74 protein-coding genes, 4 tRNA genes and 1 pseudogene (1 of these 79 running past the window's edge) are annotated in these 97,079 nt (G+C 62.6%); 47 read left to right on the top strand and 32 right to left on the bottom strand.

What is annotated here, in order from left to right:
- Both AC4BBN_RS16665 and AC4BBN_RS16670 read right to left on the bottom strand, forming a co-directional pair.
- Positions 1 to 127, bottom strand: the start of a protein-coding gene (locus AC4BBN_RS16665) for a hypothetical protein (RefSeq protein ID WP_490593120.1). It extends 224 nt beyond the left edge of the window; the window shows 127 of its 351 coding nt (coding positions 1–127); its start codon is at positions 125 to 127; its stop codon lies off the left edge, out of view.
- Positions 128 to 203: 76 nt separating this feature from the next.
- Positions 204 to 539 (bottom strand): J domain-containing protein, encoded by a 336-nt coding sequence (locus AC4BBN_RS16670; RefSeq protein ID WP_490593121.1) that lies wholly within the window; start codon positions 537 to 539, stop codon positions 204 to 206.
- A 418-nt stretch (positions 540 to 957) separates the two neighbouring features.
- Here AC4BBN_RS16670 and AC4BBN_RS16675 point away from each other — a divergent pair, with 418 nt between their 5' ends.
- The 4 genes from AC4BBN_RS16675 (at position 958) to AC4BBN_RS16690 (ending at position 10,339) form a co-directional block, all read left to right on the top strand.
- Positions 958 to 2,487 (top strand): MdtA/MuxA family multidrug efflux RND transporter periplasmic adaptor subunit, encoded by a 1,530-nt coding sequence (locus AC4BBN_RS16675; RefSeq protein ID WP_490593122.1) that lies wholly within the window; start codon positions 958 to 960, stop codon positions 2,485 to 2,487.
- 12 nt (positions 2,488 to 2,499) lie between these two features.
- Entirely contained in the window at positions 2,500 to 5,640 is a 3,141-nt protein-coding gene (locus tag AC4BBN_RS16680; RefSeq protein WP_490593123.1) for an MdtB/MuxB family multidrug efflux RND transporter permease subunit, read from the top strand.
- A 228-nt stretch (positions 5,641 to 5,868) separates the two neighbouring features.
- Positions 5,869 to 8,976 (top strand): multidrug efflux RND transporter permease subunit, encoded by a 3,108-nt coding sequence (locus AC4BBN_RS16685; protein WP_490593124.1) that lies wholly within the window; start codon positions 5,869 to 5,871, stop codon positions 8,974 to 8,976.
- Positions 8,966 to 10,339, top strand: coding sequence for an efflux transporter outer membrane subunit (locus tag AC4BBN_RS16690; RefSeq protein ID WP_490593125.1), 1,374 nt, complete (start codon positions 8,966 to 8,968; stop codon positions 10,337 to 10,339). The genes AC4BBN_RS16685 and AC4BBN_RS16690 overlap by 11 nt, the downstream gene beginning before the upstream one ends.
- A gap of 150 nt (positions 10,340 to 10,489) precedes the next feature.
- Here AC4BBN_RS16690 and AC4BBN_RS16695 read toward each other — a convergent pair whose 3' ends face one another.
- A complete protein-coding gene (locus AC4BBN_RS16695) occupies positions 10,490 to 11,125 on the bottom strand; it encodes a DUF6806 family protein (protein WP_490593126.1) in 636 nt (211 codons plus the stop codon).
- A 368-nt stretch (positions 11,126 to 11,493) separates the two neighbouring features.
- Between AC4BBN_RS16695 and AC4BBN_RS16700 the strand changes: the two genes are divergently transcribed.
- From AC4BBN_RS16700 to AC4BBN_RS16715, 4 genes are all read left to right on the top strand, one after another.
- Positions 11,494 to 11,961 (top strand): (2Fe-2S)-binding protein, encoded by a 468-nt coding sequence (locus AC4BBN_RS16700; protein WP_490593127.1) that lies wholly within the window; start codon positions 11,494 to 11,496, stop codon positions 11,959 to 11,961.
- 17 nt (positions 11,962 to 11,978) lie between these two features.
- Positions 11,979 to 14,120 carry a xanthine dehydrogenase family protein molybdopterin-binding subunit gene (locus AC4BBN_RS16705; protein WP_490593128.1) on the top strand — a complete coding sequence of 714 codons (2,142 nt, stop codon included), beginning with the start codon at positions 11,979 to 11,981 and terminating at the stop codon, positions 14,118 to 14,120.
- Positions 14,121 to 14,187: 67 nt separating this feature from the next.
- Positions 14,188 to 15,168, top strand: a complete 981-nt coding sequence (locus tag AC4BBN_RS16710) for an XdhC family protein (protein ID WP_490593129.1) — start codon at positions 14,188 to 14,190, stop codon at positions 15,166 to 15,168.
- The gene (locus AC4BBN_RS16715) at positions 15,161 to 15,697 is read left to right on the top strand and encodes a nucleotidyltransferase family protein (RefSeq protein WP_490593130.1); all 537 of its coding nucleotides are present in this window, start codon (positions 15,161 to 15,163) and stop codon (positions 15,695 to 15,697) included. Before AC4BBN_RS16710 ends, AC4BBN_RS16715 begins: the two co-directional genes overlap by 8 nt.
- Before the next feature lie 242 nt (positions 15,698 to 15,939).
- Here the strand turns inward: AC4BBN_RS16715 and AC4BBN_RS16720 are convergent, their stop codons facing one another.
- The 6 genes and pseudogenes from AC4BBN_RS16720 to AC4BBN_RS16745 form a co-directional block, all read right to left on the bottom strand.
- Positions 15,940 to 17,427, bottom strand: coding sequence for a putative bifunctional diguanylate cyclase/phosphodiesterase (locus tag AC4BBN_RS16720; RefSeq protein WP_490593131.1), 1,488 nt, complete (start codon positions 17,425 to 17,427; stop codon positions 15,940 to 15,942).
- An 852-nt stretch (positions 17,428 to 18,279) separates the two neighbouring features.
- Positions 18,280 to 18,364, bottom strand: a tRNA-Leu gene (locus tag AC4BBN_RS16725).
- 528 nt (positions 18,365 to 18,892) lie between these two features.
- Positions 18,893 to 18,968 (bottom strand) — tRNA-Gly (locus AC4BBN_RS16730).
- A gap of 64 nt (positions 18,969 to 19,032) precedes the next feature.
- Positions 19,033 to 19,106, bottom strand: a tRNA-Cys gene (locus tag AC4BBN_RS16735).
- A 49-nt stretch (positions 19,107 to 19,155) separates the two neighbouring features.
- Positions 19,156 to 19,231 (bottom strand) — tRNA-Gly (locus AC4BBN_RS16740).
- A 101-nt stretch (positions 19,232 to 19,332) separates the two neighbouring features.
- Positions 19,333 to 20,529: pseudogene (locus AC4BBN_RS16745) on the bottom strand (pyridoxal phosphate-dependent aminotransferase); the annotation flags it as partial.
- Between the two features lie 28 nt (positions 20,530 to 20,557).
- On the opposite strand from AC4BBN_RS16745, the gene AC4BBN_RS16750 reads away from it, so the two are divergent.
- The gene (locus tag AC4BBN_RS16750; protein ID WP_490593132.1) at positions 20,558 to 20,779 is read left to right on the top strand and encodes a hypothetical protein; all 222 of its coding nucleotides are present in this window, start codon (positions 20,558 to 20,560) and stop codon (positions 20,777 to 20,779) included.
- On the opposite strand, the gene AC4BBN_RS16755 is transcribed toward AC4BBN_RS16750, so the two are convergent.
- Positions 20,776 to 22,047: a branched-chain amino acid ABC transporter substrate-binding protein gene (locus AC4BBN_RS16755; RefSeq protein ID WP_490593133.1), complete on the bottom strand. Its 1,272-nt coding sequence runs from the start codon at positions 22,045 to 22,047 to the stop codon at positions 20,776 to 20,778. The two genes, AC4BBN_RS16750 and AC4BBN_RS16755, sit on opposite strands and share 4 nt — an antisense overlap.
- 93 nt (positions 22,048 to 22,140) lie before the next feature.
- Here AC4BBN_RS16755 and AC4BBN_RS16760 point away from each other — a divergent pair, with 93 nt between their 5' ends.
- Entirely contained in the window at positions 22,141 to 22,521 is a 381-nt protein-coding gene (locus AC4BBN_RS16760) for an Hsp20/alpha crystallin family protein (protein WP_490593134.1), read from the top strand.
- A 15-nt stretch (positions 22,522 to 22,536) separates the two neighbouring features.
- Here the strand turns inward: AC4BBN_RS16760 and tsaD are convergent, their stop codons facing one another.
- Positions 22,537 to 23,565: a tRNA (adenosine(37)-N6)-threonylcarbamoyltransferase complex transferase subunit TsaD gene (tsaD, locus tag AC4BBN_RS16765; RefSeq protein WP_490593135.1), complete on the bottom strand. Its 1,029-nt coding sequence runs from the start codon at positions 23,563 to 23,565 to the stop codon at positions 22,537 to 22,539.
- Between the two features lie 108 nt (positions 23,566 to 23,673).
- Between tsaD and AC4BBN_RS16770 the strand changes: the two genes are divergently transcribed.
- From AC4BBN_RS16770 to AC4BBN_RS16790, 5 genes are all read left to right on the top strand, one after another.
- Positions 23,674 to 24,321, top strand: a complete 648-nt coding sequence (locus AC4BBN_RS16770; RefSeq protein WP_490593136.1) for an ANTAR domain-containing response regulator — start codon at positions 23,674 to 23,676, stop codon at positions 24,319 to 24,321.
- Between the two features lie 226 nt (positions 24,322 to 24,547).
- Positions 24,548 to 26,713 carry a putative bifunctional diguanylate cyclase/phosphodiesterase gene (locus AC4BBN_RS16775; protein WP_490593137.1) on the top strand — a complete coding sequence of 722 codons (2,166 nt, stop codon included), beginning with the start codon at positions 24,548 to 24,550 and terminating at the stop codon, positions 26,711 to 26,713.
- A gap of 317 nt (positions 26,714 to 27,030) precedes the next feature.
- Positions 27,031 to 28,275: a CmpA/NrtA family ABC transporter substrate-binding protein gene (locus AC4BBN_RS16780; RefSeq protein ID WP_490593138.1), complete on the top strand. Its 1,245-nt coding sequence runs from the start codon at positions 27,031 to 27,033 to the stop codon at positions 28,273 to 28,275.
- 127 nt (positions 28,276 to 28,402) lie between these two features.
- Positions 28,403 to 29,326 carry a nitrate ABC transporter permease gene (gene ntrB, locus AC4BBN_RS16785; RefSeq protein ID WP_490593139.1) on the top strand — a complete coding sequence of 308 codons (924 nt, stop codon included), beginning with the start codon at positions 28,403 to 28,405 and terminating at the stop codon, positions 29,324 to 29,326.
- The gene (locus tag AC4BBN_RS16790) at positions 29,323 to 30,177 is read left to right on the top strand and encodes an ABC transporter ATP-binding protein (protein ID WP_490593140.1); all 855 of its coding nucleotides are present in this window, start codon (positions 29,323 to 29,325) and stop codon (positions 30,175 to 30,177) included. Before ntrB ends, AC4BBN_RS16790 begins: the two co-directional genes overlap by 4 nt.
- A 192-nt stretch (positions 30,178 to 30,369) precedes the next feature.
- Here AC4BBN_RS16790 and AC4BBN_RS16795 read toward each other — a convergent pair whose 3' ends face one another.
- From AC4BBN_RS16795 to AC4BBN_RS16815, 5 genes are all read right to left on the bottom strand, one after another.
- Positions 30,370 to 33,522 carry an EAL domain-containing protein gene (locus tag AC4BBN_RS16795; protein WP_490593141.1) on the bottom strand — a complete coding sequence of 1,051 codons (3,153 nt, stop codon included), beginning with the start codon at positions 33,520 to 33,522 and terminating at the stop codon, positions 30,370 to 30,372.
- Positions 33,523 to 33,655: 133 nt separating this feature from the next.
- Positions 33,656 to 34,342 carry a helix-turn-helix transcriptional regulator gene (locus AC4BBN_RS16800; RefSeq protein ID WP_490593142.1) on the bottom strand — a complete coding sequence of 229 codons (687 nt, stop codon included), beginning with the start codon at positions 34,340 to 34,342 and terminating at the stop codon, positions 33,656 to 33,658.
- Between the two features lie 79 nt (positions 34,343 to 34,421).
- Entirely contained in the window at positions 34,422 to 34,916 is a 495-nt protein-coding gene (locus AC4BBN_RS16805; RefSeq protein ID WP_490593143.1) for a GyrI-like domain-containing protein, read from the bottom strand.
- 2 nt (positions 34,917 to 34,918) lie between these two features.
- The gene (locus tag AC4BBN_RS16810) at positions 34,919 to 35,473 is read right to left on the bottom strand and encodes an EVE domain-containing protein (protein WP_490593144.1); all 555 of its coding nucleotides are present in this window, start codon (positions 35,471 to 35,473) and stop codon (positions 34,919 to 34,921) included.
- 10 nt (positions 35,474 to 35,483) lie between these two features.
- Complete coding sequence (locus tag AC4BBN_RS16815) at positions 35,484 to 35,873, bottom strand: VOC family protein (RefSeq protein WP_490593145.1); 390 nt, start codon at positions 35,871 to 35,873, stop codon at positions 35,484 to 35,486.
- A gap of 383 nt (positions 35,874 to 36,256) precedes the next feature.
- Between AC4BBN_RS16815 and AC4BBN_RS16820 the strand changes: the two genes are divergently transcribed.
- Positions 36,257 to 37,483: an MFS transporter gene (locus tag AC4BBN_RS16820; protein WP_490593146.1), complete on the top strand. Its 1,227-nt coding sequence runs from the start codon at positions 36,257 to 36,259 to the stop codon at positions 37,481 to 37,483.
- An 80-nt stretch (positions 37,484 to 37,563) separates the two neighbouring features.
- On the opposite strand, the gene AC4BBN_RS16825 is transcribed toward AC4BBN_RS16820, so the two are convergent.
- Both AC4BBN_RS16825 and AC4BBN_RS16830 read right to left on the bottom strand, forming a co-directional pair.
- Positions 37,564 to 39,315 carry a bifunctional protein-serine/threonine kinase/phosphatase gene (locus AC4BBN_RS16825; RefSeq protein ID WP_490593147.1) on the bottom strand — a complete coding sequence of 584 codons (1,752 nt, stop codon included), beginning with the start codon at positions 39,313 to 39,315 and terminating at the stop codon, positions 37,564 to 37,566.
- Positions 39,316 to 39,521: 206 nt separating this feature from the next.
- Complete coding sequence (locus AC4BBN_RS16830; protein WP_490593148.1) at positions 39,522 to 40,793, bottom strand: type IV pili methyl-accepting chemotaxis transducer N-terminal domain-containing protein; 1,272 nt, start codon at positions 40,791 to 40,793, stop codon at positions 39,522 to 39,524.
- Between the two features lie 350 nt (positions 40,794 to 41,143).
- On the opposite strand from AC4BBN_RS16830, the gene nirB reads away from it, so the two are divergent.
- From nirB to AC4BBN_RS16875, 9 genes are all read left to right on the top strand, one after another.
- Complete coding sequence (gene nirB, locus AC4BBN_RS16835) at positions 41,144 to 43,597, top strand: nitrite reductase large subunit NirB (RefSeq protein ID WP_490593149.1); 2,454 nt, start codon at positions 41,144 to 41,146, stop codon at positions 43,595 to 43,597.
- Positions 43,598 to 43,663: 66 nt separating this feature from the next.
- Positions 43,664 to 44,050: a nitrite reductase small subunit NirD gene (gene nirD, locus AC4BBN_RS16840; RefSeq protein WP_490593150.1), complete on the top strand. Its 387-nt coding sequence runs from the start codon at positions 43,664 to 43,666 to the stop codon at positions 44,048 to 44,050.
- A gap of 23 nt (positions 44,051 to 44,073) precedes the next feature.
- On the top strand, positions 44,074 to 46,851 hold the full coding sequence (locus tag AC4BBN_RS16845; protein ID WP_490593151.1) for a nitrate reductase: 2,778 nt from the start codon (positions 44,074 to 44,076) through the stop codon (positions 46,849 to 46,851).
- Positions 46,852 to 46,914: 63 nt separating this feature from the next.
- Positions 46,915 to 47,856, top strand: coding sequence for a DNA-binding protein YbiB (gene ybiB, locus AC4BBN_RS16850; RefSeq protein ID WP_490593152.1), 942 nt, complete (start codon positions 46,915 to 46,917; stop codon positions 47,854 to 47,856).
- Positions 47,853 to 48,641: a uroporphyrinogen-III C-methyltransferase gene (gene cobA / locus AC4BBN_RS16855; RefSeq protein ID WP_490593153.1), complete on the top strand. Its 789-nt coding sequence runs from the start codon at positions 47,853 to 47,855 to the stop codon at positions 48,639 to 48,641. Before ybiB ends, cobA begins: the two co-directional genes overlap by 4 nt.
- A gap of 307 nt (positions 48,642 to 48,948) precedes the next feature.
- Entirely contained in the window at positions 48,949 to 49,548 is a 600-nt protein-coding gene (locus tag AC4BBN_RS16860) for a hypothetical protein (RefSeq protein WP_490593154.1), read from the top strand.
- Positions 49,549 to 49,555: 7 nt separating this feature from the next.
- The gene (locus AC4BBN_RS16865; RefSeq protein WP_490593155.1) at positions 49,556 to 49,855 is read left to right on the top strand and encodes an HPr-rel-A system PqqD family peptide chaperone; all 300 of its coding nucleotides are present in this window, start codon (positions 49,556 to 49,558) and stop codon (positions 49,853 to 49,855) included.
- Complete coding sequence (locus AC4BBN_RS16870) at positions 49,852 to 50,769, top strand: HprK-related kinase A (RefSeq protein ID WP_490593156.1); 918 nt, start codon at positions 49,852 to 49,854, stop codon at positions 50,767 to 50,769. Before AC4BBN_RS16865 ends, AC4BBN_RS16870 begins: the two co-directional genes overlap by 4 nt.
- Complete coding sequence (locus tag AC4BBN_RS16875; protein WP_490593157.1) at positions 50,766 to 51,845, top strand: nucleotidyltransferase domain-containing protein; 1,080 nt, start codon at positions 50,766 to 50,768, stop codon at positions 51,843 to 51,845. Before AC4BBN_RS16870 ends, AC4BBN_RS16875 begins: the two co-directional genes overlap by 4 nt.
- Positions 51,846 to 51,853: 8 nt before the next feature.
- Here AC4BBN_RS16875 and AC4BBN_RS16880 read toward each other — a convergent pair whose 3' ends face one another.
- Positions 51,854 to 55,576: a hypothetical protein gene (locus AC4BBN_RS16880; RefSeq protein WP_490593158.1), complete on the bottom strand. Its 3,723-nt coding sequence runs from the start codon at positions 55,574 to 55,576 to the stop codon at positions 51,854 to 51,856.
- Positions 55,577 to 56,005: 429 nt separating this feature from the next.
- Between AC4BBN_RS16880 and AC4BBN_RS16885 the strand changes: the two genes are divergently transcribed.
- On the top strand, positions 56,006 to 56,896 hold the full coding sequence (locus tag AC4BBN_RS16885; RefSeq protein ID WP_490593159.1) for a DMT family transporter: 891 nt from the start codon (positions 56,006 to 56,008) through the stop codon (positions 56,894 to 56,896).
- Between the two features lie 575 nt (positions 56,897 to 57,471).
- Here AC4BBN_RS16885 and AC4BBN_RS16890 read toward each other — a convergent pair.
- A complete protein-coding gene (locus AC4BBN_RS16890) occupies positions 57,472 to 58,716 on the bottom strand; it encodes a TIGR03862 family flavoprotein (RefSeq protein ID WP_490593160.1) in 1,245 nt (414 codons plus the stop codon).
- Positions 58,717 to 59,157: 441 nt separating this feature from the next.
- Between AC4BBN_RS16890 and AC4BBN_RS16895 the strand changes: the two genes are divergently transcribed.
- Positions 59,158 to 59,967, top strand: a complete 810-nt coding sequence (locus AC4BBN_RS16895) for a transporter substrate-binding domain-containing protein (protein WP_490593161.1) — start codon at positions 59,158 to 59,160, stop codon at positions 59,965 to 59,967.
- A 13-nt stretch (positions 59,968 to 59,980) separates the two neighbouring features.
- Here AC4BBN_RS16895 and AC4BBN_RS16900 read toward each other — a convergent pair whose 3' ends face one another.
- From AC4BBN_RS16900 to AC4BBN_RS16910, 3 genes are read right to left on the bottom strand one after another with little or no spacing between them, the layout of a single operon-like run.
- A complete protein-coding gene (locus AC4BBN_RS16900) occupies positions 59,981 to 63,250 on the bottom strand; it encodes a UvrD-helicase domain-containing protein (RefSeq protein ID WP_490593162.1) in 3,270 nt (1,089 codons plus the stop codon).
- A 5-nt stretch (positions 63,251 to 63,255) separates the two neighbouring features.
- A complete protein-coding gene (locus AC4BBN_RS16905; RefSeq protein ID WP_490593163.1) occupies positions 63,256 to 64,458 on the bottom strand; it encodes an MFS transporter in 1,203 nt (400 codons plus the stop codon).
- A complete protein-coding gene (locus tag AC4BBN_RS16910; protein WP_490593164.1) occupies positions 64,451 to 65,092 on the bottom strand; it encodes an HAD family hydrolase in 642 nt (213 codons plus the stop codon). The genes AC4BBN_RS16905 and AC4BBN_RS16910 overlap by 8 nt, the downstream gene beginning before the upstream one ends.
- Positions 65,093 to 65,350: 258 nt before the next feature.
- On the opposite strand from AC4BBN_RS16910, the gene gcvA reads away from it, so the two are divergent.
- The gene (gcvA, locus tag AC4BBN_RS16915) at positions 65,351 to 66,274 is read left to right on the top strand and encodes a transcriptional regulator GcvA (protein WP_490593165.1); all 924 of its coding nucleotides are present in this window, start codon (positions 65,351 to 65,353) and stop codon (positions 66,272 to 66,274) included.
- Here gcvA and AC4BBN_RS16920 read toward each other — a convergent pair whose 3' ends face one another.
- Complete coding sequence (locus AC4BBN_RS16920) at positions 66,275 to 68,809, bottom strand: PD-(D/E)XK nuclease family protein (RefSeq protein WP_490593166.1); 2,535 nt, start codon at positions 68,807 to 68,809, stop codon at positions 66,275 to 66,277. It abuts the gene before it with no gap.
- Positions 68,810 to 68,956: 147 nt separating this feature from the next.
- Between AC4BBN_RS16920 and trxA the strand changes: the two genes are divergently transcribed.
- The 4 genes from trxA to AC4BBN_RS16940 all read left to right on the top strand — a co-directional run bounded on the left by trxA (position 68,957) and on the right by AC4BBN_RS16940 (position 72,965).
- Complete coding sequence (gene trxA, locus AC4BBN_RS16925; protein ID WP_490593167.1) at positions 68,957 to 69,289, top strand: thioredoxin TrxA; 333 nt, start codon at positions 68,957 to 68,959, stop codon at positions 69,287 to 69,289.
- A gap of 175 nt (positions 69,290 to 69,464) precedes the next feature.
- The gene (rho, locus tag AC4BBN_RS16930) at positions 69,465 to 70,727 is read left to right on the top strand and encodes a transcription termination factor Rho (protein ID WP_490593168.1); all 1,263 of its coding nucleotides are present in this window, start codon (positions 69,465 to 69,467) and stop codon (positions 70,725 to 70,727) included.
- A 117-nt stretch (positions 70,728 to 70,844) separates the two neighbouring features.
- Positions 70,845 to 71,117, top strand: coding sequence for a type B 50S ribosomal protein L31 (locus AC4BBN_RS16935; RefSeq protein ID WP_490593169.1), 273 nt, complete (start codon positions 70,845 to 70,847; stop codon positions 71,115 to 71,117).
- A 90-nt stretch (positions 71,118 to 71,207) separates the two neighbouring features.
- Positions 71,208 to 72,965 (top strand): hypothetical protein, encoded by a 1,758-nt coding sequence (locus tag AC4BBN_RS16940; protein ID WP_490593170.1) that lies wholly within the window; start codon positions 71,208 to 71,210, stop codon positions 72,963 to 72,965.
- 61 nt (positions 72,966 to 73,026) lie between these two features.
- On the opposite strand, the gene phoR is transcribed toward AC4BBN_RS16940, so the two are convergent.
- The 7 genes from phoR to pstS all read right to left on the bottom strand — a co-directional run bounded on the left by phoR (position 73,027) and on the right by pstS (position 79,769).
- Entirely contained in the window at positions 73,027 to 74,367 is a 1,341-nt protein-coding gene (gene phoR / locus AC4BBN_RS16945) for a phosphate regulon sensor histidine kinase PhoR (RefSeq protein WP_490593171.1), read from the bottom strand.
- Positions 74,368 to 74,413: 46 nt separating this feature from the next.
- Positions 74,414 to 75,139: a phosphate regulon transcriptional regulator PhoB gene (phoB, locus tag AC4BBN_RS16950; protein ID WP_490593172.1), complete on the bottom strand. Its 726-nt coding sequence runs from the start codon at positions 75,137 to 75,139 to the stop codon at positions 74,414 to 74,416.
- On the bottom strand, positions 75,136 to 75,837 hold the full coding sequence (gene phoU, locus AC4BBN_RS16955; protein WP_490593173.1) for a phosphate signaling complex protein PhoU: 702 nt from the start codon (positions 75,835 to 75,837) through the stop codon (positions 75,136 to 75,138). Before phoU ends, phoB begins: the two co-directional genes overlap by 4 nt.
- 26 nt (positions 75,838 to 75,863) lie before the next feature.
- Positions 75,864 to 76,637 (bottom strand): phosphate ABC transporter ATP-binding protein PstB, encoded by a 774-nt coding sequence (gene pstB / locus AC4BBN_RS16960; protein ID WP_490593174.1) that lies wholly within the window; start codon positions 76,635 to 76,637, stop codon positions 75,864 to 75,866.
- A gap of 2 nt (positions 76,638 to 76,639) precedes the next feature.
- Positions 76,640 to 77,527: a phosphate ABC transporter permease PstA gene (pstA, locus tag AC4BBN_RS16965; protein WP_490593175.1), complete on the bottom strand. Its 888-nt coding sequence runs from the start codon at positions 77,525 to 77,527 to the stop codon at positions 76,640 to 76,642.
- Positions 77,524 to 78,489: a phosphate ABC transporter permease PstC gene (pstC, locus tag AC4BBN_RS16970; RefSeq protein ID WP_490593176.1), complete on the bottom strand. Its 966-nt coding sequence runs from the start codon at positions 78,487 to 78,489 to the stop codon at positions 77,524 to 77,526. Before pstC ends, pstA begins: the two co-directional genes overlap by 4 nt.
- Positions 78,490 to 78,725: 236 nt before the next feature.
- Positions 78,726 to 79,769 (bottom strand): phosphate ABC transporter substrate-binding protein PstS, encoded by a 1,044-nt coding sequence (gene pstS, locus AC4BBN_RS16975; protein WP_490593177.1) that lies wholly within the window; start codon positions 79,767 to 79,769, stop codon positions 78,726 to 78,728.
- A 193-nt stretch (positions 79,770 to 79,962) separates the two neighbouring features.
- Here pstS and ppx point away from each other — a divergent pair, with 193 nt between their 5' ends.
- The 10 genes from ppx (at position 79,963) to AC4BBN_RS17025 (ending at position 89,826) form a co-directional block, all read left to right on the top strand.
- Complete coding sequence (gene ppx, locus AC4BBN_RS16980; protein WP_490593178.1) at positions 79,963 to 81,462, top strand: exopolyphosphatase; 1,500 nt, start codon at positions 79,963 to 79,965, stop codon at positions 81,460 to 81,462.
- 119 nt (positions 81,463 to 81,581) lie between these two features.
- Positions 81,582 to 82,340: a PEP-CTERM/exosortase system-associated acyltransferase gene (locus AC4BBN_RS16985; protein ID WP_490593179.1), complete on the top strand. Its 759-nt coding sequence runs from the start codon at positions 81,582 to 81,584 to the stop codon at positions 82,338 to 82,340.
- 101 nt (positions 82,341 to 82,441) lie between these two features.
- The gene (locus AC4BBN_RS16990; RefSeq protein WP_490593180.1) at positions 82,442 to 83,233 is read left to right on the top strand and encodes a sulfite exporter TauE/SafE family protein; all 792 of its coding nucleotides are present in this window, start codon (positions 82,442 to 82,444) and stop codon (positions 83,231 to 83,233) included.
- A 47-nt stretch (positions 83,234 to 83,280) separates the two neighbouring features.
- Entirely contained in the window at positions 83,281 to 85,059 is a 1,779-nt protein-coding gene (locus tag AC4BBN_RS16995; RefSeq protein ID WP_490593181.1) for a nitrite/sulfite reductase, read from the top strand.
- An 11-nt stretch (positions 85,060 to 85,070) separates the two neighbouring features.
- Complete coding sequence (locus AC4BBN_RS17000) at positions 85,071 to 85,499, top strand: DUF934 domain-containing protein (RefSeq protein WP_490593182.1); 429 nt, start codon at positions 85,071 to 85,073, stop codon at positions 85,497 to 85,499.
- A 25-nt stretch (positions 85,500 to 85,524) separates the two neighbouring features.
- Positions 85,525 to 86,148: a phosphoadenosine phosphosulfate reductase domain-containing protein gene (locus tag AC4BBN_RS17005; RefSeq protein ID WP_490593183.1), complete on the top strand. Its 624-nt coding sequence runs from the start codon at positions 85,525 to 85,527 to the stop codon at positions 86,146 to 86,148.
- 14 nt (positions 86,149 to 86,162) lie between these two features.
- Complete coding sequence (cysD, locus tag AC4BBN_RS17010) at positions 86,163 to 87,086, top strand: sulfate adenylyltransferase subunit CysD (protein WP_490593184.1); 924 nt, start codon at positions 86,163 to 86,165, stop codon at positions 87,084 to 87,086.
- Positions 87,086 to 88,399: a sulfate adenylyltransferase subunit 1 gene (locus AC4BBN_RS17015; protein WP_490593185.1), complete on the top strand. Its 1,314-nt coding sequence runs from the start codon at positions 87,086 to 87,088 to the stop codon at positions 88,397 to 88,399. Before cysD ends, AC4BBN_RS17015 begins: the two co-directional genes overlap by 1 nt.
- A 40-nt stretch (positions 88,400 to 88,439) precedes the next feature.
- Positions 88,440 to 88,769, top strand: coding sequence for a ferredoxin FdxA (fdxA, locus tag AC4BBN_RS17020; protein ID WP_315228620.1), 330 nt, complete (start codon positions 88,440 to 88,442; stop codon positions 88,767 to 88,769).
- Positions 88,770 to 88,782: 13 nt separating this feature from the next.
- Positions 88,783 to 89,826 carry an NAD(P)/FAD-dependent oxidoreductase gene (locus tag AC4BBN_RS17025; protein ID WP_490593186.1) on the top strand — a complete coding sequence of 348 codons (1,044 nt, stop codon included), beginning with the start codon at positions 88,783 to 88,785 and terminating at the stop codon, positions 89,824 to 89,826.
- Between the two features lie 27 nt (positions 89,827 to 89,853).
- On the opposite strand, the gene AC4BBN_RS17030 is transcribed toward AC4BBN_RS17025, so the two are convergent.
- On the bottom strand, positions 89,854 to 90,435 hold the full coding sequence (locus AC4BBN_RS17030; RefSeq protein ID WP_490593187.1) for a hypothetical protein: 582 nt from the start codon (positions 90,433 to 90,435) through the stop codon (positions 89,854 to 89,856).
- A gap of 214 nt (positions 90,436 to 90,649) precedes the next feature.
- Between AC4BBN_RS17030 and AC4BBN_RS17035 the strand changes: the two genes are divergently transcribed.
- From AC4BBN_RS17035 to AC4BBN_RS17055, 5 genes are all read left to right on the top strand, one after another.
- Positions 90,650 to 90,973 (top strand): hypothetical protein, encoded by a 324-nt coding sequence (locus AC4BBN_RS17035; protein WP_490593188.1) that lies wholly within the window; start codon positions 90,650 to 90,652, stop codon positions 90,971 to 90,973.
- Complete coding sequence (locus tag AC4BBN_RS17040) at positions 90,973 to 93,171, top strand: type I secretion system permease/ATPase (protein WP_490593189.1); 2,199 nt, start codon at positions 90,973 to 90,975, stop codon at positions 93,169 to 93,171. The genes AC4BBN_RS17035 and AC4BBN_RS17040 overlap by 1 nt, the downstream gene beginning before the upstream one ends.
- On the top strand, positions 93,168 to 94,583 hold the full coding sequence (locus AC4BBN_RS17045) for an HlyD family type I secretion periplasmic adaptor subunit (RefSeq protein WP_490593190.1): 1,416 nt from the start codon (positions 93,168 to 93,170) through the stop codon (positions 94,581 to 94,583). Before AC4BBN_RS17040 ends, AC4BBN_RS17045 begins: the two co-directional genes overlap by 4 nt.
- Positions 94,580 to 95,212: a response regulator transcription factor gene (locus AC4BBN_RS17050; protein WP_490593191.1), complete on the top strand. Its 633-nt coding sequence runs from the start codon at positions 94,580 to 94,582 to the stop codon at positions 95,210 to 95,212. The genes AC4BBN_RS17045 and AC4BBN_RS17050 overlap by 4 nt, the downstream gene beginning before the upstream one ends.
- Before the next feature lie 216 nt (positions 95,213 to 95,428).
- Positions 95,429 to 97,079: retention module-containing protein (locus AC4BBN_RS17055; RefSeq protein ID WP_490593192.1), on the top strand; the 1,651-nt coding region annotated here is incomplete at its 3' end.

The following is a 97,079-nucleotide window of genomic DNA, read 5'->3' on the forward strand; positions in this document are numbered from 1 at the left end:
CTGCGTTGAAGATCAGCACCAAGTCTTTCGTTTCGTAATGGGTCACAGCATCCCAATAGGCCGCAAATAGACGGTCATCAATCAGGCCCTGAACGCGGCTTTCAAGTGCAGACAAGTTTTCATTCATATCTGCGAAGCATACATGGCCTAAATCTGCAGGAAAAATGTCTGAGGGGTGCACGGGTAAGCATCCCGCAATAGCGCTAAATCGGGCGAAACCCGAAAGGCCTGGACGCATTGGGCGTAGACGCAGTGGCGGCAACGCCGCCGACTTGCTCCTTACTTCCTCCACGTCGTTCACCGTACTGCTTGTGAAACCCCATGGCCCGGTCGTAGTCTTGCCGCGCTACCGGATCGGACAAAACGGAGTAAGCGTTGTTAATCAGAATGAGTTTGTTATTCGAGACATCGTTATCCAGGGCAACGTGCTTGTCCGGGTGGTGGCGCTGGGCGAGGCAGCGGTAAGCGGCCTTGACGACTTCCATGCTGGCACGCGGACTGATTTCCAGAGCTTCGTAGAGCGTGTCGTCACATGTCATTCAGTACGGTCGTGTAAGCAGGCACCAAAAAGTGTTCAAAGGGCTATAGCCCAAGCCCAGCTTAACCAAGGGTACTGCCGACGGTGCGTGCGCTGCCACGCATTGCTCACAAACCCTCACAAATCTAGCTATAGATGCAAACCGCCCAACGACGGGGCTGGACCAGCAACACTGGCGAGACACAACAGGCTCTCTCCACAGCATTGCGCGCGCCCTATCGCCTATATAAATAGCCCGTGTACGCAAAAATTACCTGCGTGAACCGCTATGGATTTGATAGCCCTGGATGCCGCCCAGGTAAACCCGGCGTAAAAGCCGGCGACTTCATGCGGGCTTCACACGCGGCGATACTTCCACATCGTAGTATGCGCACATTCTGCGGTTTGCCCCTCTACTTCTGCCCTCTGCCCTCTGCCCCATGACCCCATCCCTCTTGACTGACAACGGCGCAACACAGCAACAGGGGCGGTCCAGCATCCGCTTTGCGGGCGTACTGGTACTGGTGGCCGCTGCTGCGGGTGGCGGCTGGTGGTGGGGGCAGCGCAGCAACCCGGCGCTTGTTGGCGCTGCCGGGCCGGCCAGCGCCGCCAGCGCGCCCGCAGGTGCAGCCAGCGGCTCCCGGCGCTTCACCGGCAACAACCGGGTGCAGCCGGTGTCGGTGGCCACAGTGCGCACCCAGGACGTGCGGGTGCTGGTGCCGGCCATCGGCAACATCAGCGCGCTGAATACGGCAGTGGTGCGGGTACAGGTATCGGGCGTGCTGCAGTCGGTGCGCTTCCAGGAGGGGCAAATGGTCAAGGCCGGCCAGGTGCTGGCGCAGATCGACCCGCGCAACTACCAGATCCAGCTGGCGCAGATGCAAGGTCAACTACAGCGCGACCAGGCCCAGCTGCGCAATGCCCAGCTCGACATGGAGCGCTACAAGGACCTGCTGACCAAGGATTCCATTGCCAAGCAGCAGGTGGACACGCAGGACGCGCTGGTGCGCCAACTGCAAGGCACGGTGCAGACCGACCAGGCCCAGGTGGACAACGCCAAGCTGCAGCTCTCCTACACCCAGGTCACCGCGCCGATCAGCGGGCGGCTGGGCTTCCGCCAGGTAGACGTGGGCAATATGGTGCAGACCAGCGATACCAACGGCCTGGTCAGCATCACCCAGACACAGCCGCTGAACGTGGTGTTTGCGGTGCCGGAAACCCATCTGCCCGCCATCAACCGCCGCCTGAAAGCTAAAACACCGCTGCAGGTCGAGGCCTGGGACCGTGAGCAGAAAGACCTTCTGGGCGAAGGCCAGGTCACCAGCACCGACAACGCCATCGACACCACCACCGGCACCATCAAGCTCAAGGCCGCGTTTGCGAATGCTGACGGCAAGCTGTTCCCCAACCAGTTCGTCAATGTGCGCCTGCAGCTGGACCTGCTGAACGGCGCCATGGTGGTGCCCAGCAGCGCCATCCAGCGCGGTGCCCAGGGCACATTTGTCTACGCTGTGAAGGACGACGGCACGGTGAACGTGCGCAAGGTGCGCATGGGCACCACCGACGGCGATGTAGTCAGCGTGCAGGGCGATGTAGCTGTGGGCGACAAGGTCATCATCGACGGCGCCGACCGCCTGCGTGACGGTGCCAAGGTGGAGGTGATTGCCGCACCTTCCGCCAACACCAATAACGACACCGGCAGGCCGCACCGCAAGAACGCATCAGCCCCTGCGGATGCCGCACCATCTTCTGCACAAAATGCGCCTCCAGCGCAGGTAAAACCTGCGCAAGCAGCTACAAAAATTGAAGCACCCGCCAGCGCCGCCAGCAGCGCAGAGCGCCCGCGCTGGCTGGACCGCCTGCCGCCGGAAGAGCAAGAAAAGTTCCTGAAGATGACACCCGAGGAACGCAAGGACTTCATCGACAAAGCCCGCGAACGCCGTCGCCAGCGCGAATCCAACGGCGGCTAAAGCCGGGGCACCATGAACCTGTCGCGCATCTTTATCCTGCGTCCGGTCGCTACATCGCTCTTGATGGTGGCGATCCTGATCGCCGGTCTGCTGTCGTACCGCCTGCTGCCGGTATCCGCCCTGCCCGAGGTGGACTACCCCACCATCCAGGTCACCACGCTCTACCCCGGCGCCAGCCCGGACGTGATGACATCCTCCGTCACCGCGCCGCTGGAGCGCCAGTTTGGCCAGATGCCTGGGCTGGCGCAGATGTCTTCGGCCAGCTCGGGCGGGGCCTCGGTCATCACGCTGCGGTTTTCGCTGGATGTGTCGCTGGACGTGGGCGAGCAGCAGGTGCAGGCCGCCATCAACGCCGGCAGCAACCTGCTGCCCAGCGACCTGCCCATGCCGCCCACCTACAGCAAGGTGAACCCGGCGGACGCGCCCATCCTGACGCTGGCCATCACCTCGCCCTCGCTGCCCATCACCCGGGTGCACGATCTGGTGGAAAACCGGCTGGCGCCCAAGCTGTCGCAGGTGCCCGGCGTTGGCCTGGTGGCACTGGCCGGTGGCGGCCGCCCCGCCGTGCGCATCCAGGCCAACCCGGGCGCGCTGGCGGCCGCCGGCCTGGCGCTGGACGATGTGCGCACCGCCATCACCAATGCCAACAACAACCAGGCCAAGGGCAGTTTTGACGGCCCGCAGCGCGCGTCCACCATCGACGCCAACGACCAGCTGCGCTCTGCCGCCGAGTACCAGGACCTGATATTGGCCTACAAGAACGGCTCGCCGATCCGCCTGCGCGACATCGCCAACGTGGTGGACGGCGCCGAGAACAACCGCCTGGCCGCCTGGGCCGGCGTCTGCCCTGCAGATACAGCGGGCACCTGCCAGGCTTCACAACGCCAGTCGCTTCCCGGCATAATCCTGAACATCCAGCGCCAGCCCGGCGCCAATGTGATCGACACGGCGAACCGCATCAAGGCCCTGCTGCCGCAGCTACAAACAACCCTACCCGCCTCGCTGGACGTACAGATTCTGACCGACCGCACGGTGACCATACGCGCATCGGTGGAAGACACGCAGGTCGAGCTACTTCTGGCGATCGCACTCGTGGTGGCGGTGATCTTTGTGTTCCTGCGCAGCGGCTCGGCCACGCTGATCCCCAGCCTGGCCGTGCCGCTGTCGCTGGTCGGCACCTTTGGTGTGATGCACCTGGCCGGCTTTTCCATCAACAACCTGACGTTGATGGCGCTGACCATCTCCACCGGCTTTGTGGTGGACGACGCTATCGTGATGATCGAGAACATCGCCCGCTACGTGGAGCAAGGCGAAAAGCCCATGGCCGCCGCGCTCAAGGGCGCCAAGCAGATCGGCTTCACCATCATCTCGCTGACGATTTCGCTGATCGCGGTGCTGATACCGCTGTTGTTCATGGGTGACGTGGTGGGACGCTTATTCCATGAGTTCGCCATCACGCTGGCGGTGTCCATCCTGATATCTGCAGTGGTGTCGCTGACCTTCACTCCCATGCTGTGCGCGCGCTTGCTCAAGCACACGCCCGAGGAAAGCCATGGCCGCATCTACCAGGCCACGGGCCGCTTTTTTGACAGGCTGATACACGGCTATGGCCGCGCGCTGGACTGGGTGCTGGCCCGCCAGGCTGCGACGCTGATTGTGTTCGTGCTGACCGCCGCCTTGACTGGCCTGCTCTACTTCGTGGTGCCAAAGGGCTTTTTCCCGCTGCAGGACACGGGCGTGATCCAGGCCATGACCGAAACGGCGCAAAGCACCTCCTTCGCTGGCATGGCCGAGCGCCAGCAGGCGTTGGCGGAAGAAATTTTGAACGACCACTCGGTGCAAAGCGTGTCGTCCTTCATCGGTGTGGACGGCGCCAACACCACGCTGAACCAGGGCCGCATGCTGATCAATCTGCTGCCCAAGGCGCAGCGCGGCGAGTCGGCAGCGGCGGTGCTGCAGCGCCTGTCGCAGGCCAGCCGCAAGGTGGCCGGCATAGAGCTGTACCTGCAGCCGGTGCAGGACCTGACCATCGAGGACCGCATCGCCAAGACGCAATACCAGTTCCTGATGTCCGGCCCCAATTTTGACGAGCTCAACAGCAACGCCGCCGAGCTGCTGCGCCGCCTGCGCGGCCTGCCACAGTTGGCCGATGTGGGCAGCGACGTGCAGGACCAGGGCCTGCAAGCTTTTGTGGACATAGACCGTGCCGCCGCCAGCCGCCTGGGCGTAAGCGTGGCCACCATCGACACGGCCCTGTACAACGCCTTTGGCCAGCGCCTGGTGTCCACCATCTACACCCAATCCAACCAGTACCGCGTGGTGCTGGAGGTGCCGCCGCACGACAAGCTGGGGCCGCAGGCCCTGGCTGCCCTGTATGTACCGGGCACAGGCGGCGTGCAGGTGCCGCTGTCCGCCGTGGCGCGGGTGATTGAAAAGCCGGCCGCGCTGGCGGTGAACCACGCCAGCCAGTTCCCATCGGCCACGCTGTCGTTCAATGCGGCACCGGGCCATTCGCTGGGCGAGGCGGTCAGCGCCATCCAGGCCGAGCTGGCCACGCTGCAGCTGCCGCCCAGCATAGAAACCAGCTTCCAGGGCGCGGCGCTGGCCTTCCAGGCATCGCTGAACAACACGCTGCTGCTGATACTGGCGGCCATCGTCACCATGTACATCGTGCTGGGCGTGCTGTATGAGAGCTTCATCCACCCGGTAACGATTCTGTCCACCCTGCCCTCGGCCGCGCTGGGCGCGCTGCTGGCGCTGCTGGTGTTTGGGCTGGACCTGGACATCATCGCCATCATCGGCATCGTGCTGCTGATCGGCATCGTGAAGAAGAACGCCATCATGATGATCGACTTCGCGCTGGACGCCGAACGTGAACAAGGCCTGAGCCCGCGCGCCGCCATCCACCAGGCCTGCCTGCTGCGCTTCCGTCCGATTCTGATGACCACGCTGGCAGCCCTGCTGGGCGCCCTGCCGCTGATGCTGGGCAACGGCGTGGGCAGCGAGCTGCGCCATCCGCTGGGCGTGACCATGGTGGGCGGGCTGATCGTCAGCCAGCTGCTGACGCTGTTCACCACGCCGGTGATCTACCTGGGTTTTACCGGCCTGGCGCAGCGCTGGCGCGCCTGGCGGGGCACGGAGGCTGCACGATGAAAGCCAGCCCACGGCCCACCATTTGCTATGGAATAAATAGCTGCTACCGCAAGATCCACCTGCGCCAGCAGCCTATTTCTTATAAACCATGCTAAGCGCCCAGCACACCCTCACCGTTCGGGCTGAGCTTGTCGAAGCCTGGCTGAACCTCACCCAACCCTTCGACAGACTCAGGGCGAACGGGGTTGTTGGTGCAGTGGGTTGTCGTGCACTGCGGGGGCAGCGGGCATGAACATATCTGCCCCCTTCATCCAGCGCCCCATCGCTACCATCTTGCTGACGCTGGGCATTGCCATTGCCGGCATCCTCAGCTTTTTCATGCTGCCGGTGGCGCCGCTGCCGCAGGTGGACTTTCCGACCATTTCGGTATCGGCCTCCATGCCCGGCGCCAGCCCCGAAACAATGGCCGCCACCGTGGCCACGCCGCTGGAGCGGGCGCTGGGGGCGATCGCCGGAGTGACGGAAATCACCTCCAGCTCGTCCCTGGGTAGCACCCGCGTCACGCTGCAGTTTGACCTGGACCGCGACATCAACGGCGCGGCGCGCGACGTGCAGGCGGGCATCAACGCATCCCGCAGCCTGCTGCCTACGGGCATGCCCAGCAATCCGTCTTACCGCAAGGTGAACCCGGCGGATGCGCCGGTGATGATTCTGTCGCTGACCTCCTCCACACTCACGCGCGGCCAGATGTTTGACGCCGCCTCCACCGTGCTAGCCCAGCGCCTGGCCCAGGTGGAGGGCATAGGCCAGGTGGACGTGGGCGGCGGCGCCCTGCCCGCCGTGCGCATCCGGCTGGACCCAAACCGCCTGTCGGCCAACGGCATTGCGCTGGACGACATCCGCGTGGCCGTGACCGCCACCAACGCCAACCGCCCCAAGGGCCTGCTGGACGATGGCCAGCGCAGCTGGCAGATCACCGCCAACGACCAGGCCCGCACCGCCGCCGACTATGCGCCGCTCATCGTCAGCTACAAAAACGGTAGCGCCGTGCACTTGTCGGATGTGGCGGAGGTGACAGATTCAGTGCAAGACGTGCGCAACTACGGCGTGGCCAACGGCAAGCCCGCCATCCTGCTGCTGCTGTACAAGGCACCCGGCGCCAACATCATCGACGCGGTGGACAAGGTGCGCGCCCTGCTGCCACATCTGCAAAGCACCATCCCCGCCGCCATCGACCTGGACGTGGTGTCTGACCGCACGCCCACCATCCGCGCCTCCCTGCGCGAGGTGGAGCATGCGCTGGTGATCTCGGTGGCGCTGGTGGTGATGGTGGTGTTCCTGTTCCTGCGCAACGCGCGTGCGGCCCTGGTGCCCAGCGTGGCGGTGCCGGTGTCGCTGGCGGGCACGTTTGCGGTGATGTACCTGTGCGGCTACACGCTGGACAACCTGTCGCTGATGGCGCTGACCGTGGCCACAGGCTTTGTGGTGGACGACGCCATCGTGGTGCTGGAGAACATCACCCGCCACATGGAGCGCGGCAAGACGCCGCACCAGGCGGCGCTAGAGGGTGCGCGCGAGATCGGCTTTACCGTGGTGTCCATCAGCCTGTCGCTGATTGCGGTGTTCATCCCCATCTTGCTGATGGGCGGCGTGGTGGGCCGGCTGTTCCGCGAATTTGCGGTGGTGTTGTCGGCATCCATTCTGGTGTCCATGGTGGTGTCGCTGACCACCACGCCCATGATGTGCGCGGCCCTGCTGCGGCCGCAGGTGAAGAACGCCAACCCGTCCCGCCTCACACGCTGGCTGGGTGCGGCCCAGGCTCGGCTGCTGCGCGGTTACCGCCGCTCGCTCGCCTGGGCGCTGCGCCACCAGCCGCTGACCCTGCTAGCCCTGGTGGCCGTAGTGGCGCTGAATGTACACCTGTACGGCAGCATTGAAAAAGGCTTCTTCCCCACCCAGGACACGGGCCGTGTCAACGGCTTCATCCGCGCCGACCAGTCCACCTCGTTCCAGGCCATGCGCCAGCGGCTGGAGCGCTTTCTGGCCATCGTGCAGGCCGACCCGGCGGTGCAGAACGTGACCGGCTTCACCGGCGGCAGCCAGCGCAATACCGCGCAGATGTTCATGGCGCTGAAGCCACGCTCGGAACGCACGGAATCGGCCGATGAAGTCATAGACCGCCTGCGCAACAAGCTGGCCAAGGAACCCGGCGCGCGCCTGTTCATGTCGCAGCAGCAGGACATCCGCGTGGGCGGACGCCAGTCCAACTCCAGCTACCAGTACACCCTGCAGGCAGACGACCTGGAAGACCTGCGCACCTGGGAGCCGCGCATACGCCGCGCCCTGATGCGCCTGCCCGAGCTGGAAGACGTGAACTCCGACCAGCAAGACAGCGGCATACAAACCTCGGTGGTCTACGACCGCGACGCCATCGCCCGCCTGGGCCTGACGGTGCGCGGCATAGACACCACGCTGAACGATGCCTTTGGCCAGCGCCAAGTGGGCGTGATCTACAACCCGCTGAACCAGTACCGGGTGGTGATGGAGCTGCAGGACAAATACCTGCAAGGCCCCGAGTCGCTGGCCAGTGTGAACCTGGTCTCCGCCACCGGCCAGGCCGTGCCGCTGCCCAGCGTGTCGCGCACCGAGCTTGGTTTGGCGCCGCTGTCCATCAACCACCAGAGCGGCACGCCGGCCACCACCGTGAGCTTTGACCTGCCGCTGGGCGGCAGCCTGTCCAGCGCCACGGAGGCCATCACCAATGCGATTGCCGAACTGGGCGTGCCGGTGTCCATACGCGGCTCCTTCGAGGGCACGGCCAAGAGCTTCAAGGACGGGCTGAGCACCCAGCCCATGCTGATACTGGCCGCCCTGGTCACCATCTACCTGGTGCTGGGCATTCTGTACGAGAGCCTGGTGCACCCCATCACCATCCTATCCACCCTGCCCTCGGCCGGTGTGGGCGCGCTGATCGCGCTGCAACTGTTCAACACCGAGTTCTCACTGATCGCCATGATTGGCGTCATCTTGCTGATAGGCATCGTGAAGAAGAACGCCATCATGATGATCGACTTCGCGATTGCCGCGCAGCGCCGCTCCAACATCAGCGCCGCCCAGGCCATCTACCAGGCGGCCCAGTTGCGACTGCGCCCCATTTTGATGACCAGCGCCGCCGCCCTGCTGGGCGCGGTGCCGCTGGCGTTGGGCCGGGGCGATGGTGCCGAGCTGCGCCAGCCCCTGGGCATTGCCGTGGTGGGCGGGCTGATACTGAGCCAGCTGCTGACGCTGTACACCACACCCGTGGTGTATGTGGCCATAGACCGGCTGCGCACCCGCTTCCAAGGCCGGCGCCAGCTCTCTTTTGTTTCTGTTCGGAGTGCCAGCGATGCTGCCTAGAGTTTTTTACCCGCTGACGGCCCTTGCCGCGGCCCTGCTGGCCGCCTGCAGCAGCACGCCGCCCTACCAGGCCCCTGCCGCGGCCGTGCCTGCGGCATTCAAGGAAAACGGCAACTGGCAAAGCGCCAACCCGCAGGCAGCGGCCGTACCCGATGCCTGGTGGCAGCTGTACAACGATCCCGTACTCAACGACCTGCAAACCCGGGTGGAAGCCAACCAGAACATTCTGGCCAGCGCAGCCCAAGTAAGGGTGGCCTTGGCCGCCGTGGGCAGCAGCCGCGCGGCGCTAAGTCCCACGCTGGGCGCCGGTCTGACGGCCAGCCGCAGCGCCAGCCCGGGTACATCCGCGAACAATAGCATCACCTTGTCGGGCAGCGCCAGCTGGGAGCTGGATCTGTGGGGGCGCCTGTCGGGTGCGGTCAGCTCAGACCAGGCCCGCTTGCAGGCCAGCCAGGACGACCTAGCGGCGGCGCGCCTGTCACTGCATGCCACCGTGGCGCAAACCTATTTTTCGCTGCGCGCAGCGGAAGCCCAATCGGCCTTACTCAACGACACGCTGCAGGCCTACCAGCGCTCGCTGGACCTGACCCGCAACCGCTACCGCAGCGGCGTCGCCGCAGCATCCGACGTGGCGCAGGCCGAAAATCAGCTCAAAACCACCGCCGCCCAACTGGTGGAGTCCAACAGCAGCCGCGCCCAGCTGGAGCATGCGCTGGCCGTAGCACTGGGTCAGACTCCCGCAGACTTCCAGCTGGCACGCACCGCCACGCTGCCGCAGCCCCCGGCCGTCCCCACGCTGCTGCCATCCAAGTTGCTGGAGCGCCGGCCGGACATTGCAGCCGCCGAGCGCCGAGTGGCCGCCGCCTACGCGCAGATTGGCGTGGCCCAGGCCGCGTTCTTCCCGGCGCTGACCTTGTCGGCCAGCGCGGGCTACCGGGGCAGCAGCCTGGCAAATTTAATCAGCGCGCCGAACCTGTTGTGGTCGCTGGGCCCTTCGCTGGCCCTGACAGCCTTTGATGGCGGCCTGCGCCAATCGAATGTGGACTCGGCCCGCGCCAGCACCGATGCGGCCACGGCCAACTACCGCCAGACGGTGCTGACGGCTTTGCAAGAGGTGGAGGACAACCTGGTCATCGCCGCCAGCCTGCAGCAAGAGGCGGCATTGCAAGCCGAGGCCGTGGCTGCAGCGCAGCGTGCGCTGGACATCGTGAACAACCAGTACCAGAGCGGTACGGTGAGCTATCTGAATGTGGTGACGGCCCAGGCCAGTGTGCTGTCAGGCCAGCGTAGCCTGCTGGATGTGCAAAACCGCCTGTTGGCGGCCAGCAACCAGCTGTTAAAAAATATCGCCGGCCGCTGGTAACTGTTGCTCACCCCCAGGCTACAGTGCTACGCACTTTTCGCCAACCCCCCTCACATCGGTTTGAAAAACGGATGTGACACGCAGGGGGCGATACCAGCGGTCCGGCAAAGCCGGTCCCACGGTATCCCTGGAGTTAAAACCGCGATGGCGTTAATGCAGGTGGCGCGGACGGCGACCGCCGCCGCCGTGGCCACCGGTGCCGCCTGAACCGCCGGGGCCACGTGGTGGCTTGCCCAGCTCCAGCGAATTCACCAGGGCATCGAAACGCCGGGTGAACAACTGGTCGATCTCGTTGACCACACCGTTGAGTTCGGAAGCGTCAAAGTGGCGCTCCATCATGTTGACCACGTCCTGCACCAACAGGTCGCGCTGCACCTGCATGATGGCGGCCGGCGTGGGACCGACGAACAGCATCATGAAGTCGTCGCGGGAATCGTCGGTGGCTTCCTGGTCGTCTTCGTCGAAATCGGTGTCATAAAACGTGACTTCGATGGAGGCGCCACTGTCGGCCAACTCGTTCAGGCTCATACACATCTCGTCCAGAGATTGCTTGAAATCTTCGTCGCCTGGCACGGTCCAGCACATTTGCAGCATGTGCTCTACGGCATCGAACTGGATACCGGGCTCTTCCTCATAAGCGCTGCCCGCCGCATCAGCCAGGGACTTGGCGCCAGCGTATTTCCACAGTGGCTTGAGCGCATCCTGAACTTGTTGGAACGTCACGTCAGTACGCAGAGGCACCTGGCCATGCACGTGGATTTCGAAGGGGGCGTTGTAACGAGGCATAAAGAGATATTAGGCGCTTTTCAGATGGTTGGGAACCAGCGCGCTTTTTTAGAGAGGGTGGCCGGACCGGAAGCAGAAAACCTCTTGGAAACCGCATGGATGCTGGTTTTCGGAAAAGGCTTTCTGGAAACTACCGTCGAAATGGAAGACGTTCCGATTTGTTGTGGATTTAATACAGTCCAAGATTTTACTTGCCGCGCCATAGGCAGTTGCGCCAACCGCGCTGGACGCCAGAACAAGCACTTGTCAGTCACTCCAATGGCGACCTATCTTCCGCGAGGGCAAACCCCTAGCCAGGCTCCTGCACAAAACAAGAAATGGGCGTATCGTGACCTGCTGACACCCACACACAACAGCAGGAGTGCACGATGAGCGTTGAATTCAAGATCAATGGCAAACCCGCCAAGGCCAATGCGGAATCGGACACCCCCCTGCTCTGGGTGATCCGCGACGAACTGGGCATGACCGGCACCAAATTCGGCTGCGGCGCCGCACTGTGTGGCGCGTGTACCGTGCACGTTAATGGCCAGGCCGTGCGCTCCTGCCAGACACCACTGGCCAGCGTGGCGGGCAAGAGCGTCACCACCATCGAAGGTCTGTCCAAAACCAGCACCCATCCGCTGCAGGTTGCCTGGATCAAGCATGAAGTGCCGCAGTGCGGCTATTGCCAGTCGGGCCAGCTGATGAGCGCGGCCGCGCTGCTGGCCAAGAACAACAACCCCAGCGATGCCGACATCGACAGCGCAATGAGCGGCAACCTGTGCCGCTGCGGCACCTACAACCGCATGCGCATCGCCATCAAGGATGCGGGCGCCATGCTGCGCCACAAAGCCTGAGACGAATGGAGACCACCATGATGCATACCGATACCACCCGTCGCAGCTTTCTCAAGTCCTCGTCCGCCCTGGCCTCCAGCGGCCTGGTCATAGGCTTTGTGCTGCCCAGCGCGCCCGGCCAGGCGCTCGCCGCCGGCACGGTGCACACGCCGAATGCCTGGGTCCACATCGCAGACAACAACGCCATCACGCTGCAGGTTGCCCGCTCTGAAATGGGCCAGGGCGTGTACACCTCGATGTCAATGCTGATCGCCGAGGAGCTGGGCGTGGAACTGTCGCAGATCACGGTCGAGGCCGCGCCGCCCGCTGCCGTCTATACCAACGCCCTACTCGGCGCGCAGATCACTGGCGGCTCGACCTCGGTGCGCGACGGCTGGGAGAAGCTGCGCATCGCCGGCGCCCAGGTCCGCGAAATGCTGGTCGCGGCGGCCGCCGCCGAATGGCGGGTGGAGGCGTCTAGCCTGCGTGCCAGCAAAGGCATGGTGTTCGGCCCGAACGGGCAAAAAGCCAGCTACGGCCAACTGGCCGCCGCCGCTTCGCTGCTGCCGGTGCCGGAAAAACCGCAACTGAAAGACCCCAAAGATTTCGTGCTGGTGGGCAAGCGCGCCAAGCGCGTGGATACGGCGGCCAAGATCAATGGCACGGCCGAATACGGCATCGACGTGAAGCTGCCCGGCATGGTCTACGCCGCACTGGCGCAATGCCCGGTAATCGGCGGCACGGTGAAGAGCTTTGACGCCAGCCAGGCCAAAGGCATGCCCGGCGTGATCGACGTGGTGGCCATCCGTGACGGCGTAGCCGTGGTGGCCAACAGCTGGTGGCGCGCCCGCAAGGCACGCGACACAATCACCATCGAATGGGACGAAGGCCCGGTCGCCGCCCTCAGCGACGCCAGCATGATTGCCGCCACGCGCGACGCCGCGCTGCATGGCAAAGTCCTGGAGATCGCCAAGCCGCAGGGCGACGTGGCTGCAGCCATGCAATCCGCCAGCAAAGTGGTCGAAGCCGAATACATCCAGCCGCTGCAGGCCCATGGCCCGCTAGAGCCAATGAACTTCACCGCCCATGTGGACGGCGACAAGGTCTTGCTGATCGGCCCTACCCAGTTCCAGCAAGGTGCGCAGGGCGCGGTGGCTGCGGCGTTGGGCGTCAAGCCGGAGCAGATCACCCTCAAAACAACCTTCCTCGGCGGTGGCTTTGGGCGCCGGCTGGAGCTGGACTTTATCGTGCAGGCAGCGCAAATTTCCAAGGCCGTGGGCAAGCCGGTCAAGCTGCTATGGACCCGCGAAGACGACTTCACCCACGACTTCTACCGCCCGGTGGCTATCAACCAGCTCAAAGCCGGGCTGGACGCAGCCGGCAAGCCGGTGGCGCTGCATTTCAAGGTGGCCTCGCAGTCAGTGACGCAGCGGGCGTTTGGCCTGCCCAAAGACACGGTGGACCCGTTCATGGCCGAGGCCTCGGTGCCGGGCTACAACATCCCGAACACGCAGTTCGACCTGGTGATCTTCGACACCGGCCTGCGCGCCGGCTACTGGCGTGGCGTCAGCCACAACATGAACGCGTTTGCCAACGAGAGCTTCGTAGACGAAATGGCCAAAGCCGCAGGCCAGGACCCCTACGCCTACCGCATGGCGCTGCTGGAGGGTAAGCCGCGTTTTGCCAACGTGCTCAAGCTGGCGGCCGACAAATCCGGCTGGGGCCAACCGCTGACCAAAGGCCGGGCCCGGGGCATAGCATTGATGGAAGGCTATGGCAGCTACCTGGCCCAGGTGGCCGAAATCAGCCTGCAAGATGGCGCTGTGCGTGTGCACCGCGTGACGGTAGCGGTCGATGCCGGCCACCTGATCAACCCCGACACGGTAGAGGCGCAAATCCAGTCCAGCGTAATGTTCGGCATGGGGGCGGCGCTGAAGCACCAGATCACCCTCGACAAGGGCCGGGTGCAGCAGGAAAACTACCATACCTTCGCCCCCGTGCGCATGTTCGAAGCGCCGAAGATCGACATCGTGCTGGTGCCCAGCACCGAGTCCCCCGGCGGCCTGGGCGAGCCGGCTACCGCGCTGATCGGCCCGGCAATTGCCAACGCCGTCGCCAGCCTCACCGGTAAGCGCATTCGGCGCCTGCCCATACAGTCCGAAGCGCTGCAGCAAGCCTGACACAAACAGGGGTGGGCAGCGCCACTGCCCTCCGCGTAACCAATGCTTGCTGAGTGAAAAGGCCGGGATGGACAGTTTAGATTTACGGGTTTTGGGCGATGCCCTGGCTTGGCGGCGTGCCGGCCATGCGGTCACCTTGTTCACCGTGGTGGAGACCTGGGGCAGCGCCCCGCGCCCCTGCGGTGCGCTGCTGGCCCTGCGCGACGACGGTCTGGTCAGCGGCTCAGTTTCAGGCGGCTGCATCGAGGACGATTTGCACACCCGCGCCCAGCCGGCGCGCGGCCTGCCTGCGCTGCTGAGCTACGGGGTAACCAAGGACGAGGCCGCCCGTTTCGGCCTGCCCTGCGGCGGCAGCCTGCGCCTGGTGCAGGAACCCTTGCAAGCCACCGATTGGATTACCGAGCTGCTGCAACGCACCAGCGCCCACCAGCTGGTCGCACGCACGCTGGACCTGGCCACCGGCGCGGTGCAACTGCACACTGCCACGCGCAGCCAGGCGATGGCGTTCGACGGCCATACGCTCACCACCTTGTTCGGGCCCCGCTGGCGCCTGTTGCTGATAGGCGCAGGCCAGTTGTCGCAGGCCGTCGCCAGCATGGCTACGGCGCTGGATTTCGAGGTGCTGGTGTGCGACCCGCGTGAGGAATACGCGCTGCCATTGGCCCCGGGTGTGCAACGCGTGGACGGCATGCCCGACGACGCAGTGCGTGCGCTGCAGCCCGACGCCCACACCGCCATCGTCGCACTGACGCACGACCCCAAGCTAGACGACATGGCCTTGATGGAGGCGCTGACCTCGCAGGCTTTTTATGTTGGGGCACTCGGCTCACAGCGCAACCAGGCCACGCGCAAGCAGCGGCTGGCCGAACACTTCGACCTGAGCGCGGCGCAGCTGGCGCGGCTGCACGGCCCGGTCGGCCTGCGCATCCAGGCCCGCACGCCGGCAGAGATTGCGGTGTCCATCCTGGCGGAAATCATCCAGGTGAAGAACAGCCTGCCCAGCCCAGTTCCAGACTTTGCCGCTACCGCCAGCCCGGCCCATGTCTGAACTGCTGCCGGTAGTGTTGGTATTGGCCTCTGGCCGGGGCGAGCGATTTATGGCGTCTGGCGGCACGGTGCACAAGCTTCAGGCCGATCTGCATGGCATGACGGTGCTGCAGCACACCCTGGCCGCCGTGCGCGCCAGCGGCCTGCGCTGGCACCTGGAGGACGCCGGCCACCCTGGCATGGGCGACAGCATTGCCGCCGCCGTACGCGCCACCCGCGATGCCCCAGGCTGGTTGATTCTGCCCGGCGACTTGCCATTGGTGCAGGCAGAAACGCTGCGACAGATCGCCACCGCTACCATGCCGACCGACATGCTGGTGCCGATGTTTGACGGCCAGCGCGGCCACCCGGTGCGCTTCTCGGCCGCATGCGGCGAGGCGCTGGCGAGCCTCAAAGGAAATAGCGGTGCAGGGCCGATACTATCTGTGCAAGCAGCTACAAAATTGATAGTATTTGATGCCGGCTGCGTATTGGATGTGGACACCGTGCAGGACTTGGAGCGGGCTCGGGCGTATTGGCGAGCCAGTTAGCCTAGATCCGGCAGTTGAACGCGCCGGAGGGTGCCGCGATGAGCGCGCCAGGGAAGGCGCGCCGACGCTGCGGGCTCCTGCCCGCAAGGAGAAGCAACGCACAATGGCGTGGTCAGCGTGGTGCCCTTGGGTGCGGAGCGCTCTCAACCAAAAGGTGATCGTGATCAAGTGACACAAAGCCAATGACCGCGCGGCATTCCAGACAATTGCAAGCGGTCAACTGCCGGATCTAGGGTTAATACTCACGCAAGCGGATCGCTCTCAAAATACAGTGACGGGCGGAAAAGGGCCTCCGCCTTTTCATGCTCTCTGGCAGCCCATACGCCCAGCTCCTTGGCACGCATGGGTTTGGCAAACAGGTAGCCTTGCAGCTCATCGCAACCCATAGCTACCAGCAGATCGCGTTGGTCGCGGGTTTCAACCCCTTCAGCGACGACTCGCATGTCCAGCGCGTGGGCCATGCGCACCACCGAGTTAGCGATGAACTGGGCGTGCTCGCTGCTTTCCAGGTCAATGACGAAGGCGCGGTCAATCTTCAGCTCGGCCGCAGGCAGTTTGCGCAACGTGGCCAGGCTCGAATGCCCGGTACCAAAGTCGTCAATCGACACATGCACGCCCATGGCGCGCAGCTTTTCAAACGTCAACATCGTCGCGGCAGTGTTTTCCAAAGCCACTGACTCGGTGATCTCGCAGGTGAAGCGGGCCGCTGGCGTGCCGGTCTGCACCAGCACGCTGTGCAGATGCTCGGCGAAATCATCACGGCGCAGCTGCTGGCCCGAGATATTGACGGCGATGCGCATGCTCAGGCCCTGCTCGCGCCAGATTTGCGCCTGCAGGCAGGCCTGCTCGATAACCCAGCGGCCAATGGATTGCATCATCCCGTAGCGTTCGGCCAGCGAAATGAATTTGTCCGGCCCGACCAGGCCGCGCTTGGGGTGGCGCCAGCGAATCAAGGCCTCAGCCGAGGTCACTTGCAGGCTGCGGGCGTCAATTTTCGGCTGGTAGTACAGCTGGAATTCCTGCCGCTCCAGCGCGCCACGCAGATCGTGCATCAGCGAAGCGCTGTCGCGCCGCGCCTGGGCCAGCAGCGGGTCGTATTCGGCAAAGCCGTCACCGCCAGCCAGCTTGACCGAGCGCATCGCCATCGCCGCCCGCTCCACCAGGTTGCGCCGCTCGGCGTGCTCTGGGTACGCCGCCAGGCCAATGGAACAGGTGAATATTAAAGACTGCGATTTGGCCTTGGACTGCACCAAAATCGGTGCCGCGCAGGCCGCAGTCACCAGCGTCGCCGCGTGCCGCCCGGCCTCCAGACCACCCCGAACGATGACTGCAAACTCGTTGCCCACCATGCGCGCCGCAATGGTGCCGCTTCCCAGCCGCGTCTGGATGCGCTTGGCCAGTTCCTGCAGCACCTGGTCTCCGGCCTGCTTGCCAAACGCCTCATTGGTCGAACGGAAGTGGTCCACATCGGTATACAAAACGCACACCGCCTGCCCCTCGAAATCGCCGTGCAGCACGGCATGGTCCAGCTCGCGCTCAAACTGCCGCGGCGTCAACAAGCCGGTCAGGCTGTCGCGGGCGTAGGCCTGGGCCAACTCGCGCGACACCTCGGCCAGCCGCATAGCCGTACGCTGCCAGCGCCACAGCAAATACACCACAACCGCCGCCAAGCCCGCTGCCAGAAACAGCAGCAACCAGGGCACAAGCGGGCTGGAGCGAATGAATTCCATGGGCAGTCTTACAGCAGCAGATGGACGTTTTAGGGAAGGGAAACGGACGATCGTGCGCACACACGACCCTCCATTTCGAAGTATGCCTGCACGGATGCTCTTGAAGGCGGCAATTTGCGAAGTAAAGACTTGGCTTTACCAGCGTGACTTGGCCGCTAGGAGACTGTCGGGATTGGAACGTCGAAAGCAAAAACCAAAGGCCTCACCAAAATCGGCCCCAGCGGGGACAGTTTTTGCCGGATTTTCAAGCCTACAGCTCCGCTATGGGGCAAAAAGAAGCAGTTACACGGAGCGTTCCGTCCAGATTGGGTACCCAAAGTCGGGAATGCGGAAGTAGCGTTGGCGGCTTAAAACAATGAACTATGGCCAGCTGTTGAGCGCGGAGGTAGGTCGTGAGTGCGAACAAAAAGACAAGCGACTACGGGTACCAGAGGTTCATTGTGCGGACACCAGGGTTACATCCATCTACTGTCAGCATCTACTGGCACGGGTACAGTTTTCTGTGTTGCCGGGTTGAGGGTCGGAAGCCCAGGGCGTTTAGTAAGCTGGTGCTTGAGGTTGCTGACAAGCTACACCTGGACGGCTACGCGGGGACGCCATCAAAGGCAGTGCGTATGGGTGTAAGAGCAATGCTCTGAAAAGAAAAAGTGCGGAATTTCTGGCCCCCTGGCTGCAGAGTCATACAAGGTAGCCGATACGGCTACAGAGCCAGGGTATGGAAAGGGATACGCCCATGTACGCAACGACATCCGGTTTAATCCCCGTAAACGTCCCCACTACGTGCGATGCCACCCTGCCCAGGGGGCCTAGTGCGTAGTAATGGAGGTGCTATGTCGTTTGAGGTGCTGTAACTGGTACCCCGAGCCGGACTTGAACCGGCACGCCTTGCGGCTCCGGATTTTAAGTCCGGTATGTCTACCGATTTCATCATCGGGGCAATTTCAGCTGAGCACTACATTATGCATCAGGCCATTTTTGACATTTTTACAAGTCTCCAGTGCCTACAAAACACACACCACCTGTTCAAAAATTGTACAAAAGCTTTTTTATGGCTTAGTGAAAACGTCTGCAAGCATTTGATTTATAACGTAATTTTAGAAGAGACCCTTAACCAAGAGAAATTTTAAGTCTGCTGTCGCGACCCATTACACCACCGAGCCTACTTCGCAATGCACTGGCGTGTTGAAACAAAACAGCCCCGGCAACACGACGGTTGACAGGGCCGGATTTTAAGGCGACTACCAGATATTCCTGATAACAGATATCGCTGGAAAAACCCGTGTTACCTCAGAACGTATTCAAGATCTTTTTGGGGCCGCGCAGCTGTCTTCTCGGGAGGGGGTGGAGATCGCGCTGAAGTGATTGAATGCAATCTCTCCGGAAAGGCATCCAATACACAACCATTTCGTTAAGAACAAAATCTGGACGTAAAAAAGGAAGCATATAGCTTCCTTTTTTACTAATTTGGAGCGGGAAAAGAGTCTCGAACTCTCGACCTCAACCTTGGCAAGGTTGCGCTCTACCAACTGAGCTATTCCCGCATTTCAAGCCTTGCATTATAGCATGACTTTTTTCACTTAATCCAGAAAACCAGACCAAGTTTTTTGGAGGCGCGACCCGGAGTCGAACCGGGCTAGCCGGATTTGCAATCCGGTACATAACCGCTTTGTTATCGCGCCCAAACCAAATATGAAAAAAGGAAGCATTAAGCTTCCTTTTTTACCAAATTGGAGCGGGAAAAGAGTCTCGAACTCTCGACCTCAACCTTGGCAAGGTTGCGCTCTACCAACTGAGCTATTCCCGCGTCTCAAGCCTTGAATCATAACATGATTTTTAGCTATTTTTTAACTTGAACTATGTTCTTGTCGCTTGCTGCTTTAGATCATTAATCTGCTGTAGCAAGCCTCAAATTATAGCCCACTTTTTGAGTCTTTCCACACCCTGCTCCAATCTCTGCAAATTTTGCGACGCGAAGCACCAGCGTAACCATCCCTGGGCCTGCGGTGCAAAAGCATTGCCCGGTGCTAGACCCAGGCCAGCCTCGGCCACCAGGCGTTTGGCGGTCAACAAGGAGTCGCTATGGCCTTCAAGCTTGAAGAACGCATACATGCCCCCTTTTGCCGGCGCCACCTGTATGCCGGGCACGGCTTGCAACAAGGGCACCAGGGTGTCACGGCATTGCTTCAAATGGGCGACCACACGCGGCGTGATCTCGTCGGTGCGCTGCAACGCCTGAATGCCCGCGCGCTGCACGAAAACACTAGCACACGAGGTGTTGAACTCGATTAACTTACCCATGTGCGGCGTTGCGCTGGCCGGCATCACCAGCCAGCCCAGACGCCAGCCGGTCATCAAAAAACTCTTGGAAAAGCTGTGCACCACCACCAAGCGATCGTCCGGCTCCGCCATATCGAGAAAACTGGGGGCGCAGCCATTCAGGCTGGGTTCGTAGTACAGACGCTCGTACACCTCGTCGGCCAGCACCCAGGTACCGGTGCGGCGGCAATGGTCGAGAATGGTTTGCTGCTCGGCGCGCGTCAGCGTCCAACCCGTGGGATTGTTGGGCGCGTTCAAGATCAGCAGTTTGGTGTTTAGCGTGATGGCCGCCAGCAACTGCGGCATGTCCAAGGCCCAAGCTCCATTGGCCTGCGGCTGCAAGGCCACACAATGCAACTGTGCACCCAAAATAACCGGTTGGGCCGTGAGGTTTGGCCACACAGGCGTCACTGCAACCACACGATCGCCGGCATCCACCAGCATTTGCATCGCCAACATCAGCGCATTCACGCCGCCCGAGGTAACGGCAATCCGGTCGGCAGCTATGGGGCCGTGCAGATCGCTCATATAGCGGGATACTGCCTCACGCAGTTCCGGCAAACCCAGGTTGTGGGAATAAAAAGTTTCGCCTTGCTGCAACGATTCGATCGCCGCCTGGCGGATGAAGTCGGGCGTCACTTCGTCGCTCTCTCCAAACCAGAAGGCCAGCACATCACTGCGCCCCATGCCTGCATTGGCAACTTCACGGATTTTGGATTCCTCAAGATTCAGGATGGAGTGGCGCATGGCATGGCAAAAAACAAAAGGGGCTTGATTATCATGAACCTCACCTTATGCCCAGGATATAGCCGCCATGACCATACGCACCCTCGCCTGCTATGCACTAGCCGTGACTCTGGCAGCAACTGCACCTCTCAGCGTTGCGAAAACCAAAAAGAAGCAGACATCAGGCGAATCTTCGCAAGAGCGCATCCACCGCGGCTCGGCGGAGAGCACGGCCGAACGCGACAAGCGCTTGCTGCGTGAGTGCAAAGGCAGGCCCAATGCCGGGGCCTGCGCAGGCTACACCGGTTAGCCGGGGCGCTGCATCTTGCAGCTGCTGGGCATTTCAGCCTGGGCCGCGCTGATCTGCTTGATGACGCGAAAGCCATAACCCGAACCCTCCACGTCGAACTTCACGCCCGGCGCGCCCAGCCGGTCCATGATGCCTACTGCCAGGCTTTGCTGGAACTGGTGGTCCACCGCGCGCATGCTGCCGCTTTGGCCATACAAACTAACGCTGGCGCTCTCCAGCTTTGCGGCGACAGCTATCAAATCCATAGTACCCGCCCTTTCGATCGCCTGGGCCAAGGCCTCCACCATGAGCTGCATGCGCATGTGCAGATAGTCTTCCGACGGCTTGGGAAAGCGCTGGCGAAAGGCTTTGACAAAGGCCTCGCTCTGCACGCCCGGCACGTTTGGCAGCCAGTCAGCCACGGCAATCACCTTGCCCACGCCCGCCTCACCCAGTGCGGCTGGCGCGCCAAGAGCGTTACCGTAGAAAGTGTAGAACTTGCCCTCAAAGCCCAGCTCGCGGGCGGACTTCACCAGCAAGGTCAGGTCATTGCCGAAGTTGCCGGTGATGACGGCCTGGGCGCCACTGGCCTTAATCTTGGCTACATAGGGTGCGAAGTCCTTGATGCGACCTAGCGGGTGCAGCTCATCGCCCACCACCTGCACGTCGGGGCGCTGGATGGCCAGTTGGCGCTTAGCCTCGCGCGCCACCGTCTGGCCAAAGCTGTAGTCCTGGCCCAGGATGTAGACGTTCTTGACTGCGGTGTCGTCCTTGAACACCGACATCAGCGCCGCCATGCGCATATCGGTATGGGCGTCGAAACGGAAATGCCAGTAGCTGCATTTCTCGTTGGTCAGCGTGGGGTCCACCGCTGCATAGTTCAGGAAGATCACTCGCTTTCCAGGCTCGCGCTCGTTGTGCTTGTTGATGGCGTCGATCAGCACCGCCGCCGTGGCCGAGTTATTGCCCTGCATGACGATCTGCACGCCGTCGTCGATGGCCGCGCGCAGCGCCGACAAAGCCTCTTCGTTCTGGCCCTTGCTATCAAAACGCTCAAGCTGCAACGGGTGCTTGCCGTCGGGCAGCTTCACGCCGCCGCGCGCATTCACGCGCTCCACCGCCCATACCAGGTTGCGGAACACCGCTTCGCCGCCGTTGCCCAGCGGGCCGCTCAGCGCCTCGATCTGGGCCAGCTTGATAGGCGCAGCGGCGCCCTGGGCCCGCACCAGCGCAGGGGCGCATAGAGACGCCCCCAGAAGTTTCAAGAGCTGGCGACGAAACTTAAACATGGCGAAATTTCCTTGAAAAAAAACCGGATGCACATAGATGCTGTCCATGCGGCAATCGCTGTGAGGGCCGCGCAGTGTAATAGGAGCTACTCCATGTTTTTTGCTACCAACATCCCCGCATCTGCCCGCTTCGTACGTCCAGCACACAGCCTGCGCGCACTGCACCGCCTGCTCGAAGAAAGCCATGCCGGCGCAGCCCAAGCAAGCCATAACGTGGCCCAGGACGAGACCAGCTACACCCTGCAATTCGATGTGCCTGGCATCTCCAAAGAACAGCTGTCCATCGGCATTGAAGGCAGCGTGGTGCGCCTGGAAAGCCTGCCTGATGCGCCGCGCAAATACAAGGCGGCCTACGAGTTACCGCAGGACATCGACGTGTCGGCCAGCGATGCCAAGCTAGAAAACGGCGTGTTGACGCTGAAGCTGGCCAAAAAAGCCCCCGTCAGCAATGTGTCCACGCTGACAATCAACTAAGACCTGTAAAAGCAGTTAAAGACTGTCCAAAGGCCAGCGCGGTTTCACGTCGAACGCATAGGTTCGCGTGGCCGCCTGCAGGCCGGACTGCAGACGCATGGCTCCGGCCATGGCGATCATGGCGCCGTTGTCGGTGCACAGATGCAGCTCGGGGTAGTGCACGCGCACGCCGGCTTTGGCGCAGACCGTATTCAGCTGGGTGCGCAGTGCCTTGTTAGCCCCCACGCCGCCGGCAACCACAAGGCGACGTAGCCCGGTGCGCTGCAAGGCTGTTATCGACTTTTTCCACAACACCTCGACAATCGCCGCCTGGGTGCTGGCGGCCAGATCGGCCTTGCGCAACTCCAGATCGTCGCCCAGCTTCTTGGCCTGGGTCATCACCGCCGTCTTCAAACCGGCGAACGAGAAATCCAGATTGCCGCTGTGCAACAAGGGGCGCGGCAGCTTGAAGGCTGCTGGGTCGCCCTGCTCTGCCAGGCGTGACAAAGCCGGGCCACCGGGGTAGCCCAGGCCCATCAGCTTGGCGGACTTGTCAAAGGCCTCGCCTGCGGCATCGTCAATGGTTTCGCCCAGCATCTCGTAGCGGCCCACGCCGTCCACGCGCATCAGCTGGGTATGGCCGCCAGAAACCAGCAGCGCGACGAAAGGGAATTCCGGCGGGTCGGCGCTCAGAAACGGCGACAGCAGATGTCCTTCCAGGTGGTGTACACCCAGCACGGGTTTGTCCAATGCCGCACCCAGCGCGCAGGCCACACCCGCACCCACCAGCAAGGCGCCAGCCAGCCCCGGACCACGGGTGTAGGCCACCACATCCACATCGGCCAGGCTCTGGCCCGACTCGGCCAGCACCTGCTGGGTCAGCGGCAGCACACGGCGGATATGGTCGCGGCTGGCCAGTTCGGGCACCACACCACCATAGGCCTGGTGCATCTCGATCTGGCTGTGCAGGGCGTGCGACAACAGCACGGGCAAAGACGCTCCCTCGGCACGCACCAACGCTATCCCGGTTTCATCGCAGGATGATTCAATACCTAGTACCAGCACAATAGACCTCTCGCTTTTTCAGCACAGCAACCAAACGCTGGAGTTTAGGCGACCCACCTCACCAACCGCCACGCACCTTATTGGCGCAAATCTTGCGTATTTTCTGCCATGAGCCCTTCCCTGCGTATCGTGGTCATTGCCCCGGATCTGGACATACTGGACCCGTCGGACAGCCATGCCTTGCTGCAAGCCGAACGCTCGCGTGCGCTGCGCATCGGCCTGCTGGAGAACAACTACAACCTCATCGCAAGCCTGCCGGCCGATGTGTTCCTGACCGAGCGCCTGGCACAGCTGCAACCCGACATGATCATCGTGGACGCCGAAAGCGAAGCACGCGATGCACTGGAGCATGTGGTGATGGCCACGCGCAATGCGCCCCGGCCCATCGTCATGTTCACCAACGACGGCGATACCTCGCATGTCAAGGATGCGGTGGCGGCGGGTGTGTCGGCTTACATCGTGGCCGGCCTATCCGCCGACCGCATCCGCCCCATACTGGACGTGGCCATGGCGCGTTTTGAGCACGAGCAGGCCCTGCGCACCGAGCTGGCCGTGACCCGGGTGGAGCGCGATGAGCACAAGGCCGAGCTGCACAACCGAAAGATCATAGACCGCGCCAAAGGCCTGCTCATGCAGCGCCAGGGCATCACCGAGCCGGAAGCCTACGACAAGCTACGCAAAGCCGCCATGGACAAGAGCATGAAGCTGGTGGAAGTGGCCCAGCGCATACTCGATGTGGCCGAGTTGCTGGGGTGATCCGGTAGAATGCACCAACTCAGTGCAAACTTGTATCAGAATGAAACAGGACTTTGACGCAATCTGCATATAGCTTCTCTGCTATCAAATAAGCAGCAACAGAGATTTTCAAGGCTGGCACAGGGCTTGCAAAAATAGCCCCTTGCTGCAGAGCCTGAGTCTGCGCACCAGACACACAAGCCGGCCTGGCTGAGCACTACTTGGTTTTGCAAACTCCGTATCCACCTTGAAACCCGTATTAGCCCCATTTGCCCGTGCCCCGCAGGCGACCGTGCACGCCGTAAAGCCCGTCAATTTGCACCGGGTGCTGGACACACTGGTCAACAACCTGGAAGGCATGGCCTACCGCTGCCTACTAGACGGCCGATGGACCATGCGCTTCGTCAGCCAGGGCTGTACGCGCCTGTGTGGCTACAGCGCGCACGAGCTGCTGGACCCACAACGCATCTCCTGGGAAGCCATAACCCACCCTGACGACCGCGCCCGGGTACGCCAGGAAATCGGCGCCGCCATCGCCCAGGGCCAGCGCTTCACCGTGTACTACAGCATCACCACGCGCAGTGGAGAGGTCCGCAAGGTGAAAGAGCAAGGCATACAGGTCACGGACGAGGCCGATCAGCTGGTGCTGGAAGGTTTCATCGAAGACGTGACCGATGTGCACCTGACGCTGGAGGCCCTGGCACATGCCGAGCTGCGCTACCGGCAAATCTTTGAACACGCACGCGAAGGCATCTTCCAGACCACGCTGGACGGGCGCTACATCGCCGCCAACCCGGCGCTGGCCCTGCTCTACGGCTATGCCACGCCGCAGGAGCTGATCGCCGACCTGTCCGACATCGACCGCCGTCTGTATGTGCAGCCACACCGGCGCGAGCGCTTCGCCCGGCTGATGGCCGCGCACGGTGAGGTCAGCAACTTCGAGTCCGAGGTGTACCGGCGCGACGGCAGCAAGATCTGGATTTCCGAGAACGCGCGCAGCGTGTACGACAAACAAGGCGCCTTCGTCTGCTTCGAAGGCACGGTGCAGGATATTTCGGAGCGCAAACAGCAGCTGGAACAACTTGAATACCAGGCCAACTACGACACGCTGACCGGCCTGGCCAACCGCAACCTGCTGCGCGACCGCATCGCGCCCGCCATCTCCCACGCCGAGCGCCTGGGGCATTTTCTGGCCGTGGTGTTCATCGACCTGGACCACTTCAAACTTATCAACGACAGCCTGGGCCACGACGCAGGAGACCAGCTGCTGGTGGAAATTGCGCAGCGCATCCGCGCCTGCATGCGCGCCTCGGACACGGTGGCGCGACAAAGCGGCGACGAGTTCGTGCTGCTGCTGAACGAGCATGTGCAGGCCCACTCGGTCATCTCGCACCTGCAGCGCCTGCTGGGCCAAATCAACCAGCCGGTGCACCTGCAAGGCCGCGCATTCCAGATGGGCGCCAGCATGGGCGTGGCGCTGTACCCGCAAGACGGCAAGGACGCGCAAACCCTACTCAAGCACGCCGATGTAGCCATGTATGCGGCCAAGGAGCGCGGGCGCAACAACTTCCATTTCTTCACCCCCGAACTCAACCAGGTGGCCGACGAACGCCTGAACCTGGGCACCGCCATGCGCGTCGGGCTGGAGCAAAACGAGTTCACCGTGGCCTACCAGCCCAAGGTGGATGCGCAGGGCCGCATCACCGGCCTGGAAGCGCTGGCCCGCTGGCACAGCGCGCGCATAGGCACGGTGGGCCCAGACCGCTTCATCCCGATCGCCGAAGAGACCGGCCTGATAGGCGCGCTGACCGACACTATCCTGCGCCAGGCCTTTGCCGATGCCTGCAGCTGGGCGCCGGTACAAGGCCGCCAGCTGTCGGTGGCGGTGAACCTCTCGGCCAAGCTGTTTCTGTCCAACGACCTGGTGGCGCGCATCCGCAATCTGCTGCAAGCCAGCGGCCTGGAGCCGCAGCGGGTCGAACTGGAGATCACCGAAAGCGTGTTCCTGCACGATATGGAGCGTGCCGTGGTGCTGCTGAACGAGCTCAAGGCCCTGGGCGTGCGCCTGGCCATGGACGACTTCGGCACCGGCTATTCGTCGCTGTCGTATCTGCGCAGCCTGCCGCTGGACACCATCAAGATAGACCGCTCGCTGATCACCGGCATCGAACAGGACGAAGACCTGGCCGTGATTGCCTGCGCCATCGTGAACCTGTGCAAAAACCTGCGCAAATCAGTGGTCGCCGAGGGCGTGGAAAACCGCGCCCAGTTCGACTTGCTGCAAGCCAAGGGCTGCGACGGCTTCCAGGGCTATCTGTTTTCCAAGCCGGTGCACCAAGACGTGTTGCGCAAGCTGCTGGCCCAAGCCCAGGGCACCATTTTGCTGCCGCCGACCGAAGCTCTGGCCTGCTGAAATGATGCACTGCACAAGAGCAGTGCAAAAACAAGTTTCAAAACAAAACCGCTTGTAGCGCATATAAATACAGCGCAAGCAGCTATATTTTATATAGCGTCCAAAGGGAAAACAGTCTGGCACGGCGTTTGCTTAAATAGACTAAGACCAAGGTTGGTCCCATGGCAGCTGGAATCCAATGGCGGGTTGCAGCGATCAGTTTTCGGACAAAGGCGTCCCCATCCGTTCAGGCGGCTGCATATGCAGCCCCGGGCGCGATGAGGACGCCTTTTTTGTTTTTGGCCCCGACTTTCACATTCACTTTGGGAAGCTTGCACATGACCGATCTTTTGACCACCAAACTAAGCCGCCGCACCGTGCTGCAGACAGCGGCAGTTGGCGCTGTAGGCATCAACCCTGCGCTGCGGGCAGCGGTGTATGCCCAGGGCTCCGACAAGCCCGAGAAGGAAGAAGTCAAGATCGGCTTCATCCCGCTGACCGACTGCGCCAGCGTGGTGATGGCCTCGGTACTGGGCATCGACAAAAAATACGGCGTAAAGATCGTCCCCAGCAAGGAAGCCAGCTGGGCCGGTGTGCGCGACAAGCTGGTCAACGGCGAGCTGGACTTCGCCCACGTGCTCTACGGCCTGGTCTACGGCGTGCACCTGGGCATCAGCGGCCCCAAGAAAGACATGGCCGTGCTGATGACGCTGAACAACAACGGCCAGGCCATCACGCTGAGCAAAAAGCTGGCCGACAAAGGTGCCGTCAACGGTGCCGGCCTGGCCAAGCTGATGGCCAGCGAGAAGCGGGAATACACCTTCGCCCAGACCTTCCCCACCGGCACCCACGCCATGTGGCTGTACTACTGGATGGCGGCCAATGGCATCAACCCCCAGAGCGACGCCAAGGTCATCACCGTGCCGCCGCCGCAAATGGTGGCGAACATGCGCGTAGGCAATATGGACGGCTACTGCGTGGGCGAGCCCTGGAACCACCGCGCCATCATCGACGGCATAGGCGTGACCGCTGCTACCACGCAGGACATCTGGAAGGACCACCCCGAGAAGGTGCTGGGCACGACCTCCGAGTTCGTCAAGAAATACCCCAACACCGCGCGTGCCGTCACCGCCGCGATTTTGGAGGCCGGCAAGTGGATCGACTCCGGCCTGGCCAACAAGAACAAGATGGCCGAGACCATTGCCGACAAGAGCTACGTCAACACCAGCGTGGACGCCATCAACCAGCGCATTCTGGGCCGCTACCAGGACGGCATGGGCAAGACCTGGGACGACCCGAACTACATGAAGTTCTACAACGACGGCGCGGTGAACTTCCCCTACCTGTCCGACGGCATGTGGTTCCTGACCCAGCACAAGCGCTGGGGCCTGCTGAAAGACCACCCCGACTACCTGGCCGTGGCCAAGCAGATCAACCAGATCGACATCTACAAACAGGCCGCCACCGCCAGCAAGACGCCGGTACCCAAGGATGCAATGCGCAGCAGCAAGCTGATGGACGGCACGGTGTGGGACGGCAAGGACCCGAAGAAATACGCCGACAGCTTCAAGATCCACGCCTGAGTTCTTACAAAAGCTAAGCCCACCCCAACCGTTCAGGCTGAGCCTGTCGAAGCCCTTCGAGAAGCTCAGGGCGAACGGAAACCGAAACTGGGTTGGTTGACAAGATTTTTTGCCCTAGGAGAACCCCATGGTCAGTGCTGTATTCCACTCCCCCGGCGGCGTCGAGTTTGACGAACCGGACACCACGATTGCTCCCAAAATGCTAGCTACTACCGCAACAACTACGAGCGCCAACGCCGTAAAAGACCAAGCACCCAAGCTGCCTTACGACTGGCGTGGCCTGTGGCTGAAGGTGCTGCCACCGGTGCTGGGCCTGGGCCTGTTGATAGGCATCTGGGCACTGGTGTCCATCGGCACCTCGTCCAGCATCCCCTCGCCATACGAGACCTTCCAGCAGGCGGTGGTGCTGTTCAGCGACCCGTTCTACCGCAAGGGCCCGAACGACCAGGGCGTGGGCTGGAACGTGCTGGCCTCGCTGCAGCGCGTGGCCGTGGGCTTTGGCCTGGCCGCGCTGGTAGGCATACCGGCCGGCTTCGTGATTGGCCGCTTCAGCTTCATGAGCCGCATGTTCAACCCGCTGATCAGCCTGCTGCGCCCGGTGTCGCCCCTGGCCTGGCTGCCGATTGGCCTGATGGTGTTCAAGGGCGCACACCCAGCCGCCATCTGGACCATCTTCATCTGCTCGATCTGGCCCATGGTCATCAACACTGCGGTGGGCGTGCAGCGCGTGCCGCAAGACTACATGAACGTGGCCCGGGTGCTGAACCTAAGTGAGTGGAAGATCGTCACCAAAATCCTGTTCCCCTCGGTGCTGCCCTACATGCTGACCGGCGTGCGGCTGGCGGTGGGCACGGCCTGGCTGGTGATCGTGGCCGCCGAGATGCTGACGGGCGGCGTGGGCATAGGCTTCTGGGTCTGGGACGAGTGGAACAACCTGAATGTGAAGAACATCATCATCGCCATCTTCGTCATCGGCATCGTCGGTCTGGTGCTGGAATACGCGCTGATCAAGCTGGCCACCGCATTTACGTTTGAGGAAGTCAAATCATGAGCAACCCATCCATCCCCGCACATGCCAACCCCAAGTACATCGAAATCCAGGGTGTGGAGCAAACCTTCCGCACCGCCAAGGGCAGCTTCCCGGCGCTGCGCGATATCGACCTGACGATTGCCAAGGGTGAGTTCGTGGCGCTGATCGGCCACTCTGGCTGCGGCAAGTCCACCCTGCTGAACCTGATCGCCGGGCTGACCGAGCCCACCCGTGGCACGCTGATCTGCGCCAACCGCGAGATCAAGGGCCCCGGCCCGGAGCGCGCCGTGGTGTTCCAGAACCACTCGCTGCTGCCCTGGCTGACCTGCTTTGAAAACGTCTACCTGGCGGTAGAGCGCGTCTTCGGCGCGGGCGACAAGTCCACCGGCGCCGCTGCCGAAAACAAAGCCCAGCTCAAGGCCCGCACCGATGCCGCTCTGGCCCTGGTCGGCCTGACCGCCGCCGCGCAAAAACGCCCAGGCGAAATCTCCGGCGGCATGAAGCAGCGCGTGGGCATTGCCCGCGCCCTGAGCATGGAGCCCAAGGTCTTGCTGATGGACGAGCCCTTCGGCGCGCTGGACGCCCTCACCCGCGCCAAGCTGCAGGACGAGCTGCTGGCCATCGTGCAAAAAACCCAGAGCACGGTGGTCATGGTGACCCACGACGTGGACGAAGCTGTGCTGCTGAGCGACAAGATCGTGATGCTGACCAATGGGCCGGGCGCCACCATCGGTGAGGTGCTGGCAGTGGACCTGCCACATCCACGCAACCGCGTGCAACTGGCCGACGACCCGCGCTACCTGCAGTACCGCAAGGCGGTGATCGACTTTCTGTACACCCGCCAGGCGCACGTCGAGAAACTCACGGCTTGAGGCCAAAGAGCCGGGTACGCCACAGCTTCGGGCGACCCAACACAACCGTTCGCCCTGAGCCTGTCGAAGGGCTCTATGAGCATGCCATTCGACAGGCTCAGGGCGAACGGGGTTTAGCAATACACAAGACAAAAAAGGCGCTGGCGCAGGTATCACCTGCACGGAAAGCTACAAATAGCGTAGCAATCGAACTCAGACGCCGCGCCGCACCTGGGCCTCAAAATCTGCCAGCGGCAGCGGCCGACTGAACAGATAGCCCTGGTAGGCATGGCAGCCCTGGGCGGCCAGCACCTCACGTTGGGCCTCGGTTTCCACGCCCTCGGCAATCACCGCCAAACCCAGGCTGTTGCCCAGCACGATGACCATATTGGCGATGGCCGCGTCGTTCGGGTCGGTCAGGATGTCTCGCACAAAGCTCTGGTCGATCTTCAGCTGGTCCAGCGGCAGGCGCTTCAGGTGCGACAGCGAGGAATAGCCGGTACCGAAGTCGTCCAGCGAGAAGCCCACACCCTCCGCCTGCAAGGCTTCCATCTTGGCGATCACGTCTTCTACATTCGACACCAGCAGGCCTTCGGTCAGCTCCAGCTTCAGCAGCTTCGGCGGTGCGCCCGTACGCCGCAACACATCCAGCACCTGGTCCACAAAGTTGCTCTGGTAGAACTGGCGCGGGCTGACGTTGACGGCCACCGTCAGGTGCGCCAGGTCAGGCTGCTGCGCCCACAGCGCCAGCTGGGTGCAGGCCGTCTCCAGCACCCACAGGCCCAGCGGCAGGATCAGGCCGGTGTCCTCGGCCAGCGGGATGAATTCGGCCGGCGACACCATGCCGCGCTGCGGGTTGTTCCAGCGCACCAGGGCCTCCACACCGATCAGTTCACCCCGGCCCACCACCTGGGCCTGGTAGTACAGCAGAAACTCCTGACGCACCAGGGCTTCGCGCATGCCGGCCTCCAGCTCGGCGCGGGCCGAGACCACGGACTGCATTTGCGGGTCGAAGAAGCGCAGCGTGTTGCGCCCCGCTGCCTTGGCCTGGTACATGGCCATATCGGCCCGCTTCAGCGGCTCCTCTATGCCCTCGTGTGGCTCGCCGAACAGAGTGATGCCGATGCTGGGCGTGCTGTGGTGGGCTTGCTCGCCCAGCATATAGCCCTGGTTCAGGGCGGCCAGCATTTTCTCGCCAACCGTCTCGGCCATGGTGGCCGCTTCCAACGGGTCACCGCCCAGGTCTTCCAGCATGACCACGAACTCGTCGCCCCCCAGTCGGGCTACCGTGTCGCCCTTGCGTATGCAGGTGCTCAGGCGCGCAGCCACGGCTTGCAACAACAGGTCGCCCTTGTGGTGGCCAAAGGTGTCGTTCAGTATCTTGAAGTTGTCCAGATCGACAAACAGCAGTGCACCCAGACGCTGGTGGCGCGACCATTGGGCCATGGCGTGGGCCAGGCGGTCCATCAGCAAGCGCCGGTTGGGCAGCTGGGTGAGCGGGTCGTAGAAGGCCAGGTTCTGGATTTGCTCCTCGGCCAGCTTGCGCTCGGTGATGTCGGTCATGGTGTCCACGTAGTGGGTGATCTGCCCGGCAGCATTCCTCACCGCCGTCACCGACACCCACTGCGGGAACACTTCACCGTTCTTGCGGCGGTCCCATATTTCTCCCTGCCAGGTTCCTTTGCTGGCAACCACTTCGGTGATGTTGTCGAAGTATTCCTGGCTGTGGTGGTCCGAGCGCAGCAGCTCCAGAGGCGTATGGCCCACCACGTCCTCAGCGGTGTAGCCGGTTATATCGGTAAAAGCCCGGTTCACCCGCAAAATATTCCAGTCGCCATCGGCGACCAGCATGCCCTGCTGCGACTCGAAGGCCGTGGCGGCGATGCGCTGCTCCTCGTCTGCCAGCTTGCGCTGGGTCAGGTCGTGCAGCACCGTGTGGATGGCGTCCACGCCGTCAAACACGATGGAGGTTGCCTGCGCCTCCACCTCCACCTCGCGGCCATCCAGCCGGAAAAAGCGCATGCGCGCCGGCCCCACGTTGCCACCGGTTTCCAGCACATGGCGCAAACGCTGGTGGGCCAGCTCCTTGGAGTCCGGGTGCACCCTGTCGTCCATACGCGTGCCCAGCAAGGCATCGGCCGACGCCGCCCCCAGCAAGTCCAGCGCGGCGGGGTTGGCGTAAATGATGACTCCGCCAGCCTGCACCACCACCGCCTCAGGCGAGCGTTCCACGATGGTGCGGTAACGGGCCTCGCTGTCGCGCAAAGCTTGCTCACGCTGGCCCAGGGTCTGCAGCAGGCGGTTGAAGCCGCCGATCAGAGCGCCCACTTCGTCCTGGTTGGGTACCACCAGCGGGCGCAGCGCCGACCCTTTATCCGACACATCGGCCAGGGTGCGTACCGCCACCAGCATGGGGGCGAACTGGCGGCGCAGCATCCACCAGGTCAGCCCACTGGCCAACAAGCTCAACAGCACCGCCGCCAGCAACATGCGTCTTTGCATGGCATAGATCGGCGCAAAGGCCTCGTCTGCGGGCAGAACGGACGACAGGGTCCAACCCGCAGCCCCAATCTTCATGCTGGTAGACATCACCTCCTGCCCCTTGCGATCCAAAGACAGGCCATAACTGCCATCGGCCTCGAAGAGCCGGTCTATCGACGCATCCACCCCGGCAGCCGGCAATACTTGCGACACCAGAGCTTTGTCGGTGGCTGCCACCACCTGCCGGTATTTGGTCGTAATCAGGATATAGCTGCCGGTACGCGGGTGGCGCTGGCCCGTCACCTGGTCCAGAAAGTTGGGTTCAACCAGGTTGGTCCATCCAGCAATGGCGCCCACCACCCCACCTTTGGGGCCTCGGACCGGTATCACCATCGACATGATCCAGGCCTGCAGCTTGGAATCCCAGAAAGGGCGGCCCACGGTGGCCGCACCTTCACGCATGGCGGTGGCCACCGCATCGTCGTCCAGCCCGTTGCTGCCCATGCGGTCGGCCAGGCGTTTATCCGTATCCACCACGGTGCCGTCGTGGCGGTAAGTGATAAAGCCGGCATTGAACAAGTTGCGGGTGATGGGCCGCTGGCCGACCCAGGACTGCAGCAGCGGCTTGGATCCCAGCGCTTCGGGCGGCACTTCGACCGAAAGATTCACCAGCGCCTGGAAGCGTTGCTTCACGCTGTTGCTGAGATCGGACGCCAGCGCCTGGGTGGTGGTGACCTGGTGTTCGCCCAGCAGCAGCTGCATTTCATCTCGCAGCACGCGGCTGGCGTAGAACGCCAACGACCATATGCCCAGCAAAAAAATGGCCAAGGTGCTCAGAGTCACTCTGGTTTTGAGCGAGCGCCATTGAAAGGCCTTCAAATACATCCGAAATATCTCCAGTCGCTCGCTGATTCTGCCAGTTCCAGGCTACTGGAACTGCGGATTTGATGCCCGCCACCATACCATTCCTATCGCCTGACGCGCTTACAAATTTTTACGTATGGACTGTACTGGAGAACTAACAGGCCACCTTGCGCAAAAAATCGGCCAACGTGCGCCCAGACTCGGAACGGAATGAAGCGTCCAGCACCTCCAGGCTGCGGATACGGTCCACGCGGAAGCTGCGGAAGTCGTCGCGGGCCTCGCACCAGGCCACCAGAGTCCACACCCGGCCCCAGTAAAAGCAGCCCAGGGGGTGCACGGTGCGCTGGCTCTGGGCGTCTTTCACATCGCTGTAGTCCATCTGCAGCTTGCGGCGCTGGCCTATGGATTCGCGCAGCAGCTGCAGGTGGGCGCGCACCGGTGCGGTCAGCCCGTTGTAGCTGGCGGGCGGCGCATACACCGCCAGGCTCTCGGCGGCGACCCGCGCGGCCGGCGGCAGGATGGACAGCATCTTGCCCAACGCGTCCTCAGCGGCCAGGGCCAAGGGAGCGTCCAGCCAGGGCTGGGACAAGCGCACCGCCGCCACCAGGGCCTTGGCCTCGTCCTGGCTGAACATCAGCGGCGGCAGCTCGAAGCCCGCGCCAAAGCGGTAACCCATGCCCGCCTCGCCCTCGATGGGCACGCCCTGGCGCTGCAGATCGGCCACGTCGCGGTACACCGTGCGCTCGGACACCTCCAGCCGCTCGGCCAGAAAGGTGGCGGTGGACAAGCGCCGCCCACGGATCAGCTGGACGAGCTGGAACAGGCGGTCGGCACGGCGCATGGCATGTTAGAAGTTTTAAGCTTTTTAGGCTGCTAGCGCAGGAGATACCTGCGCTAGCAGCTATGAAAAATGCAGCAGATTAGTCTGCCACGCTGCCGGCTACCGTCACACCGATGTAGACGGCGATGCGGCCCTCGCCGGTGTATTCCTCAAAGTCCACGGCGTAGCGGCGCGGATGGGCGGGCGCATTTTCAAAATACTGCCACACCGCCGCCCACAGGGCCAGCACGGTCTGCGGCATGGCGCCCTGCCCTTCGAACACCATGTAGGCGCCGGCCGGAATCTCCAGGCTGTGCAGGCCCTCGGGCACCTCTTGTGCCTGCACGGCAGCAGTCAGGTCGTAGGCGCCATTCACGTCCGAGGCATAGCCGCTGTAGGCACCGTACAGCGCCGCCTGCGGGGTGTAGCCGGGCACAGACTGCGCCACCTGCTCGGCAAAGAAGCGGCCCCACAGGGCTGGAATCTTGCCGGTAAGCGGGTTCATCTCTTCCAGGTTGCTGGTGCGCGTGGTGATGCCGGCCAGTAGCCGGGCTGTGTCTAGGCGCACCAGGCGCGGCGGCGGGATCAAGGTCATGGTCAGATATCCGGGAATGAAAGCTGCAAACCTCTGTGCGAGGCGCTATCTAATATATAGCTATCTGCGCAGATTCTGTCTGCACCAGAAGGCTGAATCGCTTGAAACTGCAAGGCCGCCAGATCAGCACACATGGCCTGCGCAATCAGGCGCATATCGTGCTCGCTAACGTCGAACAGACCGAAGCGGAACTTGTAGCCCCAGCTGCTGGGCGACTCGACAAATTCGAACTGCGGCACCAGCGGCAAGATGGACGCCTCTTGCGCCGGTACATAGGCCACGTCCCGGCGGAACGGCACAAAGCCACCGCCCATGTCAAAGGCATAAGGCCCACCCGGCTGCACGATGCCAATCGACACAAAGCGCTGCAGCCGATCCTTGCCGCCCATGGTGACGGTGGGCGCGTAGTAGGCCACGCGGTCGCCGGCCTGCACGCGTTTGAGCGGCAAGGCTTTGCCGTGGCAGACCTGCATATAGCCCACGCCGCCCGCCTCCACGCTGCAGCCACGCCGCGCATGGACCGCGCTGGCCACGGCAATCCAGTTCTTGCGTGCCATGGCCGCGTCCTCAGGCCAGGGAGTGCAGGCCGACGCGGTTGCCGTCGGGGTCGCGCAGGTGGGCGATGAAGCCCATGCCGGGCGGCAAGGCGGTTTTGGGTTTGAGCAGTTGGGCGTCCAGGCTTTGTGCCCGCGCCAGGGCCGCGTCAATGCTGGGCGAGCAGTCCAGGTACACCAGCGTGCCCTGGGTCGAAGGCTCGGGCGTATCGGCGCCGCTTTGCAGACAGCCTTTCACGCCCTCGTCTGGCGCAGCGAAGATGGCCAGCGTGTAGTCCTGCCCGCCCATGGGGAAGACCTCGCGGTGCAGGCTCTTGCCCAGCACGGTTTCATAAAAGCGCTGGGCCTGGTCGATGTTCTTGACCGGGATTTCAAACCAGCTGATGGCGTTGGGAGTAGACATGGGATGCATCCTTTCGGGGTTCAGTTAAAGAGAACCATATGGTGCAGACCTGCTGCTGACAACGTGGTGTCAGCAGGCTGCGCACCTGCCCGCTGCCCTTTCTGCACCAATGTGTCGCATCAGCGTGGCACAAGTTTTGCATGTTTTTGTGCGGGCGTAACGGCGCGCCCATTCCTGCTCCCCCGGGCAGGCTGTGCGTACAACGAAGTGTGCACAGGGTATTGCCCTCCGCAAGACCAGGCACGGCGCAGGCCGTGTGGTTTCTGTTGGCGGGTTTCATTTCCATAACCGTATCTTTGCAGCACTGTCAGCGCACGTTTGCGTGCGCGACGACCACCCCTGCTACCACGCAGCGGGCATGCAAAACCTAGAGGACCTTGACCATGGCGACACAGCCAAGCTATTTCCGCAGTTTCCTGAAAGCCGGCCACGCACCTACCCTGGGGGCAGCGTTCTTCTACTTCGCGTTCTCCTGCGCGATCTGGGTGCTGAACGGCACCATGGCGCCCTTCATCACCGAGGCCTACAAGCTGTCGCCCGCCGAAAAAGGCGTGATGCTGTCCATCCCCATCTTTGCCGGCGCGCTGATGCGCTTCCCACTGGGCATACTGGCCCAGTACATAGGCCGCAAGAACGCCACGCTGGTGGAGATGGGCGGCATCGCCATCGCCATGCTGTTCGGCTACTTCTACGTGCAGTCTTTCAACGAGCTGCTGGCCATGGGCGTGCTGCTGGGTATTGCCGGGGCCAGCTTCGGCGTGGCGCTGTCGCTGGGTTCGGGTTCATTCCCACCGCGCTACAAGGGCCTGGCCATGGGCATCGTGGGCGCAGGCAATGTGGGCACAGCGGTATCTGCCCTGCTGGCACCGCCGCTGGCCCAGGCCTTTGGCTGGCAAACCGTGTACGGCTTTGCCGCCATTGGCATCCTGCTGCCCATGGCGGTGATGGTGCTGTTCGCCAAGGAGCCGCCAGACCTGGACAAGCACGCCAGCTTCAAGGAGCACATCGCCTGCCTGTTCGAGAAGGACGGCTGGGCCTTTAGCCTGATCTACGCCGTGACCTTCGGCGGCTTCATCGGCCTGACCACCTTTTTGCCCAGCTACTTCTACGACCAGTTCGGCGTGAGCAAGGTGCAAGCCGGCCAACTGACCATGCTGGCCGCCTTCATGGGCGCGGCGCTGCGGGTATTTGGCGGCTGGATCTCAGACCACTGGGGCGGCGTAAACACCCTGACCGGCGTGCTGTTGGTGGTCAGCGCCACACTGGTGCTGTGTGGCTTGGCAGAAAACTCCCTGACCATCACCGTGCTGCTGTTCCTGGTGTGCTTTGCGGCCCTGGGCGCGGGCAACGGCGCGCTGTTCCAGCTGGTACCGCTGCGTTGGCCCCTGTCCACGGCAGTCGCCGGCTCCATGATCGGTGAGATCGGCGCCCTGGGCGGCGGCCTGATCCCCAACGCCATGGGCCTGAGCAAGCAGCATGCAGGCAGCTATATCTGGGGCTTTGTAGGCTTCGCAGCCTGCGCCGCCGCCATGCTGGTGCTGCTGCGCGTGATGCAAATCCGCTGGACGCGTACCTGGGCAGAAAAGGGAGGCCGCGCACGTAGCGCGTGAATACTTCACGCTATGTAATTTATAGCTATGAGCGCAGGCATAACCTGCGCCAGCAGCTTATTTTTTAGAAATTTACGCGCCTACTTCGGCAAAAACAGCAACCAGTACACCAGCAACAGGTTGAACAGCACCGACACCAGCAGGCCCAGCTTCCACATGGCAGTGGGGTCGCGCCGCAGCCGTGGTGAAGGGGCCGGCGCCGTCAGGGGCCGCGAGGCGCCGCGCTCCAGGGCCAGCAGGAATTCCTCGCCGGTCTCAAAGCGCTGGCGCTGGTCGCGGGCCACGGCTTTGAGCACCACGTGGTCCAGCCAGATGGGGACCTCGGGGTTGTGGCGGCTGGGGGCCGTGGGCTCACGGTAGTAGCGTCCTACCTGGTAGGGCAGCACATCGCCATAGGGCAACTTATGCGTCAGCAGTTGGTACAGGGTTACGCCCAGTGCGAACAAATCGCTCTGCGGGTTGGGCAGCTCTTCCGGTGCATCGCTGCCCAGCAGGCTGAAGCCCCATTGCTCGGGGTTGATGTAGCTGGGCGTGCCCGCGTGCAGCTTGCGCATAGCCTCGGGCTCGCGGCCGCTCAGCGCCACGCCCAGGTCCAGCAGACGCAGCACGCCGTCCTCGCCCTGGTGCAGGTTCGCCGGCTTGATATCGCGGTGGATGACGTTTTGCCGGTGCAGCCAGCCCAGCGCCTGGGCCACCTGGCGCGCCGCGCTGACGGCCTGGTGCACGCCGAACTTGTGCTGCCGGTCCAGCATCTGCTGCAGGGTTTCGCCGCTGTGCCAGTCGTACAGCAGGTAGAAGGCGCTGGCCGGCTGGCCGCTTGCGCTATTGGTCGGGAACGTGGCATGCAGCGCCACCAGGTGATCCGCTGCGCGGCCCGACAGCATGCGCTTAGCCAACCAGGCTTCGTGGGCCAGCATGGCGCGCTCTTGAGGGTCGTGGGCCCGGCTGGGGTGCAGGGTTTTCAAGGCGTACAAGGCTTGGGTTGTCGGCTCGCGCACCTGTACCACCACGTTGATGCCGTTATCTGCCACCATGGCGGTGACAACCAAGCCATCCAGCATGTCTCCTACGCGGAACAGCCCGGGAATGGGCAGCGCACGCGCTGCGCGGTTTTCGTCTTCCAGCGTGGCGTCCAGCAGGCCCAGCACGCGCACCACCATGGCTGTCAGGTTGTCGCGGCTGCCGCGTTGCAGGGCGGCTTGGACCAGGTTCTCGGCGGCATGCTTGGCGCTGTCGGCCTCGGCCAATGCCTGCAACTGCGGATCGGCCAGCACGCCGTGCACGCCATCGGTCAACAGCACAAACACGTCACCCACCTGCAGGTCGCCCTGCAAATAGTCCACCAGCAAGCGCTCGTCTATGCCTACCGCGCGCAGCAGCTGGTGCTGCAGATCGGGGTGGTCGGCCACGTGGTCGTGGCTGAGCTGGGTGAACACGCCATCGCGCAGCAGATAGGCGCGCGAGTCGCCCACATGCGCCACGGTGTAAGACTGCCCGCGCAGCACCACAGCGGTCAGCGTGGTCAGACCCATGGCCGGCTTGCGGCGGCGGTTGATGCCGGCCAGCCAGGCGTTTTGCGCACCAATAATGCGGTCCAGCGCCACCGTGGTATCCCAGGTTTCGGGCGTGGCGTAGTAGTCGCGCACCAAGCTGGTCACCGTGGTCTGCGCCGCCTCCTTGCCCATGCCGCCGGCGCTCACGCCATCGGCCAGCGCCACGATGGAGCCCATGCCCAGCTGGTGTGCCTCCGGCAGCATGGCCGCGCAGAAATCCTCATTCACCGGCTTGGTGCCGGCCAGAGACGTAAAACCTATGTCGATATCAAATGCCATGCACCAATGATGCAAGTTTCATTCCCAATTTGGTGCATTTTGTGCGAGGACTAACCCTAGACAACTATTCACTGGCGCTTCAACGCCAGAACGCACGCCCCCAGGGATACCATGGAACCGGCTTTGCCGGGCCATTGGTATCGCCCCCTGCAAGGGGGTTGGAGGCTACGCGAAGCGAGCAAGCCTGGGGGCGAGCACTTTTACTTTTACCCCATCAACATCTGCATGCTGTGCTCGTACAGGTCACTCAGGCCTTCAAACACATCCAGCAGGCCCTCGCTGGCCAGGGCCACAGCCTCCAGGCCGCGCGGCATATCGGCTGCGCCGGCCTGCAGCTGCCGCCATTGCTCGCCCGCCGTCACCAGCTTGGCGCGGATTTCTGGGCTGCTGAGTGGAATGTCGTTCAGATAGTTCAGGGCCCGCTCGAAGGTGTCACAGGCTTCCGCCATACCGGCCTGGGCGCGTTGCTGGGTGGCGCGGTCACCCAGCATGGCCAGCAAGGCCAGCTTGGCGAAGCGCTGGGACAGCATGCGCTGGCGCCCCGCCACGTTCAATACATGCAGCGGCGCCACGGCACCCGCGCTTTCCAGCACACCGGTAAGCCGCTCGGCATGCAGCAACAGTTGCTCCGCCTGGCCATCTACCTGCAGCATCTGGCTGGCGCGCTGCTCGGCGTGCAGACCGGATTTGAGCTGGCGCCAGCTCTGCCCCACCTGCGCCAGCAGGTCGCCAAAGGTGGGCTGCGAAAGACTTTTGCCCAGAAAGGCCATATTTCCGTCGATGCGCTGGGCCGACTGCAGCTGTGCCTCGGCGAATTGCGCGGGCCGCACGCCGGCCAGCTGCAGCAGGTACAGCTTGACCAGGCGCTGGGACAGCATGCGCAGCTGGCCGGCGCGGTTCACGCCCTCGGCAAAGCGCGCCGAATGCACGATGTGCTGCGACACCTGGCCCAGGCGCTGGTTGGTGTGCATGGAGGCGGTACGCAGCATCTGGAAGGCGTCGTCATCGGACACCTGGCGCGCATGCATCAGCACCCCCTTGGCCCGCTCCACGATCTTGCGTTCGTCCAGGCGGTTGCGCAGGTCCTGCAACTCGTCGCGCAACGCCTGGTCGCGCTTGAATACCGCCTGGGCCAACTGCACCAGCGGACGCAAGCGGTGCTGGCCGTAGCCATTCACCACATAGGCCTGCACGCCGCAGGCCAGGGCCAGGTCCAGGCGGTCGGCGTCGTTGTCGTTGGTGAACAGCACCACCGGACAAGGCGCGGTCTCCAGCAGGGCCTGCAAAGCCTTGAACAGGCTGTCATCGGGCAGCGGGTCGTACATCACAAACACATCTGGTGCATGCAGCACCGCCTCTTGCACCAATTTGCTGCGCTCCACCGGCGGCGCCAGCAGGCGGATGCCCACCGCCTCCAGGTCGGCCAGCAGGGTGTGCGCTCCCTGGGGCGCGTTGAGATGTACCAATGCAGATGTCATAAAAATCAATCGCTTTTTCAGAGGCTGCGCCCCTCCGGGACGCCACAAGCCCATAGGGTAAACCCATATTCCACCGGATGGCACAGCTTTTGCATTAGAAATTGCGGGCGTAACGACGCGCCCTTTCCCGTCCATCCGGCGGGTTTTACGTACAACGCCGTGCGTAATGGTGTAAGTCCCAGGCATGAATCCTGGCAGTGACTGCGTTCGCGCGCTCACCCAAGTTCTGTTTGAAGACCTCGGCACCACACCTGACCCCCTTGCTTCACCGCCCCTGTTTGCTGCGCGCCATGAACTTTGTGCGCTCTACCGTGGGCCCACATTTTTTCGCAACCTTTGGAGTCGCTCGAATGAAAAAATCTAAATTGGTGATGGTCGGCAACGGCATGGCCGGTGTACGCACCATTGAAGAACTGCTCAAGGTCGCCCCCGATCTGTACGACATCACCGTCTTCGGCGCGGAGCCCCACCCCAACTACAACCGCATCCTGCTGTCGCCCGTGCTGGCCGGCGAGCAGACGTTGGACGAGATCGTGCTGAACTCCTGGGAGTGGTACGCCGAAAACAACATCACCCTGCATGCCGGCAAGAAGGTCACTGAGGTAGACCGCGTCAAGCGCATCGTGCGCGCCGTGGATGCCGATGGCAACGTCACCGAGGCCGAATACGACCGCCTGCTGATGTGCACCGGCTCCAACCCTTTCATCCTGCCCATCCCCGGCAAGGACCTGAAAGGCGTGATCGCCTACCGTGACATTGCCGACACCAACGAGATGATCGACACCGCCACCAAATACAAGAACGCGGTGGTCATCGGCGGCGGCCTGCTGGGCCTGGAAGCGGCCAACGGCCTGATGCTGCGCGGCATGACGGTCACCGTGGTGCACGTCAACGACTGGCTGATGGAACGCCAGCTGGACAGCGTCGCGGGCAAGCTGCTGCAAAAGTCGCTGGAAGACCGTGGCCTGCAGTTCCGCATCGGCGCGCAGACGCAAGAGCTGGTGGGTGGCCCCGACGGGCGCGTCACCGCCATCAAATTCAAGGATGGCACCCAGGTCGCCGCCGACCTGGTGGTGATGGCCGTAGGCATCCGCCCCAACACCGACCTGGCGACCAAGATGCGCCTGCACGTGGACCGCGGCATCGTGGTCACCGACACCATGCAGACCGTGACCGATGGCCGCATTTACTCGGTGGGCGAATGCGCGGCCCACCGTGGCATAGCCTATGGCTTGGTGGCACCGCTGTTCGAACAGGCCAAGGTGGCGGCCAACCACCTGGCCGAGTTCGGCATCGGCCGCTACATGGGCTCGCTGACCTCCACCAAGCTGAAGGTTACCGGCATCGACCTGTTCAGCGCCGGCAACTTCACCGGCGGCGAAGGCACCGAAGAAATCATCATGAGCGACCCGTTTGGCGGCGTCTACAAAAAGCTGGTGCTGCAAGACGACAAGCTGGTCGGCGCCTGCCTGTATGGCGACACGGCCGACGGCAGCTTCTACTTCAAGCTGCTGCGCGACGGCCGCAGCGTGGCCGACATCCGCGACAAGCTGATGTTCGGCGAAAGCCACCTGGGCGACACCGGCCACGAGGGCCACAACAAGGCCGCCACCATGCCCGACAGCGCCGAAGTCTGCGGCTGCAACGGCGTGAACAAGGGCACGATCTGCAAGGCCATCCGCGAAAAAGGCCTGTTCACCCTGGAAGAAGTGAAGAAGCACACCAAGGCCAGCGCGTCGTGCGGCTCGTGCACCGGCCTAGTCGAGCAAATTCTGATGTTCACCGCCGGCGGCGACTACTCGGCCACGCCCAAGACCAAGGCCATGTGCGGCTGTACCGACCATGGCCACCAAGCCGTGCGCGACGCCATCTTCAAAGAGAAATTCCTGACCATTGCCGAAGTACAGCGTGGCATGGGCTGGAAGACACCCAACGGTTGCTCCAGCTGCCGCCCTGCGCTGAACTACTACCTGATCTCCAGCTGGCCCAAGCAAGCCAAGGACGACCCGCAAAGCCGCTTCATCAACGAACGCAGCCACGCCAACATCCAGAAGGACGGCACCTACTCCGTCATCCCGCGCATGTGGGGCGGCGAAACTACCGCCGACGAGCTGCGTCGCATTGCCGACGCGGCCGACAAATACAAGGTGCCCACCATCAAGGTCACCGGCGGCCAGCGCATCGACTTGCTGGGCGTGAAGAAAGAGGATTTGGTCGGCATCTGGAAAGACATCGGCATGCCCAGCGGCCATGCCTACGCCAAGGCCCTGCGCACGGTGAAGACCTGCGTGGGCTCTGAATGGTGCCGCATGGGCACGCAGGACAGCACCCAGATGGGCAAAGACCTGGAGCGCGCCCATTGGCGCATGTACGCCCCGCACAAGGTCAAGTACGCCGTGTCGGGCTGCCCGCGCAACTGCGCCGAAGCCGGCATCAAGGACGTGGGCATCATTGGTGTGGACAGCGGCTGGGAGATGTACATCGCCGGCAACGGTGGTATCAAAACCGAAGTGGCGCACTTCTTCGTCAAGCTCAAGACCTCGGAAGAAGTGCTGGAGTACACCGGTGCCTTCATGCAGCTCTACCGCAAGGAAGGCTGGTATCTGGAACGCACCGTGCACTATGTGGCCCGCGTCGGCCTGGATTACGTGAAGAAAAAGATCCTGGAAGACGCTGAAGGCCGCAAGGCCTTGAACGAAGAGCTGCAGTTCGCGCTGGACGGCGAGCCCGACCCCTGGTTCGACTTCCAGGACGCGCAAGTGGACACCCGCCAGTTCACGCCGGTCGCCACGATCGCCGCCTAAATTTATAAAAATAATGCCCCTAGCGCAGGTAATACCTGCGCAAGCAGCTACAAAAGGAATAGCAAAATGAGTGAATGGAAAGTCATCTGCAAAGTGGAAGACATCCCGGTTCTGGGCTCGCGCCGCGTGACCCGCGCCCAGGGCATGGACGTGGCAGTGTTCCGCAATAGCCAAAACGAAGTCTTCGCCCTGCTCGACCGCTGCCCGCACAAAGGCGGCCCGCTGAGCCAAGGCATCGTGTTCGGCACCAGCGTGGCCTGCCCGCTGCACAACTGGAACATCGGCCTGTGCGACGGCCAGGCCGCGTCGCCCGATGAAGGCTGCACGCCCAAGTTCAGCGTCAAGGTGGAAGACGGCACCGTGCACCTGAGCCCGCAGGAGCTGGCCACGGTGGGGCTGGAATTCACCGCCCCCGTTGCCGGCCCCGGCCACAAAAAGCCCGAAAACGCTTAACGCCACGCACTGACTCGCGCCCCATGACCACTCCCACTGAAACCAAATCCACCTGCCCCTACTGCGGCGTCGGTTGCGGCGTGATCATCGAATCCGCGGGCGCGCAGATCACCGGCGTGCGCGGCGACCCCGACCACCCGGCCAACTTCGGCCGGCTGTGCACCAAGGGCTCGACCCTGCACCACACGGCCAGCGCCACAGTCACGATGCAGACCCGCCTGCTCTACCCCATGCAGCGCCTGCAGCGTGACCAGGCGCCCAAGCGTGTGTCCTGGGACCACGCCCTGGGCATGGCCACGCGCAAGTTCGCACAGGTCATCCAGGACCACGGCCCGGACGCCGTGGGCTTCTACATCTCTGGCCAGCTGCTGACCGAGGACTACTACGTCTTCAACAAGCTGGCCAAGGGCCTGATCGGCACCAACAACGTAGACACGAATTCCCGCCTGTGCATGAGCAGCGCCGTGGCCGGCTACAAAGCCACACTGGGTGCCGACGCGCCCCCGCCCTGCTACGACGACGTGAACCACACGCACTGCATCTTCATCGTGGGCAGCAACACCGCCTGGGCCCACCCCATCCTGTTCCGCCGCATCGAAGACGCCAAGAAGGCCAACCCGGCGATGAAGATCATCTACGCCGACCCGCGCCGCACCGACACCGCCGAGATCGCCGACCTGCATCTGCCCATCCAGCCCGGCACCGATGTGATGCTGTTCAACGGCATGCTGCACATCATGCTGTGGGAAGGCTGGACCAACGCCGCCTACATCGCTGCGCACACCAACGATTTCGACGCCCTCAAAGCCACGGTGCGCGACTGCACGCCCGAGCTGGTCGCACAAATTTGCGGCATCACCAAGGCCGCACTGTTCCAGGCGGCCCAGTGGTTTGCCACCTCCAAAGCCACACTCAGCCTGTACTGCCAGGGCCTGAACCAGTCCAGCAGCGGCACGGCCAAGAACGCAGCGCTGATCAACCTGCACCTGGCCACCGCCCAGATCGGCAAGCCCGGCGCGGGTCCGTTCTCGCTCACCGGCCAGCCCAACGCCATGGGCGGGCGCGAAGTCGGCGGCATGGCGAACTTGCTCAGCGGCCACCGCGACCTGGCCAACCCGGAGCACCGCGCCGAAGTCGCCGCGCTGTGGGGCGTGCCCGATGTACCATCCAAGCCCGGCAAAACCGCCGTGGAAATGTTCCAGGCTGCCGCCGACGGCGACATCAAGGTACTGTGGATTGCCTGCACCAACCCAGCCCAGAGCATGCCCGACCAGGCCCTGGTGCGCCGCGCATTGCAGCGCGCCGAGCTGGTCATCGTGCAAGAAGCCTTTGCCACCACCACCACCTGCGAATACGCCGACCTGCTGCTGCCGGCCACCACCTGGGGCGAAAAGACCGGCACCGTCACCAATTCAGAGCGCCGCATCAGCCGCGTGCGCCCGGCGGTTGCAGCCCCCGGCGAGACCCGGCATGACTGGTCGATCGCCGTCGAATTCGCCCAGCTGCTGGAAGGCGAACTCGGCCGCCCCGCCGCGCTGTTCAACTACCCCACGGACGAATCCATCTGGAACGAGCACCGCGAGTCCACCCGTGGCCGCGACCTGGACATCACAGGCATGAGCTACGCCATGCTGGACGCCGCCCCCCAGCAATGGCCGCTGCGCACCGGCGAAAGTACCGGCAAGGCTCGGCTGTACGAAGACGGCATCTTCCCCACCGCAGACGGAAAAGCAAAGTTTGCCAACACCGTGTACCAGCCGGTGGCCGAGCCACGCGAGGCGCGCTACCCCTTCTCTCTGACCACGGGCCGCCTGCGCGACCAATGGCATGGCATGAGCCGCACCGGCACCGTGGGCCGCCTGTTTGGCCATGTAGCCGAGCCCAGCATCCAGATGCACCCGCAAGACATGGCGCGCCGCCTGCTGAACGAGGGCGACCTGGTCCACGTGACCAGCCGACGCGGCTCCATCGTGGTGCCACTGCAGGCCAGCTCCGAGGTCGGCATGAGCCAGGCCTTCATCGCCATGCACTGGGGCGAGGAATTCCTCAGCGGCGTCAGCGCCAGCGGCGAGCGCCTGACCGGTGTGAATGCACTGACCACGTCCGCCTATTGCGCCACATCGAAGCAGCCAGAGCTGAAGCACGCGGCGGTGAAAATCCTGAAGGCCGAGCTGCCCTGGTCCCTGCTGGGCGTGGCCTGGCTGCCCGACGACCAGGCCTTGGCCGCCCGCGAGCAACTCAAGGCGCTGATGGTGCAGTTCCCCTACGCCAGCGTCGTGCCCTTTGGCCGTGAACGCAGCGGCCTGCTGTTCCGCGCGGCCAGCCACGAAACGCCACCAGACGAAATACTGGCCCGCATCGAGAACCTGCTGGGCCTGGACGCGGCCGATGTGCTGCGCTACGCCGACAAAAAGAAGGGCCAACGCCGCGCAGTACGCCTGACCCGCGAGGGCGACACCGTACAGCTCACCGGCTTTGTACTGGCCGGCGACACCAGCGCCGAAGGCTGGATCAAGACCCTGCTGCAAGACCAGTTGCCCGCCCAGGCTTATGGCCGTCTGCTGCTGGTCCCCGGCAGCAAAGCGCCGGTGGCGGTGAAGGCGCGCGGCACCCAGGTGTGCACCTGTTTCAACGTGACCGAGGACGCCATCAACGCCGAGCTGGCCCAATGCCGAGGCTTTGAAGACGAACGCCTGGGCCAGCTGCAAAGCCAGCTGAAATGCGGCACCAACTGCGGCTCCTGCCTGCCGCAATTGCGTCGCATGGTGCGGGCGACGATGCCAACGGCGCAGCCGGCCTGAGCGCGCGCCGTCCATCATTCCGCAAATAACTATTTGTTATCAGCCATCCGCGACAATCAGGCCATGGGAATCAGCCACTACATCAAAGAAATCGGCCGCGGCAAAGACGGCGCACGGGCGCTATCGCGCGAGCAAGCCACCGACCTGTTCGGCCAGGTGCTGGACGGCGGCTTGACCGACCTGGAAATCGGCGCCTTCTGCCTGGCCATGCGCATCAAGGGCGAGACCGCCGCCGAGATGGCCGGCTTTCTGGATGCCACCCGTTCCCGGCTGCAATTGGTGCCTGCGGGCGACCGCCCGGTCGTTGTACTGCCCAGCTACAACGGCGCCCGCAAACTGCCGGTGCTGACCCCGCTGCTGGCCCTGCTGCTGGCCCGTGAAGGCCTGCCAGTGCTGGTGCACGGCACGGCCACCGAGTCCAGCCGCGTTACTGCACAAAATGTGCTTCTGGCGCTGGATATACCTGCGCTGACAGCTATTAAAAAAATAGCAAATGGCGAAGTCTGCTTTGCCAGCACCGAGCTGCTTTGCCCCGGCCTGAAGCGCCTGCTGGACGTGCGCCGCGTGGTCGGCCTGCGCAACCCGGCACACAGCCTGGTCAAGCTGATGGCGCCCTGCGCCGGCCCCAGCCTGGTGGTCAGCAGCTATACCCACCCCGAATATGCGGTGTCCATGGCAGCCACTTTGGGCTTGATGGAAGCCAACGCCTTGCTGCTGCGCGGCACCGAAGGCGAAGTCGTGGCCGACCCACGCCGCGCACCACAAATGACCGCCTACCTGCACGGCCAGCCCCAGGTGGTGCAGGAAGCCCATGCCGGCCCGTTGGCCGCCGTGCTCGAGCTGCCCAAAGAGATTGACGTAGACACCACCGCCGCCTATACCCAGGACGTGCTGGCCGGGCGCAAACCTGTTCCTGCCCCGATTGCCCAGCAGGTGGAACATATCTTGCGCATCACAGACCGAATCGCCACCCACACCGCAGCCCATAGCACCGCCCACGTATGAACACCACCGCATCCCCCTCTTTCCAGCCCGGCATGGTCCACCTGGTCGGCGCCGGCCCTGGCGACCCGGAATTGCTGACGCTGAAAGCGCTCAAAGCCATCCAGGCTGCCACTGTGCTGCTGGTGGACGACTTGGTCAGCGACGAGATCGTGGCCTATGCCCCGCCCACAGCGCGCATCGTCCATGTAGGCAAGCGCGGCGGCTGCAAGTCCACACCCCAGGCCTTCATTGAAAAACTCATGATCATGGCCGCCCGCGAAGGCGAAAACGTGGTGCGCCTGAAGGGTGGCGACCCGTTCATCTTTGGCCGTGGCGGTGAAGAGGTGGAACACCTGCAAACCGCAGGCATACGTGTCAACGTAGTCAACGGCATCACCTCGGGTCTCGCCGCCGTCACATCGCTGGGCGTACCGCTCACCCACCGCGAACACGCGCACGGCGTCATTTTCATCACCGGCCATGCCAAGCCTGGCGATGCAGGCACGGACTGGCGCGCCCTGGCTGCCACAGCCTTCAGCGCCAAACTCACCCTGGTGATTTACATGGGAGTCAGCGGCGCGCGGCGCATCCAGGACGAACTGCTGTCCGGACTGCCTGCCAGCACCCCGGTCGCCGTGGTTCAAAACGTGTCGCTGCGCACCCAACGCCACGCCATCACCCACTTGGGCGCGCTGCACAACACCATTGAGACTGAACAACTTGGCAGCCCGTCCATCATGGTGGTGGGCGATGTGGTGCGGGGTCTGCAAGCCGTTTCACAAGACACGCACGTACACGCAGCCTGAGTTCACGTTCGCGCCCTTGCACGACAAGGCAGTCAAGGGCGCGGCTTCGCCAAGCGAAAAATCCTGTGCCAAATAACGCCACAGACGCAACGTCTGGTCAATCGGGGATGCACTCTGGCATCGGTGTCGATTTTTCTTACAATTTCTAAAATTCCCATACACTCAAGGTTTTGAAACCTTTTCACAAAACCTCTAAGTCCTTGAATTTTATGGAAATTCCCCCAAAATTAGCCACAAGGCATGGTAATTGCTGCAATTTACACAGCAATTAGAAGTTACAGCAAAACACCGAACGCCAGGACGCAAAATGTCAAACCATATCCACACTCCAGAGAGCGAGGCCGCAGCACCAGACGCAACACTGAGCCACGCGGGGCTTAGCTCAGATGCTTTGGCGCGTAGACGCATGCTCTTGAAGAGTCTAGGTAAGGGCTCTACCGTCATCGCTGCGGCTGCAGTTCCCATGCATACCTTGGCAACGACCGTGACCTCATCAGGCAAGCTGTGTTCGGTGTCAGGCACCATGTCGGGTGTTCATTCGCAAGTGACCAATCGGACCGTTTGCATGGGCTACAGCCCCGGTTACTACAAGAAGTGCTCGCAATGGCCTAACTACAACCTAGTTTCGAAGCATGCAACGAACTATGTTGGGTCAAAATCGTTCACGGAGACCTCCACGTTCGCATCGGTATTTGGCAGCGGAAGCTCAAGCGGGCTGCTCTACATTTTGAACAACGATCCGAACACCGAGTACTTCCATTGGATAGCGGCACTGCTGAATGCCTGCAGCGGCTCGCTGGCCCAAAACTTTCCGTATACGCCCAAGCAAGTCATTGATTTATATAACTCGGCCGAGCCTACACATACCAACGCCTTGAATTTCTTCAAGTCGTACATGGAAAGCTAAATATATTTTGCCCAGTTCTGCAAAGATAACTACGTACCAAATAAACCCTGCGATTCGCCTGCATTGGGCCTCGTGGGATGACGAGTACGTAGTCTTTGACGAGACCTCTGGTCAAACGCACCAACTCGACTCTGTTCGGGCTTTCGTCCTCAATACTTTGTGCAACGGCGCTTCCAATTCGGACACAATAGTTTCGGAACTCTCCCAAATTCACTATTTGGCCGAGAATTGGGATCTTCCGAAATTGACAGAGGATATTTTGGTTGAACTCTCCACCACCGGATTATTGGAAGCAGTGAGCGCATGAAACTTGGAGAAATACCTGCATCCAAGATAAAAGATAGATTGAAATCAAATGGGCTGATCTTAAAAATCGGCCCATTTTCATTTCGAATAATCTCTCCGATCCATGCCTTATCTGAAGGCTTGGCCGCTCTCTACACAGACTACCCGGTTCTGGAAGATGGAGAGTTTGCCGACTTTACCGTGACGATTGCAGAAGGATCTGGCATACGGCGCTGGACACGCCGCCAGGCCATTTTCAAATTTGACGGCAACGAGCCTTTCATCCCCTTGCCGCAGGACCACGCATTTCCGTTGCTGGAATGGTCCATGAACTGGTGCATCGCCATGTACGCGCACCAGTACCTCCTCTTGCATTCCGCCGTCATTGAAAAGAATGGATTCGCTGCCATCATGCCTGCCCCGCCAGGCTCCGGAAAAAGCACGCTTTGCGCCGGCTTGGCCCACCGAGGCTGGCGGCTGCTGTCGGATGAATTGGCGCTTATTTCGCTGCAGGACGCCTCCATCACGCCGCTGGGGCGCCCCATCAGCCTCAAAAACCAGTCTATCGACGTAATTCGTGGGTACGTACCGGGCGCGGTCTTCAGCAAAGTCGTGCATGAAACGTCCAAAGGCAGTGTGTCGCTGCTCAAGGTGCCGTCAGAGCACATCGCACGCATCCAAGACACCGCACGGCCGCGCTGGGTAATCTTCCCCAAATATGTGGCCGGAGCCCAACCCCAGATGACACCCCGCTCCAAAGCCAACAGCATGCTGGAGCTGGGCCGCAACTCCTTCAACTACATGGTGTTGGGCTTGAAGGGATTTGAGACCTTGTCCCGAGTAGTGGACGCCAGCGCCTGCTTTGATTTTTGCTACAGCCAGCTGGATGACGCAGTGGTCGCATTCGATGCAATGGCCACCGGGAGTACCGCGTGAGCAGCAACCTGTTGACCCCGGTATGGGCCGACGCCAATTGGCTCCCAAACTATTCGGTACGTGAGTGGGAGGCACTGCTGGGACAGGCACGCCAATCCCGCTTGCTGGCGCGCCTGGCGTGCCATCTTCTAGACAGCGAACGGCTGAGCCAAGTTCCGCCCGGACCACGCCCCCACCTGGAAAGTGCCTTGCGCCTGGCGGACAGGCAACAGCACGAAATCCGCTGGGAGGTTGATCAAATTTGCAAGGCCTTGCGCCCTTTGGGCATACCCGTGGTACTGCTCAAAGGCGCGGCCTATCTGATGGCCGATCTGCCTGCGGCGCGTGGACGCTTGTTTGCCGACATAGACATCCTGGTCCCCAAAGATAAGATCGATATCGCCGAAGGCGCATTGTTGGGCGCAGGCTGGATTTCGGATGAACGCGATGCCTACAACCAGCGCTACTACCGGCAGTGGATGCATGAAATCCCGCCACTGCGGCACGTGCGCCGCGACTCCTTCATAGACCTGCACCACACGATCACCCCCCCCACCTCACGCTTCAATGTCGACGGCCAGCGGTTGCTGCGAGACATCCAGCCATTGGCCGGCCAGCCTGGTCTGTTTGTGCTCGCGCCGGTGGATATGGTCTTGCACAGCTCCGTGCATCTCTTCCAGGAAGGCGAATTCGGCCATGGCCTGCGTGACCTGCTGGACCTGCGCGACATGCTAAATGATTTCGGCCGCCAAACTGACTTCTGGGAGCACCTGCTGCACCGTGCGGACCTGCTGGGTTTGGGCATACCGCTTTTTCACGCTGTTCAGCAGATTCAACATTTGTTTGGAGTCCAGCTACCCACCCAGCTGCAGAGCCGTGTAGACAAAATGGGCCCAAGCACCTTGTCCCGCAAGTTCATGGCATGGGCCCTGGGCCTCGCGCTACAACCCAACCACCCCAGCTGCAACAGCCGCTGGACTGGGCTTGCGCGGTGGTTGCTCTATGTCCGCTCCCATGCATTGCGGATGCCCTTGCACCTACTACTGCCGCATCTGGTCCGGAAATCCTGGATGCAACACTTTCCGGCAAAAGACTGAGGATCTATTCAGGGCGCATAGGCCCGGACCATACGCGCAAGCTCAGGATCCGTGGTCGCCAAGCCCGCGCTTTGCACCGCCATCGGTGGCAACCACAACTCCAAAACGCCGGGCGTAACCGGCAAACGATCCGGCAGATCACGTATCCATGGCACCGTGCCAGGCGGAGACCAGGGTTCGCCGACAAAGCGGGCCAACACCTGGGCGCAGTTCTTCGCCGCCAAATCCCCCCGGTCGTGCAGCAAAAAGGTAGCCCGCGGCCACGGCACGGGACGGCGCTGCTGGCGCAGATCGGCGCTGCGCACCACGTTCTCCACCGGAGCGATCTGGACCGTGCCCCCCGCCACCTGGTCGGCCACCGACTTGATGCGCTCACGCAGCGTATTCGCTGCCAACAAAGACCCGGCGTCGTACACCTGCATATAGACCAGCGTCTTGCCCGCTGGCCGGCTGCAGGCCTGGGCCAACTCAGGGGCACTGGGCATTCCTGGCTCGCCCGGAGCTGCGGCCGATGAAGCGCTGCCTGGCTTAGCGGCTGAAACGGGCCCCGGCGCACCCACCGGAACCGGCAGCGACGCCACCACCACCGGCTCTTTGTGCAGCAGTGCCCAGACCGACGGCGCATCCCAGTATTGGGCCAGCTGCTTCCATTTCTTGTCGGCGTCAAGCGCCTGCTGCTCGGGACCATCCCGTGGCAGCCAGTAGTTCATAGCCGATGCATCACCCAACGGGCGCTTGACCTCGCTGCACAAATGTTCCTGCATGCGCTGGTAGTTGGCGCGGCACTCTGGCGCCAACACAGCCTCGGGGGCGGCGCCCACCGGCTTCTCGCACTGCTGCGCCATTTGCTGCACCAGGCGGTCCACACCTTTGGCGTCCAGGGGGCGCATGGCCGGGCTGTCGCGGCGCTGCAGCAGATCCAGGGTCTGCGTCAAAAGATGCTCCGGCAGTTTGGGGCAGCCCCAATCCTGCACTGCCAGGCCTTCCGACACCTTGATGAACAACTGGCGGGTTTCGGTCTGGTCGTCATGGCTTTGGCGCTGCAGCTGATCTTGCACCTGCCACAGCGACAACACCAATGTGCCCGATGCGCCCAGGCCCAGCGTGGTGCCAATGGCCGCAGCCCGCGCGCCGCGCCGCCATACGGGCTCGCTGGGAGCGGCATCGCCAACCCGGGCACCGCTCAGGCGTGCCGCCACATCCATGCCATGCCGGGCCTTGCTGCGCCAACCCGGCAACTGGCCCAGCCAGTCGTCGGTCAACGCGCGGCCAAAGTCCTCGCCAAGACGGTGGTAGCTCTCCCACTGGGCTTCATCGAACGATTGGTCCACCGTGGACTCGTGCGGAAAACTGGGGTGTTTTTGCGCATAGGCCAGCACATCCACATCCAGCGCGTCGTGCAGATTCGGCTTGACCACCAGTAGCGTGCCCTCAGGGCGCATGGGCTGGCCATCGGCGCCCGCCCTTTCGCGGTAGCGGATGCGTGCCAGCATCACGCCTCGGCAGGAATGGTTGTTGGCCATGTCCTCGGGCGACAGTACCGTGACACCGCGGCCATCGGACACCAGCTTGCGCGCTGCCTCGGCATGGCTGTAAAAGTCGATCTCGGCACCAAAGTCGATGCGCGCCTTGCGTACCAGGTTTTCCAGGTCGCTGAATTCGTAGTTGGCGTCGCAACTGGCGTCGGACAGGATGATGAAATCCAGCTCGCGCTTGAGCAGCGCATACACGCCGGTGTTTTCAAAATGCCCGCCGTCCGACAGGTACCACCAGGGGCGGTCCAGGCCGAAAAAAGTGGCCGAAGCTTCGCTGGCCAGCATCATCGGCTTGGGGCTCCAGAGCCAGGCCAGACGGCTGCCCCAGCGCAATTGGGCATGCTCCTGCGGGGCCCGCATCCAGTAGCCCAGGCGCACCCCCATCAGGTACAAAAGCAAAGCCAGGCCGCGCGAGGTGTAAGCCCCCGCCCCCGACGATGCCGCCGCACCCGACACCGCCACCCAGCGCCCCAACGAGCCAGCGTCATCATGGCGACGCGAAGCCATGAATGCGTCCGGCCCGACTTCGAAACCGCGCCAGCTGGCCGTCACGGCCGTGCCCTTGCGATCCGCGTTGTACAGGCCGCTGCGGTCATCCCGGGTCTGGTTCAAACAAGTATTCACCAGGTGCAGCGGCCCGCCTTGCAGCTCTGGCGCATAGGTACCCAGGCGCTGGTCATCGCCCTCCACCACCTGGGTGACACTGGGGTGGTGCTGGCTGGGCTGGTCCAGGCGGCGTGCCGGATTGCCCACCGCCAGGTAGGCACGCGCCAAGCGCGCCCGGTAGAAACTGTGCAGCGACGACGTGTTGGCCATCTGCGCGTTGCCCGCCGTCAGCAGCATCCACATCGCCCAGGCCGCCAGCAACAGCAGCAGGCGCAAGGTGGCCGGTATATCGTTGAACGCCGGAAAGGTGATGGGTGAAAACACAAACCACTGCAACAGCACCAGCCAGAACATCACCAGCAGCCCAAAGCCCATCTGGCTGCCCCAATTGACGATGCGCGGCAGCCAGTCCTGCGCCTGCTTGCTGGTCTCTGCCGCCATCTGCTGCAGGGGTTGAACCAGGTTGCGCAACACCAGCAGCACCAGGCCCCCTACTCCCACGCCGCGCCACAACCAGGGCAGGTTGCGGTCGTCCAGCAGGGCCTCCAGCAGCCACCAACTGCACCAGTCCAGCAGCCCCACCAACAGAAGACCCAAGGTCCCCAACAACACGGCGCGCAAGGCCGTGGTGAGCTGATTGCGGACCAAGGCCACCCGTAGCGAATAGGCCCCGCGCGACAGCCACAGCCAGCAGACCACACAGCCCTGCCCAAGGGTCAGCGATGCCATGCCCAGGGCTATCAGGTTCAGCCAGCCCGGGCCGTCGCGCAGCGCGGCCGTCCAGCCCACCGCCACCACCTGCACCCACAACAGCACCGTGCACAGGGCCGCCACCAGCAAAAACATGCCGCCACGCAGGCCCGGCCCACGCCGGCGTATGGGCCCGCCCGGCGGCGCATCCCGCACCGCCCAGTAGCCCGCCACCAAGCCTGGGGTCAAAGCCAGGTAGAACAACAATGCAAACACCCACCAGGGCGTACCCCAGGGCGCCCAGGCATCCAGCCAACGCTGCCGGTGTTGCAGCAAATGCGGCGCAATCACTAGCGCGCCCAGCAAGATGCTGGCAAACATGAACTCCATGTGGATGGCCAGCCAGGCGCGCCAATAGGTAGCCACGGCGATGCCGGTGTCGCGCGAGCCGGCTGGCGTCAGGTAGCGGCCATTGCGGCGCAGCCACTGCAACACCGGCGAGCCGCTGCCGGCCATCAAAGCCTGCGCCCGCTGGATGCCGTAGCTGGCCACCAAGCGCCCCCACATGGCGCCGGTATAGCCGCCGCCGGAAACGGTAGAAAGGTAATCCACCCGGCCCAGCAAGCCGTCGCTGGCCAGGTCCCGCTGGACGGCCGCAGGTGGCTGCGCTGGCCGGCTGCGGTTCTGCGCCAAACCGCGCAGCAGGCCCAGCGCAAACGTGGCACTGCGCACACCGCCGCCCGACAAGGCCAGGCCAACGCGTGGCAGATCCAGCGCGGCCGGGTCGGCCTGCGCCTGCACTTCGCCCAGCACCAACCTACGCCGTGCGGCCACGGCCTGGCGCTCGGCCTCCAACAGGGCATGTAGGCTATCGGGTAGCTGGCTGGACGTTGCGGGCATGGCGGCCTCCTGAGAGCGTGTTCAAAGTCTTTTTGAGGCCGCGTTGGGGTGCAATCGGGATGAGTTGGCCGTCGGAGACCGCAGCATGGGCTCTCTGCCCATGCAAGGGCTCTGGCGGGCAAATCGTCCGATTTCACCCCAACCCGCAGGGCAGATGCCTGTTCGGGCGCTCAGCGTCGTCACAAAACCAACCAAGGCAGAAGCCTAGGCTCAAGGTTTTGCGCCTAGCTGCGCATCCCTAACAGGCCTCTGCGCGGCCCCAAAAAGACTTTGAACACGTTCTCAAAACGCATTCTGAACCCAGGGCCTCCGTAGCGCATCCCCCAAATGTGCATGCGCAGCCGCAGGTGAGATGGCACATTGCTATACATTAGATAGCTATCAGCGCAGATAAAACCTGCGCCAACTGCCAAAATCTCAAACACTCTCGTGCTGCAATCTTTTCGAACCCGTTGGCTGCAACTGGCCGGCAATACCCGTGGTGTAGTGCTCGTCATGCTGGCCATGCTGTGCTGGTCGGTGCTGGACGCCTGCAACAAGCGCTTGATGGCCGAGGGCATCGCCCCCATGCAGGTGCTGTTTCTGCAGGCCAGCCTGGTCCTGCTGCTGCAGGTACCCGCCGTGCTATGGACCCGGGGCCGCATCATCGCCACCCGCAACCCTTATTTGCACTTGCTGCGCGCCGGCTTCATCGTGACCTCGGCGGCCTGCGCAGCCTGGGCGGTATCGCACCTGCCCCTGGCCGAGGCCAGCGCCTACCTGATGACGGGCTCGCTGTTCATGCTGCCGCTGGGCGTGTGGCTGCTGGGCGAGCGCCCCCACTGGCTGCGCTGGCTAGGGGTGGCTGTCGGTTTTGGCGGGGTGCTGACCATTCTGCAGCCCGGCGCCGCCGCCTTCCAGCCGGCCGCGCTGGTGGCGCTGTTCGGTGCGTTGATGGAGGCCATGCTGGGCGTGGTGCTGAAGAAATACTCGGGCTCGGAACACCCGATTGCCGTGCTGACCTGGAGCCAATCCGCCTGCTGGATCAGCTTTGGTGTGCTCAGCGGCTTTAGCCTGCCCAGCGTGCCCAGCGCGCTGTGGGGCCTGCTGCCGCTGGTGGCGCTGTCGGCCTCGGGGATTTACCTGGCTTACTTTTTTGCCTACCGCGCGGGCGATGCCTCGGCGGTCGAGGCCGGCAGCTTTTCGCTGCTGCTGTTCAGCCCCACGCTAGGCTATGTGTTCTTTGCCGAAAGTCCGGCCGCCGCGTTCTGGGCCGGTGCGGGGCTGCTGGTTTGCGGCATTGCTTTGGTGATTGTGGAACCCAGCGGGCATGCGCCCTGAAGCCATGGATAGCCTTGGTTAGCCTTAGGTATTGATTTGCTATATTTTCAGTAGCACCTAGCGCAGGCATTGACTGCGCCAGAGCCACAAAAAGCTAAAACCCCAAAATAGGTGCGGGTGCGTGGGTCAACGGTTTACCGGGGGTCTGCGGCCAAAGCCGTGGCAGTTTGTGCCAAGCTTTGTAAAATCCACCGCATTCCGGTTTCCAATAAAAACATGCTGCCCTCGCGGCAGCTTCGTGCCCAGTCCGAACTTGTGTCGGACCCGGCACGCCCATGGCCCTGGTTGCCGCCTGGGCCATGTGTTCTGCGGGCGGTTGTAAGGCAATTTGCAACCGCTCTTTTCTTTTTTTACCTCCCCCCCAAGTGCCTTGTAGCGCGCGTCGCTTGCCTGTGTCCTCGGGTCTTTTCTGTGTGATTTGGCGCTACGGGATTCTGGCGCAGGCCCTCTTTGCACGCATCCCCCCAATTGGGCATAAAGCCGCCAATTGCCTGCCCAGTTGGTAATCAGGCGTATCCACCGTGCGCCGAATATCGCTATATTTTCAATAGCTGCCTGCGCAGGTGGAATATGCGCTATCGGCTTAAATACTTCACTGCGCCCAAGCCGGCGCAACGCCCGCTGGCCATGCTGGCCGTGAGCAGGTAGCCGCCCGTGGGGGCCTCCCAGTCCAGCATCTCACCGGCGCAGAAGACGCCCGGCAGCGGCTCCAGCATCAGGTCGGCGTCCAGGGCCTCAAAGGCCACGCCGCCGGCGCTGCTGATGGCCTCGTCGATCGGGCGGGTCGCCACCAGGCGGATCGGCAGGGCTTTGATGGCAGCGGCCAGCGCGGCCGGGTTCTGGAAGCTGGCCTTGTCCAGCAGCTCGTGCAAGATAGCGGCCTTGATGCCGTCCAGGCCCAGGCGGCTTTTCAAGTGGCTGGACAGCGAACGCGTGCCGCGCGGGTGGGCGACCTCGGCCAGCACGCACTCGGCGGTTTTGTCGGGCAGCAGGTCCAGGTGGACGGTGGCGCTGCCGTTCAGCGCAATTTCATCGCGCACCAGTGCCGAAGCGGCATACACCAGGCTGCCCTCGATGCCGGTAGCCGTGGCGACAAATTCGCCCTGGCGGCGGAAGCTGTCGCCAGCCGCATTGGTGAAAGACAGGGCCACGGTCTTGAAAGGCTGCCCGGCAAAACGGCTGCTGAAATGCTCGGTCCAGCCCGCCACGTCAAAGCCGCAGTTGGCCGGCTGCAAAGGCAGCACCGGCACGCGGGCCGCTTGCAGCAAGGGCACCCAGGCGCCGTCGGAGCCCAGGCGGGCCCAGCTGCCGCCCCCCAGGGCCAGCACCACCACGTCCGCTGTAGCCTGCACCGGGCCTTTGGGGGTTTCAAAATGCCAGGCCGCGCCCTCCAGCCCCACCCAGCGGTGGCGCATATGGAATTGCACGCCCGCCACGCGCAGGCGGTGCAGCCAGGCACGCAGCAGCGGTGCGGACTTCATGTCTTTGGGGAACACCCGGCCAGAGCTGCCTACAAAAGTCTCCACGCCCAGGCCTTGGGCCCAGTCGCGCAATTGCGCCGCCCCCAGGTCTTGCAACCAGGGTGCGACCTGCTCCTGCCGCGCACCGAATCGGCTGGCGAACAGCTCGGCGGGCTCGGAGTGCGTCAGGTTCAAACCACCCTTGCCCGCCAGCAGAAACTTGCGCCCCACCGAGGGCATGGCATCGAATAGCTGCACAGCAACACCGGCCTGGGCCAGCGCCTCGGCCGCCATCAGGCCGGCCGGGCCACCGCCTATAACTAGTGCGGTTTTGCCCTTGGGCGTCATTTCGTCTTGCATGCCATCTTTCAGTGAGGTTCGGTAAGGAATAAGAACGTGTTTACGTTCCAAATGGGCGCCCGTGCCATGGCTACGGCAGCGGTCAGCGGAAGGTCGCTAGGGAAATGGGCTGCAGGCCAAGCCATGCAGTTGCAACACCGCTGAAACAATCGGCTTCCACAATCCGGCCAGCAGCTGGGCAGCCACACACGGGGCAGGCCCGTAAACCCTGCATTATCCAAGAACCGGAGACGCTGATGACTGTAGTTCTAAGCCTATTGGGTGTGGCCCTGGTCCTATACGCCGGCCTGGCCATCGCGGCGGCCGCTTCCTACCCCAGGCACTGAGGGTTCTTACCACTCCATGCAGGCGTTTGTATGCCGAAAACAAAGGAACATCCGATTGCGCTGACAAGGGTGTAAAAATTGCACTATGGCCTCTACGCCTGCGAGACACACCACTATGCGCAAAGACAGCCGCCAGCACTGCAGACCTCACTCCCTCAGCACCCTCCTTCGCCCCCTGCTGGGCGGCGCCCTGCTCTGGCTGGCCACGCAGGCCAGCGCCTTGACCTCTGACGAGATCACTAGCCGTGGCTGGGTCAGGATAGGCGTGCTGGCTGGCCAGCCGCTCTACGGCTCGACCAACGAGAAGGGCCAAATGGTGGGCTACGACATTGATGTGGCCCAGCTGTTGGCCGGCTATCTTGGCGTGAAGGCCGAGCTTATCCCCCTGCCGCCACCGGCGCGCATCAACGCCCTGCTGGACGGCAAGGTGGACTTTCTGGTCGCCACCCTGGCGCCCACACCCGAGCGCGCCAAGCTGGTGCTGTTCACCGAACCCTACAACGCCTTTCGCATGGTGGCGGTCGCCAATGCCAGTCTGCCGCTGGCCGGACTGGACGGGCTGCGCGGCAAGCGTGTCAGCCTGAACCAGGGCTCCAGCCAAGAGAGCTTTCTGCTGAAGGCCAACCTGGCCGGCATACAGCTGCAACGCTACCTAGACGACACCCTGGCTTTCCAGGCCGTCGTGGCCAACGAGGTGGACGTGGTGGTGCTGCCAGAAACCGTGGCACGGGAAGCCATACTGCGCCGCCCAGACGCCAAACTGATGGTCAAGTTCACGCTGTTCAACCAGGGCAATGCCATGGCGGTGAAGCTGCCCGAGATAGAACTGCGCAACTGGCTGAACAAGGCCATCGACAAAATGCGGGCCTCTGGCGAACTGGACAAGATTTCCATGAAATGGACGGGCAGCGCCGCGCCCAAATAGGCCCCGTGGCAGCTCAATCCACCTCCACCAGCACTCCCTTGCCGGTCAGAAACGCCACGTGCACCGAAGCACCCGGCTGGGCCGCCTGCAGCGCGGCTCGGTAGCCACGCAGCTGCTGGACCAAGGCCGGTTGGCGCTGTGGCGTAGCTGCGGATTTGTAGTCTAGAACCCACCAGGCACCCGTATCACGGCGGCGCACCAGGCGGTCCAGGCGCTGAGTCTGACCCAGCCAAGTCAGCGCGACCTCGTTGCCATGCCAATCGATGGCCTCGGCACTCCAGGCCCAGGCCCCATCACCGGCCAGGATGGCAGTGGCCATGGCGGCAGCTTCACGTGCCTGCTCGGCATCCAGCCCGAATTCACGCGCCACCACGGGCAGGGTTTGCGGGTCCAGCACGGCACTACCTAGCGGCACCCATTCCAGCAGGCGGTGCATGGCCTGGCCCACACGCGACTCTGCACCATCAGGCTCAGCTACTGCGCGCGGCGGCGTGGCCGACAAACCAATGTCGGGCAGCACCAGCACCTCGAAAGCTGCGTCCACGGCTAGCGCGCTGGATACGACCATCCCATCCGTCTGCAACTGCACAGCCTCAGCCAGGGGCTGCAGGCGCTGCCACCACGATCCCTCCACCGCGTTGCGCGGCTGCACCGACGACAGCACCAGCTGCTGGCGCGCGCGCGTCATGGCCACGTACAGGCCGTTCAGCTCCTCGCGCCGGCGTGCGGCCTGCTCTATGGCCAGCACATCGACCACGCAGGCGGAGGGATGCGACTCGCTGGCCAGAAACACCAGGCGCACCGGGGCCGCGGCCTCGCCGGGCCAATCCACCAGCACGCCCATGGTTTCGGCTTTGCTGGGCGGAGAATCGGTGTCCAGCAGCAGCACCAGGGCGGCCTCCAGGCCCTTGGCGCCGTGCACGGTGAGCAGGCGCACAGCGTCCGGCAGGCTGGTGACTGGCGCTTTCACACCACCGGCCTTGAGTGCGCGCACCAGCGCGTAGGGCGTGGCAAAGCGGCCTTCGTTCAGCTGCAGGGCGGTGCCCAGCACGGCGCGCAGGTTGGCCTGCACCGATCCGCGCAGCGCGGCGGGCGCGGCGGCGGCGAAGCGGGCCAGCACGTCGCCATCGGCATAAATGGCGTCCAGCGCGTCGTGCGGCGGCAGCTTGTCCAGCCACTGCTTCCATCGCAACAAAGTGGGCGCTAGCGCAGATAGTGCCTGCGGCAGATGCTCTGAATTGTGTAGCAAGGTCCACCAGCTGCTGTCGTCCTGGCGCTCGGTATCGGCACGGGCAGCGCGTTGCAATTGGGCCAGGTGCACCAGGTCGGCGTCTGTCACGCTGAACAGCGGGGACTTCAGCGCCTGGGCCAGCGACAGGTCGTGGTGGGTGGACACCAGCGCGTCCAGCAGCGCGGCGATGTCCTGCACCTCGGGGGCGTCGGCCAGGTCGGCTTTCTCGGGCTGCTGGGTGGGGATGTGCAGGCTGCGCAGCGCATCGCGCATGGTGGCCAGGCGGTCGCGTTTGCGGGCCAGCACCATCACCTCGCGGGGCGGCAGGCCGTCGGCCAGCTGCTGCGCCAGCCAGTGGGCGGCCTGGCGGCATTCCAGGGTGCGCAGGGTGTCTTCGGGTTCTTCGCGCGGCGTGCCCAGGCTGTCGCGCCAACCACCCTCGCCCGCAGCCGCCGTGCTGGCGTTCGCGTCCCGGGGAATGGCCGGCAGGCAGCGCAGCGCGCCCTGGGCGGTGGATTCGGTGGTGTGGTCGCGGAAGCCGTCGTAGGCACCAGCGGCCTGGGCTGCGGACATGACGCTGTTGACAGCGGCCATCACCGGCGGCGCGTTGCGGCGGGTGTGGTCGCAGCTGAGCAGGTCACCGCCCAGGCCATCGACTACAAAGGCCTGCGCCGCGCGGAACACCTGGGGCTCGGCACGACGGAAGCGGTAAATACTCTGCTTGGGGTCACCCACGATGAACACGCTGGGTGCATTGCCGCCCGAGCCCGCATAGCCGCTGAGCCAGGCATGCAGGGCCTGCCACTGCAGCGGGCTGGTGTCCTGGAACTCGTCGATCAGCAGGTGCTTGACCTTGGCGTCCAGCCGTTCCTGCACCCAGCCGCTGAGCACCGGGTCAGACAACATGACCGAGGCGGCGCGCTCCACATCGTTCATGTCCACCCAGCCGCGCTCGAACTTGAGTGCGGACAGCTCGGCCACCATCACCCGGGTGAGCCGCGCCATGCGCTGCTGATGGCCCCAGGCGGCGTGCTGCAGCTGGGCTTGGGCGACTTGCAGCACCACCTCTTGCGCCGCCCGGATGGTGGCGATGCCGACGATCTTCTCGCCGAACTTGCGCGCCGAGCCGGTGGCGGTCAGCAGCGCGGCGGCCACGCCTTCAGCGTCCGTGGCGGTGATGGCACGCTCCAGCTCGCCACCCTTGGCAGAGAAGGTAGGCGCGCTGGCCTTGCCCAGGCAGCTGGCCGCGTCTTGCAACAGCGCGCGATGGGTCCACAAATAATCTTCCGGTGCAGCCAGCCCGGCGAACGCCGGGAACTGCTCAGCAAACGGCGGCACCGACGCGTCCACCACGCCGTGTGCGTCGGCCAGCGCAAACTCGACACGCTTGCCCAGTGCGGACGCCAACGCCTTTTGCGCCTGGAAGCGGCCATGCTCGGCCACCAGGGCTTCGAAATCGGCGCGCGCGGTAGGGCTATCAACCACGGCGGCATAAAAGCGCGGCCAGACCTCGCGCACGGCCTCGGTGTCGTCCTCCAGCAGCGAGTAGTTGGCGGGCAGGCCCAGGTCCTGCAGCACAGCCAGCGGTGCGGTGCGCAGCAGGGCCGCAAACCAGCTGTGGAAGGTGCGTATCTGCACCGGCCGGGCACTGGCCAGCAGCTGGGGATACAGCTGCTTCAGGGCCGCCGCCTGGACGTGCAACTGCGCAGCGGGCACACCCCGCGCCTGCAGTTCGGAGGCCAGTTCTTCCGGGCTGGCCTGAGCGAATTCGACCAGCCAGTCGTTCAGCCGCTGGCGCATTTCACCGGCGGCTTTTTTGGTGAAGGTAATGGCAAGGATTTCATGCGCGGCCACGCCGTGGCCGTGGGCCTCGGCGTTGTGGGCCAAGCTCCCTTCCAACAAGGCCCGCAGAATGCGCGACACCAGCATCCAGGTCTTGCCCGCGCCGGCGCAGGCCTCTACCGCGATGCTGCGGCGCGGGTCGCAGGCCATTGCGTAAAACGCCGCCCGTTCCACCGGCCGGCCGTTGTGCTCGTAGGCAGCTTGCGTCATCTACATCAATCCTTTTTACCCAATGCACCTGCGGCCAGCAGGCTCAGCAGCACAAAGGGCAGGCACATGCCAAACGCCCAGCGCACGCCCCAGTGCTCAGCCACCTGGCCCAGCAGTGGCGGCCCCAGCAGGAACACCACGAAGGAAATCTGCGCCAGCGCCGCCACGTTCACCGCCGCAGGCCGATCTACCCGCTGGGCGGCAGCCGACATGGCCAGCGGAAAGATGCCGCTGGTGCCCACGCCCATCAGACCCAAGCCCAGTAGCGCCCAGGCCGGCCCGGGTGCGAACACCACCAGCAGGGCACCCACGCCCAGCACCGACAACAAGCCGCGCGCCACGCCCACCGGGCTGTAGCGGTCCACCAGGCCATCGGCAAAAAAGCGCATCAGGCCCTGGGTGCACGCACCGGTGGCCACGGCCAGGCCGCATAACAGGGGCGAGGCAGCAAACACGTCACGCATATAAATGGCAGACCAGTCGGCACCCGCGCCTTCCAGCAGCATGGCCGACAGGGTGACGCACACCAAGGCCATGATGGCCAGCGTGGGCCGGGCAAAGTGTGGCGGCGCATCACCCGCCGCCACTTCACGCAGCGGCGCGGGGCTGAAACGGCCCAGCAGCAGCACGACCGCGAGCACCACGACGGGCACCATGCCCATCAAATGCAGCTGCGGGCTGATGCCTAGCTGGGACACGCCCGCGCCCATCAGGCCGGCGGCAAAAAAGCCAAAGCTCCAGAAACCATGGGCGCGGTTCATGATGCGCCGGCCCAGCTGGTGTTCCACCCGATCAGCCTCCACATTCACCACGATCTCCACCATGCCTATGCACAGGCCCGCAGGCACCAGGCAGAAGTACAACACCAGCGGCCCGCTGGCCCAGGAGGCGATGGCAAAAAACACCGCCACCAGGGGCGTCAAAACCAGCAGCGCGCGGCGGTAGCCCATGCGCTCCAGCAGCGGGCCGGCGAAACTCAGCGACACCAGGGTGCCGGTAGCCGTGCCAATCAGCGCCAGGCCCAAAGCCCCCTCGCCCACGCCCATGCCGCGCTGGATTTCGCCCAGCCGGGGGAAGATGCTGCCCAGGCTGAACGCATATAGAAAGAAAGCGGCAAACACCCGTATCTGCGGCGCCAGGGCCAGGCCCCAGCGGTGGCCCACGCTGGGCGACGAGCGTGCCATCGCGATGGGGTCCGCATCAGCCATGCGCGGGCTCCAGCCAGCCCAGAGCTTGCAGGTCACGTTCGCACTGGGCGGCGTCCAGGAACTGAATGGCTTGCCAGCCACGGGCGCGCGCGGTCTGCACGTTGTGCGCGTTGTCGTCCACGAAAACCGTGTGCTCTGGCGTCAGGCCAAACTCGGATTCGGCCTTGGCGTAGATGGCGTGCTCAGGCTTCACCAAGCCCACCAGGCCGGAAAAAATGCCGTCGTCGAAGTAGTGGAAAAACTCGCGCTCTTGCAGCAGACGCTCGCTATACGGCGTAGGCATGTTCGACAAATACACCAGCCGGTGGCCCCGGGCCTGCAGGCGTGGCAGCAGGGCTGCGGTGTCCAGCTTGGTATGCAGATGGTCGGGAATGGCGTGGATGAAGTCGAGCAGGTCGTCGGAGTCCACACCAGTCTGGGCGGCCAACTGCACGGCCAAGTCGTCGGGCTCGACGCGGCCTCGGTCAAATTCAGCCCATGTGGAGCCTGGGTGCAGGCCCTGGAAGATGCGCTCACACAGCTGCTGCGCGGCTTCCGGCGTGGGGGCATGCTGGGGCAGCATGGTGGCGACAAGGTCTACAGGCTGCCAGTGCAGGAGCACGGCGCCCAGGTCGAAGACAACGGTTTTGTACATGAAGATGGTTTCCAGTGAAGGGGGCCTAGGCGAGATCGCGATGGATGCCCGGCAATGCCAGGAGGGTAAGCCATTTTGGCAGTCCATTTCCCGTGGCAGGCTGCATAACCGGCTTCCCAAGGCCCGGTATAAGATGAGTTTTATACGGCAGTGCCAGGCTCCATGGTGACGGATCGTAGTGGGCCAATGGGCGAGTGACTATCGCTCATTTTTAAGAAATAGATGAATTAATCTCATGCCAAAAAACCCGGGCCCGATATGAGCAACGCCCGCCGCCTCCCTTCTATGAACATGCTGCGGGCCTTCGAGGCCGCCGCGCGCTGTGAGAGCGTGACCCTGGCCGCGCAGGAGCTGCACGTCACGCAAAGCGCCGTCAGCCACCAGATCAAGGCACTGGAGGCCTGGCTGGGCGTGACGCTGGTGCAGCGCAACGGGCGCCGCCTGGGCTTGACGGCCGAAGGCACCGCCTACCTGCCCAGCCTGAGCAGCGCTTTCGACCTGATGGCCCAGGCCACCGGACGCATCGAGCGGCGGGGGCGGCGCAACACGCTGGCGGTGAACTCCATGGCCACGCTGTCGGCGCAGTGGCTGATCCCCCGCCTGGCCAGCTTTTGTGCCGAGGTGCCCGATGTGGACGTGCAGCTGTCCACCACCGCCAGCGCCTTCGATTTTGACCCTGCGGCCTACGATGTATCCATACGCTGCATGTACGACATTGAACGCGCGGAGCTGCTGCGCAAGGACAAATGGCAGGGCGTGCAGATCGAGGCGTTTTTGCCCGAGTCGCTAACGCCGCTGTGCAGCCCGCAGCTGGTATCCGGCAAGCTGGCGATCCGCAAGCCCGCCGACCTGCGCAAGCACACGCTGCTGCTGAGCCGCTCTACGCCCATGTTCTGGCAGGACTGGCTGGCGGCGGCAGGCGAACCCGAGTTACAGGCCGCGAATATGGTCACCTTCGACCACACCCATCTGGCCGTGCAAGCCGCCATCCAGGGCATGGGTGTGGCGCTGGGCAACCCGCACCAACTGCGCGACGTGTTAGACAGCGGCCTGCTGGTGCGGCCCTTCCCGCAGCTGGAGATTGACCTGAAGAACGTCTACTGGATACGCCCACCCCACGCGGCGCAGAACCCGCAGGCTGTAGCGTTTTGCGAGTGGCTCAAGCGCTCGGGCAGCACCTAGCTAGCTACCCCACCAGTCTTTGCGGCACAGGCCACGTGCGGCGCAGAACTCGCAGACCATGCCCTCACCGAGCGCGGCCAGCACGGCGCCGTCGGCAATGCGCTGCATGTCTTCCAGGATGCCGTGTACCAAGGCGTCGCGCGCCTCCACCACCTCGGTCTGTTCGAACAGCTTGCTGCCGTCCTTCTCACCCACATTGAGGTAGGCGGCACGCAAGGTGTCATGCGGCAACAGGGCGGCGTAGAAAGCCAGCTGCGTGTCTTCCATCGGCTGCTGGATGCGCTTTTGCGTTGCCATGGCGTTTTCGGTCTTGTAGTCGATCACCAGCGCGGTGTGGCTACCGTCGGCCCGCACCTGGTCGATGCGGTCAATGGTGCCTATCAAGGTCAGCGGGCCCAGGGGCTGCTCCAGCGCGCTTTCGGCTTGTTCGAACACACCGCCGCTGGCCTCGTGCTGGGCCAGCCAGTCCAGGTAGCCGTCGCGCACACGCGGCCAGGCTGAGGCGAAGGGCAGGAACTCGCCCTGCTCCAGGTGCATGTCCTGGGTTACTTTTTCAGACGCTATATTTATCATAGCTACCCGCGCAGATAAAACCTGCGCTGGAGCCCTATTTAGTTCTTCATGAAAAGTCTTGAGCACCGCGTGCAGCCAGGTGCCAAAGTCACGCTTATCCACTTCGCCGGTCAGCTCCTGCGACTCCTGCAGGCCGAGTTGGCGCAGGCCAAAGAAGCGGTAGGGGCAGCGGCGCAAATCCTCGTAAGCGCTGGCCGACAGGCGCAGCACCGGCAAATCCTGGCCCACCGGCAGCGGCGGCTGGCTGGGCTGGGGCTGCAGGCTGCGCGGAATACGCGGCTCGGCGGCAACCACATCCTGGCCATCCACACGCAGGGCCTGCACCAGCGGGCTGGCCAGCAGGTCTTCACCCGAGGCGTCGCTGCGCCTCCATAGCACGTCGGTGTGCGGGGTTTGCAGGGCATTCGCCCAGGATGCACGGGTCGCGGCCTCCAGCGCAGCGCGCGAGGGTAGGCCCAAGGCTTCTCGCTGGGCTACGGTCCAGGCGCCGGGTGGCTCGGGCGACACCGCCAGCCGCACCTCGTCGCAGCCCGGCAGCACCAGGGCCGCAAACGGGCGCGCCAGCAGCTGGCTTAGCGGCAGTATCACCACCTGCTCGTCCAGCGGGTGCGTGGGCACAAAGGTGGCCGCCTCCAGCGTATCGCCCACCCAGGTGCTGAACTCGGCCAGCCGCATGCGGCGGGCGGCCTGCGGCAGTTGCAGCAGTTCTTGCTCGGCGCCCTCCTGCAGGCGCAGCGCCGACAGCAAACTATTCCCCGCCACGTCGGCCACCAGCGCAGGCCATTGGCCGCTGGCCTGCAGCAGCCCGCGCAAAGCCGCCAGCCATTGCACCAGGGGGCGCGCCGCTTGCAGGCTGGCGCGCAATTCATTGGCCAGACGTACCGCATCGGATACGGCGGGCTGGCGCGGCGTGGCCTCGGGGCTCCAGGATGACCAACTTTGCGCGGCGGCCTTGCGCAGCGCGCGCTCCAGGCCTTGCACCACGCGGGGCCGGAACGCGGGGGCGTTCTTCAGCCAGTCCAGTACGGCATCGCTGCTCGCGTCCCAGCGGGCTGCGCGCAGCGTGATCACCACCTCGGCCGCAGCGCGGGTGGTGGACAGCTTCCAGCCGGTTTCGTCGCGAATGCGTACGTTCTGCGTGGCCAGCATGGCTCGGATGCGGCGCGTGAGTAAACGGTCCGTTGCCACCAGGGCCACTGGTGCCCGGCCGGCTTCGATATGCCGCAGCACAGAGGCAGCACCGCGCTGGGCTTCGTCCTCGGAATCGGTGCAAGGGTGTAGCGCGGGCATAGCGGGTGGCGGCGGATCGGGGCGCAGCAAACGGGTCACCTTGCTGCCCCAGGCTTGGCACAAGGCCTCAACCAAGGGCTCGGACTGGAAGCCGTCTAGCACGATCACGCAGTCCAGGCCCTCCGGCACGGCGGCATTCCACAGCGCGTCGGTGGCATAACTGGATGCCGCCGCCCACTCCAGGGCAATGCGCGCCACCACACTCTCAAGGGCCAGCACCGATGCCTCCATGCCCAGAGCCACGGCAGCGCGGGCTTGGGCTGCCCATTCCACCCGCTGCTGCGGTGCCACGGCGGCGGCCAAAGGCGCCAGTTGGTGGGCCGCCTCGACCAGCCGGGCCGCCAAGGCCTCGGCCTGGGCGCCCAGGCCGGCGCTGTCAAGCAAAGCCGGCGCCTGCAACATGTCCATGGCGGTGTCGAAGCGCAGGTCGTGCGCGCCCTGCAGCACGCCGCCCAGGCTACGTGCCCAATTCAAGGTCGTTTCAAAACGCGGCGTAAAGCCCGCAGGCTGGGCCTGGGCCCAGAAGCGCTGTGCCAGGGGCATCAGCTGCGCATAGGGCAGCAACACCACGGTGCGCGATGGATGGGCCTGGCGCTGCGCCATGGCCTGCCGCATTTGGTCCAGCAAGCCGGTTGCGGGGGCAAACCATAGCGGGTCGTGGAGTGGTGGCATGGATAAGGCTGTGGTGTAGAGGGGGAAATGGATTTTCGCTATGGATGCAATAGCACCACATAGCGCGTCCACACAGGACGAGGGGGCTTGCTTTCTGTCACAATGCCGCAACTTCAGTCGTATCGGCACTCAGTTTAAGGAACCCCCATGGCCAGCGAACTCATCAAACACATCTCGGACGCCACTTTCGAAGCGGACGTTCTGAAATCCAACACCCCTGTCCTGGTGGACTACTGGGCTGAATGGTGCGGTCCTTGCAAGATGATTGCACCGATTCTCGACGAAGTTGCCACCGGTTACGAAGGCAAGCTGCAGATCACCAAGATGAATGTGGACGAGAACCGCGACATCCCCGCCAAGTTCGGCATCCGCGGCATTCCCACCTTGATGATTTTCAAGGGCGGCGAACTGGCTGCCACCAAGGTTGGCGCCATGAGCAAAGCCCAACTCACCGCATTTATCGACCAGCAACTGGCCTGATAGCGCATTCCCTGAAGCCACCCCTGCGGTGGCTTCGTTTTTTCCTGTCATAATTCGCCCATTCACCTGATTGCCACCCAGCAAAACGGTTCGAGTTCCCGGTTTGTGAGGCCCTTCTAGCCTCCTCAAAACCTCCCCCCCTTTTTCCTCTAGAACTCCGCACAGGAGTCCATCCATGCACTTAAACGAACTCAAGGCACTGCACGTGTCTGAAGTCCTCAAGCAAGCCGAAGAACTTGAAATTGAGAACACCGGCCGTATGCGCAAGCAAGAGCTGATGTTTGCCATCATCAAAAAGCGCGCCCGCACCGGCGAGCAGATCATTGCCGATGGCGTGCTGGAAATCCTGCCGGACGGCTTCGGCTTCCTGCGCAGCCCGGATACCAGCTACACCGCATCGACCGACGACATCTACATCAGCCCCAGCCAGGTGCGCCGCTTCAATCTGCACACCGGCGACATGATCGAAGGTGAAGTGCGCACGCCCAAAGACGGCGAACGCTACTTCGCGCTGAACAAGCTCGACAAGGTCAACGGCGGCGGCCCGGAAGAAAACAAGCACAAGGTCATGTTCGAAAACTTGACCCCGCTGTTCCCCAAAGAGCAGATGAAGCTGGAACGCGACATCAAGGGCGACGAGAACATCACCGGCCGCATCATCGACATCGTGGCGCCTATCGGCAAAGGCCAGCGCGCCCTGCTGGTCGCCCCGCCAAAGAGCGGCAAGACGGTGATGATGCAGCACATGGCCCACGCCATTGCCGCCAACTATCCAAACAGCCACATGATGGTGCTGCTGGTTGATGAGCGCCCCGAAGAAGTGACTGAAATGCAGCGCTCGGTGAAGGGCGAAGTCATCGCCTCCACCTTCGACGAACCCGCTGCGCGCCATGTGCACGTGGCCGAGATGGTGATCGAGCGCGCCAAGCGCCTGGTCGAACTGAAAAAAGACGTGGTGATCCTGCTGGACTCGATCACCCGCCTGGCCCGCGCCTACAACAACGTCGTGCCCTCTTCAGGCAAGGTGTTGACCGGCGGCGTGGACTCCAACGCGCTTCAGCGCCCCAAGCGTTTCCTGGGTGCCGCCCGCAATGTGGAAGAAGGCGGCTCGCTGACCATCATCGCCACCGCGCTGGTCGACACCGGCAGCCGCATGGACGAAGTGATCTTTGAAGAATTCAAGGGCACCGGCAACTGCGAAATCCACCTGGATCGCCGCCTGTACGAAAAGCGCGTGTTCCCGTCGATCCAACTGAACCGCAGCGGCACCCGCCGCGAAGAGCTCCTGCTGTCGCCTGAGATCTTGCAAAAGAGCCGCATCCTGCGCCAGTTCATGTACAACATGGACGAGATCGAGTCCATGGAACTGATGCTGAAGAACATGAAATCCACCAAGAACAATGTCGAATTCTTCGACATGATGCGTCGCGGCGGATAGTAGTTCTTCAAAATATGTGATAATGGAAGGCTAATCGCGAAAAGTACCGGGCTTTTGAATTGGGCAAACAGATTGCCCAAGGCACCGGGCGGCTAACGCAATTGAAAAGGAAGAGCTATGAAAGAAGGCATTCACCCCAATTACCGTGAAGTGTGTTTCCTGGACTTGTCCAACAACTTCAAGTTTGTGACCCGTTCTTGCGTTAACGCCAAGGAAATGATCACCCTGGAAGACGGCCGCGAACTGCCGCTGTACAAGCTGGATACCTCCAGCGAGTCGCATCCCTTCTACACCGGTACGCAAAAGTCCGTGGACAACATGGGTGGCCGCGTGGAGCGCTTCCGCAACCGCTTCGGCAAGACCACTGCAGCTACCAAAGCCGCAGAATAAGTTCTTCCGCATCCGCATCTGCGGAAAAGAAGGGCAGCCCGGTTTATCCGCGCTGCCCTTTTGTTTTATTGGCCGTAAGATTCCCGCCTTGTGAACCATCCAACCCCTGCCATCGTGGCACAAAGTGCCGTACGCCGCCTGCCGCGCGTGGCCTTATGGCTATTGTGTCTAGCCTATATCCTGCCTGGTTTTCTGGGCCGCGAACCCTGGCGCAACAACGATATGGAGACCTTCGGCTACATCGCCGAATTGGCCAAGGGCGCCACCGACTGGCTACATCCGCGATTGTTAGGCCAAGCCCCTGAAGCCGAAGCCATGCTGCCCTACTGGCTGGGCGCCTGGGCAGTGCATTGGAGCCCGGCGGCCGTGGCCATGGATTTCGCAGCACGCGTCCCTTTTATTCTGCTGTTGGGCATGACACTGGCCACCACCTGGTATGCGGTCTACTACCTGGCCCGCAGCCCACGCGCGCAACCTGTGGCGTTCGCTTTTGGCGGGGAGGCCAAACCGACCGACTACGCCCGCGCCATGGCAGATGGCGGTCTATTGGCCATCATCGCCTGCCTGGGGCTTGCGCAGCTATCGCATGAGACCACGCCTGCCCTGGCGCAACTGGCGTTCACCAGCCTGGCTTTTTTTGCCATGTCTGCCCTGCCTTACCGAACCTGGTTTCCTGCCGCCGGCATTGCGGTTGGACTGGCGGGATTGGCACTTTCCGGCGCCCCAGCCATGGCTGTGTTGCTAGGCCTGGGCGGAGCGCTAGTATGCTTTTTGGACCGCCATGACCAGCCCGACCGGTCCGAACTGGACATTCCCCACAGCGCGCGGCGCAGCATAGCCTGGTCCGCTGCCATCATCCTGCTGACGACCGCCGTGGCCGCATTGGCTTGGCGCCTGGACCTGTGGCGCTGGCGCATCGACCTGCCAGAAACCAACGGCGCCAACATTCGGGGTATTCTGCGGCTGCTCCTGTGGTTTACCTGGCCCGTTTGGCCCCTGGCCATGTGGACCCTGTGGCGCTGGCGCAAACAGCTGACCAGTGGCAACTTTGGTCGCCATCTGGCGCTACCGTTGTGGTTTGTGGCTGTGGCCCTTGCTACCACGCTAAGCACCAACTTTGCCGACCGCTCCCTGCTGCTGGCGTTGCCGGCCATGGCGACGCTAGCAGCATTTGCACTACCCACCTTGAGCCGCACTGTTTCGGCACTGGTGGATTGGTTCACATTGCTGTTTTTCACCGTATTCGCGCTCACCATCTGGGTAATATGGTTTGCGGCACAAACCGGCATACCGCAGCAACCGGCAGCCAATCTGGCGCGCCTGGTGCCGGGCTTCATTCCTTATTTCAGTTGGCCCACCTTCCTGCCCGCGCTGCTAGCCTCCCTGGTATGGATCTGGCTGGTGCAATGGCGGGTAGGTCGCCACCGCTCCGCAATCTGGAAAAGCCTGGTATTACCCGCTGGCGGCACGGCCTTGTGCTGGCTGCTACTGATGACGCTGGGCCTGCCGGCCGTCGACTATGCCCGCAGCTACGTGCCCATGGTGCGCAGCGTAAGCCAGGAAATCCGGGCGCAATCGCAGCAATCCCGTCCGTTGGAATGTGTGGCGTTTGAAAACCTCAACAGCGGCCAGATCGCCGCCTTCCAGTACCACGGCCAACTCAAACTGACACCGGCTGCAGATGGCTCGCAATGCGGCTGGCTGCTGGTCGATGCCACCACGGCACGCCCGCCGCGCGACTCGTTGGATCTGAGCGCCTGGTCGCTGCGCCTGAATGTACGCAGACGTGACGATAACGGCGAAAACATCCGCCTGTACCAGCGCAAGGACGTGCGCAAAAACTATTGATGATTTAGGCCTCTGGCGCAGATATAACCTGCGCCAGCAGCTATATATTAAATAGCAGAGACTACTTGGCGTAGGCTGGTTGCTGTTCTACGCGCAGACGATTGGCCGGAAACACAATCGCAAATCGAGAGCCCTGGCCCAGGGTGCTCTCCACCTGTAACTCAGCACCATGGCGTTGCACCACATGCTTCACGATTGCTAGGCCCAGGCCGGTTCCACCGGTTTCTCGGGAACGGCTGGGGTCTACCCGGTAAAACCGCTCGGTCAGGCGCGGCAAATGCTCGGAAGCGATGCCCGGGCCGGTGTCCTTGACGGAAAACTCGGCTCGCCCATCCGGCAGCTGCGCCCAACGCACCTCAATCCGACCACCGGGCGGCGTGTAGCGCACAGCATTGCTCACCAGATTGGACATGGCACTGAGCAATTCGCTATGCGCGCCTGCCAGCGCGCCTTCTGGCATGGGCCCAAAACGCAGGGAGTGCGACTTGGCATGCCCTGCGGTGACCAAGCCCGACAAGGCCTCGGCCTCACGGGCACAGTGGGCAATCAGATCACGCACTGGTATCCAGTCATTGCTACTGGGCGCAGGGCCGCCCTCAATGGACGACAGGGTGAGCAAATCACTCACCAGGGTTTGCATACGGTCCGCCTGCTGGGCCATAAAACCCAGATAGCGTTCGCGTTGCTCCTCATCCAGCGGCACGCTTTGCATGGTCTCCACGAAGCCAGACATGACCGTCAGCGGCGTGCGGATCTCGTGCGACACATTGGCCACAAAATCACGCCGCATGGCCTCAGCCTGCTCCAGCGCCGTAATGTCACGCGAAAGCAACAGACGCCGACCCTCGCCATACGGATGCAGGTGCACGGACAACCGAACGGGGCGCGTCACGCTGCCGCCGCGGCCTATCATCACCACGCCCGCCGTCAGGTCGGGTGCCGCAGCATAGTTGGCAAATGCGGGATCGCGCACCAGGTTGCCAATCAGTTGCTGCAAGTCGCGTGACACGTCGAAGCCGAAATGGGTCGCCGCGATCTGGTTGCACCACTCTATGCGCCCTTCGGCATCCAGCAATACCACGCCATTGGGCGACGCTTGGATAGCGGCCAGGAATTCATGCAGGCGCCGGTCCGAATCCTGCATCTTTTGCTCGGTCTGGCGCAACCAGCGCCGTGTACGGTCGCTGAAGTCACCCCACCAGCCTTGCATATGAGGCGCCTTGGCGACCTCACCGGTACGCAACCATTGCATCACGCGACCACCGCGCCATATATCCACCAGCATCCAGGCAGCGCTGGAAAGCACCGTGCCTATGGTCGCCCCCAGATAGCCCCCCAACTCCCAACCCAGCGAGCCCGCAGCCAACTGCACGCCCAAAAAACTCAAGAAACGAAACCACATAGGGGCGATAGTAAATTGAGGAGCGACGCCTAGGCCGCCCCGAAAATCAAGCTGCCGAAGCAGCCGCTGGGGCAGACGCCACCACCGGCTGGGCCGTGATGCGGTAACCCGCACCACGCACTGTCTCGACCATGGCGCCGCCCGCGCCCAAGGCCTCGCGCAAGCGCTTCACGTGGACGTCCACCGTGCGCTCCTCAATGAATACATGGTCACCCCAGACACGGTCCAGCAGTTGTGAACGGCTGTGCACGCGCTCGGAATGCTTCATCAGATAGTGCAGCAGCTTGAATTCGGTCGGGCCGATCTTCACCGCCTGCTCCTGGAAGGTCACCCGGTAAGTGGACGCGTCCAACACCAAAGCACCTATGCTGACCACACCGCCATCCTGCTCGGGCGCACGGCGACGCAGCACAGCACGGATGCGGGCCAGCATTTCCTTGGTCGAGAAAGGCTTGGAGATGTAGTCGTCCGCGCCGGCATCCAAGCCGGCAACACGGTCGCTTTCGTCGCCGCGTGCGGTCAACAGGATGATGGGCACCGCCTTGGTACGCGGGTTGGCACGCCATTTCTTGGCCAGTGACAAGCCGCTTTCACCGGGCAGCATCCAGTCCAGCAAGATTACATCGGGCAAAACCGCATCCAGCTCGCACTGGGCCGTGACACTGTCCATCGCCCAGGTGGGCTGAAAACCACTGTGGCGCAGGTTGACGGCAATCAGCTCGGCAATCGCCGGCTCATCCTCGACGATCAAAACCCGTGGCATGTTTTTCATTGCAGCACCGACTCCACCTGTGCCGTGGTCGCATGACGCACATCCTCGCCTTTGACGATGTAGATGATGAACTCGGCAATATTCTTGGAATGGTCGCCAATGCGCTCGATGGCTTTGGCAATGAACAGCAGATCCAGGCTGGCAGAAATGGTACGCGGGTCTTCCATCATGTAAGTGATGAGTTTGCGCACAAAACCGTCGAACTCTTTGTCCAGCAGATCGTCCTCCTTCAGGATGCTCACTGCAGCGGCTGTGTCCAGGCGGGCGAAGGCGTCCAAGGCCTTGCGCAGCAGACCTGAAGCCATGTCAGCCGACACCCGCAGATCCAGCGTCGGCAGGGCACGTGGCGCGCTGCTGTGGGCAATGGACTTGACCATGCGGGCGATCTTGTTGGCCTCGTCGCCCACGCGCTCCAGATTGGCGGTGGTCTTGGAAATGGCAATTAACAAGCGCAGATCACGGGCCGTGGGCTGGCGACGCGCAATGATGCTGGAGAGCTCGCGGTCGATCTCTATCTCCATGGCATTCACGCGGAGCTCGGTCTCAGAAACCTGGTCGGCCACTTCACCGCTGAATTGCGAGAGCGCGTAGATCGCCTGGCGAATTTGCGATTCAACCAGACCGCCCAGCTCCATCACACGGCTGGAAACGCCATTGAGTTCCGCGTCAAACTGGCTGGAAAGATGTTTTTCAGGCATGGTGTTGTCCTTTGGGTAGGCGGAGATCAACCGAAACGGCCGGTGATGTAATCCTCGGTCTCTTTGCGCTTGGGCTTGAAGAAGATGTCTTCGGTGGCACCAAACTCCATCAAGTCACCCAGGTACATATAGGCGGTGTAGTCGCTGCAACGCGCGGCCTGCTGCATGTTGTGGGTCACGATCACGACTGTGTAGTCATTCTTCAGCTCGGTGATCAGCTCTTCGACCTTGGAGGTCGAAATGGGGTCCAGTGCCGAGCAAGGCTCGTCCAGCAACAGCACCTCGGGCTTGATCGCAATGCCGCGTGCAATGCACAGGCGCTGCTGCTGTCCGCCCGACAGGCTGGAGCCGCTCTGGTTGAGCTTGTCCTTGACCTCGGTCCACAGAGCAGCCTTACGCAGGGCCCATTCAACGCGCTCTTCCATATCGGTAGCGCTCAGGTCTTCAAACAGCTTCACACCGAAAGTGATGTTGTCATAGATCGACATGGGGAACGGCGTTGGCTTTTGGAACACCATGCCGACCTTGGCACGCAGCAAGGCCACGTCTTTTTTGCTGGTCAGCAGGTTTTCTCCGTCCAGCATGATCTCGCCTTCAGCGCGCTGCTCGGGGTACAACTCGAACATGCGGTTAAAGATGCGCAGCAAGGTGGACTTGCCGCAGCCGGATGGGCCAATGAAAGCCGTCACTTTCTTTTCCGGGATTTCCATATTGATGCCCTTGAGCGCATGGAATTTTCCGTAGTAGAAATTCAGGTTCTTGACCGAAATCTTGGAGTTTTGGGCAATAGCGGTTTGCATGGTTAACCTTTGTTCTTACCAGCCCAGGCGCGGGCCAAAATGTTCAGACCCAACACGGTCATGGTGATCAAGAAGACCCCAGCCCAAGCCAGCTTTTGCCAGTTCTCGTAGGGGCTCATCGCAAATTTGAAAATCGTCACCGGCAAGCTGGCCATGGGCTGGCTCAGGCTGGAAGTCCAGAACTGGTTGCTCAGCGCAGTAAAGAGCAGCGGTGCAGTTTCGCCGGCAATACGGGCCACAGCCAACATGATTCCGGTGATCACACCAGCCCGTGCGGCCTTCAAGGTGATGCTCAAAATCACTTTCCACTTGGGCGCACCCAGGGCATAAGCGGCTTCGCGCAGGCCTGGCGGCACAAGTTGCAGCATGTTTTCCGTGGTACGGATGACCACCGGAATCACGATCAAGGCCAGGGCCACGATGCCCGCCCAGCCCGAAAAGGACTTGAATCGAGACACAACAACCGAGTAGACAAACAAACCGATCACGATGCTGGGAGCCGACAGCAGAATGTCGTTCACAAACCGCGTGGCCGATGCCAGCCAGCCTTTGGTGTCGTATTCGGCCAGATAGATGCCAGCCATGATGCCAATGGGAGCACCGACAAACGTGGCCAGCCCCACCATCAAAACCGAGCCGTAGATCGCATTCGCCAAACCACCTTCGTCGTTTGGCGGAGGAGTCATTTGCGTAAGGGTGGCCAAGCTCAGGCCATCGATTCCTAGACGCACGGTTTCAAACAAGATCCAGAACAACCAGAACAGGCCAAAAGCCATGGCTCCTAGCGCCAACACCAGGGCAATCTGGTTCACCCGCTTGCGGGCAGCGTACTTCACTCCGCGAGCCTGCTCGACGGCAGCCGCTTTGAGCAACATTTCGCTCGTGGTCATGATTTGGCTCCTTCATTCTTGCGCAGTTGCAGCAGCAGCAGCTTGGACAGGGAAAGAATGACGAAAGTAATAAAGAACAACACCAAGCCCAGGTACATCAAAGCACCTTGGTGCAAGCCCTCGCCCGCTTCGGCAAACTCGTTTGCCAGCGCGGAGGTGATGCTGTTTGCGGCCTGGAAAAGGCTTAATGAATCCAGCTGGTTGAAGTTGCCGATCACGAAGGTAACCGCCATGGTTTCGCCAATGGCACGCCCCAGACCCAGCATGATGCCGCCGATCACACCGGACTTGGTGTAAGGCAGAACCACCTTGGACACGACCTCCCAAGTGGTTGCACCCAATCCGTAGGCGGACTCCTTCAGCAAAGTGGGCGTCACCTCAAACACGTCACGCATGACAGCCGCGATGAACGGGATGATCATGATGGCCAGAATGATGCCGGCAGACAAGATGCCGATACCCACCGGTGCACCTGAAAACAGGGCGCCTACATAGGGCACACCGCTGAACAGGGATTGCAGCGGCTGCTGAACGTAGGTGGACAGCACCGGACTGAACACCAGCAGGCCCCACATGCCATACACAATAGACGGCACCGCAGCCAGCAGCTCAATGGCGGTACCCAGGGGTCGTTTCAGCCAGGCTGGAGACAACTCCGTCAGGAACAATGCGATACCGAAGCTGACCGGCACGGCGATTAGCAAGGCAATGATGGAAGTCATCACCGTGCCGTAAATCATCACCAGGCCGCCAAACTCCTCTTTCACCGGGTCCCAGGTAGTGCTGGTCAAAAAGCCCAGTCCGTACTTGGTGATGGCAGGCCAGGCACTGACCACCAGCGACATCAGGATCGCCACCAGCATTGCCAGGGTAAAAATGGCCGAACCTTTGGCCAACCAGCCAAAGATACGGTCGACGACAGGGCCCGAACGGGCCGCTTTGGGGCGCGGAGGAGTGCTCATCACATGTCCGGAAGTCTTGACAGACGGATTTAACGATAGATCTTGCGCCGGAAGTGTAGATGACACGTTTTGCTCCTTTCCTTGGTTCATTGTTAGTAACTAACTATCCCCATGCCACAGCAAGAACGCACACCGCCCATAAACACAGCAGAACTGGCGTCGCCAGGCTGCTGGTGTTGCCCCCTGCAAGGGGGTTGGCGAAAGATGCGAATCGCTGCAGCCTGGGGTGAGCCCAATTACTTGATGGCAACAGGCTTGCCAGAAGCGTCCGTCACTTGGCCCCAGGCCTTCTCAATGGAAGCCACCACGGGTGCTGGCAAAGGCACATAGTCCAGATCGTCCGCAATCTTGGCGCCGTTCTTGTAAGCCCAATTGAAGAACTTGAACACTTCGGTAGCGTTGGCGGGCTTGTCCTGCTTCAGATGCATCAGGATGAAGGTCGCGGTAGAGATAGGCCAGGCTTCCTTGCCGGGCTGGTCGGTAATCAGTTGGTAGAACGACTTATTCCAATCCGCGCCAGCAGCAGCCGCAGCAAATGCGGTGTCACTTGGTGTCACGAACACGCCGTCACGGTTCTTCAGCACCGCGTAAGTCATCTTGTTTTGCTTCACATAGGCGTATTCGACATAGCCGATGGAATTGGGCAGGCGGTTCACGAAAGCGGCAACGCCTTCATTACCCTTGCCACCCGCGCCCACAGGCCAGTTCACCGCTGTGCCCTCGCCCACTTTTTCTTTCCACTCTGGATGGACGCGGCTGAGGTAGTTGGTGAAGTTGAAGGTCGTACCCGAACCATCGGCGCGGCGCACGGGGGAAATGGCGGCGTCAGGCAAAGGCAGGCCTGGGTTCAGGGCCACCAGGGCCGCATCGTTCCACTTGGTGATCTTGCCCAGATAGATATCGCCCAGCACTTGGCCGGTCAGCTTCAGTTGGCCGGGAGCGATACCCTTGATGTTCACCACGGGCACGGTGCCGCCAATCACGGCCGGGAACTGCATCTGGCCTTTGGACTTCAGCACGTCATCAGTTTGGGGCATGTCGGAAGCACCGAAATCCACCGTCTTGGAGTCGATCTGCTTGATGCCTGCGCCAGAACCTACCGATTGGTAGTTGATCTTCACGCCCGTAGCCTTGTTGTACTCAGCCGCCCACTTGGAGTAGACGGGAGCCGGGAAGGTAGCACCTGCACCGGTGATTTCTTGGGCGCTGACCAGGCCCGAAAACGACAGTACGCCGGAAGCAGCCAGACCCACCAGGGCCATTTTGAAACGTGTATGCATCAGCAAATCCTTAAAGTGTGAGGAAACCAACCCGACGATTTACCGGTCGCGGTAAATCTGTGCGATGGTGCTAATTTAAGAAGGTTATGTGACAGACATATGACAAAACAAAGCCCACACCGGGGCCGAAAGGCGCGAACGAGGTCCTAGGCCACATGGGTGCTATGCTGCGCCCACAAAAACCTGCGACACCATGCAAAACGGAACACTTCTCGCCGCCCTGGACTTGGGCTCCAATAGCTTTCGCCTGGAAATTGGCCGACTCGACCATGGCCAGATCCACCGCACCGAATACCTGAAGGAAACCGTACGCCAAGGCAACGGTCTGGACGAAAACCGCAACCTCAGCGCCGAAGCCATGCAGCGCGGCTGGGATTGCCTGGCCCGCTTCGCCGAGCGCCTGGCGGGCTTCAAACCGCACCAGGTCCGAGCTGTGGCAACCCAGACCCTGCGGGAAGCCCGGAACCGGGACGCGTTTCTGTCCCGAGCACATGAAATTCTGGGCTTCCCCATCGACGTGATTCCGGGTCGGGAAGAAGCCCGGCTGATCTACCAGGGCGTGGCCCGCTTGCTGCCCCAATCGGACGAACGGCGCCTGGTGGTAGACATTGGCGGCCGCTCCACCGAAATGATTCTGGGCCAGGCGTACGAAGCCAATGTCATGGAATCCTTCCGGGTCGGTAGCGTCGCCTGGTCGATGAAATACTTTCCCCAGGGCCAATTCACCCGTGATGCATTCCGCATCGCCGAAATTGCCGCCAAAGCAGTGCTAGACGAAGCCGTGAATGCCTACCGGCGTGACACCTGGGATGTAGCCTATGGCTCCTCCGGCACGGTAGGCGCAGTTGCTGACATCCTGCACGCCGCCGGTTGGCCCTTGAATCTCATTACCCGTGAAGGCCTGGATTGGATCAGCGACCGGCTGCTCAAGGCCCAAACCGTCGAAAAATTGCGCATCGAAGGCATGAAGGACGACCGCAAACTGGTCATCGGCGGCGGCATCAGCGTGCTGCGTGCCATTTTTGATCTGCTGGGCATAGACGAAATGCATGCAGCCGATGGCGCGCTACGCCACGGCGTGCTGTACGACCTGGTCACGCGGGGCCAGGAAGAAACCGATCTGCGCGCGGTGTCCGTGCAACGCATGGCCGCCCGGTTTGTGGTGGACGCGGACCAGGCACAGCGCGTAGCCCAGACCGCGAGCCATTTGTTTGGCCAGATGCAGGAGCGCAGCGGCGTCCCTGCGGCAGAAATTACCCGACTGCAGCGCAAGCTGCACTGGGCAGGCCAGTTACATGAAATCGGCAGCCAGATTTCCCACAACGACTACCACCGGCATGGTGCCTACATTCTGGGCCACGCCGACCTGCCTGGCTTCGCCTTATCGGAGCTGCAGCGCCTGAGCCAACTGGTGCTGGGACACCGTGGCAAGTTGCACAAGCTCGAATGCGACTTCAATGATGCCGACTACATGCAGCAGTTGCTGTCGCTACGGGTGGCTGCCATCCTGTGCCACGCCCGCCGCGATCCAGATGTGGAAGGACTGGAACTGGAACTCGGCGATTCCACGCAGTTTTCGCTGTCCACCCGCCCTGGCTGGTCGCAGGCATACCCACAATCGGCCCACCTGCTGCGCGAGGAAGCTCTGGCCTGGCAAAAAACGCCTTGGGCCCTGCTACTTTCCGAAGCTTGAGAAATAGCAAGCAACGCCAAGAAAACTTTACGTCAAGGACATAAAACCTGAATAATGGAAGTACGCGGCGCGCACGGTTTGAAGCATGACGCAGGACGAGACAACCAGCAAGGCTTCCAATGTCAGAAAATCGACGACTCAACCTGGGTGACAGCTACAAGCAGTATTTCGAGATTGCCCCTGCACTGGAAGAGGCGCGCGTCAACGACGTATTCTTCGTTCGCCATGATGTGTATGCCCGTGAACTAGGCTTTGAGCCGGTACGGGAAGACCAACGCGAGACCGATAAGTACGACTACCGCTCGCAGCACTGCCTGGTGCGCACAGCGGGCGAGCCACACAGGCTTGCGGGCTGTGCCCGACTGGTACTGACCGACCCAGCCGACCCTGCGGCTCCGCTGCCATTTGAAGTCACCTGCAGAGACACCATAGACCGCAGCATCATCGACCCGGCTAGCCAACCGCGCGAACGGATTGCCGAAGTGTCGCGCCTGGCAGTCATGTCCGAGTTCCGCCGACGTAAGGGTGAACAACACAGCGAAGCCACCATTTCAGAATCTGATTTTGGAGAGCGCGACCAGCCTCGCTTCCCCTACATTCCCGTCAGCCTGTACATCGGCGCACTGGCCATGGCGCGGCGCCAGGGCATAGACATCCTGTTCACCCTCACCGAACCCCGCCTGGCCGAGCATTTCGCCAAACTTGGCGTCAATATCATCCCCATCGGCGGCCCCGTGGAACACCGCGGCCTACGTGTGCCGTCCATGTTGAAGGTGAACGACGTCTACCAGGGCGCACGCCTGATGATGCGCCCGTTGTGGCACGCCATCAACGAGCAAATGGATGCCGCCTACGCCGCCAACGCGAACAACAAATAAGCTCCAAAGCCAATTTCCTTATTTCTAAATATGCCTATTGGCATATTGGTAGAACAATAAAGTAGTTTGGAATCATTGGACCGGCTTCTATAGTCGCGGCCATGCATGATTTAGCTTTTGTTTTCGCTGGATTTTTTGTCGGCTTTGTAGTGGGTCTGACAGGTGTGGGCGGCGGCTCGCTCATGACACCCATTCTGATCTTCTTCTTTGGCATGAAGCCTTACCTGGCGATCGGTACGGACCTGCTGTTTGCCTGCTTCACCAAGGCAGGCGGCACGCTGAAGATGGCGCGCTCGGGTTTGGTCAACTGGCGCATCGTGGCCACCTTGTGCGCAGGCAGCGTGCCAGCCTCACTGCTGACCCTGTGGGCGCTGCACACGCTGGGGCCAGCCGACCCCCATGTGCAAAAAATCATGACCACCACATTGGGCGTGGCTTTGTTGCTGACGGCCTTGGCCACGCTCTACAAAAGCATTCGCGGCAAGAGCGCACCGCGCACCATCAGCAACCAGGCCATGGCCCAGGCAGAGCGACCGCGCCACTGGAGCCTTCCGCTGCTGTTTGGTGCCTGCATAGGCTGCCTGGTGACGCTCACCTCGGTGGGCGCTGGCGCGATTGGCGTCACGGTGCTGATGCTGCTCTACCCCTTACTACCGCTGCAGCGCATTGTTGCCGCCGACATCGCTTATGCCGTGCCCTTGACGCTGGTAGCCGGCCTGGGCCACGCCGGCCTGGGCTCGGTGGACTGGCCGCTGCTGGGCAAGCTGCTGGCCGGCTCCCTGCCCGGCATCTGGCTCGGATCGCACATGGTGCTCAAGACACCTGACCGCGTCATCCGCGGCGTACTGTCTTTGTTGCTGGCTTATGCGGGCACCAAATTACTGGCACTTTAAAATCGCGGGTTGCCCCCACGCGACCCGTACCACGATAGACAACCAAAATGTACCAATACACCGAATTTGACAAACAGTTTGTGCAACTGCGTGCCGCCCAGTTCCGCGACCAGCTGGAACGCTGGCAAAAGGGTACGCTTGCCGAAGACGAATTTCGCCCACTGCGCCTGCAAAACGGCTGGTACGTACAGCGCTTTGCACCCATGCTGCGCGTGGCCGTGCCCTATGGTGAGCTGAACAGCGCCCAGCTGCGCGTGCTGGGCACCATCGCCCGCGATTACGACAAAAAAGACGCGCACGACCTGACCAAAGCCAACCCCGGCCTGAGCGATCTGCACAGCCTGCCCAGCGCCTGCGCCCACTTCACGACGCGCCAGAATGTCCAGTTCAACTGGATTCCGCTGGATAAAAGCGCCGACGTGATGGACCTGCTGGCCAGCGTGCACCTGCACGGCATCCAGACCAGCGGTAACTGCATCCGCAACACCACCAGCGACGAGCGCGCCGGCATTGCCGCCGACGAGGTCGCCGACCCCCGCCCCCTGGCCGAGATCATCCGCCAGTGGAGCACGCTACACCCTGAATTCGCCTTCTTGCCGCGCAAGTTCAAAATCGCCATCGTCGGCGCCACCGACGACCGCGCCGCCACCGCCTGGCACGACGTGGGCCTGCATGTGCTGAAGAACGAGGCCGGTGAAGTCGGCCTGCGCGTAATGGTTGGCGGCGGCATGGGCCGCACACCGGTCGTCGGCACCGTGATCCGCGACTTCCTGCCCTGGAACCAGATCCTGAACTACCTGGAAGCCGTGGTCCGCGTCTACAACCGCTGGGGCCGCCGCGACAATATGTACAAGGCGCGCATCAAGATTTTGGTCAAGGCCGAAGGCCAGCGCTATATCGACGAGGTCGAGGATGAATACCAGCAAATCCTGACCCGTGACGGCGCGCCGCACACCATCAGCCAGTCCGAGCTGGACCGCGTCACCGCCAGTTTCGTGCCGCCAACCAGCCGTGTCGGCGTCTTGCCAGCCCTGGCCAACCCGGTTGCCGCCCCTGTCGACGACAAGGAATACACCCGCTGGCTGAAGCAAAACGTCGCTGCCCACCAGAACCCCCTACTACGCGCCGTGACCCTGTCGTTCAAACGCCTGGGCTATTCACCCGGCGACGCCACCGCAGAGCAGCTGGATGCCGCAGCCGACCTGGCCGACCGCTACAGCGCCGGTGAAACCCGCGTCACCCACGACCAGAACCTGGTGCTGCCCTGGGTCCGCGCCGACGAGCTGCCCGCGCTGTATGCCGAAGCCAAGGCGCTGGGCCTGGCCCGTGCCAATATTCGCCTGCTGACCGACATGATCGTCTGCCCCGGCGGCGACTTCTGCAGCCTGGCCAATGCCCGCTCGCTGCCGATCTCCGAAGCCATCAGCCAACGCTACCAGGACATGGACGAACTGCACGACCTGGGCGAAATCGACGTGCACATGAGCGGCTGCATCAACTCCTGCGGCCACCACCACAGTGCCCACATCGGCATTCTGGGCGTGGACAAGGACGGCCAGGAGTGGTACCAGGTGACGCTGGCCGGCTCGGACGGCTCGAACCTGTCTGGCCCCGCCATCGCCGGCAAAGTGGTTGGCCCGTCCTTCAGCGCCGCCGAAGTACCTGAAGTCATCGAAGCCGTGCTGGACACCTACCGCGCGACCCGCAGCAGCGGCGAAAACTTCATCGATACCCTGCGCCGCGTCGGCCAGGACCCGTTCAAGTTGGCCGCCAACAACGCCCGCATCAGCACCGGCAAAGCGCCCCGTGCCACGGCTGAAGCATGAGAGGAAATACTATGAAAATAATAGCTGCTACCGCACATATTCCCTGCGCTGAAGGCCAAAAAGACCATATAGCCTTGGCCAACACAGAAGACCCCCGCAGCCTGGACTTGGCGGGCGTGACCCGCATCGACCTGAACTTCCCCAAGTTCACCGATGGCCGCGCCTACAGCCAGGCCTTTCTGCTGCGCCGCCGCCTGGGTTTTACGGGTGAAATCCGCGCTACGGGCGACGTGCTGATCGACCAGCTGGTGCAAATGCAGCGCAGCGGCTTCGACATTGCTGTGCTGCGCGAAGGCGTGGACGCCAGCGCCGCCCAGCGCCAGTTCGACCGCTTCCAGGGCTTCTACCAAGGCGACGCCGTCCATGTCGTCCCCCACTTTGCCGAAACCGAAGACAGCGCAGCCTACGGTGCCGAGCTGGAGCGGCAGGACTCGGCCTGATATCGGCCCGATAGGAAACAACACCATGAGCACCCTCAATCTCGCACAAATCAACGCCGACCTCGGCCGCAACGCCCCCGCGCTGGTGGAATGGGCGCTTGGCCTAGGCCAGCCCGCCATCGTCACCACCAACTTCCGCCCGTTCGAAGCGGTCATCCTGCACATGGTCACCCGCGTCAACCCCGACGTGCCCGTGGTCTGGATGGACAACGGCTACAACACCGAGGCTACCTACCAGTTTGTCGATGAAGTGACAAAGCAGCTGAAGCTGAACCTGCGGATCTACCTGCCGCTGCGCTCGCGTGCGCACCGCGAGGCCGTGGAAGGCGCGACGCCCGCGCTGGACGACCCGCGCCACGCAGCCTTCACCGAAGAAGTGAAGCTGGAGCCTTTTTCCCGCGCCCTGCGCGAGACGGCACCCAAGGTCTGGTTCACCGCACTGCGCGCCACCGACACCGCCGTGCGCGCCCAGATGGACCCTGTCAGCATCAACCCCGACGGCCTGATCAAGGTCGCGCCGCTGCTGCACTGGTCGTCCAAAGAGCTCCACGAATACTGCGTCACCCACGGCCTGCCCAACAACTTTGACTACGTGGACCCCACCAAGGGTGAAGACAACCGCGAGTGCGGCTTGCACCTTGCCCACTGAAACTTGACCCCGACATGAATACCCAAGTGACCCCACACCATCTGAGCAACACCCACCTCGACGCGCTGGAAGAAGAAACCATCTTCATCCTGCGCGAAGTGGCCGCCGTTTTTGAACGCCCCACCCTGCTGTTTTCGGGCGGCAAAGACTCGCTGGTACTGCTGAAATGCGCCGAAAAGGCGTTCGGAGCCGGCCGCATCCCCTACCCGCTGCTGATGATCGACACCGGCCACAACTTCCATGAAGTGACCGACTTCCGCGACTTCCGCGCCAAGGAACTGGGCGCCGAACTCATCGTGCGCAACGTCGAAGACTCGATGAAGCGCGGCACCGTGCGCCTGGCCCACCCCGGCGAATCGCGCAACGTGCACCAGTCGGTCACCTTGCTCGAAGCCATCGAAGAATTCCGCTTCGACGCGCTGATCGGCGGCGCCCGCCGTGACGAAGAAAAAGCCCGCGCCAAGGAACGCATCTTCAGCCACCGCGACAGCTTCGGCCAATGGCAGCCCAAGGCCCAGCGCCCTGAGCTGTGGACCCTGTTCAACACCCGCCTGCAACCCGGAGAACACTTCCGCGTGTTCCCCATCAGCAACTGGACCGAGCTGGACGTCTGGCAGTACATCGAACGCGAGCAGATCGCACTGCCATCGCTGTACTACACGCACAAACGCGAAGTGGTGGAGCGCAAGGGCCTGCTGGTGCCCGTCACCGAACTCACCCCGCTGAAAGCCGGCGAAACCGCCGAGATGCGCGATGTGCGCTTCCGCACCGTGGGCGACATCACCTGCACCTGCCCGGTGGAGAGCTTTGCCGCTAGCGCTGGCGACATCGTGATCGAAACCCTGGCCGCCGACGTGAGCGAACGCGGCGCGACCCGCATGGACGACAAAACCTCTGAGGCTTCCATGGAGAAGCGCAAGAAAGACGGATACTTCTGATGATTGCTACCACTTCTATAGCTACTCCCGCAGGCACTACCAGCGCTGCAGCCCTATCTGCCTTGAAGTTCATCACCTGCGGATCGGTCGATGACGGCAAGAGCACGCTGATTGGCCGCCTGCTGGTCGACACCAAAGCCGTGCTGCAAGACCACCTGGCCGGCGTGCAGCGCCAGGGCGAAACCGACCTAGCCTTGCTGACCGACGGCTTGAGTGCCGAGCGCGAGCAAGGCATCACCATCGACGTGGCCTACCGCTACTTCAACACCGAAAGCCGCAAGTTCATCATCGGCGACGCACCGGGCCACGAGCAGTACACCCGCAATATGGTCACCGCCGCCAGCAGCGCCGACGCCGCCGTGGTGCTGGTCGATGCCACCAAGCTGGACTGGAAAAACGCTGCCCTGGAGCTGCTGCCGCAAACCCGCCGCCACTCGCTGCTGTGCCACCTGCTGCGCGTGCCCAGCATCGTGTTCGCCATCAACAAGCTGGACGCGGTGGAAGACTCGGCCCTGGCCTTTGCCCACATCAGCGCTGCTTTGAACAGCTTTGCCGCCGCCGCCGAAATCCCGGTGAAAGCCATCGTGCCGATTTCGGCATTGAAGGGCTGGAACGTGGTCGAGGCCGGCCACAGCGAAAACCCCGATTGGTGCAAGTACACCGGGCCTACCCTGCTACAAATTCTGGAGCAACTGCCGAGCACACCGGCCGAGGTCGAACAGCCCTTCGCCTTCCCGGTGCAATGGGTCGAAAAGTTCTCGTCCAGTAGCGACACCAGCCAGGGCCGCCGCGTGTTCTGGGGCCGGGTCGCCACCGGTAAGGTGGAAGTAGGCCAAGAAATCCGCATTCTGCCCAGCGGCCAGACCGCCACCGTGGCCCAGGTGCTGGACCATGCACGCAACCCTAAGAGCGTGCTGGCTGGCAACAGCGCCGGCATCACGCTGGACCGCGAAGTCGATGTATCGCGCGGCGACTGGCTGCTGGCCCCGGGCCAGTTCGAAGCCAGCCGCGAAATCTCGGCCACCGTCGCCTGGATGGACGACGAACCCCTGGTCGCCGGCCGCGTCTACTGGGCGCTGCACGGACACCGCTGGGTCAAGGCCAAGGTGAAACGCATCGTGCACAAGCTGGATATCAACACACTGGCCGAGGAAGACGCGAGCGAATTGCCCCCCAATGCCATCGGCCATATCGAGCTGGCACTGCAGGAAGGCATTGCCACCTTGCCGTATACCGCTTCGCGTTCGCTGGGTGCGCTGGTGCTGGTCGATACGGCATCGCACAAGACCTCGGGCGCCGTGCTGGTCCGCTAATTTAAAATCACGGGTTAACCCCGCAATTGAAAAAAATACCATGACTCACGTCGTATCCGAAGCCTGCATCAAGTGCAAATACACAGACTGTGTGGACGTCTGCCCCGTGGACTGCTTCCGCGAAGGCCCGAACATGCTGGTCATCGACCCCGATGAATGCATTGACTGCGCCGTATGCATCCCCGAGTGCCCGGCCAACGCCATCTATGCCGAGGAAGACATGCCTGCCGACCAGCTGGCCTTCATCAAGCTGAATGTCGAACTGGCCCGCGCCGACGGCTGGAAGAGCATCACCAAACGCAAACCAGCCCTGCCCGACGCAGACGACTGGAAAGACGTGATGCCCAAGATCCAGCTGCTGGAACGTTAAACCCAAGTTGACTATGTTGCCCGTACTGGAAACCGGCGCCGTCGTCATCGGCGCAGGCCCGGTCGGGCTGTTCCAGGTCTTCCAGCTGGGCCTTTTGGAAGTCCCCGTCCATGTGGTTGACGCCCTGCCCCACGCAGGCGGCCAGTGCATGGAGCTCTACCCCGACAAGCCTATCTACGACATCCCCGGCACGCCGGCCACCACGGGCCGTGCGCTGGCCGCGTCGCTGCTGCAGCAAATACAACCCTTTGGCACACAGTTCCACCTGGGCCAACAGGTCAGCAGCATCGCCAAACAGGCCGATGGCCGCTTCCTGGTATCCACCGACCGCGGCACCCAGCTGCTGGCACCCGTGGTGGTGATCGCGGCTGGTGTCGGCGCCTTCCAGCCTCGGCGCTTGAAGCTGGACGGCATCGAAGCCTTTGAAGGCAGCCAGCTGCACTACCACGCCCCACCCGCCGATGTCACGGGCAAGCACCTGGTGGTAGTGGGCGGTGACGAGGCCGCCTTGCGTTGCGCTCTGGTATTGGCCGAGACCGATGCCCAGAGCGTGACACTGCTACACCGCCGCGACGTGCTTCAAGCGCCCACCGCAGACATTGTGGAAATGCAGATGCTGCAGCAAGCCGGGCGCATGCATTTCATGGTCGGGCAGATCACTGGTTTTGAAGCCGATGCCAACCGCTTGACCGCCCTGCAGATCAGCGACGTAGATGGCTTGCCGCACCGCCTACCGGTAGACGCAATCAGCGTTTTCCAGGGCCTGTCGCCCAAGCTAGGTCCGGTCGCCGACTGGGGCCTGGCCATGGAGCGCAAGCAATTGAACGTGGATACAGCGCGCTTTGAAACCAGCGAGCCAGGCATCTTCGCCGTGGGCGACATCAACACCTACCCGGGCAAGCAAAAGCTCATCGTCTGCGGCTTCCACGAAGCCACGCTGGCGGCCTACGCCGCTGCGCCGCGGGTCTTCCCCGGCAAGAAAATCCCGTTCCAGTACACGACGACTTCGCCACGGCTGCACCAGTTGTTGGGCGTAACTACGCCAACAGCAGAATAAGGCACCCGGAATCTAGCGGAATTCGGGTTAAAACTTTGCGCGGTAATACACCATGGGCTTGCCACGGCTGACGCGCAGCACCACCTTCTCGTTGTTGTTGAGCTGCATGCCCAAGGCACCACCCAGCTCGAACTGGATGCCGCGTGCGGTGGCCGAGCTGAACTGCATTTCCAACCGCGTGTCGTAGCCGAGGTCGCCATTTGATCGCTGGATCAGAGCCATCGCATCCGGCGCCGGCGCCACGTGCTGCCAGATGCCGATATTCACGCGCCCCCGGCTGTCCTCGGAAGAACGCCAGCGCAGGCCCAGATCCAAGCCCGGGGAAACGCTGCTGCCGTTCAGTGCAGGGCTCGCGACAGGGGGTATGACGGCAGCGCTCAGGCCTACCGCCGATTGGGGGGATGAGCCGGACCAACCGGTCAAGGACATACGGGAATTTGCAGTGCGGTCCAGACCCGGAACCGGCGCTAGCTCCAGCTGCAAACTGGGCTGAGGGGCCACCACATCTTGCTGGGCGTAGACCCAGGACGCCATACACAAAGCCACCAGCGGTGGCAGACCGCACGACCGCAAAGACGGTAGATAAGCGTACAGACCGGCAGATTGCATGGCGCACATCCTGGGAGAGTTAAGTCCATTTTGGCGCAGATAAAAAACTCTGTGTGTGAGAAAACGAGCTGTTTTGTGACCGGACTTAACGCTGTTGTCAGCGTGAGATAGCAAACAGACGCTTGGTAAGCGCCGCACAGGACTTCCGTCAGTTAAATTAGCGGCTTTCGCTGTAGCCAGCGTCAACGCCTAGCCTGACTGGACCTCTATTTTCATGTTTTACGTCACACGCGACGCCTCTGGCAACATTGCCAGCCTCAGTCGAATCCCGCAAGCGCAGACAGAAGCGATCGAAGAGAGCCACCCGGACATCCAGGCCTTCCTGTCCTCTCCCCGCCCTGCGCCGGAGTTTTCAGAGATAGATGCCGACTTCATCCGCGTGATTGAAGACGTTGTGTACACGTTGATCGCCAAAAACATCATTCGCCTGACCGATTTACCTGTTGCAGCCCAGCAAAAAATGACCCATCGCCAGAACAGACGTAGCCAAATCACCGGGGCGCTGAACCTGCTGGACACCGACAACGGAATTTTGTGATGCAAGTATCCAATCAGAACCTGCCCCACCCCACTGGCGACCACGGCACAGCACAAGTGCACTGGCGCATCAATGAACATGCGGCCCATGTAGATCCCTTGCTGGATGCAATCGTCGCAATCGCACGCATCTTCGATATCTCGACCACCCCCACGGCGCTGTCCGCGGGCCTGCCGCTTTCAGACAACCGCATCACACCTGCCCTGGTCCCCAGAGCTGCGGCCCGGGCCGGCCTAACGGCCCGGCTGGCACGCCGCAGCTTGGCGGACCTGCGTCCCAGCCTGCTTCCCGCCATCTTGCTTTTAAACGACCAGCAAGCCTGCGTTTTGCTGGAGTGGCTGCCCTCCGGAGAAGCCCGCGTGCGTTTGCCCGAGGGGGGAGATTCTGCGCTGGTGCTTAGGCGGGAGGCCCTGGAGGCACAGTACACGGGCGTGGTGTTTTTCATGCGCCCGGTGTTCAAGTTCGACCCGCGCGCACCGGAGACCTCGGCCGTGCGCAGCCGCCACTGGTTTTGGGGGGTGGTGTTTCAGAACTGGCGCCTCTACCGGGACAGCTTGCTGGCGGCCTTGCTGATCAACATCTTTGCCTTGGTCACACCCATCTTCAGCATGACGGTATACGACAGGGTGGTCCCCAACCACGCCGAAGAGACGCTGTGGGTGCTCGCGCTGGGCGCCACGCTGGTGTTGATTTTTGACGCACTACTGCGGATTCTGCGGGGCTACATTCTGGACACGGCAGGCAAGCGCATCGATGTCACCCTGTCGTCCAAAATCATGGAGCGGGTGCTAGGCCTGAAATTGGCCGACCGCCCCGCCTCAGTGGGCTCGTTCGCGGCCAATCTGCGGGCTTTTGAGTCGGTGCGGGACTTTGTTGCCTCGGCCACCATCACCACCCTGGTGGACATTCCATTTGTGTTCATTTTCCTGCTGGTGCTGGTATGGATCTCGCCCTGGCTGCTGCTGCCGCCGCTGGTCTGCATCGTCGTTCTGGTTCTGGCGTCTTTGGTCGTACAGCAAAAAATGCACGAACTGGTAGACCTTACCCAGCGTGCAACAGCCCAGCGCAATGCATCCCTGGTCGAAAGCCTGGTGGGCATTGAAACCATCAAGTTCATGGTGGCAGAAAGCAGCTTCCAACGTAAGTGGGAGCAAGCCACCGTCTTCCTGGCACAGCAGAGCAGCAAACTGAAGCTGCTTTCCAGCTCCATCCTGACCGTCGCCCAGTCTTTGCAACAGTGGGTGTCGATCACGACCATCATCGCCGGGGTGTATCTGCTGTTCAACCGCGAAGTGAGCATGGGCGGCATCATCGCGGCATCCATGCTGGCGGGTCGGGCCATGGCACCGTTTAGCCAGGTAGTGGGCTTGCTGATGCAGTTTCACCATGCAAAAAACGGCCTGGGCGCGGTAGAAACCCATATGAAAAAAGAGCCCGAACGTCCGGACGGATCGGACTTCATCCACCGCACCAGCTTCCAGGGCGGAATCGAGTTCAAGGGCGTGGACTTCTCGTATCCGGGGCAAGACCAGGCGAGCCTGAGCCGGGTGTCGTTCAAGATCAACCCGGGCGAAAAAGTGGCCTTCATAGGCCGTATCGGCTCAGGCAAGTCCACGCTGCAGCGCTTGATGCTGGGCCTGTACCAGCCTACCCATGGCTCGATTTTGGTGGACGGCATAGACGCGCGGCAAATTGACCCCGCCGAGCTGCGCCGCGCCATTGGCTTTGTGCCGCAGGATGTCAACTTATTCTTTGGCTCCCTCAAGGAAAACATCTCCATGGGTGCGCCGTTTGTGAACCACCAGGATATTTTGACGGCCGCCGAAGTCGCCGGCGTCACCGAGTTCGCCCACCGCCATCCACGCGGTTTTGACATGCTGGTTGGCGAACGCGGAGAAACCCTGTCGGGCGGACAGCGGCAGGCCGTGGGCATAGCCCGCGCAGTGCTGAACGACCCGCCCATTTTGTTGCTGGACGAACCCAGCAGCGCCATGGACCACCAAAGTGAAGAGCAATTGAAAACGCGACTGCGCCAGTTCGCCGTGGGTAAAACCATGGTGCTAGTCACCCACCGCACGGCCCTGTTGGAGCTGGTGGACCGCTTGATCGTGATCGACAACGGGCAAATCATGGCCGACGGCCCCAAAGCCCAGGTCGTGGAAGCGCTGCAAAGCGGCCGCATCGGGAGAGCCGCATGAGCGCCGGAACACCCTCCAGCCACCGCATGGTGCAGCTAGCCCAGCGCTTGTACGCGCCCTGCTCCAGAGGCATAGACCGGGCTTCACAATTGCTACTGGGCAAGGACACATCGAACGACCAGGACTTTGACGCCAACGCAGACTGGGCAATTGCAGAGCAAACGCCGCGCGGTGCCCGCATCATGGTGTGGATCAGCACATTGGCCGTGGTAACGCTCCTGGCCTGGTCCAGCTGGGCCACCCTGGACGAAGTGGCCCGTGGCGAGGGCAAGGTGATTCCATCGCGCCAGGTACAAGTACTGCAAAGCCTGGACGGAGGCATGGTGTCCGAGATCGCCATCCATGAAGGGCAAAGCGTTAAGGTAGGTGATTTGCTGCTCAAGGTGGACCCCACACGCATGGTGTCCTCGCTGCGCGAAAACCAATCCCAGTACCTGGCATTGCTGGCCAAGTCGGCCCGCTTGAAGGCCCTGGCGGAAGGCTCAAGCTTCATACCGCCGCCCAAGGTGACCGCCGAAGCCCCGGAGATCGCCGAGCAGGAACGCCGCTTGTACGAATCGCGCCGCGCCGAACTGGACGCATCGATGGGCGTTGCGCGCCAACAGTCTGCACAACGCTCGCAGGAGCTGCTGTCTGTCAAAGCGCGCCGTGAACAGGCCAACCAAAGCTACAACCTGACCGCTAAAGAGCTGGAGCTCACGCGGCCCCTGGCCAAATCGGGCGCCGTGTCGGACGTTGAACTGCTACGTTTGGAACGCGATGTCGCCCGCTACCGGGGGGAACGCGACAGCGCGAATTCAGACATTCCCAGGCTGGAGGCCGCCATTGGGGAGGCCAACCGCAAGATCCAGGAGGTGGACCTGACCTTCCGCAACACAGCCCGCTCCGAGCTGAGCGAAAGCAATGCCAAGTTGAGTGCGCTGTCCGAAGGCAGCACGGCACTGCAAGACAAGGTTAAACAAACCGACATCCGCTCGCCGGTGAACGGCACAGTAAAGCAACTCCACGTGAACACCGTGGGCGGCGTTGTGCAGCCAGGAAAAGACCTGGTGGAAATCGTGCCCTCCGACGATGCCTTGCTACTGGAGGCGCGTGTGCAGCCGCGCGACATCGCCTTCCTGCACCCGGGCCAGAAGGCCATGGTCAAATTCACCGCTTACGACTTCGCCACATACGGCGGACTGGAAGCCACCCTGGAGCACATCAGCGCAGACACCGTGGTGGACGAAAAGGGCAATGCCTTCTTCCTGGTGCGTGTACGCACCCTATCAACCAATTTGGGCCCAGGCAAGCTGCCCATCATTCCTGGCATGGTGGCTGAGGTCGATATCCTGACGGGCGAAAAAACCGTGCTCTCCTACCTGCTCAAACCCATACTGCGTGCCAAAGCCAACGCCCTGACCGAACGATGAACGATTCCGGATACCTTGTTTTCATCAGTCACGACGCGGGCCTGCTCCAACACTGGCAAAACGCCTTCGGCAGCAGCCAAAGCACATTTCTGACGCAACTCTCAGACCTGCCGAGCAGCGCGCTGCCAACCGACACCACGGTGTGGCTGGATACCGCACTGCCACAGCTTCCGGCCTGGGGCGATGCGTTTTGGCGCACCAAGTTACAACACTACCGGATCGTGTGCGCCAGCTCCAACCCCAAAGATGCGGAGGCCATAGCGGCGCTGGATATGGGTTGCAGCGGCTATTGCCAGGCATTTGCACCCGCAGACACATTGCAGCAGATCCAAAAGGTCGTCACCGCAGGCCACATATGGGTAGGCAAAGAGCTGATGCAACAGCTGCTAGCCAACGCCAACCGCGTAGCCAGCCAACGGCCCGCCCCGCCAGACAACTGGAGCCCCATGCTGACCGCGCGGGAGCGCGAGGTCGCCGTGCTGGTAGCGCAAGGCGCCTCCAACAAAGCCATTGCCCAGAGCTGCAACATCTCCGAGCGCACCGTCAAAGCCCACCTCGCGGCGATCTTTGAAAAAATGAACCTGACAGACCGCCTACAGGTCGCGCTCAGGGTGCACGGCATCAGCTAAATTTAGATAAAACAGGCCTCTAGCGCAGGTATTAACTGCGCGTACAGCTATAAATAATATAGCAATCACCATCCTGTGCATCGTCAGTGAATAAATTCACGAATCACCGAGAAAAGTCGGCCGAACAGCCCTCACCCTGTACCTAAGGCCAATACCGGGAGAGGCATCCACCGCATAGCATTCAAACACCTTATTTTTTGAATGCAAAGCACCTCCATGGCAACCTCCCAAGTCTCAGCACAAGCCCGTGGCATCGTCGTCCTTCTGGAGGGCCAAGCGTGGGTCGTAGATGCTTCAGGGCAGCGCGTGCTACTGAAGGTGGGAGATGAAGTCAAAGAAGGCCAAGTGGTCATTACCGACAACGGTGCGCACCTGGAGCTGGCACTGCCCCACGGTGACCCGATCACGATCACCGCCGCCCGTGAACTGCTGATTGACGCGAACCTGCTGGGTACCGCGCCCACCGACCCTACCGAGGCGGTCCTGAAAGACCTGAACAGCGGCGCCGACCAGGTCACCAAAATCATCCAGTCAGGCGGAGATTTGTCCACCGAATTGGACCCCACCGCTGCGGGCTTGACCGGCGGTGATGCCAACGGTACGCACGGCTTTGTACAGCTTCTGCGCATCACGGAAAGCCTGGATTCGTTGAACCTGGATCGCTCTGCCGTGGCGTCCGATACGCAGCAAATTCTGCCAACCCATCCCTTGGTTAACGCAACCACAAACACCAGCGGAATCGTCGCCTCCATCACACTAGACAGCATCACCGGGGATTCCGTCGTCAACAGCAGCGAGGCCGCTGGCTCCGTCGCCATTACCGGCACAGTCGGTGGCAATGCCCATGCCGGAGATACTGTCACCTTGACGATAGGGACGCAAACCTTCACCGGCCAGGTGGATTCCAATTTGCATTTCAGCGTAACCGTATCCGGCGCTTTGCTGGCCAGCAATAGCAGCGTCAATGCATCCGTCACCACCACCGATACGGCAGGCAACACGGCCAGCGCCAACGGTGCTGCCAGCTACACCACCGACACCAGTGCCCCAACGTTTACGAGCCAAAACTTCTCCTACGCGGAAAACCAGGTCGCTGGCGCCACCGTGGCAACTCTGGTGGCCAGCGACAACACGGCCGTCACCAACTACCGTTTCACCGAAACAGGCACCAACACCAGCGCCGATGGCTTCTACACTGTCAGCAACACCGGTGTCATCACCCTGACCGCCGCCGGAGCCGCCTCCGCTGCCAACGACTTTGAGACCCCTTCTAACAGCCATAGCTACAGCCTCACGGCGGTCGATGCCGCAGGCAATAGCACGACAGCAACAGTCACATTGAATGAAACCAATGTGGAGGAGAGCACTCCGGACACTGCGCCCCCTGCTGTCGCAGCCCAGTCCTTCAACTACGCCGAGAACACCGCCGCCGATACCACGATTGCCACTGTCGCCGCCAGCGACAACACGGCCGTCACCGGCTTCAGCTTTACCGGCGGCCAAACCGCCAACGGCGTGAGCACCAGCTCCGACGGTCTGTACCAGATCAACACCAGCACCGGTGCAATTTCTCTGACCGCCAACGGAGCGGCCTCCGCCGCCAACGATTTCGAGCAGGGCCCCAACGGCCACGCCTACAGCGTGACCGTGGTCGATGCCGCAGGCAACAGCTCTAGCGCCACCATCACCCTCAATGAGACGGATGTGGTGGAGACCACGCCAGATACCACCGCTCCGGTGGTCAACGCCCAGTCCTTCAACTACGCCGAGAACACCGCCGCCGATACCACGATTGCCACTGTCGCCGCCAGCGACAACACGGCCGTCACCGGCTTCAGCTTTACCGGCGGCCAAACCGCCAACGGCG

It is taken from the genome of Rhodoferax sp. SPJ21, from assembly GCF_058216335.1.

Bases quoted from the DNA above. Each gene is read 5' to 3' on its own strand.
- AC4BBN_RS16770 (WP_490593136.1), top strand. From the start codon at position 23,674: ATGAGCCCTTCCCTGCGTATCGTGGTCATTGCCCCGGATCTGGACATA.
- nirD (WP_490593150.1), top strand. From the start codon at position 43,664: ATGAGTGAATGGAAAGTCATCTGCAAAGTGGAAGACATCCCGGTTCTG.
- AC4BBN_RS16905 (WP_490593163.1), bottom strand. From the start codon at position 64,458: ATGGCTGATGCGGACCCCATCGCGATGGCACGCTCGTCGCCCAGCGTG.
- AC4BBN_RS16790 (WP_490593140.1), top strand. From the start codon at position 29,323: ATGAGCAACCCATCCATCCCCGCACATGCCAACCCCAAGTACATCGAA.
- AC4BBN_RS17035 (WP_490593188.1), top strand. From the start codon at position 90,650: ATGTTTTACGTCACACGCGACGCCTCTGGCAACATTGCCAGCCTCAGT.
- AC4BBN_RS16870 (WP_490593156.1), top strand. From the start codon at position 49,852: ATGAAACTTGGAGAAATACCTGCATCCAAGATAAAAGATAGATTGAAA.
- AC4BBN_RS16845 (WP_490593151.1), top strand. From the start codon at position 44,074: ATGACCACTCCCACTGAAACCAAATCCACCTGCCCCTACTGCGGCGTC.
- AC4BBN_RS16880 (WP_490593158.1), bottom strand. From the start codon at position 55,576: ATGCCCGCAACGTCCAGCCAGCTACCCGATAGCCTACATGCCCTGTTG.
- AC4BBN_RS16990 (WP_490593180.1), top strand. From the start codon at position 82,442: ATGCATGATTTAGCTTTTGTTTTCGCTGGATTTTTTGTCGGCTTTGTA.
- AC4BBN_RS17025 (WP_490593186.1), top strand. From the start codon at position 88,783: ATGTTGCCCGTACTGGAAACCGGCGCCGTCGTCATCGGCGCAGGCCCG.
- AC4BBN_RS16720 (WP_490593131.1), bottom strand. From the start codon at position 17,427: ATGGAATTCATTCGCTCCAGCCCGCTTGTGCCCTGGTTGCTGCTGTTT.
- pstC (WP_490593176.1), bottom strand. From the start codon at position 78,489: ATGAGCACTCCTCCGCGCCCCAAAGCGGCCCGTTCGGGCCCTGTCGTC.
- AC4BBN_RS17015 (WP_490593185.1), top strand. From the start codon at position 87,086: ATGATTGCTACCACTTCTATAGCTACTCCCGCAGGCACTACCAGCGCT.
- AC4BBN_RS16800 (WP_490593142.1), bottom strand. From the start codon at position 34,342: ATGCGCCGTGCCGACCGCCTGTTCCAGCTCGTCCAGCTGATCCGTGGG.
- ppx (WP_490593178.1), top strand. From the start codon at position 79,963: ATGCAAAACGGAACACTTCTCGCCGCCCTGGACTTGGGCTCCAATAGC.
- AC4BBN_RS16680 (WP_490593123.1), top strand. From the start codon at position 2,500: ATGAACCTGTCGCGCATCTTTATCCTGCGTCCGGTCGCTACATCGCTC.
- gcvA (WP_490593165.1), top strand. From the start codon at position 65,351: ATGAGCAACGCCCGCCGCCTCCCTTCTATGAACATGCTGCGGGCCTTC.
- phoB (WP_490593172.1), bottom strand. From the start codon at position 75,139: ATGAAAAACATGCCACGGGTTTTGATCGTCGAGGATGAGCCGGCGATT.
- trxA (WP_490593167.1), top strand. From the start codon at position 68,957: ATGGCCAGCGAACTCATCAAACACATCTCGGACGCCACTTTCGAAGCG.
- AC4BBN_RS16900 (WP_490593162.1), bottom strand. From the start codon at position 63,250: ATGACGCAAGCTGCCTACGAGCACAACGGCCGGCCGGTGGAACGGGCG.
- AC4BBN_RS17000 (WP_490593182.1), top strand. From the start codon at position 85,071: ATGAAAATAATAGCTGCTACCGCACATATTCCCTGCGCTGAAGGCCAA.
- AC4BBN_RS16715 (WP_490593130.1), top strand. From the start codon at position 15,161: ATGTCTGAACTGCTGCCGGTAGTGTTGGTATTGGCCTCTGGCCGGGGC.
- AC4BBN_RS16890 (WP_490593160.1), bottom strand. From the start codon at position 58,716: ATGCAAGACGAAATGACGCCCAAGGGCAAAACCGCACTAGTTATAGGC.
- AC4BBN_RS16750 (WP_490593132.1), top strand. From the start codon at position 20,558: ATGACCATACGCACCCTCGCCTGCTATGCACTAGCCGTGACTCTGGCA.
- AC4BBN_RS16815 (WP_490593145.1), bottom strand. From the start codon at position 35,873: ATGTCTACTCCCAACGCCATCAGCTGGTTTGAAATCCCGGTCAAGAAC.
- AC4BBN_RS16830 (WP_490593148.1), bottom strand. From the start codon at position 40,793: ATGACATCTGCATTGGTACATCTCAACGCGCCCCAGGGAGCGCACACC.
- AC4BBN_RS16690 (WP_490593125.1), top strand. From the start codon at position 8,966: ATGCTGCCTAGAGTTTTTTACCCGCTGACGGCCCTTGCCGCGGCCCTG.
- AC4BBN_RS16670 (WP_490593121.1), bottom strand. From the start codon at position 539: ATGACATGTGACGACACGCTCTACGAAGCTCTGGAAATCAGTCCGCGT.
- AC4BBN_RS17045 (WP_490593190.1), top strand. From the start codon at position 93,168: ATGAGCGCCGGAACACCCTCCAGCCACCGCATGGTGCAGCTAGCCCAG.
- AC4BBN_RS16700 (WP_490593127.1), top strand. From the start codon at position 11,494: ATGAGCGTTGAATTCAAGATCAATGGCAAACCCGCCAAGGCCAATGCG.
- pstA (WP_490593175.1), bottom strand. From the start codon at position 77,527: ATGACCACGAGCGAAATGTTGCTCAAAGCGGCTGCCGTCGAGCAGGCT.
- AC4BBN_RS16910 (WP_490593164.1), bottom strand. From the start codon at position 65,092: ATGTACAAAACCGTTGTCTTCGACCTGGGCGCCGTGCTCCTGCACTGG.
- AC4BBN_RS16795 (WP_490593141.1), bottom strand. From the start codon at position 33,522: ATGTATTTGAAGGCCTTTCAATGGCGCTCGCTCAAAACCAGAGTGACT.
- AC4BBN_RS16685 (WP_490593124.1), top strand. From the start codon at position 5,869: ATGAACATATCTGCCCCCTTCATCCAGCGCCCCATCGCTACCATCTTG.
- AC4BBN_RS17030 (WP_490593187.1), bottom strand. From the start codon at position 90,435: ATGCAATCTGCCGGTCTGTACGCTTATCTACCGTCTTTGCGGTCGTGC.
- AC4BBN_RS16935 (WP_490593169.1), top strand. From the start codon at position 70,845: ATGAAAGAAGGCATTCACCCCAATTACCGTGAAGTGTGTTTCCTGGAC.
- AC4BBN_RS17005 (WP_490593183.1), top strand. From the start codon at position 85,525: ATGAGCACCCTCAATCTCGCACAAATCAACGCCGACCTCGGCCGCAAC.
- AC4BBN_RS17040 (WP_490593189.1), top strand. From the start codon at position 90,973: ATGCAAGTATCCAATCAGAACCTGCCCCACCCCACTGGCGACCACGGC.
- AC4BBN_RS16895 (WP_490593161.1), top strand. From the start codon at position 59,158: ATGCGCAAAGACAGCCGCCAGCACTGCAGACCTCACTCCCTCAGCACC.
- AC4BBN_RS16995 (WP_490593181.1), top strand. From the start codon at position 83,281: ATGTACCAATACACCGAATTTGACAAACAGTTTGTGCAACTGCGTGCC.
- phoU (WP_490593173.1), bottom strand. From the start codon at position 75,837: ATGCCTGAAAAACATCTTTCCAGCCAGTTTGACGCGGAACTCAATGGC.
- AC4BBN_RS16755 (WP_490593133.1), bottom strand. From the start codon at position 22,047: ATGTTTAAGTTTCGTCGCCAGCTCTTGAAACTTCTGGGGGCGTCTCTA.
- AC4BBN_RS16985 (WP_490593179.1), top strand. From the start codon at position 81,582: ATGTCAGAAAATCGACGACTCAACCTGGGTGACAGCTACAAGCAGTAT.
- pstB (WP_490593174.1), bottom strand. From the start codon at position 76,637: ATGCAAACCGCTATTGCCCAAAACTCCAAGATTTCGGTCAAGAACCTG.
- rho (WP_490593168.1), top strand. From the start codon at position 69,465: ATGCACTTAAACGAACTCAAGGCACTGCACGTGTCTGAAGTCCTCAAG.
- nirB (WP_490593149.1), top strand. From the start codon at position 41,144: ATGAAAAAATCTAAATTGGTGATGGTCGGCAACGGCATGGCCGGTGTA.
- AC4BBN_RS16705 (WP_490593128.1), top strand. From the start codon at position 11,979: ATGATGCATACCGATACCACCCGTCGCAGCTTTCTCAAGTCCTCGTCC.
- AC4BBN_RS16805 (WP_490593143.1), bottom strand. From the start codon at position 34,916: ATGACCTTGATCCCGCCGCCGCGCCTGGTGCGCCTAGACACAGCCCGG.
- AC4BBN_RS16810 (WP_490593144.1), bottom strand. From the start codon at position 35,473: ATGGCACGCAAGAACTGGATTGCCGTGGCCAGCGCGGTCCATGCGCGG.
- AC4BBN_RS16695 (WP_490593126.1), bottom strand. From the start codon at position 11,125: ATGCCTCGTTACAACGCCCCCTTCGAAATCCACGTGCATGGCCAGGTG.
- fdxA (WP_315228620.1), top strand. From the start codon at position 88,440: ATGACTCACGTCGTATCCGAAGCCTGCATCAAGTGCAAATACACAGAC.
- AC4BBN_RS16860 (WP_490593154.1), top strand. From the start codon at position 48,949: ATGTCAAACCATATCCACACTCCAGAGAGCGAGGCCGCAGCACCAGAC.
- AC4BBN_RS16825 (WP_490593147.1), bottom strand. From the start codon at position 39,315: ATGGCATTTGATATCGACATAGGTTTTACGTCTCTGGCCGGCACCAAG.
- AC4BBN_RS16780 (WP_490593138.1), top strand. From the start codon at position 27,031: ATGACCGATCTTTTGACCACCAAACTAAGCCGCCGCACCGTGCTGCAG.
- AC4BBN_RS16675 (WP_490593122.1), top strand. From the start codon at position 958: ATGACCCCATCCCTCTTGACTGACAACGGCGCAACACAGCAACAGGGG.
- AC4BBN_RS17050 (WP_490593191.1), top strand. From the start codon at position 94,580: ATGAACGATTCCGGATACCTTGTTTTCATCAGTCACGACGCGGGCCTG.
- cobA (WP_490593153.1), top strand. From the start codon at position 47,853: ATGAACACCACCGCATCCCCCTCTTTCCAGCCCGGCATGGTCCACCTG.
- cysD (WP_490593184.1), top strand. From the start codon at position 86,163: ATGAATACCCAAGTGACCCCACACCATCTGAGCAACACCCACCTCGAC.
- AC4BBN_RS16820 (WP_490593146.1), top strand. From the start codon at position 36,257: ATGGCGACACAGCCAAGCTATTTCCGCAGTTTCCTGAAAGCCGGCCAC.
- pstS (WP_490593177.1), bottom strand. From the start codon at position 79,769: ATGCATACACGTTTCAAAATGGCCCTGGTGGGTCTGGCTGCTTCCGGC.
- AC4BBN_RS16710 (WP_490593129.1), top strand. From the start codon at position 14,188: ATGGACAGTTTAGATTTACGGGTTTTGGGCGATGCCCTGGCTTGGCGG.
- ybiB (WP_490593152.1), top strand. From the start codon at position 46,915: ATGGGAATCAGCCACTACATCAAAGAAATCGGCCGCGGCAAAGACGGC.
- phoR (WP_490593171.1), bottom strand. From the start codon at position 74,367: ATGTGGTTTCGTTTCTTGAGTTTTTTGGGCGTGCAGTTGGCTGCGGGC.
- AC4BBN_RS16920 (WP_490593166.1), bottom strand. From the start codon at position 68,809: ATGCCACCACTCCACGACCCGCTATGGTTTGCCCCCGCAACCGGCTTG.
- ntrB (WP_490593139.1), top strand. From the start codon at position 28,403: ATGGTCAGTGCTGTATTCCACTCCCCCGGCGGCGTCGAGTTTGACGAA.
- AC4BBN_RS16760 (WP_490593134.1), top strand. From the start codon at position 22,141: ATGTTTTTTGCTACCAACATCCCCGCATCTGCCCGCTTCGTACGTCCA.